Annotated in this window: 102 protein-coding genes and 1 pseudogene (1 of these 103 cut by a window edge); 50 read left to right on the forward strand and 53 right to left on the reverse strand. The window is 75.8% G+C overall.

The window, feature by feature from the left end; genetic code table 11:
* Window positions 1-85: 85 nt before the first annotated feature.
* The 3 genes from ACIQVD_RS22530 to ACIQVD_RS22540 form a co-directional block, all read right to left on the reverse strand.
* On the reverse strand, window positions 86-1,177 hold the full coding sequence (locus tag ACIQVD_RS22530; RefSeq protein ID WP_402291358.1) for an NAD-dependent epimerase/dehydratase family protein: 1,092 nt from the start codon (window positions 1,175-1,177) through the stop codon (window positions 86-88).
* Window positions 1,174-2,469 (reverse strand): ABC1 kinase family protein, encoded by a 1,296-nt coding sequence (locus ACIQVD_RS22535; protein WP_402291360.1) that lies wholly within the window; start codon window positions 2,467-2,469, stop codon window positions 1,174-1,176. The genes ACIQVD_RS22530 and ACIQVD_RS22535 overlap by 4 nt, the downstream gene beginning before the upstream one ends.
* Before the next feature lie 168 nt (window positions 2,470-2,637).
* Window positions 2,638-3,435 carry a TIGR03084 family metal-binding protein gene (locus tag ACIQVD_RS22540; RefSeq protein WP_233533374.1) on the reverse strand — a complete coding sequence of 266 codons (798 nt, stop codon included), beginning with the start codon at window positions 3,433-3,435 and terminating at the stop codon, window positions 2,638-2,640.
* Window positions 3,436-3,980: 545 nt separating this feature from the next.
* On the opposite strand from ACIQVD_RS22540, the gene ACIQVD_RS22545 reads away from it, so the two are divergent.
* Complete coding sequence (locus ACIQVD_RS22545; RefSeq protein WP_199527986.1) at window positions 3,981-4,661, forward strand: helix-turn-helix transcriptional regulator; 681 nt, start codon at window positions 3,981-3,983, stop codon at window positions 4,659-4,661.
* A gap of 294 nt (window positions 4,662-4,955) precedes the next feature.
* Here the strand turns inward: ACIQVD_RS22545 and ACIQVD_RS22550 are convergent, their stop codons facing one another.
* On the reverse strand, window positions 4,956-5,621 hold the full coding sequence (locus ACIQVD_RS22550) for a peroxiredoxin-like family protein (RefSeq protein WP_402291362.1): 666 nt from the start codon (window positions 5,619-5,621) through the stop codon (window positions 4,956-4,958).
* Between the two features lie 120 nt (window positions 5,622-5,741).
* Between ACIQVD_RS22550 and ACIQVD_RS22555 the strand changes: the two genes are divergently transcribed.
* Entirely contained in the window at window positions 5,742-6,335 is a 594-nt protein-coding gene (locus ACIQVD_RS22555; protein WP_282204641.1) for a TetR/AcrR family transcriptional regulator, read from the forward strand.
* A gap of 33 nt (window positions 6,336-6,368) precedes the next feature.
* On the opposite strand, the gene ACIQVD_RS22560 is transcribed toward ACIQVD_RS22555, so the two are convergent.
* A complete protein-coding gene (locus ACIQVD_RS22560) occupies window positions 6,369-7,259 on the reverse strand; it encodes a helix-turn-helix transcriptional regulator (RefSeq protein WP_402291364.1) in 891 nt (296 codons plus the stop codon).
* Window positions 7,260-7,362: 103 nt separating this feature from the next.
* Between ACIQVD_RS22560 and ACIQVD_RS22565 the strand changes: the two genes are divergently transcribed.
* Both ACIQVD_RS22565 and ACIQVD_RS22570 read left to right on the forward strand, forming a co-directional pair.
* Window positions 7,363-8,778, forward strand: coding sequence for an MFS transporter (locus tag ACIQVD_RS22565; RefSeq protein WP_100834720.1), 1,416 nt, complete (start codon window positions 7,363-7,365; stop codon window positions 8,776-8,778).
* A 247-nt stretch (window positions 8,779-9,025) separates the two neighbouring features.
* Complete coding sequence (locus ACIQVD_RS22570) at window positions 9,026-9,907, forward strand: alpha/beta fold hydrolase (RefSeq protein ID WP_402291367.1); 882 nt, start codon at window positions 9,026-9,028, stop codon at window positions 9,905-9,907.
* A gap of 178 nt (window positions 9,908-10,085) precedes the next feature.
* Here ACIQVD_RS22570 and ACIQVD_RS22575 read toward each other — a convergent pair whose 3' ends face one another.
* Window positions 10,086-10,787, reverse strand: a complete 702-nt coding sequence (locus tag ACIQVD_RS22575; RefSeq protein WP_100834722.1) for a DUF899 domain-containing protein — start codon at window positions 10,785-10,787, stop codon at window positions 10,086-10,088.
* Window positions 10,788-11,030: 243 nt separating this feature from the next.
* On the opposite strand from ACIQVD_RS22575, the gene ACIQVD_RS22580 reads away from it, so the two are divergent.
* A complete protein-coding gene (locus tag ACIQVD_RS22580) occupies window positions 11,031-12,212 on the forward strand; it encodes an acyl-CoA dehydrogenase family protein (RefSeq protein WP_400680547.1) in 1,182 nt (393 codons plus the stop codon).
* Window positions 12,213-12,320: 108 nt separating this feature from the next.
* Here the strand turns inward: ACIQVD_RS22580 and ACIQVD_RS22585 are convergent, their stop codons facing one another.
* Complete coding sequence (locus ACIQVD_RS22585; protein WP_159072951.1) at window positions 12,321-13,121, reverse strand: SDR family NAD(P)-dependent oxidoreductase; 801 nt, start codon at window positions 13,119-13,121, stop codon at window positions 12,321-12,323.
* Window positions 13,122-13,433: 312 nt separating this feature from the next.
* On the opposite strand from ACIQVD_RS22585, the gene ACIQVD_RS22590 reads away from it, so the two are divergent.
* On the forward strand, window positions 13,434-13,982 hold the full coding sequence (locus tag ACIQVD_RS22590; RefSeq protein WP_400680545.1) for an ArsR/SmtB family transcription factor: 549 nt from the start codon (window positions 13,434-13,436) through the stop codon (window positions 13,980-13,982).
* Entirely contained in the window at window positions 13,979-15,304 is a 1,326-nt protein-coding gene (locus ACIQVD_RS22595) for an MFS transporter (RefSeq protein ID WP_402291370.1), read from the forward strand. The genes ACIQVD_RS22590 and ACIQVD_RS22595 overlap by 4 nt, the downstream gene beginning before the upstream one ends.
* A gap of 54 nt (window positions 15,305-15,358) precedes the next feature.
* On the opposite strand, the gene ACIQVD_RS22600 is transcribed toward ACIQVD_RS22595, so the two are convergent.
* The 3 genes from ACIQVD_RS22600 to ACIQVD_RS22610 form a co-directional block, all read right to left on the reverse strand.
* Window positions 15,359-16,336 (reverse strand): hypothetical protein, encoded by a 978-nt coding sequence (locus ACIQVD_RS22600; RefSeq protein WP_400680541.1) that lies wholly within the window; start codon window positions 16,334-16,336, stop codon window positions 15,359-15,361.
* The gene (locus ACIQVD_RS22605; protein ID WP_400680538.1) at window positions 16,333-16,683 is read right to left on the reverse strand and encodes a PadR family transcriptional regulator; all 351 of its coding nucleotides are present in this window, start codon (window positions 16,681-16,683) and stop codon (window positions 16,333-16,335) included. Before ACIQVD_RS22605 ends, ACIQVD_RS22600 begins: the two co-directional genes overlap by 4 nt.
* Before the next feature lie 164 nt (window positions 16,684-16,847).
* Complete coding sequence (locus tag ACIQVD_RS22610; RefSeq protein WP_402291372.1) at window positions 16,848-17,636, reverse strand: phosphatase PAP2 family protein; 789 nt, start codon at window positions 17,634-17,636, stop codon at window positions 16,848-16,850.
* Between the two features lie 187 nt (window positions 17,637-17,823).
* Between ACIQVD_RS22610 and ACIQVD_RS22615 the strand changes: the two genes are divergently transcribed.
* Window positions 17,824-18,432: a TetR/AcrR family transcriptional regulator C-terminal ligand-binding domain-containing protein gene (locus tag ACIQVD_RS22615; protein WP_400680533.1), complete on the forward strand. Its 609-nt coding sequence runs from the start codon at window positions 17,824-17,826 to the stop codon at window positions 18,430-18,432.
* 89 nt (window positions 18,433-18,521) lie between these two features.
* On the opposite strand, the gene ACIQVD_RS22620 is transcribed toward ACIQVD_RS22615, so the two are convergent.
* The 3 genes from ACIQVD_RS22620 to ACIQVD_RS22630 all read right to left on the reverse strand — a co-directional run bounded on the left by ACIQVD_RS22620 (window position 18,522) and on the right by ACIQVD_RS22630 (window position 21,608).
* Window positions 18,522-19,184: a fasciclin domain-containing protein gene (locus ACIQVD_RS22620; RefSeq protein ID WP_400680531.1), complete on the reverse strand. Its 663-nt coding sequence runs from the start codon at window positions 19,182-19,184 to the stop codon at window positions 18,522-18,524.
* Between the two features lie 74 nt (window positions 19,185-19,258).
* Window positions 19,259-20,902: a molybdopterin-dependent oxidoreductase gene (locus ACIQVD_RS22625; RefSeq protein WP_402291375.1), complete on the reverse strand. Its 1,644-nt coding sequence runs from the start codon at window positions 20,900-20,902 to the stop codon at window positions 19,259-19,261.
* Between the two features lie 88 nt (window positions 20,903-20,990).
* Window positions 20,991-21,608, reverse strand: coding sequence for a TetR/AcrR family transcriptional regulator (locus tag ACIQVD_RS22630; RefSeq protein ID WP_402291376.1), 618 nt, complete (start codon window positions 21,606-21,608; stop codon window positions 20,991-20,993).
* A 70-nt stretch (window positions 21,609-21,678) separates the two neighbouring features.
* Here ACIQVD_RS22630 and ACIQVD_RS22635 point away from each other — a divergent pair, with 70 nt between their 5' ends.
* Window positions 21,679-22,572, forward strand: a complete 894-nt coding sequence (locus tag ACIQVD_RS22635; RefSeq protein ID WP_402291378.1) for an NADP-dependent oxidoreductase — start codon at window positions 21,679-21,681, stop codon at window positions 22,570-22,572.
* Window positions 22,573-22,623: 51 nt separating this feature from the next.
* On the opposite strand, the gene ACIQVD_RS22640 is transcribed toward ACIQVD_RS22635, so the two are convergent.
* Together ACIQVD_RS22640 and ACIQVD_RS22645 are read right to left on the reverse strand one after the other, a co-directional pair.
* The gene (locus ACIQVD_RS22640) at window positions 22,624-23,034 is read right to left on the reverse strand and encodes an SRPBCC family protein (RefSeq protein WP_400680522.1); all 411 of its coding nucleotides are present in this window, start codon (window positions 23,032-23,034) and stop codon (window positions 22,624-22,626) included.
* Between the two features lie 53 nt (window positions 23,035-23,087).
* The gene (locus ACIQVD_RS22645) at window positions 23,088-23,273 is read right to left on the reverse strand and encodes a hypothetical protein (protein ID WP_400680520.1); all 186 of its coding nucleotides are present in this window, start codon (window positions 23,271-23,273) and stop codon (window positions 23,088-23,090) included.
* Between the two features lie 294 nt (window positions 23,274-23,567).
* On the opposite strand from ACIQVD_RS22645, the gene ACIQVD_RS22650 reads away from it, so the two are divergent.
* Entirely contained in the window at window positions 23,568-24,470 is a 903-nt protein-coding gene (locus tag ACIQVD_RS22650) for a PfkB family carbohydrate kinase (RefSeq protein WP_402291381.1), read from the forward strand.
* A 212-nt stretch (window positions 24,471-24,682) separates the two neighbouring features.
* Here the strand turns inward: ACIQVD_RS22650 and ACIQVD_RS22655 are convergent, their stop codons facing one another.
* From ACIQVD_RS22655 to ACIQVD_RS22665, 3 genes are all read right to left on the reverse strand, one after another.
* Complete coding sequence (locus ACIQVD_RS22655) at window positions 24,683-25,183, reverse strand: TspO/MBR family protein (RefSeq protein ID WP_402291383.1); 501 nt, start codon at window positions 25,181-25,183, stop codon at window positions 24,683-24,685.
* 42 nt (window positions 25,184-25,225) lie between these two features.
* Window positions 25,226-26,353: a glutamate--cysteine ligase gene (locus tag ACIQVD_RS22660; RefSeq protein ID WP_402291385.1), complete on the reverse strand. Its 1,128-nt coding sequence runs from the start codon at window positions 26,351-26,353 to the stop codon at window positions 25,226-25,228.
* 317 nt (window positions 26,354-26,670) lie between these two features.
* Complete coding sequence (locus ACIQVD_RS22665; protein ID WP_400680511.1) at window positions 26,671-27,255, reverse strand: hemerythrin domain-containing protein; 585 nt, start codon at window positions 27,253-27,255, stop codon at window positions 26,671-26,673.
* 227 nt (window positions 27,256-27,482) lie between these two features.
* On the opposite strand from ACIQVD_RS22665, the gene ACIQVD_RS22670 reads away from it, so the two are divergent.
* Window positions 27,483-28,457, forward strand: coding sequence for a hypothetical protein (locus tag ACIQVD_RS22670; protein WP_402291387.1), 975 nt, complete (start codon window positions 27,483-27,485; stop codon window positions 28,455-28,457).
* A 74-nt stretch (window positions 28,458-28,531) separates the two neighbouring features.
* Here ACIQVD_RS22670 and ACIQVD_RS22675 read toward each other — a convergent pair whose 3' ends face one another.
* The 3 genes from ACIQVD_RS22675 to ACIQVD_RS22685 all read right to left on the reverse strand — a co-directional run bounded on the left by ACIQVD_RS22675 (window position 28,532) and on the right by ACIQVD_RS22685 (window position 32,095).
* Complete coding sequence (locus ACIQVD_RS22675; RefSeq protein ID WP_400680507.1) at window positions 28,532-29,026, reverse strand: SRPBCC family protein; 495 nt, start codon at window positions 29,024-29,026, stop codon at window positions 28,532-28,534.
* Window positions 29,027-29,112: 86 nt separating this feature from the next.
* Window positions 29,113-30,732, reverse strand: coding sequence for a phytoene desaturase family protein (locus tag ACIQVD_RS22680; protein ID WP_400680506.1), 1,620 nt, complete (start codon window positions 30,730-30,732; stop codon window positions 29,113-29,115).
* 346 nt (window positions 30,733-31,078) lie between these two features.
* Window positions 31,079-32,095 (reverse strand): ROK family protein, encoded by a 1,017-nt coding sequence (locus ACIQVD_RS22685; RefSeq protein WP_402291389.1) that lies wholly within the window; start codon window positions 32,093-32,095, stop codon window positions 31,079-31,081.
* Window positions 32,096-32,531: 436 nt separating this feature from the next.
* On the opposite strand from ACIQVD_RS22685, the gene ACIQVD_RS22690 reads away from it, so the two are divergent.
* Window positions 32,532-35,447, forward strand: a complete 2,916-nt coding sequence (locus tag ACIQVD_RS22690) for a hypothetical protein (protein WP_402291391.1) — start codon at window positions 32,532-32,534, stop codon at window positions 35,445-35,447.
* Between the two features lie 28 nt (window positions 35,448-35,475).
* Here ACIQVD_RS22690 and ACIQVD_RS22695 read toward each other — a convergent pair whose 3' ends face one another.
* Window positions 35,476-36,264, reverse strand: coding sequence for a PP2C family protein-serine/threonine phosphatase (locus tag ACIQVD_RS22695; RefSeq protein ID WP_400680499.1), 789 nt, complete (start codon window positions 36,262-36,264; stop codon window positions 35,476-35,478).
* A 256-nt stretch (window positions 36,265-36,520) separates the two neighbouring features.
* On the opposite strand from ACIQVD_RS22695, the gene ACIQVD_RS22700 reads away from it, so the two are divergent.
* From ACIQVD_RS22700 to ACIQVD_RS22720, 5 genes and pseudogenes are all read left to right on the forward strand, one after another.
* Window positions 36,521-36,748, forward strand: coding sequence for a hypothetical protein (locus ACIQVD_RS22700; RefSeq protein ID WP_100834742.1), 228 nt, complete (start codon window positions 36,521-36,523; stop codon window positions 36,746-36,748).
* Window positions 36,749-36,886: 138 nt separating this feature from the next.
* A complete protein-coding gene (locus tag ACIQVD_RS22705; protein WP_402291394.1) occupies window positions 36,887-38,146 on the forward strand; it encodes an FAD-dependent oxidoreductase in 1,260 nt (419 codons plus the stop codon).
* Window positions 38,147-38,435: 289 nt separating this feature from the next.
* Window positions 38,436-39,098, forward strand: a complete 663-nt coding sequence (locus ACIQVD_RS22710; protein WP_402291396.1) for an ATP-binding cassette domain-containing protein — start codon at window positions 38,436-38,438, stop codon at window positions 39,096-39,098.
* Window positions 39,095-41,038 carry a YhgE/Pip family protein gene (locus ACIQVD_RS22715; RefSeq protein ID WP_402291398.1) on the forward strand — a complete coding sequence of 648 codons (1,944 nt, stop codon included), beginning with the start codon at window positions 39,095-39,097 and terminating at the stop codon, window positions 41,036-41,038. The genes ACIQVD_RS22710 and ACIQVD_RS22715 overlap by 4 nt, the downstream gene beginning before the upstream one ends.
* A 119-nt stretch (window positions 41,039-41,157) precedes the next feature.
* Window positions 41,158-41,505 (forward strand): annotated as a pseudogene (locus tag ACIQVD_RS22720) (PRC-barrel domain-containing protein).
* A 115-nt stretch (window positions 41,506-41,620) separates the two neighbouring features.
* On the opposite strand, the gene ACIQVD_RS22725 reads toward ACIQVD_RS22720, so the two are convergent.
* From ACIQVD_RS22725 to ACIQVD_RS22735, 3 genes are all read right to left on the reverse strand, one after another.
* Complete coding sequence (locus ACIQVD_RS22725) at window positions 41,621-41,863, reverse strand: hypothetical protein (protein ID WP_402291400.1); 243 nt, start codon at window positions 41,861-41,863, stop codon at window positions 41,621-41,623.
* A 50-nt stretch (window positions 41,864-41,913) separates the two neighbouring features.
* The gene (locus ACIQVD_RS22730) at window positions 41,914-42,342 is read right to left on the reverse strand and encodes an ATP-binding protein (protein ID WP_400680486.1); all 429 of its coding nucleotides are present in this window, start codon (window positions 42,340-42,342) and stop codon (window positions 41,914-41,916) included.
* A 128-nt stretch (window positions 42,343-42,470) separates the two neighbouring features.
* Window positions 42,471-42,848, reverse strand: coding sequence for an STAS domain-containing protein (locus tag ACIQVD_RS22735; protein WP_400680483.1), 378 nt, complete (start codon window positions 42,846-42,848; stop codon window positions 42,471-42,473).
* A gap of 203 nt (window positions 42,849-43,051) precedes the next feature.
* On the opposite strand from ACIQVD_RS22735, the gene ACIQVD_RS22740 reads away from it, so the two are divergent.
* The 3 genes from ACIQVD_RS22740 to ACIQVD_RS22750 all read left to right on the forward strand — a co-directional run bounded on the left by ACIQVD_RS22740 (window position 43,052) and on the right by ACIQVD_RS22750 (window position 54,288).
* Entirely contained in the window at window positions 43,052-47,209 is a 4,158-nt protein-coding gene (locus tag ACIQVD_RS22740; protein WP_402291523.1) for a SpoIIE family protein phosphatase, read from the forward strand.
* Between the two features lie 232 nt (window positions 47,210-47,441).
* Entirely contained in the window at window positions 47,442-51,722 is a 4,281-nt protein-coding gene (locus tag ACIQVD_RS22745) for a HAMP domain-containing protein (protein WP_400680480.1), read from the forward strand.
* Between the two features lie 58 nt (window positions 51,723-51,780).
* Window positions 51,781-54,288: a SpoIIE family protein phosphatase gene (locus ACIQVD_RS22750; RefSeq protein WP_400680478.1), complete on the forward strand. Its 2,508-nt coding sequence runs from the start codon at window positions 51,781-51,783 to the stop codon at window positions 54,286-54,288.
* A gap of 18 nt (window positions 54,289-54,306) precedes the next feature.
* On the opposite strand, the gene ACIQVD_RS22755 is transcribed toward ACIQVD_RS22750, so the two are convergent.
* Window positions 54,307-55,257, reverse strand: a complete 951-nt coding sequence (locus ACIQVD_RS22755) for an MBL fold metallo-hydrolase (protein WP_402291403.1) — start codon at window positions 55,255-55,257, stop codon at window positions 54,307-54,309.
* A 95-nt stretch (window positions 55,258-55,352) separates the two neighbouring features.
* Window positions 55,353-56,093 carry a hypothetical protein gene (locus tag ACIQVD_RS22760; protein WP_400680473.1) on the reverse strand — a complete coding sequence of 247 codons (741 nt, stop codon included), beginning with the start codon at window positions 56,091-56,093 and terminating at the stop codon, window positions 55,353-55,355.
* Window positions 56,094-56,308: 215 nt separating this feature from the next.
* On the opposite strand from ACIQVD_RS22760, the gene ACIQVD_RS22765 reads away from it, so the two are divergent.
* The 3 genes from ACIQVD_RS22765 to ACIQVD_RS22775 all read left to right on the forward strand — a co-directional run bounded on the left by ACIQVD_RS22765 (window position 56,309) and on the right by ACIQVD_RS22775 (window position 57,529).
* Window positions 56,309-56,830 (forward strand): DUF6328 family protein, encoded by a 522-nt coding sequence (locus ACIQVD_RS22765; protein WP_400680470.1) that lies wholly within the window; start codon window positions 56,309-56,311, stop codon window positions 56,828-56,830.
* 123 nt (window positions 56,831-56,953) lie between these two features.
* On the forward strand, window positions 56,954-57,229 hold the full coding sequence (locus tag ACIQVD_RS22770; protein WP_100834752.1) for a DUF4235 domain-containing protein: 276 nt from the start codon (window positions 56,954-56,956) through the stop codon (window positions 57,227-57,229).
* Between the two features lie 120 nt (window positions 57,230-57,349).
* Window positions 57,350-57,529, forward strand: a complete 180-nt coding sequence (locus ACIQVD_RS22775) for a hypothetical protein (protein WP_100834753.1) — start codon at window positions 57,350-57,352, stop codon at window positions 57,527-57,529.
* Window positions 57,530-57,696: 167 nt separating this feature from the next.
* Here the strand turns inward: ACIQVD_RS22775 and ACIQVD_RS22780 are convergent, their stop codons facing one another.
* Entirely contained in the window at window positions 57,697-58,002 is a 306-nt protein-coding gene (locus ACIQVD_RS22780) for a helix-turn-helix transcriptional regulator (RefSeq protein WP_400680467.1), read from the reverse strand.
* Between the two features lie 143 nt (window positions 58,003-58,145).
* On the opposite strand from ACIQVD_RS22780, the gene ACIQVD_RS22785 reads away from it, so the two are divergent.
* Entirely contained in the window at window positions 58,146-58,451 is a 306-nt protein-coding gene (locus ACIQVD_RS22785; RefSeq protein ID WP_400680464.1) for a hypothetical protein, read from the forward strand.
* Window positions 58,448-58,924, forward strand: a complete 477-nt coding sequence (locus tag ACIQVD_RS22790; protein WP_402291406.1) for an STAS domain-containing protein — start codon at window positions 58,448-58,450, stop codon at window positions 58,922-58,924. The genes ACIQVD_RS22785 and ACIQVD_RS22790 overlap by 4 nt, the downstream gene beginning before the upstream one ends.
* Here the strand turns inward: ACIQVD_RS22790 and ACIQVD_RS22795 are convergent.
* The 7 genes from ACIQVD_RS22795 to ACIQVD_RS22825 all read right to left on the reverse strand — a co-directional run bounded on the left by ACIQVD_RS22795 (window position 58,905) and on the right by ACIQVD_RS22825 (window position 66,101).
* Window positions 58,905-59,216 carry a WhiB family transcriptional regulator gene (locus ACIQVD_RS22795; RefSeq protein WP_400680461.1) on the reverse strand — a complete coding sequence of 104 codons (312 nt, stop codon included), beginning with the start codon at window positions 59,214-59,216 and terminating at the stop codon, window positions 58,905-58,907. The two genes, ACIQVD_RS22790 and ACIQVD_RS22795, sit on opposite strands and share 20 nt — an antisense overlap.
* Before the next feature lie 78 nt (window positions 59,217-59,294).
* The gene (locus ACIQVD_RS22800) at window positions 59,295-60,383 is read right to left on the reverse strand and encodes a TIGR03557 family F420-dependent LLM class oxidoreductase (protein ID WP_400680459.1); all 1,089 of its coding nucleotides are present in this window, start codon (window positions 60,381-60,383) and stop codon (window positions 59,295-59,297) included.
* A gap of 119 nt (window positions 60,384-60,502) precedes the next feature.
* Window positions 60,503-61,519: a YihY/virulence factor BrkB family protein gene (locus ACIQVD_RS22805; RefSeq protein WP_402291408.1), complete on the reverse strand. Its 1,017-nt coding sequence runs from the start codon at window positions 61,517-61,519 to the stop codon at window positions 60,503-60,505.
* A 47-nt stretch (window positions 61,520-61,566) separates the two neighbouring features.
* The gene (locus ACIQVD_RS22810) at window positions 61,567-62,811 is read right to left on the reverse strand and encodes a cytochrome P450 (protein ID WP_402291410.1); all 1,245 of its coding nucleotides are present in this window, start codon (window positions 62,809-62,811) and stop codon (window positions 61,567-61,569) included.
* Between the two features lie 139 nt (window positions 62,812-62,950).
* Window positions 62,951-63,289, reverse strand: coding sequence for an STAS domain-containing protein (locus tag ACIQVD_RS22815; protein ID WP_400680453.1), 339 nt, complete (start codon window positions 63,287-63,289; stop codon window positions 62,951-62,953).
* Entirely contained in the window at window positions 63,286-64,443 is a 1,158-nt protein-coding gene (locus ACIQVD_RS22820; RefSeq protein WP_400680450.1) for a B12-binding domain-containing protein, read from the reverse strand. The genes ACIQVD_RS22815 and ACIQVD_RS22820 overlap by 4 nt, the downstream gene beginning before the upstream one ends.
* Window positions 64,440-66,101: a PP2C family protein-serine/threonine phosphatase gene (locus tag ACIQVD_RS22825; protein WP_400680448.1), complete on the reverse strand. Its 1,662-nt coding sequence runs from the start codon at window positions 66,099-66,101 to the stop codon at window positions 64,440-64,442. The genes ACIQVD_RS22820 and ACIQVD_RS22825 overlap by 4 nt, the downstream gene beginning before the upstream one ends.
* A 220-nt stretch (window positions 66,102-66,321) precedes the next feature.
* Between ACIQVD_RS22825 and ACIQVD_RS22830 the strand changes: the two genes are divergently transcribed.
* Both ACIQVD_RS22830 and ACIQVD_RS22835 read left to right on the forward strand, forming a co-directional pair.
* Window positions 66,322-66,714, forward strand: a complete 393-nt coding sequence (locus ACIQVD_RS22830; protein WP_400680445.1) for an STAS domain-containing protein — start codon at window positions 66,322-66,324, stop codon at window positions 66,712-66,714.
* A gap of 69 nt (window positions 66,715-66,783) precedes the next feature.
* Window positions 66,784-67,221: an ATP-binding protein gene (locus ACIQVD_RS22835; RefSeq protein ID WP_400680442.1), complete on the forward strand. Its 438-nt coding sequence runs from the start codon at window positions 66,784-66,786 to the stop codon at window positions 67,219-67,221.
* A gap of 174 nt (window positions 67,222-67,395) precedes the next feature.
* On the opposite strand, the gene ACIQVD_RS22840 is transcribed toward ACIQVD_RS22835, so the two are convergent.
* A complete protein-coding gene (locus ACIQVD_RS22840; protein WP_400680440.1) occupies window positions 67,396-67,800 on the reverse strand; it encodes an SsgA family sporulation/cell division regulator in 405 nt (134 codons plus the stop codon).
* Between the two features lie 239 nt (window positions 67,801-68,039).
* Here ACIQVD_RS22840 and ACIQVD_RS22845 point away from each other — a divergent pair, with 239 nt between their 5' ends.
* The 8 genes from ACIQVD_RS22845 (at window position 68,040) to ACIQVD_RS22880 (ending at window position 75,469) form a co-directional block, all read left to right on the forward strand.
* Window positions 68,040-68,519: a Dps family protein gene (locus ACIQVD_RS22845; protein ID WP_402291414.1), complete on the forward strand. Its 480-nt coding sequence runs from the start codon at window positions 68,040-68,042 to the stop codon at window positions 68,517-68,519.
* A 247-nt stretch (window positions 68,520-68,766) separates the two neighbouring features.
* On the forward strand, window positions 68,767-69,606 hold the full coding sequence (locus ACIQVD_RS22850; RefSeq protein WP_400680435.1) for an STAS domain-containing protein: 840 nt from the start codon (window positions 68,767-68,769) through the stop codon (window positions 69,604-69,606).
* A complete protein-coding gene (locus ACIQVD_RS22855) occupies window positions 69,603-69,980 on the forward strand; it encodes an STAS domain-containing protein (protein WP_400680433.1) in 378 nt (125 codons plus the stop codon). The genes ACIQVD_RS22850 and ACIQVD_RS22855 overlap by 4 nt, the downstream gene beginning before the upstream one ends.
* Complete coding sequence (locus ACIQVD_RS22860; protein WP_400680431.1) at window positions 69,977-70,396, forward strand: anti-sigma regulatory factor; 420 nt, start codon at window positions 69,977-69,979, stop codon at window positions 70,394-70,396. Before ACIQVD_RS22855 ends, ACIQVD_RS22860 begins: the two co-directional genes overlap by 4 nt.
* Window positions 70,384-71,571, forward strand: coding sequence for an ATP-binding protein (locus tag ACIQVD_RS22865; RefSeq protein WP_400680429.1), 1,188 nt, complete (start codon window positions 70,384-70,386; stop codon window positions 71,569-71,571). The genes ACIQVD_RS22860 and ACIQVD_RS22865 overlap by 13 nt, the downstream gene beginning before the upstream one ends.
* A 68-nt stretch (window positions 71,572-71,639) precedes the next feature.
* Window positions 71,640-73,373: an ATP-binding protein gene (locus ACIQVD_RS22870; RefSeq protein ID WP_402291417.1), complete on the forward strand. Its 1,734-nt coding sequence runs from the start codon at window positions 71,640-71,642 to the stop codon at window positions 73,371-73,373.
* Complete coding sequence (locus ACIQVD_RS22875) at window positions 73,370-75,007, forward strand: SpoIIE family protein phosphatase (RefSeq protein WP_400680425.1); 1,638 nt, start codon at window positions 73,370-73,372, stop codon at window positions 75,005-75,007. The genes ACIQVD_RS22870 and ACIQVD_RS22875 overlap by 4 nt, the downstream gene beginning before the upstream one ends.
* A 105-nt stretch (window positions 75,008-75,112) precedes the next feature.
* On the forward strand, window positions 75,113-75,469 hold the full coding sequence (locus tag ACIQVD_RS22880) for an anti-sigma factor antagonist (protein ID WP_400680423.1): 357 nt from the start codon (window positions 75,113-75,115) through the stop codon (window positions 75,467-75,469).
* Between the two features lie 35 nt (window positions 75,470-75,504).
* On the opposite strand, the gene ACIQVD_RS22885 is transcribed toward ACIQVD_RS22880, so the two are convergent.
* The 3 genes from ACIQVD_RS22885 to ACIQVD_RS22895 are packed head-to-tail and all read right to left on the reverse strand — an operon-like array spanning window position 75,505 to window position 79,009.
* On the reverse strand, window positions 75,505-76,278 hold the full coding sequence (locus ACIQVD_RS22885; RefSeq protein WP_400680421.1) for a phosphatase PAP2 family protein: 774 nt from the start codon (window positions 76,276-76,278) through the stop codon (window positions 75,505-75,507).
* A complete protein-coding gene (locus tag ACIQVD_RS22890; RefSeq protein ID WP_402291420.1) occupies window positions 76,278-77,342 on the reverse strand; it encodes a YihY/virulence factor BrkB family protein in 1,065 nt (354 codons plus the stop codon). The genes ACIQVD_RS22885 and ACIQVD_RS22890 overlap by 1 nt, the downstream gene beginning before the upstream one ends.
* On the reverse strand, window positions 77,342-79,009 hold the full coding sequence (locus ACIQVD_RS22895) for a diacylglycerol kinase family protein (protein ID WP_400680418.1): 1,668 nt from the start codon (window positions 79,007-79,009) through the stop codon (window positions 77,342-77,344). Before ACIQVD_RS22895 ends, ACIQVD_RS22890 begins: the two co-directional genes overlap by 1 nt.
* A gap of 118 nt (window positions 79,010-79,127) precedes the next feature.
* Here ACIQVD_RS22895 and ACIQVD_RS22900 point away from each other — a divergent pair, with 118 nt between their 5' ends.
* From ACIQVD_RS22900 to ACIQVD_RS22910, 3 genes are all read left to right on the forward strand, one after another.
* Window positions 79,128-80,387 carry a phosphatidylserine/phosphatidylglycerophosphate/cardiolipin synthase family protein gene (locus tag ACIQVD_RS22900; protein WP_400680415.1) on the forward strand — a complete coding sequence of 420 codons (1,260 nt, stop codon included), beginning with the start codon at window positions 79,128-79,130 and terminating at the stop codon, window positions 80,385-80,387.
* A gap of 87 nt (window positions 80,388-80,474) precedes the next feature.
* Window positions 80,475-80,744: a hypothetical protein gene (locus ACIQVD_RS22905; RefSeq protein WP_100834777.1), complete on the forward strand. Its 270-nt coding sequence runs from the start codon at window positions 80,475-80,477 to the stop codon at window positions 80,742-80,744.
* 61 nt (window positions 80,745-80,805) lie between these two features.
* Window positions 80,806-81,609 carry a DUF1206 domain-containing protein gene (locus tag ACIQVD_RS22910; RefSeq protein ID WP_402291423.1) on the forward strand — a complete coding sequence of 268 codons (804 nt, stop codon included), beginning with the start codon at window positions 80,806-80,808 and terminating at the stop codon, window positions 81,607-81,609.
* Window positions 81,610-81,700: 91 nt separating this feature from the next.
* On the opposite strand, the gene ACIQVD_RS22915 is transcribed toward ACIQVD_RS22910, so the two are convergent.
* Together ACIQVD_RS22915 and ACIQVD_RS22920 are read right to left on the reverse strand one after the other, a co-directional pair.
* Window positions 81,701-83,224 carry a SulP family inorganic anion transporter gene (locus tag ACIQVD_RS22915; RefSeq protein WP_402291525.1) on the reverse strand — a complete coding sequence of 508 codons (1,524 nt, stop codon included), beginning with the start codon at window positions 83,222-83,224 and terminating at the stop codon, window positions 81,701-81,703.
* Window positions 83,225-83,540: 316 nt separating this feature from the next.
* Complete coding sequence (locus ACIQVD_RS22920) at window positions 83,541-83,900, reverse strand: hypothetical protein (protein ID WP_402291425.1); 360 nt, start codon at window positions 83,898-83,900, stop codon at window positions 83,541-83,543.
* Window positions 83,901-84,231: 331 nt separating this feature from the next.
* On the opposite strand from ACIQVD_RS22920, the gene ACIQVD_RS22925 reads away from it, so the two are divergent.
* On the forward strand, window positions 84,232-85,455 hold the full coding sequence (locus ACIQVD_RS22925; RefSeq protein ID WP_402291427.1) for a PP2C family protein-serine/threonine phosphatase: 1,224 nt from the start codon (window positions 84,232-84,234) through the stop codon (window positions 85,453-85,455).
* A 21-nt stretch (window positions 85,456-85,476) separates the two neighbouring features.
* On the opposite strand, the gene ligD is transcribed toward ACIQVD_RS22925, so the two are convergent.
* The gene (gene ligD / locus ACIQVD_RS22930) at window positions 85,477-86,376 is read right to left on the reverse strand and encodes a non-homologous end-joining DNA ligase (RefSeq protein ID WP_402291429.1); all 900 of its coding nucleotides are present in this window, start codon (window positions 86,374-86,376) and stop codon (window positions 85,477-85,479) included.
* 246 nt (window positions 86,377-86,622) lie between these two features.
* Between ligD and ACIQVD_RS22935 the strand changes: the two genes are divergently transcribed.
* From ACIQVD_RS22935 to ACIQVD_RS22950, 4 genes are all read left to right on the forward strand, one after another.
* The gene (locus ACIQVD_RS22935) at window positions 86,623-87,759 is read left to right on the forward strand and encodes a Ku protein (protein ID WP_402291431.1); all 1,137 of its coding nucleotides are present in this window, start codon (window positions 86,623-86,625) and stop codon (window positions 87,757-87,759) included.
* A gap of 151 nt (window positions 87,760-87,910) precedes the next feature.
* Window positions 87,911-88,186: a DUF6479 family protein gene (locus tag ACIQVD_RS22940; protein WP_400680402.1), complete on the forward strand. Its 276-nt coding sequence runs from the start codon at window positions 87,911-87,913 to the stop codon at window positions 88,184-88,186.
* A 129-nt stretch (window positions 88,187-88,315) separates the two neighbouring features.
* Window positions 88,316-88,828: a hypothetical protein gene (locus ACIQVD_RS22945; RefSeq protein WP_402291433.1), complete on the forward strand. Its 513-nt coding sequence runs from the start codon at window positions 88,316-88,318 to the stop codon at window positions 88,826-88,828.
* Window positions 88,829-88,831: 3 nt separating this feature from the next.
* Entirely contained in the window at window positions 88,832-90,064 is a 1,233-nt protein-coding gene (locus ACIQVD_RS22950; protein WP_400680396.1) for a PP2C family protein-serine/threonine phosphatase, read from the forward strand.
* Between the two features lie 100 nt (window positions 90,065-90,164).
* Here ACIQVD_RS22950 and ACIQVD_RS22955 read toward each other — a convergent pair whose 3' ends face one another.
* Both ACIQVD_RS22955 and ACIQVD_RS22960 read right to left on the reverse strand, forming a co-directional pair.
* A complete protein-coding gene (locus ACIQVD_RS22955; protein ID WP_100834785.1) occupies window positions 90,165-90,335 on the reverse strand; it encodes a hydrophobic protein in 171 nt (56 codons plus the stop codon).
* A 129-nt stretch (window positions 90,336-90,464) separates the two neighbouring features.
* Window positions 90,465-92,663: a catalase gene (locus tag ACIQVD_RS22960; RefSeq protein ID WP_402291436.1), complete on the reverse strand. Its 2,199-nt coding sequence runs from the start codon at window positions 92,661-92,663 to the stop codon at window positions 90,465-90,467.
* A gap of 244 nt (window positions 92,664-92,907) precedes the next feature.
* Between ACIQVD_RS22960 and ACIQVD_RS22965 the strand changes: the two genes are divergently transcribed.
* The gene (locus ACIQVD_RS22965; protein WP_400680388.1) at window positions 92,908-93,861 is read left to right on the forward strand and encodes an SDR family NAD(P)-dependent oxidoreductase; all 954 of its coding nucleotides are present in this window, start codon (window positions 92,908-92,910) and stop codon (window positions 93,859-93,861) included.
* A gap of 130 nt (window positions 93,862-93,991) precedes the next feature.
* Window positions 93,992-95,179: an alcohol dehydrogenase catalytic domain-containing protein gene (locus ACIQVD_RS22970; protein ID WP_402291438.1), complete on the forward strand. Its 1,188-nt coding sequence runs from the start codon at window positions 93,992-93,994 to the stop codon at window positions 95,177-95,179.
* Window positions 95,180-95,237: 58 nt separating this feature from the next.
* On the opposite strand, the gene ACIQVD_RS22975 is transcribed toward ACIQVD_RS22970, so the two are convergent.
* A complete protein-coding gene (locus ACIQVD_RS22975) occupies window positions 95,238-96,200 on the reverse strand; it encodes an LLM class F420-dependent oxidoreductase (RefSeq protein ID WP_400680383.1) in 963 nt (320 codons plus the stop codon).
* Window positions 96,201-96,625: 425 nt separating this feature from the next.
* Between ACIQVD_RS22975 and ACIQVD_RS22980 the strand changes: the two genes are divergently transcribed.
* The 5 genes from ACIQVD_RS22980 to ACIQVD_RS23000 all read left to right on the forward strand — a co-directional run bounded on the left by ACIQVD_RS22980 (window position 96,626) and on the right by ACIQVD_RS23000 (window position 101,770).
* Window positions 96,626-97,591 carry an ABC transporter ATP-binding protein gene (locus ACIQVD_RS22980; RefSeq protein WP_400680381.1) on the forward strand — a complete coding sequence of 322 codons (966 nt, stop codon included), beginning with the start codon at window positions 96,626-96,628 and terminating at the stop codon, window positions 97,589-97,591.
* Entirely contained in the window at window positions 97,588-98,436 is an 849-nt protein-coding gene (locus ACIQVD_RS22985; protein ID WP_400680380.1) for an ABC transporter permease, read from the forward strand. Before ACIQVD_RS22980 ends, ACIQVD_RS22985 begins: the two co-directional genes overlap by 4 nt.
* Before the next feature lie 256 nt (window positions 98,437-98,692).
* Window positions 98,693-100,078, forward strand: coding sequence for a sensor histidine kinase (locus tag ACIQVD_RS22990; protein ID WP_402291441.1), 1,386 nt, complete (start codon window positions 98,693-98,695; stop codon window positions 100,076-100,078).
* Window positions 100,075-100,749 carry a response regulator gene (locus ACIQVD_RS22995; protein WP_400680374.1) on the forward strand — a complete coding sequence of 225 codons (675 nt, stop codon included), beginning with the start codon at window positions 100,075-100,077 and terminating at the stop codon, window positions 100,747-100,749. The genes ACIQVD_RS22990 and ACIQVD_RS22995 overlap by 4 nt, the downstream gene beginning before the upstream one ends.
* Window positions 100,750-101,131: 382 nt before the next feature.
* A complete protein-coding gene (locus ACIQVD_RS23000) occupies window positions 101,132-101,770 on the forward strand; it encodes a phosphatase PAP2 family protein (protein WP_402291443.1) in 639 nt (212 codons plus the stop codon).
* A 114-nt stretch (window positions 101,771-101,884) separates the two neighbouring features.
* Here the strand turns inward: ACIQVD_RS23000 and ACIQVD_RS23005 are convergent, their stop codons facing one another.
* The 8 genes from ACIQVD_RS23005 to ACIQVD_RS23040 all read right to left on the reverse strand — a co-directional run.
* Window positions 101,885-103,600, reverse strand: coding sequence for a protein kinase (locus tag ACIQVD_RS23005; protein ID WP_402291445.1), 1,716 nt, complete (start codon window positions 103,598-103,600; stop codon window positions 101,885-101,887).
* 94 nt (window positions 103,601-103,694) lie between these two features.
* Window positions 103,695-104,609 carry a carbohydrate kinase gene (locus ACIQVD_RS23010; protein WP_402291447.1) on the reverse strand — a complete coding sequence of 305 codons (915 nt, stop codon included), beginning with the start codon at window positions 104,607-104,609 and terminating at the stop codon, window positions 103,695-103,697.
* 105 nt (window positions 104,610-104,714) lie between these two features.
* Window positions 104,715-106,733, reverse strand: a complete 2,019-nt coding sequence (locus ACIQVD_RS23015) for a glycoside hydrolase family 32 protein (RefSeq protein ID WP_402291449.1) — start codon at window positions 106,731-106,733, stop codon at window positions 104,715-104,717.
* A 110-nt stretch (window positions 106,734-106,843) separates the two neighbouring features.
* Window positions 106,844-107,935 carry a glycosyl hydrolase family 32 gene (locus ACIQVD_RS23020; RefSeq protein WP_402291451.1) on the reverse strand — a complete coding sequence of 364 codons (1,092 nt, stop codon included), beginning with the start codon at window positions 107,933-107,935 and terminating at the stop codon, window positions 106,844-106,846.
* A gap of 89 nt (window positions 107,936-108,024) precedes the next feature.
* Entirely contained in the window at window positions 108,025-108,948 is a 924-nt protein-coding gene (locus ACIQVD_RS23025; protein ID WP_400680361.1) for a carbohydrate ABC transporter permease, read from the reverse strand.
* 2 nt (window positions 108,949-108,950) lie between these two features.
* Window positions 108,951-109,979 carry a carbohydrate ABC transporter permease gene (locus ACIQVD_RS23030; RefSeq protein ID WP_402291453.1) on the reverse strand — a complete coding sequence of 343 codons (1,029 nt, stop codon included), beginning with the start codon at window positions 109,977-109,979 and terminating at the stop codon, window positions 108,951-108,953.
* 63 nt (window positions 109,980-110,042) lie between these two features.
* Window positions 110,043-111,335: an extracellular solute-binding protein gene (locus ACIQVD_RS23035; protein ID WP_402291455.1), complete on the reverse strand. Its 1,293-nt coding sequence runs from the start codon at window positions 111,333-111,335 to the stop codon at window positions 110,043-110,045.
* A 130-nt stretch (window positions 111,336-111,465) separates the two neighbouring features.
* Window positions 111,466-111,793 carry the final stretch of a LacI family DNA-binding transcriptional regulator gene (locus ACIQVD_RS23040; RefSeq protein ID WP_400680354.1) on the reverse strand. It continues 692 nt past the right edge of the window, so only the last 328 of its 1,020 coding nucleotides appear in the window; its start codon lies beyond the right edge, outside the window; the stop codon is at window positions 111,466-111,468.

Here is a 111,793-nt window from a genome sequence, read left to right on the forward strand (position 1 = left end):
GTGGGGCGGCAGGGGCGGACACAGGAGTGGGCACGGGGGCGGACGGCGGGACGGACGGCGGGGCGGGCGCGGTGCGGCGCCGCCGTCACGGTCCGGTCCGTTCGGCCGCCGAGCCCGCCTGACGGTACGTCAGAAGACCGGTCCGGTACAGCCAGTGGGCGGTTTCGGCCATCGTCTCCTCGACCGCGCGGGGCGCCGGGCCGCCGAGGGGGGCGGCCGGAGCGACGGGTGCGGCGTGGACGCAGGTGTAGGCGGCGCCGTACTCGGCCGGGATGTGCCAGGGCCACCAGCGCTGGAGGAGGTCGGCGAGCCGGGCGGCCGGGAGCATCGCCCGGCCGGGCAGCCGGACGGCGGGCAGGGCGCGGCCGGTGGCCGTGCGCAGGGCCGCCAGGTAGTCGGCGGTGGTGAGGTAGCGGTGGGGGGTGAAGACCCGGTCGGGGGTGTCGGGGGCCGTCGCGGTGGCGAGGGCGGCCAGCGCGGCGGCGGTGTCGCGCACGTCGCCGAGCGGGAAGCCGCCGGTGGGCCAGAGCGGCATCAGGCCGCGCAGGGTGTCGCGCAGCCGTCCGGTCTGGTCGCCGAGTCCGGGGTCGTGCGGGCCGAGCAGGGCGGGCGGGTAGGCGATCCGGACCGGTGCGCCCCCGTCGCGCAGCCGCCGGGCGATCCGCTCGCACTCCGCCTTGCTGGCCAGGTAGGGCTCGGCCGGGTGTCCGACGGGGCTGTCGGCGTGCAGTTCGGGGTCGGCGCTGGGGATCAGCGCGCCGACGGTCGACACGTGCACCACCGCTCCGGCGCCGGAGCGGACCGCGGCCCGCAGCACGGTCTCGGTGCCGAGCACGTTGGTGCGGGCGATGTCGGCGCGGCGGCGGCGGTCGAAGGAGTAGACCGAGGCGAGGTGGAGCACCGCGTCCGCGCCCGCGCACAGCCGGGCCGCCGCGGCCGGGTCGGTGGCGTCGCCGGTGACGGTCCGGACGGTGTCCGGGGGGACGCCGAGCGGGCCGAGCGCGGGGGCCGTCCGGGCCGGGTCGCGGACCAGCAGCCGGACCCGGGCCCCGGCGGCGGCGAGGGCGGCGACGGTGTGCGCGCCGAGGAAGCCGGTGCCCCCGGTGACGGCGACCAGCGGGCCGGCCGCTCCCCCGGCCCGTCCGGCGGGGCCCGTGCCCGGCGCCGCGGCGTTCACGCCCGGTCCTGCGGGGTGCGGGCGGCGTCCAGCTCGACGTCCTTGGCGAAGGAGGCCATCAGCACCGGGACGGCCTCGGCCTGGAAGTCGACCTCGGAGTCGAACTCCTTGATCATCCCCTCCAGCACCAGCAGCGACAGCAGCGGGAAGGCGAACTCCGCGGCGGCGAACACCCCGAAGTCGCGCTGGAGCTTGAACAGCCGGGGGGCGAACGCGGCCAGCTCGAAGTCCTTGGAGAGCGCCCCGAAGGCTTCGTCCACCAGCGCGGTCACCGCGGTCCGGAAGCCCTCGCGGTCGAGGTCGGCGGGCAGCCGGGCGGCGCTCGCCAGCACGATGTCGGCGCACCTGGGGCCGTTGCCCTGGGCCATGTTGAGGAAGAAGCCCGCGAAGGAGCGCCGGACGGGGTCGGGCAGCTGCACCACGAACCCGGCGTCCAGGACGACCACCCGGCCCTCGGCGTCCAGGCAGAGGTTGCCGGGGTGCAGGTCGCAGTGGACCAGGCCGTCGACGAAGAGCATCCGGTAGACGGCCCGGAGCACGTCGCGGACCACCTCCCGGCGGCGTTCGGGGGTCATGCCCAGCGGCCGGAAGCGGCCGAGGCCGGGGACGAACTCCATGGTGAGCACGCCGGGCGCGCACAGGCCCTCGACGGGGGCCGGGATGCGCAGGTCGGTGTGGTCGCCGAGGTTGGCGCGCAGCAGGAGCAGGGCGTCGCGTTCGGCGGTGAAGTCGAGCTGGTGCAGGACGGCGCCGCCGAGCTGGCCGATCATCTCCTCGGCGGGCAGGTCGCGCATGCCGGGCAGGACGCGTCCGGCGCGGGCGCCGAGCAGGGCCAGCCGCAGGTCGGCCTCCAGGACCGGGCGGATGCCGTGCCGCTGCACCTTGACGGCGACCTCGGTGCCGTCGGCGAGCCGGGCGCGGTGGACGCTGGCGATGCTGCCGCAGGCCACCGGCTCCCAGTCGAACTCGGCGAAGGCGTCGGTGAGTCCGGCCCCGGCGAGGGTGCGGGCGACCGCGGCGCGGCGCGGCGGGCGCACCTCGTCGGCCAGTTCGGCCAGCGCGTCGCACCAGCGTTCGGGGAGCAGGTCGCGGCGGGTGCTGACCAGTTGTCCGGCCTTGACGAAGAACGGGCCGAGCGCGGTCAGCAGCCGCGGCGTCCGGTCGGCCATCCGGGCCCGGCCGCGGCGGGTGGCCAGCAGCGGCAGGGCGGCGATCAGGTGTCCGGCGATGATGGCGGTGGTGGCGCAGGCCCGGCCGATCAGCAGCCACCCACGCGTGCGTCGTTCCGGCACGGTGCCTCCAGGTCCCTCGTGGCGGGTGGGCCGTACCGGGGTCCGTCTCCGCACCCCCGGCGCGGCCCCGCGGTGTCCGGTGCGTGCCGGGTGCCGTGGGGCGGGCGGGGGTGCGAAGACGGGCCCTGGGGCCCGACAGCGAGGAAACCAGGCCGCCGACCGGGCCTGCTATCCGCGATATTGCCCAATGCGCGCGCGGCCCCCGCCGGGCGGGCCGGGGTGGGTCTGGGCGATGCCCAACCAGTGGTCGGCGGCGGCGCCGACGGCGCTCAGCGCGAGGTCGTCGCGGTGCCGGCGCCGGGTGACGAGCAGGCAGAAGTCGGCGGCGGGGCCGCTGATCCGCTGGTCGGCCTGCTCGGGGCCGAAGGTCCAGGAGGTGCCGGAGGGGGCGGTCAGCTCGAACCGGAACGGCTCGGCGGGCGGCTCCAGGCCGCGGACCCGGTAGGCGAGGTCCCTGGTCCTGGTGCCGAGGAAGGCGACGTGCCCGATCCGGTCGGTGAAGCGGTACGGGACGCCCAGGGCGTCGTGGACGTCCTGGCCGTGGGCGAACAGCTCGGTCAGCGCGACCGCGGCGAGGACGCCGACCGGCAGCGGGTCGGCCAGCCAGGGCACCGTCCGGCGCCGGTCCGCGGCGGCGAGCCCCCGCTCGGCGGCGGCCCGCCACTCGGCCCAGTGCCGCAGCAGCTCGGGGGCGGGCTCGGCGAGGTGCCGGGCGAGCAGGGCCGCCATGCCGGCTTCGAAGTCCGCCCGGACGGGGGCGCTCTCGTCCGCGAAGGCGGCCGGGTCGCGCACCGCGAGGTCGACCAGCCGGGCGACGAGCGCCAGGTGCGCGACCTGGTGCCGGACCGTCCAGCCCGCGGCCGGGGTCGGCGCGGACCACCGGTCGGGCGGCAGGCCGGAGACCAGCCGGGCGAGTGCGGACCCCTCCGCCGCCAGGTCGGCGCGGACGTCCTGCATTGCGGTCATGTCAGCATTCCCTTCCCCGGTGAAGCGCGTTCAATCCGGTCCCGCGTTCATTTTCCGGGGACGCTCCGGGGCGGGCTTCTCCGTGCGTGCCGCCGGTAGCCGACGGCGGGCGTTCGGGGGCCTATAGGGCACCGCTGCCGGTGGCTGAATTCCGCCGCTTGACCCAGACCGCAATCCAGGAGGTGCAATAGTCACGCATTGGCAAAACGATGTGTCTGGACCAAAGCCGGCCGAGTGCTTCGCGGCCGGTTCCGACGAGTGGTTCCGACGAGCCGGGGAGGAACGTGCCGAATAAGGGAGCCCCCGGGCCGTCCGGCCTCCGAGGCGCCAGTTCAGCGCGGACCGGGCCACCCCGTCCGCCCCGCACCCGGGGCGGTTCTGCCGTGTCCCCGTCAAGGTCCGAGCCGGACCACCGATCCAAGGCAAGGCGAGCGAGCGGACAACGAGCCCAGGTGAGGGATATCCGAATGTCGATTGCGGCGGCAATAGAGCGGAGCATAGGGACGATGTGGCAGAATCACGCGGATCCGATTTCCCTTGAGGAATTGGCCGAAATCGCTTCCTACAGCAAATTCCACTACTCCCGGATCTTCAACCAGCTGACTGGAACCTCGCCCGGCCGATTCCTCACCGCGATCCGCATCTTCATGGCCAAGCAGCATTTACTGGAGACGCAGGACAGTGTCACCGACATCACCTACCGGGTGGGCTACAACAGCCTGGGCACCTTCACCAGCCGCTTCACCCGCAGCGTCGGCGTCTCGCCGACCCGCTACCGCGCGCTGGCCCAGGACGACGACCTGCCGCCGCTCGTCCCGCCGACCGCCCGCGCCGGGCACGGCCTGTCCTCCGTCACCGGGCAGCTGCACTTCCCCTTCGAGGTCGGCCCGGTCCGGGTCTACGTGGGCGCGTTCAACACCCCGATCGTGGAGGGCTACCCGCAGGCCTGCGACATCCTGGACGAGGCCCGGCCGTTCCACCTGCACGTCCCCGACGGGCTGTGGTTCATCCGGGCGGCGGCCGTGGCCACGGACGACGCCTTCCCCCGGCACCAGATCCGTCCGCCCAGACTCGTCGGCTCGGGCTGGGCGGTCAGAGCCAGGGGCGGGCGCGCCTACAGCACCGACGTCCAGCTGCGCGAGGTGACCCGGCTCGACCTGCCGATCCTGCTGGCCCTTCCGGAGCTGGACGGGGCCAGGCGCCTGAGCCGGGCCGGCACCCGCTAGAAACCACCGGATCGATCGAACAATCACCCGATGCCCGCCGGTTCTCCCCGCCCCGCCTCCCCGGTACCGTCCGGACACGACCGGAATCCCCGCCCCCGGTTCCCGGCCCTCCGGAATGGCCTCGACGCGCATGCCGTCGATCGGGCCGCCGGGCGTCCGCGCGGGCACTCGGCCGGGGCTTCCCGGCCGGGTGCCCGATCACCCCGAGTTCGTCTCCGGATACGTCCGGTGGCCACCGGTAGGACGTGGTCGATGCGACGGCGGCCGATCGGTAGCGCCGACCGGTCCCGCCGGTCAGCCCCGCCCGTCCGGCCCGTCGAGCCCGTCGAGCGCCGCCAGGACGTCGGCCGGCTCGGCGCGGGCGGTGTAGTCGGCGTCCACGAAGGCCCAGCGGATCGTGCCCGCGCGGTCGATGACGTAGGTCGCCGGGATCGGCAGGGTGCGCGGGTGGCCCGCCTGGGAGCGGTCCAGGTCGATGCCGACCCGGGCGTAGACGGCCGCGAGGTCCTCCGGCAGGTCGAAGGCGAGGCCGTACCGCCGGGCGGTGTCGCAGCCGAGGTCGCTCAGCACCTCGAAGTCCAGCCCGTTCTTCTCGGCCTGCGACAGCGACTCGTCCGGGATCTGGGGCGAGACGGCCACCAGCCGGGCGCCGCGGGCCGCGATGGCCGCGTGGTGCTGCTGGAGCGAGCGCAGGGCGATGTTGCAGTAGGGGCACCAGGCGCCCCGGTAGAAGGTCAGCACGACCGGGCCGTCGGCCAGCAGGGCGGCCAGGTCGACGCTCCGGCCGGTGGCCGAGGGCAGGGTGAAGGACGGCGCCCGCGCCCCGGCGGCCAGCGCCCGGTCGGCCTGCCCGGAGGCGGCCAGCTCCCGGGTCGCCCGCTGCATCACCTCGCTCACCTCGGTGGGCAGTTGCTCCTGCCGGCGCTCGTAGAAGGCGCGCAGTTCGGCGTTGACGCTCATCGGTCCCCTCCCGCGGTCATCCTGGAACAGCCGTTCCAAGATAGCGGCAGGGGCGCTCCCCCGGTCAAGGGCGGATCCGGATATCTTGGAACCGACGGTTCGAGACGGGGTGGTGGGGACATGGCGGACGTCAAGCACTTCGATCCGGACGCGGCGCTCGACACCGTGATGCGCCTGTTCTGGCGGCAGGGCGTGACCGCCACCGGCATCCAGGACATCGTCAACGCCACCGGGCTCAACCGCTCCAGCCTGTACGCCACGTTCGGCGGCAAGCAGGAGCTCTACCGCGCCGCGCTGCAGCGCTACGCCCGGGAGCGCTCCCGGCTGCTGCTCCGGCCGCTGGAGGAGGGGGACCGCGGCCTGCCGGCCGTCCGCGAGTTCTTCGCCGGGCTGGTCGAGACCCGCTGCACCGGCGAGTTCGCCCGGTGGGGCTGCATGTTCTCCAACGCCCACGCGGGCAGCGAGAACGCCGACCCCGCGGTGCGGGCCGTCCTCGACCGGCAGCACCAGCGGCTGCGCACCGCCCTGCACACCGCCCTGGTGTCGGCGCAGCGGCAGCACCAGCTCGCCGCGCACACCGACCCGGGCCCGGCCGCCGACGTCCTGGCCCTGCTGGCCCACGGGGTGAACCTGCGCTCCCGCGCCGGGGCGGACGCCCGGCAGTTGCAGGCCACCGTCACCGCGGCCATCACCGCGGTGGCCCGCCCGGCCTGACGGACCGTCACCGGCGCTCTCCCGTGCGGAAGTTCAGGAGACGGCGACCCGGTGGTCCGCGCGGTCGGCGGTCAGCGCGCCCAGCAGGCGCAGCGCCGTCTCGGACGGGGAGCCCGGCTCGACGGTGAAGGCCACCACCATGAGCTCCGGCTGCTCGGTCCGCAGGACCTCCTGGAAGAGGGTGAGCTCCCCCACCTGCGGGTGGCGCAGCACGTTGGTGAACGAGTCGCAGTTGGCCACCGAGTGGTCCTCCCACAGGGCGGCGAACTCCGTTCCGGAGGACAGTAGTTCACCGACCAGCGCGCGGACCCGGCCGTCGGCCGGGAACCTGGCCGCCACCATCCGCAGGTGTGCGACCACCGAGCGGGCCTTGCCCTCCCAGTCGGCGAACAGCGCCCGGGTCGGCGGGTCGAGGAAGATCATCCGGGTCATGTTGGGCAGCCCCTCGTGCCCGGCCCGGACCTCGTGCCCCTCATCCCCTTCGCGGTCCTCGTGGTGCGCGCCGAACACCGCGCGCGCCAGCGGGTTCCAGGCCAGCACGTCGGAGGTCGGGGAGAGCACCATGACCGGCACGTCGCCCATCATCGCCATCAACCGCTGTAACCCGTCCGGGAGTTGGCGGGCCACCCGGGCGGCGCAGCTGGCCGCCGCGCGGTTGGGGCGGGCCAGCGCGAGCAGGTGGGCCCGTTCGGCGTCGTCCAGGCGCAGCGCCCGGGCCAGCGAGTCGAGGACGGCGTCGGAGACGTTCTGCCCCAACCCCTGCTCCAGCCGGGCGTAGTAGGAGGCGCTGACCCCGGCCAGCTGGGCGAGCTCCTCCCGGCGCAGCCCCGGGACGCGGCGGCGCCCGCCGTAGCTCCCGAGCGCGGTGTCCGCCGGATGCAGCCTGGCACGACGGGACTTGAGGAATTTCCCGAGCTCATCCATGCGTCTCATTATGCTGAAAGTCGCACTGCCAAGCCTAGCCTTCGCAGTGGGACGAACAGCAGGTGTCTGGCTAGCCGGCGGGTGATCTCCCACGCTTGCTGGCATGACCACGATTCCCGACCCGCGGAACCGCATGAGCACCCGGCTCAGATTGACCCTGTTCGTGCTGCTGGGCGCGCAGTTCATGCTCTCCGTCGACTTCTCGATCCTCAACGTCGCGCTCCCCCAGATCGGTTCCGGGGTCGGGATATCCTCCGACGACCTGCCGTGGGTGGCGTCGGCCTACGCGCTGCCGGCCGCCGGCTTCACCCTGCTGTTCGGCCGGATCGCCGACCTGTTCGGCCGCCGCCGGCTCTTCCTCGCGGGCATCACGCTGCTCACCGTGGCCTCGGTGCTCGGCGGCGTCTCGGACAGCGGCGGCCCGCTGCTGACCGCGCGCGTCCTGCAGGGCCTGTCGACCGCGATGGCCGCCCCGGCCGCGCTGTCCCTGCTGACCACCTCGTTCTCCGAGGGCGCGATGCGGGAGCGGGTGCTGGGCCTGAACGGCGCGCTGCTGTCCGGCGGGTTCACGGTGGGCGCCCTGGTCGGCGGCACCCTGGTCGGGCTGCTCAGCTGGCGCTGGGCCTTCCTGATCAACGTCCCGGTGGCCGTCGCCATCCTGATCGCAACGCCGCGGCTGATCGCCGACAGCCGGGCCCCGGAGAAGGTCCGGCTCGACGTGCCCGGCGCCGTCTCGGTGACGGCCGGCCTGCTCGCGTTCACCTACGGCATCATCGGTAAGAACCTGCTGGTCGCCGCCGTCGGCGTGGTGCTGCTCGGCGTGTTCTGGGCGATCGAGCTGCGCGCGCCCGCGCCGCTCGCCTCGGTGCGCATCCTCAAGCGTCCCACCGTGAAGTGGGGCAACTTCGCCGGGCTCGTCGTCTTCGCGATGGAGAGCGCGCTGATCTTCCTGATGACGCTGTACCTCCAGGACGTGCTGCACTTCGCCCCGCTGACCACCGGCCTGATCTTCGGCGTCCCCGGGCTCGCGGCGGTGGCCGCCGGCGTCATCGCGGGCCGGGTGATCGGCCGCTTCGGCACCCGGGCCGTGCTGACCGTCGGCCTGTCGGTGCAGGGGCTGGCCACCGCGCCGCTGGTCCTGCTCGGCACCGACCGGGTCATGCTGGCGGTGCTGCTGCCCGCCCTGTTCATCAGCTTCTTCGGGCACGTCACCTCGATCGTCGCCTACACCGTGACCGCGACCTCCGGCCTGCCGGACTCCGAGCAGGGGCTGGCGACCGGCCTCGCCGCTCTCAGCCAGCAGGTGGCGGCCACCATCGGCATCCCGATCCTCAGCGCCGTCGCGGCCTCCCGCGCCGTGCAGCTGGACGGCATCCGGCTGGCGCTCGGCGTCGACGTGATCGTCACGCTCCTCGCGGTGGGCCTGGTGTGGGTGGGCCTGCGCCCCCGCGCCGAGGCGCCGCCCGCGACCGCGGCCGACCCGCGGGTCGAGGTCGAGGAGCAGCCCGCGGGCCGCTGAGCGGCCCCACCGGCCGGGCCCGACCGGTCCGCCCGAACGGTCCGGCGGGCCGGTGCGCGGCGGGGAAAGACGGCATTCACGGAGAAGAGGTCCGGGGGAATTGCCGGGACCATCGGAGGGCGATCGGCGGAACGGACCGGCGGATGTTTCCGCGGGGGCCGTTCCGCCGCCCGCCGGCGCCGGGCGGCCGAATGCGATTCGGCCGCCGCGCGCATTCCCTTTCCCCCGCGAGGAACGGACCCCGACCGTGACAGTGAAGAGAACCACCGTCAACGCCATCGAATTCGCCTACCTGGAACAGGGCGACGGACCACTGGCCCTGCTCATGCACGGCTTCCCGATGTCCCCGGCCACCTACCGCCACCTGATGCCCGCGCTGGCCGCGGCGGGCTACCGCGCCGTCGCCCCGTACCTGCGCGGCTTCGCGCCCTCGACGCTGCCGCCGGACGGCTCCTTCGCGATCGCCGACCTGGTGTCCGACATCAACGGCCTGCACGAGGCGCTGGGCGGCGACGGCGACGCCGTCCTGGTGGGGCACGACTTCAGCGCCCCCGCGGTGTGGGGCGCGGCGCAGGACGGGGAGCGCTGGTCGCGGGCGGTGGTCTGCGACGTGCCGCCGCTGCCGGTGTTCGGGCCGATGGTCCTGACGCCCCGGGGCACCGACGCGCTCAGCCACTTCTGGTTCTTCCAGACGGCGGTGGCCGAGCAGGTGGTCGCGGCGGACGACCTCGGCTACCTCGACTGGATCTACCGGAAGTTCACCGCGGACGGCTTCGACGCGACCGAGGACCTCAAGCACGCCAAGGACGCCCTGCGCGCGCCGGAGAACCTGGCCGCGGCGCTCGCCCTGTACCGGACGGCCTTCCCGCCCGACCGCTTCGGCACGCCGGAGTGGATCCAGGAGCATGCCGCCGTCTGGGGCGCCCCGCCGAGCCGGCCGGTGCTCAACCTCTTCGGCTCGGAGGACCCCAGCTTCGTGATCACCGAGGCGGTGCTGGCGGACATCGTCGCGGGCCTGCCCGCGGGCTCGCACGCCGAGGTGGTCCCGGGCGCGGGCCACCTCGGACTGGTCGAGCGGCCCGCCGAGGTCAACCGCCTGGTGCTGCGCTTCCTGGCCGGGGACCTCTGAGCGGCGGCGCACCGCGACGGCCCGGGTGGCCGGCCCGCTGCGGGCCGGCCACCCGGGCCGTCCGGTCCCGGCGGGTCCGCTTCCGCGTACCGGTGGGCGGGCGGACGGGCGCGCGGGCACGCGAGTGCGCGCGAACGCCCGGGGGCGCTCGCGCGTGCTCAGGGCCGGGCGGGGCCGGTCAGGAGCTGAACTTGTCCTGGCCGTTCCACCAGTTCTCGCCGGGCCCCTTGGCGCTCTCGTCGTCGTAGCGGTCGTGGTGCCGCCACCAGTCCCAGGGGCGGGCCAGGCCCTCCTCCTGCCGGCCCAGCAGGGTCATCTCCAGGTAGTTGTAGGTGTTCAGGGTGACCTCGCTGCCGCGGTCGTACACCGAGTTGGTGTGGAAGACCTCGTCGCCCTCGCGCAGGAAGGAGCTCACACCGGGCAGTTCGCCCTTGTCGGTGGTCACGTGGAAGTCGTGGTTGAAGTCGTTGCCGTGGGAGGAGACGAAGGGGAGGTCCCAGCCCATCCGCTGCCGGAACGCCTCGATCTTGGCGATCGGCGCCCGGGCCACCATGACGAACGAGGTGTCGCGGTTGTGCAGGTGGGCCAGGTGCCCCACCGAGTCGGCCTGCATCGAGCAGCCGGGGCAGCCCTCCTCCCAGGCCGGGTCGAACATGAAGTGACGGACGATCAGCTGCCGGCGGCCCTGGAACAGGTCGAGCAGCGTGGGCGAGGCCCCGGGCGCCTCGAAGACGTACTCCTTCTCGATCCGCACCCGGGGCAGCGCGCGCCGGGACGCCGAGACCGCGTCGCGCAGGCGGGTGAGCTCCTTCTCCTGCTCCAGCAGGTCCTTCCGGGCGGCGAGCCACTCGTCCTTGGTCACGATGGGCGACAGATCCACACTGGCCTCCAGGTACGGCACCGCCGCCGGGAATCGGCGGGCGGGAACGATGCTGGGACCAAGGTGGCACGCGCGGCACCCCTTTCCTTCTCCGCGGTTGCTCAACCGGGAAAGACCTCCACCGGGACCAGGCAATTCAGAAGAGGACGCGTCGGCGGGCCCGGTGGAATCGTTCTCCGGTGACCACGTGAATGGGAATTCCGGTCCGGTCACCCACTCAATCGAACCGTCCAGGAGGAAATGATGTCGTCCACTGGAATACCGACCCGGGAAGAAATCGTCGAACGGGTCTCCGCGCTGGTGCCGGCCCTCCGGGAGCAGGCGGCCTGGTCGGAGGAGAACCGCCGGCTGAGCGAGGAGACGATCGCGGCGCTCACCGAGGCCGGCGTCTTCCGGCTCCGGACGCCGGTGCGCTACGGCGGCTACGAGTGCGACACCAGCACGCTGGTGGAGGTCGCCATGGAGCTGGGCCGGGCCGACGGCGCCATCGCCTGGACCTCCTCGGTGTTCTGGATCCCGACCTGGATCGCCGGCCTGTTCCCGGACGCCGCCCAGGACGAGGTCTTCACCTCCGCGGCCCCCCGGGTCTGCGGCACCAACAGCCCCACCGGCACGGCCGTGCCGACCGAGGGCGGCATCGTGCTCAACGGCTCCTGGAAGTTCGTCAGCGGGGCCTGGCACGCGGGCTGGCAGGAGATCGCCGCGATCCTGCTCCGCCCGGACGCCGAGCCCGAGCCCGTCATGGCGCTGGTCCCGATGACCGACCTGAAGATCGTCGACGACTGGCACACCAGCGCGCTGCGCGGCACCGGCAGCGTCACCACGGTGGCGGAGGAGCTGTTCGTCCCGGAGCACCGGATCATCCCGATGGGGGCCGCGATGCGCCCGCAGGGGCTGTCGCGGGCCAACGCCGACTCCCCGGTCTGGCGGACCCCGGCCTCCCTGGTCGCGGCGGCCTCCGGCGTCGGCGTGGCGGTCGGCCTGGCCAAGGCGGCCCGGGAGGTGTTCTTCGAGCGGCTGCCCGGCCGGAAGATCACCTACACCGACTACACCGTGCAGGCCGAGGCCCCGATCACCCACCTGCGGGTGGCCGAGGCGGTCAACAGCATCGACCAGGCGGAGTTCCACGCCCGGCGCGGCGCGGCCACCGTGGACGCCAAGGCCGCCGGCGGCGAGGAGTGGAAGCTGGAGGAGCGGGCCCAGGTCCGCAACGACCAGGGCGAGGCGACCCGGCTGGCCAAGCACGCCGTCGACCTGCTGGTGAGCATCAGCGGCGGCAGCTCGATCCACCTCGACGTCCCGCTCCAGCGGATCGCCCGGGACATCCAGGGCGTCGCCCTGCACGCCCTGATCAACCCGGACACCAACACCGAGCTCTACGGCCGGGCCCTGTGCGGCCTGGAGCCCAACACGCTGTACATCTGAGGACGTCCGGGCGACCGGATCACGGACGGCGGGCCCGCCACCTCCCCCACCGGGAGGGCGGCGGGCCCGCCGTGCGCGGTCCGGCCGCCGTGCGCGGTCCGGCCGCCGTCAGCGGCCGACCATGCCGCCGGTCAGGTCGACCGTGGTGCCCGTGGAGACGGGGGCCAGGTCCGAGGCCAGGAACGCCGCCATGTTCCCGACGTCGGCCAGCGCGGGCCAGCGGCCCAGCAGGTTGCGGGCGGCGGAGCGCTCCTGCCAGCCCGCCTGCCGGGCCGGCAGCTCGGGCAGGCCGGTCGCCATCGTGCTCTCCATGCTGCGGGCCGCCTCCGGCGATCCGGCGGAGTGCAGGCAGAGCACCCGCACGCCCTGCGGCCCGAGTTCGGCCGCGAGGGTGCGGGCGAAGCCCTCGACCGCCGCCCAGGCCGGGCCGAACCCGGCGGTGTAGGGGTAGGGGACGCGCGCGGGCGCGGCGGTCATCATCATGATCGCGCCCCGTCCGCGCGGCACCATCCGGGCCGCCGCCGCGTTGGCGGTGACGAACTGCGCCTTGGTGAAGTCGATGATCGGCAGCGCGAAGTCCTCGAAGGACAGCTCGCCGAGGGCCGCGCCCTGGGCGCCGCCGGGCCGCCGGGTGGAGGTCGCGCAGAACGAGACGTCGAGGCCGCCGGTCCGCTCGACCACGGAGTCCAGGAAGCCCTCGACCGCGTCCCGGTCGAGCGCGTCGACCTGCGCGGTGACCAGCGAGCCGCCCTCGGACTCCACGTCGTGGGCCAGTTGCTTGAGCCCGGCCTCGCCCCGGCCCGCGACGAACACCCGGGCCCCTTCCCGGGCGAAGGCCCGGGCCACCGCGCCGCCGACCGCCCCGGCGCCGTAGACGACCGCCGTCCGGTCCGTCAGCAGACTCTCCATCAGGTCTCCCCTTCCCCTGCGGCGGGACCGGACAGCACCGACCCGCGAAACTCCGGCACCGCCCGGCGGACGGGCGCACCCGGCCCACGCTAGGCACCCCCCGGGCCACCCGCGCCCCGAGCCGCCCCGCTCCCGGACATCACCGCAGGTCGGAACGGGTGCCACCCCACCCGCCCGGAGGGGTGGGCACCGGCCCGCCGGGCTGACGCACGCCCGTTCGCCCCGGTCCGCGCCCGCGGGCCGGGCGACGGATCGCGGGAGTTCGGGCGAAACCCCTTGCGCAATGGTCAAGAAACGTTGACCATTGCTTCCGTGCCCACCGACGACGATCTTCCCGAGACGTTCCACGTCACGACGGACGAGCAACTGCGCGCCGTCTCCAACCTCACCCGCCACCGGATCATGGCCGTGCTCCGCTTCGAACCCGCCACCATCACCCAGATCGCCGAGCGGGTCGGCCTCGCCAAGGGAAGCTCCAGCTACCACGTGCGGCTGCTCGAACGGGCCGGCCTGGTGAAGGTGGTGCGGACCAGGAAGGTCCGGGGGGTCACCGAGCGGTACTACGCCATGGCCGCCCGGGCGATCGTGCTGCCCGACCCGGGCGAGGGCGGGCCGGACGTGCTGATGCGCCACGCGGTGGCCGACCTGGAGTCCTCGCCCGCGGACGGCGAGCGGTACGTGCGGATGGCGCACCTGCGGCTCACCGAGCGGCAGTTCGCCGAACTCGGCGCCCGGCTGGAGGCGTTGGCGGACGAGTACCGCGCACTCTCCGACCCCGCGCTGCCGGACGCCTCGCTGGTCCTCGCCCTGTTCCACCCGGCGCCGCGCGCCCGGGCCGAGGCCGAGGAGGGCTCCGAATGACCACCGGCGCAAGGAGGTTGCCGCCCGGCTTCGGCCGGCTGTGGACCGCGCAGACCGTCTCCTCGCTCGGCGACGGGGTGATGCACGCCGCGCTGCCGCTGCTCGCCCTGACCCTGACCCGGGACCCGCTGGCGCTCGCCGTCGTCACGGCCGCCGGGACGCTGCCCTGGCTGCTGCTCGGCGTGCTCGGCGGCGCGCTGGTGGACCGCTGGGACCGCCGGCGCACCATGTGGATCGCGGACGCCGCCCGCGCGGCGCTGCTCGCGGCGGCCGCGGCGGCGGCCGCGCTCGGCCTGCTGAGCGTTCCGCTGCTCGCCGCCGTCGCCTTCCTGCTCGGCGTCGGCGGGCTGTTCTTCGACACCGCCGCCACCGCCTACCTGCCGGAGCTGCTCCGGCGCGACCCCGCGCTCCTGGAGCGGGCCAACTCCCGGCTGCGCGGCGCCCAGACCGCTATGTCCGGCTTCGCCGGGCCGCCCGCGGGCAGCGCGCTGCTCGCCCTCGGGCGGGCGGTGCCGCTGCTGGCCGACGCGGTGTCGTTCCTGCTCTCCGCGCTGCTCGTGCGCACCCTGCCCGCCGGGCCCCGGCCGGTGCCGGCGGCCCGCGAGTCGCTGCTCCGGCAGGCCCGGGCCGGCGCCTCGTACGTCTTCCGGGACCGGGTGCTGCTCGGGCTCGCGCTCCGCCCGGCGGTCGGGAACGTCGCCTTCCTCGCGGTGGAGACCGTGCTGGCCCTCTTCGCGCACGACCGCCTCGGCGTCGGCACCTCCGGCTTCGGCCTGCTGCTCACCGCGGAGGCCACCGGCGGCCTGCTCGGCGCGGCCGTCGCCTCCTTCCTCGGGCGGCGGCTCGGCACCGGCACCGCGCTGACCTGCACCGCCGGGCTGGAAGGTCTCGCCGTCCTGGGCCTGGCCGCCGCGCCGAACCCGTACGCGGCCGGGCTGGCCCTCGCCCTCTGCGGCGCCGGGATGGGCGCCACGATGGTGCTCGCGCCCTCCCTCCGGCAGGCGATCGTGCCGCCCCACCTGATGGGCCGGGTCGCCTCCACCTCCCGGATGCTGGCCATGTGCGCCGCGCCGCTGGGCGCCTTCCTCGGCGGCTGGCTGGCCGCCTCCCACGACGTCCGCACCCCGCTGTACGCCGCCGCGTTCCTGCTGCTCACCATGACGGCCGTCACCGCCTCGATGACCGGCAACCGCCGGGTCGAAGCGGCCCTGCGCGCCGCCGCACCGGCCGCCGGGGGCCACGGGCCGGAGCAGCCCGAACCCGCCCCGGCCGAGGGCGGGTTCGAGCCGGAGCCGACGCTCACCGCGGGTGGCGGCCGCTGAGGCGCCGGGACCGCCGGGCGCCCCGGCGGTCCCGGCTCCCGGGGTCAGGCGGGGTCAGGCGGGGTCGGTGGGCTTGTCCCACCAGGTCCGGCGGACCAGGTGGACCGCCGCCGCCAGCGCGGCGGCGAGACCCAGCAGGACGAGGCAGGCTCCGCCGTAGCGGACGATCCTCCGCAGTTCCCGCGCCGGGTCGTCGACGGCGGCGAACACCAGGTGGACCAGCCAGGGCAGGACGGCGAGCGCCACTCCGGCGGCCCGGAGCCCGTCCGGACGGCGGCCGGACAGGCGCAGCAGCAGGACCACGGCCGTCGCCGCGCACAGCCAGAGCGGGAACAGCCCGACGGTCGCCATGTTCAGGGAGAGGTGGCGGGTGAGCTGGTACCGGTCCGCCGCGATCAGCGGCAGTCCGACGCCCAGCGCCAGCCCGGCGGCCTCCCACCGCCCCCGCTTGGTGACGTCCACCAGGTCGGGCGGCGCGAGCAGCAGCAGTGCGCCGACCAGCAGCAGGCCCAACAGGTAGCCCACCAGCCACAGTTGGTAGATCCCCTCCAGCTCCTGGATGCCGACCTCGACGAGGGCGGCGAGCAGGCCGGTGATCCGGGCCGCCCTCCACCGGCCCACCGCGGCGAGCGCGAGGGCGAGCAGCCACGGCAGGGTGCCGGCCACCAGCAGGACGGCGTCCAGGACCGCGTGGCCGAGGCCGCTGCCGGGGAACGGGTACCGGATGCGGTGGACCCTCTCGTGCAGCCGCGACAGCAGGAAGAACAGGCAGCGGCCCGCGGCGATGGCGAGTGTGACGGGCGCCGCGCCCGCCAGCACCCGGCCGGCCGGGTCGGTGGGGCCGATCCGCAGCCGCAGCCGCAGGGCGTGCGCGGCGAGGTCGAAGCGCTCCCGGAGCACCGCCCGCCGGGGCAGGCCCTCGGCGGTCCGGGCGAAGACCGCGGCGATGTCCTCCCCGTGCAGGGCCCGGTAGCGGACGGGGTAGAGGCTCATCAGCAGGCGCCCGGCCTGCGGCGCGGGGCGGGCGGTCATGCGCCGGCTCCGTTCGGGCGCAGGCGGGCGGCGGCGCCGAGTCGGCGTTCGGCCTCGGCGGCGGCCAGCCGGAGGCGGCGGGCCTCCTCGGCCAGCAGGTCCTGGCCCTGCCCGGTGAGGGCGAAGGTGCGGCGCAGCCTGCCGTCGACCACCTCCTCGCTCTCGATCCGGATCAGGCCGTCCTGGAGCAGCCGGTCGAGCGCGGTGTAGAGGGTGCCGGTGCTGAGCCGGGTGCGGCCGCCGGAGATGGCCAGCACCTCCTGGATGATCGCGTAGCCGTGCCGGGGGGCGTCGGCCAGCGCGGTGAGCACGAGCCTTGTCGGCTCCCGGAGTTGACGTTCGGTCATGCGGCGATCATAGGGCTGCTGTCGCCATATGTCGATTGCTTACCTATCGGTGCGCGCGGGGGCGGGAACGGCACGACCCCGCCGGCCGCTCACGCGGTGACGGGGTCGTGCGGACCGGCGGGCGGCCGGGGCCGCCGGGCTGCCGGGCTGCCGGGCTGCCGGGGTCAGTGGGCGACCGGGACCAGGGCGCGGTCCTCCGGGGGCCGGGGGCGGCGGGCCCGGCAGCCGGTGGTGGTGGCGGGGGCCCGGATGAAGGTGAAGGCGAGCAGGAACATCAGGGTGGCGGCGATGGAGTCCAGCCAGTAGTGGTTGGCCGTTCCGACGATCACGGTGAGGGTGACCACGGGGTGCAGCAGCCAGAGCCAGCGCCAGCGCGAGCGGGTGGCCGCGATCAGGCCGACGGCCACCATCAGGGCCCAGCCGAAGTGCAGGGAGGGCATCGCGGCGAACTGGTTGGAGAGGTGGTCGGCGGTGGGCGGGCCGTAGACCGCGGGCCCGTAGAGCCGGCCGGTGTCCTCCAGCCCGGTGGAGGCGAGCATCCGGGGCGGGGCCAGCGGGAAGGCGAAGGGCAGGATCAGGGCGGCCGAGGTGACGGCGGCCAGCACCCGGCGGGCCCAGACGTAGTGGGCGGGTCGGCAGAGGTAGAGCCAGACCAGGAACAGCCCGGTCGCGGGGAAGTGGACGGTCGCGTAGTAGACGTTCGCCAGGTGCACCACCGTCTCGTTGCGCAGCAGCAGGTCCTGCACGGCGCCCTCGCCGGGGAGGTGGACGGTGCGCTCCAGGCCCCAGACCCGGTCCGCGTTGTGGAAGGCGGTGGCGGTGTGGCCGATGGCCAGTCGGCGGCCGAGTTTGTAGACCGTGAAGAGCCCGAGGACGAGCAGGAGTTCCCGGAGCACCGGGGGCCGGGGTATGTCTCCTGCCGGGGCTCCGGCGGAGTCCGTCGCGGTGCGCAACCGCTCCCCCTTACTGGCGGGCGGCCCGGTTCCCGGGTCCCGCGTGCGAGTGCCGATACGCTGACGTATCGATACAGTCGCGTATCGATACGTTGGTGGAGTGTACATACGGCCGTCGCCGCCCCGACACCCCGGGGACGGCGGGACGACACCACGCCCCGGGCGGGGCGTGCGGGAGGTGCGGGAGGTGGAGGGCGTGCGGGACGAGGAGCCGGTCTGCGGCTCGACCCGGTCGAAGATCACGTCCGAGCGGGAGCGGGAGTTCTTCGAGGCGGTGCTCGACGAGATCCGCACCGGCGGCTACGAGGCCGTCACCATGGAGGGCGTGGCCGCCCGCACCCGGTGCGGCAAGTCGACGCTCTACCGGCGCTGGCGGACCAAGGCGCGGTTCGTCGCGGCGGCCCTGCGCGCCCGGCGGGAACCGCGGTGCGCGGGCATCGACACCGGTTCGCTGGCCGGCGACCTGCGCCGGGTGGCCGCGGCCACCGGGACCTGGTCCGACCGGGACACCGCCCTGCTCCAGGCGCTCGGCTACGCGGTGATGACCGACAGCGACCTCCGGGACGCGGTGCGGGAGACGGTGATCGCCCCCGAGGTCGCGGCGCTGGAGGAGATCCTGCGGCGCGGCGTGGCCCGCGGCGAGGTGCCGGCCGACCACCCGGCCCTCGAGTTCGTACCGGACATGGTCTTCGGCGCGACCCGGATCAGGCCGCTCCTCTCCGGCCGCCCCGCCGACGCGGACTACCTGCGGCGGTACGTGGAGTCCGCCGTCCTGCCCGCGCTCGGCCTGGCCTGACCCGGAGCGGCGCGGAGCGGGCACGGAGCACCCCGGCCCGTCCCGGCGCGTGGTCGCCGGGACGGACCGGGGTGCGGTCCGGTGACGGGTCAGGAGGTCGGCATCAGGACGGTGTCGACGATGTAGACGGTGGCGTTGGCGGTCTGGACGTTGCCGCACAGGACCTTGGAGTTGCCGTTGACGGTGAAGTCCGGCTGGGCGCCGGCGGCGGTGAGGTCGCCGCCCTCCAGGGACTTGTGGGTGCCGGTCAGCGCGTTGGGGGCCAGCCGCTCGGGGGCGACGTGGTAGGTGAGCACCTTGGTGAGCTTGGCCTTGTCGGCGAGCAGCGCGTCCAGGTCGGCCTTCGGGATCTTGGCGAAGGCGTCGTTGGTGGGCGCGAAGACGGTGATGTTCTGCGCGGAGTTGAGGGTGTCGACCAGCCCGGCCTGCTTGACCGCCGCCACCAGCGTGGACAGCAGCGGGTTGTTGGAGGCCGCGGTGGCCACCGGGTCCATGGCCATGCCGGAGAACGACCCGGCACCGTCCTTCGGCACGGCGGTACAGGCCGCACCGAACGGCTGGCCGGCCATCGCGGCGGCCGAGGCGGTGCTGCTGTCGGAACCGGACATCGGGGCGGACGAGGAACTCCCGGCGGAGGCCGAGGCGGACGTGGAACTCGTCTCGCCGCTGCTGCTGCACGCCCCCAGGGTGAGGGTGAGGGCACCGGTGGCGAGCAGGGCGGTCAGGGTACGGCGACGGGTGGTGACGGACATGGCGGAACGCTCCTCGATACGGGTGAAGTGGTGTTGGTGAAAAGGCGGATGACGGTTCGTCAGGTACGTGGTGGTCAGGTGACGGTGACGACGGTGCTGTGCCAGCCCGTCGCCCCGGCGGGGAACGGCGCGGCCCGCTGCTCGGGCTGCACGGCGCCGGCGGCGTCGGTGGCGCGCACCTCGATCCGGTGGGTGCCCGGCGGCGCGCCGCGCCAGCGGTACGACCACTGCCGCCACAGGTCGGGCCCGGCGTCGGCGGCCAGGTCGGCCTGCTGCCAGGGGCCGCCGTCGACGCGGACCTCCACGGCCGCGACGCCCCGGTGGGTGGCCCAGGCGGTGCCCGCGACGTCCACGTCCCCGGCGGGGACCTTCGCGAACGGGGCCGGGACCTCGATCCGGGAGGCGGTGCGGACGGTGCCGGTGCGGTCCCAGCCGCGCCGCACCCAGTACGGGTCGAACGCGGCGAAGGTGGTGACCTCCAGCTCCACCAGCCACTTGGTGGCGGAGGTGTAGCCGTAGAAGCCGGGCACCACGCTGCGGCAGGGGAAGCCGTGCGCGACCGGCAGCGCCTCGCCGTTCATGGCGACGGCGAGCAGCGCGCGCCGCCCGTCCAGGACGGACTCCAGCGGGGTGCCGATGGTCATGCCGTCCTGCGAGCGCCCCACCAGCTGGTCGGCCCCGGCGCGGACCCCGGCCCGGCGCAGCAGCGCGGGCAGGGCGGCGCCGAGCCAGCGGGTGGTGCCCACGTAGGGGCCGCCGACCTCGTTGGAGACGCAGGACAGCGTGTGGTCGAGCTCTTCGAGCGGTTCGCGCAGCAGCTGGTCGAAGGTGATCGACTGCGGGTGGTCGACCAGGCCGTGGATGCGCAGCGCCCAGTCGCGCGGGTCGATCCGGGGCAGGGTGAGCGCGGTGTCGACCCGGTAGAAGTCCGCGTTCGGGGTGGTGAACGGGGACAGGCCCGGGACCTTCGGGTGCAGGGCGGCGGGCGGGGGCGGCAGCGGGCGGGCGGGCACCGGGAGGCGGACGGCGTCGCGGGCGGCGGTGACGTCGAACCGGCGGTCCGTCAGGACCCGCCCGCCGACCCCGGCCAGCGCGCCCGCCGCGAAGGTCGCGGCGGTGGCGGTCAGCACGGTGCGACGGCCGGTCAGCGCGGTCGCGGACACCTGGTCCGAGGCCGCGGTCTCCCGTTCCGCCGTCGCCCGTTCCGCCGTCGCCGGGAGCGGTGCGGGGGTGGTGCGCCGCCGGAGCCGGGCCAGGGCCAGGGCGGTGGCCGCGCCGACCAGTCCGGCGGCCAGCGACGGGGCGCAGTCCGCCGCCGCCGCGCCGGGGCGGGAGAGCGCGGCCCAGGCGCCGAGCCCGCCGAACGCCCCGAACACCGCGGCCCCGGCGAGCGGGCGGCGTACCGCCAGCAGGCCGGCCAGCGCGGCGAGCAGGGCCATCGTCAGGTAGATGCCGCCCAGCAGCACCGCCTTGTCGTGGGTGCCGAAGGTGCGGACCGCGTACTCCTTCAGCGGAGTGGGCGTCAGGTCGATCGCCGCCGACCCGACCGCGATCACCGGCGCGCTCCGCGCCCCCACCGCGTACGCGGCCAACTCGCCCGCGCCCAGCGCCGCCACCGCGGCGGCCAGGCCGATCGCCGCCGCGCCCAGGGTGCGGGCGACGCGTCGGCGGCGCGGGTGGCCGGACGGTGCGGCGGCGGGGGTCGGGTGGTTGGTCACATCCCCCGTTCGGGGCCCCGGTGGCCCCGGATTGGTCGGACTGGCCCACTCGCCCGATCGGGTGAACCGGGCGCGCTGCCGGAACGGTTCAGCGCGAGGCCGGTTCAGCCGTTCCGACCTGCGGGTTCCCGGTCGCGGGCGCGGCCTGCCAGGCGGCCTCGATCATCCGGAAAATCTCGTCCAGGGCGGCGTCCGGGTCGGCGGCCGTCCGGGCCAGGGCGTGGGCGTCGACCGCGAACCGGGCGAGGGCGCGGACGGCCGTGGTGCTGCGCGGGGGGCCGGGGTCGGCGGCGATGGCGGCGGCCAGCGATTCGGCGTGGCGCAGCCGCATCGTCTCCTCGTACTGCCGCAGCGCCGGCGAGGAGTTGATCATCCGCCAGATCGGCGCGGTGCCGTCGGCGGTGCAGTGCCGGACGAGGGCGCGGACCTCGCGGTGCAGGGCGGGGACGAGCGGTTCGCCGGGGTCGCGGTCGGCGACCGCCCGGACGAGGCGCTGCTCGAAGTCCCCGTCCTGTTCGAAGACCAGGGCCTCCTTGGCCGCGAAGTGGGAGAAGACGGTGGTCACGGCGACGTCGGCCTCGGCGGCCACGTCGCGCAGGCCGACGGCGTCGTAGCCCTTCTCCAGGAAGAGCCGCAGGGCGGTGTCGGCGATCTTCTGGCGGGTGGCGGCCTTCTTGCGTTCGCGGCGGCCGGTCGGCTCGGTCATGCCCTTACCCTAGCAGCTAGCAAATGACAACAGTTCCAAAAAGCTAACCGTTAGGGTTAGTCTCGTCCGCATGAAGAAGATGGTCTTCGCCGAGTTCGGCGGCCCCGAAGTCCTGCACCTGGTCGACGCCGAGGAGCCCCGCCCCGGGCCCGGCCGGCTCCGGATCGCCGTGCGCGCCGCGGGCGTGAACCCCGTCGACTGGCGGATCCGCGAGGGGCAGGCGCTCAAGGCCCACCCGCTCCGCCTGCCCTCCGGGCTCGGGCTGGACGCCGCGGGGGTGGTGGACGGGATCGGCGAGGGCGTCACCGGGGTCGCGGTCGGCGACCGGGTCTTCGGCGAGGGCAGCAGCACCTACGCCGAGTTCGCCGTGCTCTCCGCCTGGGCCCCGATGCCCGACGGGCTGACGTACGAGGAGGCGGCCGGCTACCCGTCCGTGGTGGAGACCGCGCTGCGGGTCCTGCGCGAGGTCGGCGTCCGGCCCGGGCAGCGGCTGCTGGTCAGCGGCGCGGCCGGCGGGGTCGGCTCGGCCGTGCTGCAGATCGCCCGCGACCGGGGCATCGAGGTGGTCGGCACGGCCGGCGCCGACAACCAGGACTACCTGCGCTCCCTGGGGGCCGCCGCCACGACCTACGGCGACGGCTGGGTCGAACGGGTGCGCCGGCTCGGTCCGGTCGACGCGGCCCTCGACCTGGCCGGGGCGGGCGTGATCCGCGAACTCGTCGACCTGACCGGGGACCCGCGGAAGGTCGTCTCCATCGCCGACCTCGGCGCGCCCGAGCACGGCGTCCGGTTCTCCGACACGGCCGGCAGCGTGCCGGAGGCGCTCGCGGTGGCCGCCGACCTGATCTCCCGGGGCCGCCTGCGCATCCCCGTCGCGAAGACGTACCCGCTCGCCGACGCGGCGGCGGCCCACGCCGACAGCCGGGCCGGCCACACCCGCGGGCGGCGGGTCCTGGTGGTCTGAAACGCTCCGGGCCCCGGGGCCGGGTCCGTACCCGGCCCCGGGGCGGGACGGTCAGCCGCCGCCGTCGACCCGGAGGCGGACCTGTTCCTCCAGCCGGGCCAGGCTCTCGTCCAGCTCCCGCTCGACGGTCTCCGGCGCGGGCCCGGCGCCGTCCTCGAAGAAGGAGAGGTGGATGGTGACCTGGCTCGTCCCGGTGTCCAGCCCGGCCACCTGGAGCCACCCGGCGTACCGGCCGTCGTCGCGGGTGCCCCACTCCATCCGCAACTGGTCCTGGCGGGTGCGCAGCAGCCCGCGCTCCTCGGTGCCGCTGCGGTCCTCGTGGACGGTCACGGCGGGCGGGTCGTCGACCCGCACGTGCAGGTCGCGGGGCATCCAGGCGTCCAGCCGCGCGGGGTCGGTCGCCTCGTCGAAGACCGGCTCCGGGAGGGCCGGCATGGTGCGGGAACGTTCGTACTCGGTCATCGGCAACTCCTCGGGTGGTGTCCGGGCCGGGGCCCGGGGATCGGTCGTCGGGATCAGTCCGGCGGTTCGTCCCCGCCGTCGGCCTTGGTGGTCTCCGCGGCCTCGCGGTCCGGGTCGGAGGTCGGCTCCTCGGTCGGGTCGCGGCGCTCCTCGCCGTCGGCCGGGACGATGTCGGGCACCTCGATGCCGTCCGGGGGCGGCAGGTCGGGCGTCTTGGGCGCTCGATCGGGGTCGGTCACGGCGGGTTCCTTCCGGTCCGTCACGTCCGCCGGTCCTTCCGGCTCCCCGCGCGGATGCCCCGACGCGGACGGTCCACTCATGATCCGCGCCCGCGGACCCGGCCGCAGCCCCGGCGGCGGGGCCCGCGGTACCGCACGCCCGGCTCCCGGCGGGCCGGGCGTTTCGCCGCCCGGCCCGCCGGGCACGCGCGACCGGCCGGGCACCGGCGGCAGCGGACCGGCGCATCGACGCATCGACGCATCGACGCATCGACAGATGGACGCATCGACGGATCGGCTGATCGAGGAGGCGCGGTGGACGGGCGGGAGCGCGGGGCGGGCGTCGTGGTGGTCGGGCAGGTCGGCCGGGACCTGGTGCTGCGGACGGACGGGCTGCCGGAGGCCGGCGGGTCGGCCGACGTCGCGGAGCGGTGGGAGGGCCTGGGCGGCAAGGGCGCCAACCAGGCCGTCGGCCTGGCGCAGTTGGGCGTGCCGGTGCGGCTGGTCGGCGTGGTGGGCGAGGACCGCGCGGGCGCCCTGGTGCTGGCCCGGGCCGACCGGGACGGCATCGACACCGCCGCGGTCGTCCGGCGCGGACGGACCGCCCTGCTGGTCGACCTGGTCGACGCGCCGGGCAGCCGCCGCCTGCTGGAGGACGTCCCGCCGGAGAGCCTGGTCACCGTCGCGGACCTGGAACGGGCCCGGCCGGCCCTCGCCTCCGCCGACACCGTCTCCCTGCAACTCCAGCAGCCCTCGGCCACCCTCCTGACCGCCGCCCGCCTCGCCCGGCGGCACGGCGCCCGGGTGGTGGCGGACGGCGCGCCCGAGCCGGACGTCCGTGACGAACTGCTGCCCCTGCTCGACGTGTTGCGCGCCGACGCCGCCGAAGCGGAACTCCTCGCCGACCGCCCCGTCCACTCCGCCCGGGACGCCCGCGCCCTGGCCCGCCACCTGCTCACCACCGGCCCCACCCTGGTCGCCCTCGCCCTGCCCGACGAGGGCGACCTGCTGGTGTGGCCGGACGGCGAACACCTCTTCCCGCTGGCCGACGTCCCCGTCACCGACCCGACCGGCGCGGGTGACGCCTTCGTCGCGGGCCTGGTCGCCGCCCTGCGGCGCGGCGCCGACCCGGTCACCGCGGGCCGGCTGGCCACGGCCACCGCCGCCGCGACCGTCCAACGCCTGGGCGGACGACCGGACTTGTCCGGATTGGCCTAGGGCCCGTCTTCAAACCCCCGTCTGCCCCACGACGCCTGGCACGCCCTCTCGCCACACCGGGCGAAAGGCCAAGTACATCCAGTACGCGACCTTCCACCCGGCACGCCGAGAGCACGCACCGGACGCCGCGGGGCTGCGACGGGGGTTTGAAGACGGACCCTCGCGCCCGCCACCTGCCCGGCGCGCACCGAGGTGGTCGGCCGGACCGGCGGTCAGGGGTTGCGGCGGGCGAGGGAGGTGCTGAGGGCGGTGGCGAACAGGCACCAGGCGGCGTAGGGGGCGAGTGCGGCGGCGGCTGCGGGGTCGTGGCGTGCCGTCCGCCGGATCAGGTGCAGGTTGTCGGCGTCGAGCAGCAGGCTGCCCGCGACGCCCGCCGCCGGGCTGCGGAGGCCGAAGAAGAGCCAGGTCCAGCCGGCGTTCAGGGCCAGGTTGGTGCCGTAGGCGGCGGCCAGGGCGGTGCGGTCGCGGCCGGTCGTGCGGTTGAGGGCGTGGCCGGCGCTCCAGGCGAGGGAGGCGTACAGCGGTGTCCAGACCACCGGGAAGGCCCAGGACGGCGGCTGCCAGGCGGGTCTGTCCAGCGAGCGGTACCACCGGCTCGCCGGGCCGGTGGCCCGCGCGCCCGTCCAGGCCGCCGCCGCGGTCGCCGCCGTGGCCGCCGCGTACGGGAGCGCGTGCCGGGCCTTCGCCATCCGGGTCGTCCAAGTCTGTCGCATGGTCCCCGTATGTCCGGCCGGGCCCGGTCCACACGCCGGGTGCTACGGGGCCGGGTCGCCGTCCTGCTCCGGGTCCGCTCCCTCGGGGCCGCCGCTCACCAGGGCGACCAGTCCGGCCCGGCCGTTGCGGCGCAGTTCGCGGCGCTGGCGGACCGCGCCGTTGCCCTCGGTGAGGAGCCGTTCGAGCAGCGGGACGACCCGGGAGGTGTCGTCCGCCTGCCGGAGGGCGGGGGTGAGTGTCTCCAGGACCTGGTCGACGACCGTCGGCGGGGAGTCGAGGGTGCCGGTGAGGGGGTTGTGGAGCCGTTCGGTGCAGCCGTGGCGGGCGGCGTGCCAGACGGCGGCGGCCAGCGCCTCGGGGTGCGGGGCGGGGCCGGCCGGGAGCCTGTCCGGGTCGGTGAGGAAGGTGGTGGCGACCGCCCGGAGCAGGCCGGTCAGCATCACGGCCTCGTCGGTGCGGAGTTGGACGTCCATCGCCCTGACCTCCACGGTCGGGTAGCGCTCGGAGAGCCGGGCCTGCCAGTAGAGCTGGCCCACGTCGCCGATCAGTCCGGTGTCGACGAGCGCGTGGATGCGCGCGTCGTAGTCGGCGGCGCCGTCGAACAGCGGGGGCACGCCGCTGACCGGCCAGCGGCTGAAGACCACGGTCCGCCAGGAGGAGAACCCGGTGTCCACGCTGTTCCACATCGGCGAGTTGGCCGCCAGCGCGACGACCAGCGGCAGCCAGCGGCGCAGGCCGTTGAGCAGGGCGACGCCCGCGGCGCGGTCGGGCACGCCCAGGTGGACGTGCATGCCGGTGATCAGCTGCTCGTCGGTCAGCTGGGCGGCGTGCGCGCGCAGGGCGCGGTAGCGGGGGGTGTCGCTGACCGGCACCGACAGCCGGTCGGCGAAGGGCGCGGCGCCGGAGGCCGCCAGCAGGCAGCCGTGCCCGTCGGCGGCTGCCGAGAGCGCGCGGCGCAACCGTTCCAGGTGGGCGGCGACCTCGTCGAGCGTCCGGCAGACCGGGGTGGCGACCTCCAGTTGGGCCTGGAGCAGTTCGCGCTGCACCTCCGACCCGTCCAGCTCCGGTTGCAGGTCGGCCAGCTGCCGCACCTGCTCCGCCCGCGCCACCGGCACGCCGGTGGCGGCGTCCAGCAGCAGGTACTCCTCTTCCACACCCACGGTCACCATGGACAGCGGCTACCCCCCTGGGGGGCGTCCACGCACCGCTCCCCGGGCGGGAATCCGCCGCGCGAGCACGGTCCGGGCGGAGGGACGGAGCGGCCCCGGGCGGCACGGCTGCGCGAGGGACGACGGCGCGAGGGACGACGGCGCGGTCGCGGGCGAGGCACCGCCCTGGCGACGGCACGGCCCTGGCGCGGCACCGCACCGCACCGCACCGCACCTCCCGGGTGAACGCCCGCGGCCTGGGTGGCGGCGCACGGCCGCGAGCGGCGGCCCCCGTCGGTCCGGGGGCCGCCGCTCGCGGCGGTGGGGGTGCGGGTCGGTCAGTCGCGGTGCTGGGTGAAGGCGTCCTTGGCCCGGTCCAGCAGGGAGGCGAAGGGGCCCACCGTCCACTGGAGGGCGGGCTTGCCGGCCGTGCCGGGGTGGGGGTGGGTCGGCGCGAGGCGTTCGGCCGCGAGCAGGCGGCGGCCCATCGTCCGGCGCTGCTCGACGTCGTACGCGGCCCGCAGCGCCGGGAACTCCTCCGTCTCCTCGTGCTGCGCGTGCGCCTCGACCGCCTGCTGGAAGTCGACCAGCCGGGCGTCGAACTCGGCGCTCGTCACGTCCAGCTTCTCCAGCTCCAGCAGGGCGCGGTTGGCCTCGGCCTCCTCCGCGTTGCGGGCCGCCGCCTCCGGCTCCCCCGCCGCGCGCTTGGCCGCGGGCCGCACCACCATCTCCTCGCCGGTCTCGTGGACGGCCAGCAGCGCCCGCAGCTCGTCGAACGCCTGCTGCCGGTGCTCGCCCCGGGCGTCCCGCACGTCCGCGAACAGCCGCCGGATCCGCTCGTGCTGCGCCAGCAGGACCTCGACGACGTCCTCCCGCGGCTGCGTCGTTCCCGCCCCGGTGCCGGTGATCGTGTCGGTGGTCATGGTCTGACTCCTCTCGTGGCCGGACTCTGTCGGCGGTCGTCTCACCCGTGGGCCTCCGATCAAACGGCCGTCGATCGGGTGACGGCCGCCGCGCCGCGCCGACGGGCCCTCAGGACCGGTGCGGCGAACGGGAGTCGGGATCGGCGGCATTCTCCGCGCGGCAGGGGGGAGACGGTGGGCGCGCGTGCCGAACGTGCGCCCGTCGATCCCGTCCCCGGGGAGCCCACGTGTCCGTCCACTCCCGTCTCGCCGTCCTCGGCGCCGGCACCGTCCTGGGCGGTGTCCTCACCCTCGGCGCCGGGGCCGCGCCCGCCCTGGCCTGCGAAGCGGCCCCGGCCCCGGCCGCCGCCGCCGACGCCCCCTCCCCGGCGGCCCCCTCCGCGCCCGCCTCCGACTCGCCGACCGCGTCGGCACCGGCGTCGGCGTCGGCCTCCGCGTCCGGCGGGGAGCCGGCCGCCACGGTGGCGCTCCTGCCGCCGGCGGACCGGACGCTCGTCGCGGGCGGCGCCCCGGCCGAGTTCACCGCGGAGATCGGCAACACCGGCACCGCCGCGCTCACCGCCGCCGCCCCGCTGCCCGCGCTGCGCAACGACGCCGCCCAGGAGGCGCGCCAGGCCCTGCGCGCCGACGACCTGCTGCTCCAGGTGGCGACCCCGGCGGGCTGGGAGCCCCTCCCGCTGTCGACCGGCTGCGACGGGGTGCTGCGCGGCGACGGCGACTCCCTGGCCACCGACATAGCGCCGGGCCGGGCCGTCCGCTACACCTTCCGGCTCTCGGTGACCGCCCGGGACGCCGCCGTGCAGCAGGTGGACGTCCGGCTCGGCCTGCGGTCCGGTGCGGCGGGCGCCGCCGGGTCCGTCCCGCACGCCAGGTTCCTGGTCACCCGCCCGGCCCCGGCCGCCGCCGAGTCCGCGCCGCCCGCGTCGGCCGCCCCGGCCGCGACCGCCGCCGGGTCGGTCCCCCGCACCGGGACGCTCGGCCTCGACTCCCGCCCCGAACCCACCCGGAGCGGCACCGCCACGCCGACGGCCACCGGGGCCCCCTCCGCCGTGGCCGCCGCGGGCGTGGCCGAGCACCTGCTGGCCCCCACCGGCGGCGGCCGTCCCCCGGTCTCGCTGCTGATCAGCGGGGTCGCCCTGATCACCCTGGGGGCCGTCGGCCTGGCGCTGGTGCTGGCCCACCGGCCCGCCCGCCACCGCTGAACCGCCGACCGCTCCCGGGCCGCTCCCGGGCCGTCGAGCCCCGTCCTGCTCCGTGCGCCGGTGGGACGCCGTTCTCAGCGACGCCCGGCCAGGCCGCTCGCGGCGGAGTCCCGTCGTCCGGCGGAGTCCCGTCCGGCGTGGTCGCGGGTGGCGGCGCGGTCGAGGTTGCCGAGCAGGCGGCGGTTGCGCAGGTGGAGGGCCAGTTCGGTCAGTGGGTTCTCCAGCCGGGCGCCGAGGCCGCGCAGCGGGTGCTCGTCCAGGAGCAGCAGGGTGTGGCGGCCCCAGGGGATGAGGGTGAACGCGATCCGGGCGGTGCCGAAGGGGGCGGCCTTGGCCTCCAGTTCAAGTCGGCGGCCGGATTCGCAGATCCGGACCACGCAGGTGTCCTCCAGGGTGACCGGGCCGATCCCGACCCGGAACCGGAGTTCGGCCCCGACCTCGGGCCAGCGGTCGTCCGCGCCCAGGATGTCCTGGGTGCCCACCACCCACTGCGCGTAGCTGTGGGCGTCGGCCAGCAGGTCCCAGACCTGTGCGGGCGGGGAGTCGATCAGTCGTTGGCGCTGTGCCATGGGACGGCCCTCCTTCGGGCTTCCTCGGGCTTCTTCGGCCTCTTCGAACTTCCTGGGGCTTCCTCGGGCTTCCTCGGGACGGGCGGTCAGCCGCGCGGGTCCGGGCCGGACGGCAGGAAGCGGGCGGGCGAGCGGCGGTACGCGTTCAGGGCGGCGCGGGCCGCGTTGGCGCCGCACGCCCCGTGGACGCCGCCGCCGGGGTGGGCGGCGGCGGAGGCCAGGTAGAGCCGCTCGATCGGGGTGCGGGGGCCGGCCGTGCCGGGGGTGGGGCGCAGGAAGAGCTGCTGGTGGGGGGCGGCGGTGCCGCCGTTGAGGGCTCCGCCGACCAGGTTCCCGTCCAGCCCCTGGAGGACCGGCGGGGTGAGGATGCGGCGGGCGGTGACGCGGCTGCGGAAGCCGGGGGCGAACCGTTCGACCTGCTCCTCCAGCCGGTCGGCCATCGCCTCGCCCTCCCGGGTGTCCCAGCGGCCGGTGATGCCGTCGGGGCCGAGGTCGGCCTTGATGTGCTGCGGGACGTGGGTGTAGGCCCAGGCGGCCTCGGTGCCCGCCGGGGAGCGGGTGGGATCGGCGACGGTCATCTGGCCGAGCAGCGCGAACGGGCGGGCGGGCAGCCGGTCGGTGCGGACCTGGTGCGCCCAGTCGCCGAGTTCGTCGAGGTCCGCCCCGAGGTGGACGGTGCCGGCCCGGCCGGCGGCGGGCGCCTCCCACGGGATCGGCCCGGACAGCGCCCAGTCGACCTTGACGGTGGCGAAGTCCCACTCGAAGTGGCGGATGTCCCGGCGCAGCCGGGCGGGGAGGTGCTCGGGGGCGACCAGCCCGCCGTACAGCGCGGTGGCGGCGGTGTCCGCGAGGACGGCCCGGCGGGCCCGGTGGCCGCAGCCGTCGGCGGTGCGCACCCCGAGCGCCCGCCCGTCCCGCACCACCACCTCGCGGACGGGCCGACCGCAGTGCACCTCGCCGCCCCGGGACTCCAGCCGACGCACCAGCGCGTCGGTCAGCGCGGACGCCCCGCCCACCGGCACGGGCCAGCCGTAGCGCCGTCCGAGCATCGCCATCAGCCAGCCGAACGCGCCGCTGCCGGCGGCCTCCGGCAGCAGGTCGGCGTGCAGGGCGCAGCCGGCCAGCAGCATCCCGGGGGCGTCCCCCTCGAACTCCTCCTCCGCCAGCCGCCGCACCGGCAGGGCCAGGAAGCGGGCCAGCTCCAGCAGGCCGGCCACCCGCAGCCGGGCCGCGATCGCCGCGCCCGACCGCAGCGGCGGGAACGGGGAGAGCAGCCCGTCGACCAGGTGCGGCTCCAGCCGGTCCCACCGGTCGGTCAGCCGCTGCCAGGCCCGGGCGTCGTGCGCACCGAACATCCGCTCCAGCCGGGCCGCCTCCGGTTCGCCGTCGTTCCCGTCGCCGTCGCGGTGCAGCAGGCCGCAGCGCCCATCGGACAGCGGGTGGGCGAGCACCACCGGGGCGTGGCTCCAGCGCAGCCCGAACTCCTCCAGGCCCAGCGAGCGGATCGCCGGGGAGGCGGCGGCCAGCGGGTGGAAGGAGCTGAACAGGTCCGAGACGTAGCGCGGGTCCACCCCCCGGTCACTGCGGACCGCGCCGCCGGGCCACGGCTGTTCCTCCAGCACGACCACGTGCCAGCCCGCGTCCGCGAGCAGATTGGCCGCGACCAGCCCGTTGGGGCCGGCCCCGACCACGATCGCATCCGCCATGTCGGCCTCCTCGGGTCGTCGTCCCGCCCGCGCCTGCCCGGATGCCGCAGACGTACACGGAGCCGGACGGGCGGCCGCCCACCCGCAGGAACGTACGGCGCGGCCCGGGCGCTCGCCCGGAGCCGTCGCCCCCGACGCCCGGCGCCACCGACCCGCGTGCCCCACCCCCCAGCCGACACCGCCCCCTCAGGAAGCCGCAGCCAGACCCCGCGCAGCGAGCAACCGACCCACCCCGATCAGACCGGAATCGTCATCCTCAGCACCCCACACCACCATCTCGCGAACCTCCCCACCGGTGAACCCGAAGCAGCCCAGCCCTCCCCACCACCCAGCCGACACCGCCCCCTCAGGAAGCCGCAGCCAGCCCCCGCGCAGCGAGCAGCCGACCCGCCCCGATCAGACCGGAGTCGTCATCCTCAGCCCCCAGCACCACCATCTCGCGAACCTCCCCGCCGGTGAGCCCGAAGCAGCCCAGCCGTTCGAGTTCGGCGGTGAGGAGTTCGGCGTAGCGGGGGCCGATGGCGAGGGCGAAGCCGCCGATCAGGAGGTGGCGGCGGATGCCGATGGCGGTGAAGAGGGCGGTGATCGCGGAGGCGAGTGCGGTGATGCCGCCGTGGATGGCGGCGGTGGCGAAGGGGTCCTCGGCGCGGACGGCGGCCACCAGGGCGTGGTTGTCGAGGAGTTCGGGGTCGGGGGCGGTGGCCGCCAGCGCGGAGCGGGCGTAGCCGGCGGGGTCGGTGCGGGCGGCGCGGCGGGCGGCGGCGAGGGCGCCGCGGCCGGAGGCGATCGCGCCGAGGTGGCCGCGTCCGCCGCAGTCGCAGGGCGGGGCCTGGGGGGAGGTGTCGACGGTCCAGTGGCCGAGTTCGCCGCCGTGACCCTCGGTGTCGAGCAGGACCTCGCCCGCGCGGTAGACCTTGTTGCCGATGCCGGAGCTCACCGTGATCAGGCAGAACGGCCGGTCGTCGGCGGGGTCGACGTAGCGCCAGACGGCCGCCGTGAGGTCGTTGACGACGACGACGGGCAGGCCGAGGCGTTCTTCCAGCAGTTGCCGGACGGGCAGGTGTGCGCCGGGGCCGCCCCAGACGGTGGGGGCGGCGAGGGCGCGGCCGTCGGCGGTGACGGGTCCGGCGAAGGCGACGGCGACGGCGGTGCTGCCGTGGCGTTCGACGGCTTCGGCGGCGAGGGCGGCGACCTGGTCGAGCACCCGGGCTTGCAGGGCGGCCACCGGCAGGTCGGGGTGGGCGGCTATGCCGTCGGTGGGGACGCGGCGGACGTCGGTGACGGTGTCGTCGTCCGGTGCGTAGCGGGCGGTCCGCAGGGTGGTGCCGCCGAGGTCGATGACGGTGAACGCAGGGTCGGACAAGGGTTGCTCCCCGGGCTTCGGTTGGTGCTTCGGCATCGCTTCGGCGCTGGTGCGGGGCGCGGTCACTGGTCCGCGGCCACCCGCCGCGGCGCGATCGTACACGGCCCGGCCCGAATATGGGAGCGCTCCCACAGTACCGCTCCGCCCCCGCCCCGCCCGGGAGCGCCGACCGCCGGCCCCCGCGGAGGAAGCCGCCGCCGCGCCGCGAGGCCAGAGCGCCGCAAGGCCGTTGTCCCGGCGCGGAGCGCTCCCCCCGGGAGCGGGGAACTCCGTTCCCGCCGTCGGAGGGAAGGTCTACATTTGTTTGCCTGACGTCGGATCAGGGTCAGGGCCGGGGACTGGGCGAGCACGGCCCGGGCCCGGCCGCGGGCGGTGGCGGCTACGGGGGTGGCGGATGACATCGGGTGCGGTGCGGGGCGGTCCGGGGATCGGCGGGGTGCGCACGACGGCCAAGTACGAGGTGGACGCGCTGGTCCAGGACCTCGTGGCGCAGTTCAGCGCGGCCCGGCTGCCGATGCCGGTGGTGGTGCTGTACGCCCAGGAGGACGATCCGGAGCTGGACGCCGAGGTGCGCGCGGTGGTCCGGGCGGTGCAGGAGGCGCAGGAGGGCGGCGACCTGCCGCACCGCTCGGTGCCGCACGTCTCCGACGGTGATCCGCACCAGAACGCGATCGCCGTGCTGGACGGGCTGGCGAGGGGCCCGTGGGCGCGCCGCGGCCCGTCCTGGTACCGCGGGTACCCGGCGCCGCGCTCCCGGCTGGTCGCCGCGATCGAGGCCGCCACCCGGCACGTGCTGGACGGCTCCCCGGCCCCCGGCGGGGCCGACGCGCCCGCCGCACCCGTCGGCCCCGCCGCCGCGCGGCCGTTCGAGGAGCTGGTGGAGGCGGTGCTCGTCCGGCTGCGCGACCTGCACTGGCGGCCCGAGCCGCGCACCGCCGGGGGCGAGTGGCAGCGGCTGCTGTCGCCGGTGCTGAACTCCACGACGCTGATCGGGGCGTTCGTCCTGGCGGCGCTCACCAGCCTGCTGACGCAGGCGAGTTGGCAGTTGGTGACGGGGGTGCTGCTGGCCGCGGTGGTCGTGCTCGGAACGACCGGCTGGGTGCGGCGCAACACCGCGCCGCTGTCCTGGCTGGGCCCGGCCAGCCGCTGGTTCGCCACCACCACCTTCCTGGCGGCCTCGGGGCGGCAGGCGGCGGCCTGGTCGCTGTGGCGGCCCCGGATGTCGTGGGACGTCACGCAGGCCCGGGCCCGCGAGGTGACCGGGGAGATCCTGAAGGCCCAACTGCCGGACACCCCGCCCGCCGAGCGGGACCGCGCCCAGCAGTTCCACCTCCAGCTGCGCACCCTGGCGCTGCTGGAGGACCTGCGCCGGGCGCACCGCTCCTGGACGCCGGACGCCCGGGCCCGCAAGCGCCGCGTCCCGCCGGTGGTCTTCGTGCCCCGGGCGGACGCCGCGAGCGGCGCGCTGCGGGTGCTCGGCGCGATCTCGGACGTGCGCAGCCGCCGCAGCGAGCAGGACCCGTTGCTGGTGCTGGCGGCCGTCGCGCACGCCGACGTGGCGGCCTGGCTGGAGGACGACCACCCGGCGCCGGTCGGGGTGCACACCCTGGGGGCGCGCCGCGGCCCGTACGAGAACTGGGTGAGCGACCTGCGGGTGCGGCAGGCGCCGAGCCGGGGGCGGGCGCTGGCCTGGACGCTGCCGGTACGGCTGACCAGGCTCCAGTTGCAGGCGGGCGAGACCACCCGGCTGGCGCCGGTGCCGGTGCGCCGTTCCTGGTGGTTCCTGTGGTCGCGCTGGTCGGTGCTGCTGGCGCTGGTGCTGGTGGCGGCCGGGGCGGGGCTACGGGTGCAGCAGCTGTCCGGGCGGTACTGCGAGGCCCGGCTGGTGGGGTCGAACCCGGACGCGGTGTGGCGCACCGACCCGGGCGGGACGCGGGAGTGCGTCGGCGTGGACACCGGGTCGGTGACCTTCGCGGGCGACGGCGGCGGCATCCGGCTCAACGGCGAGCTGCCGGGCGCGGGGGCCGACCGCACCGGGGCGGACATCGGCCTGCGGACGCTGGAGGACGCGATCCGCCGCGAGAACGACCGGGTGGCCGCGCTGCCGGACGTCAGATACGTGACCGTGGTGTACGCGGGTTCGCTGACCACCGCGGCCGGGCAGGACGGCCGGGCGCTGAACAGCCTGAAGGAGCTGACCGGCGTCCACCTGGCGCAGGTCCGCAACAACGCGGGCGACCCGTTGAAGATCAAGGTGCTGGTCGCCAACGGCGGGCAGGACATGTACTTCCAGACCGAGATGGTGCACCGGATCGTCGACCTGGCCGCCCGCGACCGGTCGATCGCGGGCGTGGTCGGCCTGGGGCGGGACACCTCGGACAGCGACACCGCGCTCACCCTGCTCCAGCAGGCCGGACTGGCCGTGGTCAGCACCACCAACTCGGCCAGTTACCTGGCCCGCGGCCACGTCAACTACTTCGGCCTGGCCGCCACCGACCAGGAGGAGGCGGCGGCGCTGCGCCTGATCGTGGACGGCCTGGCCACCCCGCCGCAGGACCGCTGGGCGGCCGTCCTGACCCGCACGCCCACGCCGGACGACCGCTACAGCCCCGAGCACGCCCGGTACGGCAGCGCGATGCTCACCGACGCCGGGTACCGCCTGATCGGCGGCCGTCCCCTGGAGTACGGCCTGACCAGCAACGGGGACCCGGACTACGAGGCGGCGCTGGCCACCACCTGCCACGGCGACCACCCGCCCGCCGTGCTGTACCTGGCCGGCCGGGCCGACGACGTCAACCAGCTGATGCGCCGGCTGGCCGACGACAAGGGCTGCGCCCGGCCGCTGACCGTGCTGACCGGCGACGACCTGACCAAGGCCCAGTTCCGCACCGGCGGGACGGCGATGGCCCCGCAGGCCACCCTGTACTACACGGCGCTGAGCGACCCGGCCGCGACGGCCCGGGGCTCGGACCTCGCGGAGACCGCCGCGAGCGTCCTGCACCTGGTGCCCGCGGGAGCCAACCCGTACGAGGACGACGTGTTCTCGGACGGTTCGCTGGCCCTGGCCTACGACGCGACCGCCGCGCTGCAGGCGGGGGCCGCCAAGGCCGGGGCCTCGCAGCTGACCGGGACGGGCTCGGTGATGGCGGCGCTGCGCGCGGTGCAGCTGAACAACCGCCCGACCGGGACGGTGGACTTCCGCGAGGTCGGCCCGCTGGCCACCGAGCCCCAGCCGGGGCACGGGCTGCACATCATCCGGGTGCGGCGCGACGCGCAGGGCGCGCCGGTCACCGACCACCTGTGCGGCCGCCCGGCCGGGGAGACCGCGCCGCTCACCGGGTGCGCGCCCTGACCGGCCGGCCGGGGCGCGCCGGGCGCGGTCACTCCTCGATCCGGACCAGCGCGAGTGTGATGTTGTCCGGGCCGCCGGCCCGGATCGCGGCCCGCCACAGGTCGACCAGGGCGCGCTGGTCGTCGCCCTGCGGGTCGCCGTCGGCCTCGGCGGCGGCCTCGGTGAGCAGGGCGGCCAGTTCCTCGGGGGCCACCGGGTCGGTGAGGCCGTCGGTGGACAGCAGGTAGCGGGCGCCGGGCCCGGCCGGCAGCCGGACCAGGTGGGGCCGGAGGTCCTCGGGGGCGGTGGCGCCGCCGAGGGTGCGGGTGACCAGGTGGCTGGTGCGGCGGCCGGGGGCGGGCGGCGGGCTGTCGTCGGTGCTGAGCAGGCGCAGGCCGAGGCCGTCGCCCCCGTCCGGGGTGATCTCGTGGACCTGGCTGTCGCCGACGTTGAACACCAGCACGTGCTCCCCGTCGAACACCGCCCCGGCGACGGTGGTGGCCATGCCGGTCAGCGCCGGGTCGGCCTCGCCCGCCTCCCGCAGGGACGCGTGGCAGGAGCGGAGCGCCTCGGTGACGTCCTGCTCGGTCCGCAGCCGCGCCCCGGCCTCGGCGAGGTGGCGGGCGGTCAGCGCGGAGGCGACGTCCCCGGCGGGGTGGCCGCCGAGCCCGTCGGCGACGGCGACCAGCACCGGGGGGCCGCCGAGCGGGAAGACCATGCTCTGCGGGCTGTCGGTGGAGGTGGCGCACAGGGTCCACGGGCCCAGCACCAGGCTGTCCTCGTTGTGGTCCCTGACCACTCCGTCATGGCTGAGCGCGCTGACGACGACGTACGGCACTCCACGGCCCTTTCCTCGAACCCCCCGACCCAACGTGTCGCCCCATTCTCCCCACCGCCCGCCCGGCCCCGTCGGCAGGGCGGCCACTCGCGCCCGCCGCCGCCCGCTCCTGCCCGCTCCTGCCCGCTCCCGCTCGGGGGGACGTACCGACGGGACGTCAGGAGACGGGCCGGGAAGGGGAATCCTCCGGGCGGTCGGGGGTAGACGCCGTTCCGGCCCGGTCAGAGGAGCGGGCCGAAACGACGACGGAGGCATCATGGGTCTCGGTGGCTGCATCATCCTGCTGGCGGTCGGAGCGATCCTCGCGTTCGGCGTGCACTGGCACCTGGCGGGCGTCAATCTCACGGTGGTCGGTGTCGTCCTGATGGCGGCGGGCCTGATCGGTGTCGTGGTGTACGCCCGCGTGCTGGGCCGCCGCCGCTACCTGGGCGGGCGCGGTGTCGACGAGGTGGTGGTCGAGGAGCGCCGCCGCGACGTGCTCTGACGGCCGGGCGGCCTCTCCGCCCGGCCTCCGCGACCCGGCGGCCCGTCCGTCCGGCGACCCATCCGTCCGGCGGGCCGGTTCCGAATGGGAACGTGGCCCGGTGCGGGGCCGCCGGTGCGGTCGTCGAGGAGGAGCGCGGTGGACACGAACGGTGCGGTGGACGTGGCGGTGGTGGGCGCCGGGGTGGCCGGGCTGGCCTGCGCGCTGGACCTCGCCGCGGCGGGGTGGCGGGTGCGGCTGCTGGAGGCGTCGGACGGGGTGGGCGGGCGGATGCGCACCGACCTGCGCGACGGCTTCCGGCTGGACCGCGGCTTCCAGGTGTTCAACACCTCCTACCCGCAGGTGCGCCGCCGCCTGAACCTGCGCCCGCTGCGGCTGCGCCCGTTCACGCCCGGCTTCCTGCTGGCCGGTCCGGCGGGCCGCCGCCGGGTCGTCGACCCGCTGCGCCGACCGGACCTGGCCGGCGACCTGCTGACCGGCCGGACGGTGCCGCCCCGGGACGCGGCGGCGCTGGCCGCGCTCACCGTGCGCGACGCCCTGCTGCCCGCCGCGCTGCTGCGCCACGGACGCGACGTGCCCGCGGCGGTGGCGCTGCGCGCCGCGGGCGTCTCCCGGGCGACCGTCGACGGGGTGCTGCGCCCGTTCCTGTCCGGCGTCTTCCTGGAGGACGGACTGGCCACCTCCAGCCGGGTCCTGCACCTGTACTGGCGCAGCCTGGTCCGGGGCACCCTCGTCCTCCCGGCGGCCGGGATCGGGGCGGTGCCGCGGGCGCTGGCCACCCTGCTGCCCCCGGGCACGCTGGAACTGGGCGCCCGGGCGGCGGAGGTGCACCGGGACGGGGTGCTGCTGGCCGACGGCCGGGAGGTCGCGGCGCGCTGCGTGGTGGTGGCCACCGAGGCGGCGACGGCCGCGACGCTGCTGCCCGGCCTGCCGGTGCCGGAGACCCGCTCGGTGACGACCTTCTACCACGTGACCGAACGCAGCCCGCTGGCCGAACCGACCCTGCTGGTGGACGCCGCCGGCCGACTGCTGAACTCGGTGGTGCTGTCGGAGGTGGTCCCCGGCTGCGCGCCGCGCGGCCTGTCCCTGGTCTCCACCTCGGTGCTCGGCACGACGGCCGAGGAGGGCCCGGTACGCGCCCGGCTGGCCGAGCTGTACGGCTGCGACACCTCCGCCTGGCACCCCCTGGCCGCGTACCGCATCCCGGGCGCCCTCCCCGCGATGCCCGCCCCGCACCCGCTGACCCGCACCACCCGGTGGGCCCCGGGCCGCTACGTGTGCGGCGACCACCGGGCGACCGGCTCGGTCCAGGGCGCCCTGGCCTCCGGCGCCCGAGCGGCCCGCGAGGTCCAGGCCGACCTGGCAACCGGCCCGGACCGCCAGGGCCCCGGCCGCTGAAACACTGACCGCCGAGGCCGGACCGCCGAGGCCGGACCGCCGAGGCCGGACCGCCGAGGCCGGACCGCCGAGGCCGGGGCAACGGCCACTCGCAGGAACCGCACCGGAACCCGCCGCGTCACCATCGCCCGGACGGGCACCCCACTCGCAGACCTGCCCAGCCGAGCCGACCCCCCGGAAAACCCGTGACTCCCGCGCCCCGGACCGCCGCGGGCATGGTCCGGCCGATTGCGGTTACCCGCCGGTAGTGATGGTGCATGGGGAAGCCGTGACGGCTCGGGGAATCAGTGTGCGGGGCCCGCGCGGGCCGGTGTTCGAGAACGTGGACGTGGCGGTGCCCGCCGGCGGGCTGCTGGTGGTGCACGGGCCGGCCGGGTCGGGGCGGACCAGCGTGCTGCTGGCGCTGGCCGGCCGGATGCGGTTGGGCACGGGCGCGCTGCGGGTGGGCCGACACCGGGCGCCGGGGGCGGGGGCCGGGCGGGTGCGGCGGGCGGTAGCGGTGGCCCGGGCGGACGGCGCGGTCGCCGCCGAGGGCCGGTTGCGGGTGCGTGAGCTGGTCGCCGAACGCTGCTGGCTGGAAAAGGGCGTGACCCGGCGGCAGGTGGTCGAGGCCGCCCGGCTGCTGGGCCTGCACCTGCGCGGCGCGACCCTGGTGGAGGACCTCCCGCCGCTGGAGGCACTGCTGCTGGACGTGGCGCTCGCGCTCGCGGCCCGCCCGCCCGTGCTGGTCGTGGACGCCGTGGACCGCGACTGCCCGGACGGCGACCGCGCGCTCGCCTGGCGGGCGCTGGCAACGGTGGCGGCCACCGGCTGCACCGTGCTGGCCGCCGCCGCCCAACCGCCCTCGCCGCCGCCCCCGGGCACCGTCCTGCTGGCCCTGCCGCACCGGGCCGACCCGGACGCCCCCGCCGCCACCCCCGTCCCCGCGTCCGGTCAGGGGGTGGCCGCGTGACCGCCGTCCGCCTCGCCTGGCTCGAACTGCGCCGCTTCCGCGGCCCGCTGCGCCGGCTGGTGCCGCTGCTGCTGTGCCTGATCCCGCTGCTGTACGGGGCGATGTACCTGTGGGCGAACTGGGACCCGTACGGGAAGACCGACCGGATTCCGGTGGCCGTGGTGGACCTGGACCGGCCCGCCGTCGCCGAGGGGGGCCGGCCGGTGGACGCCGGGGCGCAGCTGGTGGAGCAGTTGAAGGCGTCCGGCACCTTCGGCTGGCAGTTCGTCGACGCGGGGACGGCCGACGCCGGGCTGCGCGGGGGCCGGTACGCGTTCACGGTCGAGATCCCGGCGGACTTCAGCGCCCGGCTGGCGACCGCCACCGACGCGCAGCCGCAGCAGGGCGGCATACTGCTGCGGCTGAACGACGCGAACAACTACATCGCGGGCGTGATGACCGAGGTGGTGCAGTCCAAGCTCCAGGCCCAGGTGGACTCGGCGGTGCACGAGGCGTACGTCCGCGCGGTCTACGGCGAACTGACCGACTTCCGCAAGGAGTTGGCGGTGGCCTCGGAGGGCGCCCAGCAGCTGGTCGGAGCGACCGGGACGGCGCAGCAGGGCAGTGCGGCGCTCGCCTCGGCGGCCGTCGGGCTGCACGCGGGCACCGAGCGGATCGGCGCCGGGGCGCAGCAGATCAGCCAGGCCGTGGGGCAGGTCGACCACGCCGCCGAGGCGCTGACCAAGGCGGCGACCGACCGGCTGCCGCAGGCCGCCGCCCAGTTGGTGACGGCCGCCTCGGTGGCCGCCGAGGGGTTGCACACCCTGCACACCGGCACCTCGCAGGTCCGCGCGGGCGCCGACACCGCCCTCGCCGATCTGCGCCAACTCGCGACCAACCATCCGGAGTTGGCCCAGGACGCGGTGTTCGCCCGGGCGCTGCGCGACGCCGAGCAGGCGGACGCCACCGCCGCCGGGATCGACGACCGGGCGGCGGCGGCCGACACCGGCGCGCAGCAGAACCTGGCCGCCGCCCGCGACCTGCAGCGCACCGCGACCGCCGTGCAGCAGAACGCCGCCGCGCTGAACAGCCCGCTGCGGCTGCTGGACAGCGGCACCGCCGAGGTCGCCGCGGGGACGTCGACGGTGGCCGGCGGCCTGGACGCGCTGCGGGCGGGCGCGGACGCCGCGAAGTCCGCCGCCGACCAGGCGCACGACGGCGCGACCCGGCTGGCGGGCACCGTGGACGACGGGCTGCACCGCATCCCGGAGCTGACCGACCAGCAGATCGCGGGCGCCGCCCAGGTGCTGGGCACACCGGCCCGGATCGACCGGACCAACCTGCACCCGGCGGGCGTGTACGGGCGCGGGATGGCCCCGTTCTTCTTCGGCATCGCGCTCTGGGTGTTCGGCCTGTTCGCGTACCTGCTGCTGCGGCCGGTCAACCGCCGGGCGCTGGCCGGGCGGGCCCGGTCGGCGACGGTGGCCGCCGCCGGGTGGCTGCCCGCCGCGCTGCTGGGCGCGGTGGCGGCGCTGGTGCTGTACGCGGTGGTGGACCTGGGGCTGGGGCTGGACCCGGCGCACCCGTGGGCCACCGTCGCGCTGCTGGTGCTGGGCGCGGCCTCGTTCGTGGCGGTCGACCACTTCCTGCGGACCTGGCTGGGGGTGGCGGGCGACGTGCTGTCGCTGGTGCTGCTGGTCCTCCAGCTGACCGCGGCCGGCGGCCTGTACCCGATGCCCACCACCCCGGCGTTCTTCCAGGCCGTGCACCCGCTGCTGCCGATGACGTACCTGATCGACGGGCTGCGGGTCACCGTCTCCGGCGGCCAAACCGCCCACCTGCTGCGCGACGGGATCGTGCTGGCGGGCTTCGGCGCCGTGTTCCTCGCCCTCACCGCGCTGGCGGTGCGCCGGCAGCGGGTGTGGACGGTGGCCCGCCTGCACCCGGACATCGAGCTGTGAGCGCCCGGCCGGTGCGGAGCGGACGGGCCGTCATCTTCCGTGCGAGTGGCCCCGGTTGGCGGGGGTAGCCGACGAACGGTCCACCGGAACGGCCGGGGGCCGGCATCGAGGAGGCGGACGTGACCGGCGGAATATGGGGCTACGAGCAGGCCGAGGGCTACACCCCCGGTTCCGACCTGACGGGGTACCGGGTCGAGGCGACGGACGGCCACATCGGCAAGGTCGACTAGCACACCGCGGACGTCGACGCGGGCTACCTCGTGGTCGACACCGGCCCGTGGATCTTCGGCCGCGAGGTGCTGCTCCCGGCGGGCACCGTCATCCGGGTCGACGACCAGGAGAAGACGGTCTGGGTGAACCGCACCAAGGAGGAGGTCAAGGACTCCCCCGAGTTCGACCGGGACCGCCACCTCGGCGACCCCGACTACCAGCGCCGGATCGGCGGTTACTACGGCGGCCTCCGCTGAGCCCACCGCACCCGCACCGCGGGCCGCCCCCGGAGACCGGGGGCGGCCCGTTTCGGTTGCCCGCCCCGCCTCGGCGGCAGGCCGGGACCGGTCGGTGTGTCGGCGTGGACGGGTGTCAGCGGGCCCGGCCGGAGAGCTGCCCGGCGGCGGGACGGCGTGGCTCGGGCGGGACGGACGGAGCGAGCGGGCCCGGCTGCGGGCCCGGCTGCGAGCCCGGTTCGAGGAACGGGGAGGCGGTGACCGGCGCCGGCCGTTCTCCGTCCCGGAGGCGGAGCGGCGGGTGGGCGGCGGTCTCGGAGAAGGGCTGCCACAGCGGGTGGCGGTCGGTGTCCATGCCCTGGGTCTGACCGGCCGTCACCGATCGAATCCTCCGATTTTCCCGCGGCCCGCGGGATTCCCCCGGACGGGCTACAGGGCGAAGGTGACCCGAATCCGCTTGCCGCCGGCCGGCAGCGGGTCGACCCGGCAGGTCGCGGCGAGCGCCTGGACGATGGCCCAGCCGCGGCCCCCCGCGGTGGCGGGGTCGCGGTCGTGCAGCGGTTGGGCGACGGGCGGGCGGTCGTCGCCGTCCTCGACGTCGACGACCAGTTCGGTCCCGCCGGGCCCGAGGCGGGCGTCGAAGCAGGTCAGGCCGCCGCCGTGGCGCAGGGCGTTGGCGACGAGTTCGGTCACCGCGAGCTGGGCGTCGGCCAGGACCCGGCCGCCTGGGTGTCCGGCGGACTCCAGCAGTCGGGCGAGGACCGCGCGGGCCTGGCCCGCGGTCCGCACGGGCGCCGGCGGCCGTTCTCCCGGGACGGCGGCCTCCGGGGACGGCGGCCGGGCGTCGTCGTGGGGCATGAACGACCTCGAATCGTCTACGGCACCGTACGTGCCGGCCGGCGAGGCCGGACGGAGAGGAGGGATCCAGTGGGATCGGAGTGCTTGTGCCCCGGAGGGGACGGATGATGCGGGACGGTGCACCCGCGTCACCCGGCTCCGGTCCCGTGCGGGTGGCGCCGCAGCAGTGCGGCGGCGGCCTCCCTGGCCTGCGGCAGGCTCTCGGCCACGGTGAAGTAGCCGTCGGTCGAGGTGATCTCCAGCAGGCGCCGGACCACGGGCGCGAGCGGGCCGAGCAGGACGAGCGCGCCGCCCGCGGCCTCCGTCCGCTGCTGGGTCAGCACCAGGGTCCGCAGCGCGGAGGAGTCGGCGAAGGTGACCGCCGAGACGTCCAGGACGAGTGCGCCGGTGCTGCGGGTGACGGCGGCGTCCACCGCCTCGGCGAGTTCGCGTTCGCTGTCGTGGTCGAGATCGCCGCTCAGGTGCAGCACCGTGGGTTCGGGCGGCCCTGGGGTGTGGTCGGTCATGTCGGCCATGCTAGGCCCTGCCGTTCGGGGCCCGGGGCCCACCCGTCGGACCGGCCCCCGGGGGGGTCGGGGTTGCCCGGCCCGGAAGGGGGCAACCGGAGGAGCACCGGGCGCGGACCCGGCACAATGCAGGCTGGCGGCGCCGCGTCCGGCGCCGCCGGGCCGGAAGGAGGTACCCGGTGACGCGGGAGCGGGCTCTGGGGGTGTTCGGCGCCGACCCGGCGGTGGGTGCCGACCTGGCGCGGGTCGACTGGTCGGCCACGCCGCTGGGCGACCCGGCGGGCTGGCCGCAGAGCCTGCGCTCGGCGGTGGACATGATGCTGTCCTCGCGCTTCTCCATGTGGATGGGGTGGGGCCCGGACCTGACGTTCTTCTGCAACGGCGCGTACCGGCGCGACACGCTGGCCGACAAGTACCCGTGGGCGCTGGGCCGCCCGTTCCGCGAGGTGTGGGCGGAGGTCTGGGAGGACGCCGGGCCCCGGATCGAGCACGTGCTGACCGAGGGCGAGGCGACCTGGGACGAGGCGCTGCCGCTGCGGCTGCAGCGCTCCGGCTACCCCGAGGAGAGCTACCACACCTTCTCCTACAGCCCGCTGCGCGACGAGGCCGGCGCGGTGGTCGGCGTGCTGTGCGTGGTCAGCGAGGACACCCAGCGGGTGGTCGCGGAGCGGCGGATGGCGACCCTGCGCGACCTGGGCTCCGACCCGGGGGCGGTGCGCGCCGAGGACGAGTTCCTGGCGTTCAGCGCCGAGCAGCTCGCCCGCAACCCGTACGACCTGCCCTTCACCCTGACGTACCTGTTCGACGACCGGGGCGGCGCCGAGCTGGCCGCCTCCTCCGGCGTGCCCGCGGGCCACCCGGCCGCGCCGGCCCGGATCGGGCCCGGGGAGCCGGGCCCGTGGCCGGCCGCGGCGGTCCGCCGGGGCGCGGCGGTGTCGGTGCCGCTGACCGGCGAACGGTTCGCCGATCTGCCGCGCGGGGCGTGGGAGGAGCCGCCCCGGGAGGCCCGGCTGGTGCCGTTGAGCGGTCCGGGCGGCGGCGGGCCGAGCGGTTTCCTGGTCGTCGGCCTCAACCGGTACCGCCCGGCGGACGACGCCTACCTGGACTTCGTCGACCTGGTCGCGGGCCGGCTGGCGGTGGGGATCACCAGCGCCCGCAACCACGAGGCGCAGCAGCGGCGCGCGGAGCAGCTGGCCGAGCTGGACCGGGCGAAGACCGCGTTCTTCTCCAACATCAGCCACGAGTTCCGCACCCCGCTGACGCTGATCTCCGGACCGGTCGAGGACCTGCGGCAGCGCTTCGCGGACGCCGACCCGGACGTCCGGGAGGACCTGGAGACGGTCCACCGCAACACGCTGCGGCTGGGCCGCCTGGTCAACACGCTGCTGGACTTCTCCCGGATCGAGGCGGGCCGGATGCGGGCCCGCCCGGAGCCGGTCGACCTGGCCCGGTTCACCGCCGAGCTGGCCGCCGTGTTCCGCTCGGCCGCGCAGCGCGCCGGGCTGGTCCTGGAGGTCGACTGCGCGCCGCTGAGCGCGCCGGTGCCGGTGGACCCGGAGCTGTGGGAGAAGGTCGTCTTCAACCTGCTGAGCAACGCCCTGAAGTTCACCTTCGAGGGAACGGTCCGGGTCCGGGTGCGCGAGCGGGACGGCCGGGCCCTGGTCACCGTCGAGGACACCGGGGTGGGCGTCCCGGCCGCGGAGCTGCCGCGCCTGTTCGACCGCTTCCACCGGGTCGAGAACAGCCGGGCCCGCTCGCACGAGGGCAGCGGCATCGGCCTGGCCCTGGTCAAGGAGCTGGTCGACCTGCACGGCGGGGCGATCACCGTCGACTCCGTGCCGGACCGCGGCACCTCCTTCACCGTCAGCCTGCCGCTGGCGGACTCCGGCGCCCCGGCTGCCCAGAACGACCCGGACAGCCCGGACGGCACCGCCCGCCCGGGCGCCGAGGCGTTCGTCCAGGAGGCCCTGCGCTGGGAGCACCGCCCCTCCCCCGGGCCTGCCGGGCCGCAGCCGGACGGCCCGCAGCCGGACGACGGCCCGCAGCCGGACGACGGTGCGGGGACGGACGCCGGTGCGAGGACGGACGCCGGTGCGGGGACGGACGCCGGCACGCCCGCGCACGTCCTGGTCGTCGACGACAACGCCGACATGCGCGACTACCTCAGCCGCATCCTGCGCGGCGCGGGCCACCGGGTCACCGCGGTCGCCGACGGCGACCGGGCGCTGGCCGCCGTCCGCACCGCCGCCCCCGAGCTGGTGATCAGCGACGTGATGATGCCCGGCACGGACGGCCTGCGGCTGGTCGCGGCGCTGCGCGCCGACCCGCGCACCGCCGCCCTGCCGGTGCTGCTGCTGTCGGCCCGGGCCGGGCGGGAGGACGCCATCGACGGCTTCGAGTCGGGGGCTGACGACTACCTGGTCAAGCCCTTCGCCGCGACCGACCTGCTGGCCCGGGTGCGCGCCGCGCTGCGGCTGGCGCGGCTGCGCGACCAGCACACCCGCTGGCAGGACGCCCTGGTCGACTCGCTCCAGGACGCGTTCTTCGTCTGCGACGAGGACGGCGCCGTCGTCCAGGTCAACCAGGCGTTCACCGACATCCTCGGCTACGGCCCCGAGGGGCTGCCCTACCCGGCGCCGCACCCGTGGTGGGCGGACCCCGCCACCGACCCGGACGCCCACCGGCAGGCCGCCGACGCCCTGGCCCGGGCGACCGCCGACGGCCGCGGCAGCTCCACCGCCCCCGTCACCCACCGGGACGGCCACCGGATCTGGACGCACTCCACCTTCAGCCGCGTCCCGGACCCGGCGACCGGCCGCACCGTCACCGTCGGCACCTTCCGGGACGTCACCGCCGAGTACTACGCCATCCAGCGCGAGAGCGCCCTGGCCCTGCTCGCCGACTGCCTGAGCCGGGCCACCGGCGCCGAGGAGTCGCTCGCCTGCGCCCTGGCGGAGATGCGCGGACTGTGGCGCGCCCGCCGGGTGGTGGCGGTCCACTTCGACCGCGCCGGGGCCGCGCCCCGGCTCACCGCCGCCGGGCCCTGCCCGGACTGGCCGGACCTGCCGGAGGAGCGCCGGGCGGCGCTGACCGCGCTGGCCGCCGCGCCCGCCCTCACCCCGGTGGAGGGGCCCGCCGGGACCGGCATCCGGCTGGAGCGGCCGGGCGGACCGCTGGTCCTGGTGGTCGAGCTGGGCGAACGCCGCCCCTTCACCCGGGAGGACGAGCTGCTGCTCGTGCTGCTGGGCGGGCGCCTGGCCCAGGGGCTGGCCCGGGCGCAGCGGATCGACCAGCAGCGCGAGACGGCCATCGCCCTCCAGCGGGCCATCCTGGGCCCGGACCGGCTGCCGCCCGGCTTCGCCGCCCGCTACGAGCCAGCCACCCCGCCGCTGGAGGTCGGCGGCGACTGGTACGACACCGTGCCGCTGCCCGACGGCCGGATCGGCATCATCGTCGGCGACTGCGTCGGGCGCGGCCTGGCCGCGGCCAGCGTGATGGGGCAGCTGCGCAGCGCCTGCCGGGCGCTGCTGCTCCAGGACCACAGCCCGGCCCGGACGCTCGCCGCGCTGGACGCGTTCGCCGCCGCCATCCCCGGCGCGGTCTGCACCACCGTGTTCTGCGGCGTCCTCGACCCGGCCACGGGCGTGCTGCGCCACTCCAGCGCCGGGCACCCGTCCGCGGTGCTGGCCCGGGCCGACGGCTCCACGACCCTGCTCGAAGGGGGCCGCGCCCTGCCGCTGGCCGTCCGCCCCGGCCTGCCCCGGCCGGAGGCCACCGCGGTGCTGCCCGGCCGCTCCACGCTGCTGCTGTACACGGACGGACTGGTGGAGCGGCGGCGCGAGGGCCTGGCGGAGGGGATCGCGCGGGCCGGCCGGGCGGTCGTGGCGGGCGCGGCCCTGCCCACCGCCGACCTGCCCGAGCACGTGACGGACCTGCTGCGCCCCGCCGAGGGCTTCGAGGACGACGTCGCCGTCCTGCTGTACCGGCAGCCCGCCGTCCTGACCCTGTCCTTCCCGGCCCGGCCGCAGGAGCTGCCGGCCGCCCGCGCGGCCCTGCGCGCCTGGCTGGCGGAGTGCGGCGTCCCGGCCGGGGCGGCCCGGGAGGTGTCGGCCGCCGGGGCGGCGGCCCTCGCCGAGTCCTTCGCGGACGGCACCGACGCCCCGCACGACCCCGACGCCCCCGACGCCCCGGACGGCCCGGACGGCCTCGACGGCTTCGACGGCCTCGACGGCGGCGGCCCGCACTCCCCCGACGGCACCGTGCGGCTGACCGCCCGGGCCACCGCCGACCGGCTGCGCGTGACGGTCACCCGCGCCGGGGGCCCCGAGGCGCTGGTGGTCCAGGCCGCCCTGCCGGGCTGAGGCCGCGGCCGGGGCCCGGCCCCGGACCCCGCCGGACGCCCCGCCCTGGCCCCGCCGGACGCCCTGTCGGGACCCCGCCAGGTCTCCCACCTGGGGGTTTTCCGGCGTTACGGCCACTGGGGTAGCCTCGCCGGGGGTCCGGGATCACGGCAGTTCCGCCGTTCCAGGTAGCCCGTGCGCTTGATCGGTTGCCCCGCCGGACGGCGGGGCGTGGCAGGAGGCGGAGCTTTCGATGGCTGGCTCGACGACGTCGCGGAACCCGCAACCGGACGCGGCGGCCGTCCGATCCCAGATCGGCGAGGCCGAACTCCGGCTGCTGCTGGCGGGTCTGACCGCGGTGCGCGACGGTGACTTCAGCACCAAGCTGGCCGGTGACTCGGACGGGCTGCTGGGCGAGATCGCCACCGTGTTCAACGGCATGGTGGACCAGCTGTCCCGGTTCACCTCCGAGGTGACCCGGGTGGCCCGCGAGGTCGGCACCGAGGGGCAGCTGGGCGGCCAGGCCGTGGTGCCCGGGGTGTCCGGCACCTGGGAGGACCTGACCGACTCGGTCAACGCGATGGCGGGCAACCTCACCACCCAGGTCCGCAACATCGCGCAGGTCACCACCGCGGTCGCCAACGGCGACCTGACCCGGAAGATCGACGTCGCCGCGCGCGGCGAGATCCTGGAGCTCAAGACCACCATCAACACGATGGTGGACCAGCTCAGTTCGTTCGCCGGGGAGGTCACCCGCGTCGCCCGCGAGGTCGGCACCGAGGGCATCCTCGGCGGCCAGGCCGACGTGAAGGGCGTCTCCGGGACGTGGCGCGACCTGACCGACAGCGTCAACTCGATGGCGGGCAACCTGACCGGCCAGGTCCGCGCGATCGCCCAGGTGGCGACCGCGGTGGCCGAGGGCGACCTGTCGCAGAAGATCACCGTGACCGCGCGCGGCGAGATCCTGGAGCTGAAGGACACCATCAACACGATGGTGGACCAGCTCAGTTCGTTCGCCGGGGAGGTCACCCGCGTGGCCCGCGAGGTCGGCACCGAGGGCCGGCTCGGCGGCCAGGCCGACGTCCGCGACGTGTCCGGCACCTGGCGCGACCTGACCGAGTCGGTCAATGTGATGGCCGACAACCTGACCGCCCAGGTCCGCGCGATCGCCCAGGTCACCACGGCCGTCGCCAAGGGCGACCTGACGCAGAAGATCCGGGTGGACGCCCGGGGCGAGATCCTGGAGCTGAAGGAGACCATCAACACGATGGTCGACCAGCTCTCCGCGTTCGCCGACGAGGTCACCCGCGTGGCCCGCGAGGTCGGCACGGCCGGCAACCTGGGCGGCCAGGCCACCGTCCGGGGCGTCTCCGGCACCTGGAAGGACCTGACCGACAACGTCAACGTGATGGCGTCCAACCTGACCGGCCAGGTCCGTTCGATCGCGCAGGTCGCCACCGCGGTGGCCCGCGGCGACCTGAGCCAGAAGATCACCGTCGAGGCGGAGGGCGAGGTCGCCGCGCTGGCCGGGGTGATCAACACCATGGTGGACACCCTCTCGGCGTTCGCCGACGAGGTCACCCGCGTGGCCCGCGAGGTCGGCACCGAGGGCATCCTCGGCGGCCAGGCCCGGGTGCCGAACGTCGCGGGCACCTGGAAGGACCTCACCGACAACGTCAACTTCATGGCGCACAACCTGACGTCGCAGGTCCGCAACATCGCGCAGGTCACCACCGCGGTCGCCAACGGCGACCTGACCCGGAAGATCGACGTCGACGCGCGCGGCGAGATCCTGGAGCTCAAGACCACCATCAACACCATGGTCGACCAGCTCGGCTCGTTCGCCGCCGAGGTCACCCGCGTCGCCCGCGAGGTCGGCAGCGAGGGCCGCTTGGGCGGTCAGGCCGAGGTGGAGGGCGTCTCCGGCACCTGGAAGCGGCTCACCGAGAACGTCAACGAGCTGGCCGGGAACCTCACCCGGCAGGTCCGCGCGATCGCCGAGGTGACCAGCGCCGTCGCGGCGGGCGACCTGACCCGCTCGGTCACCGTGGACGCCTCCGGCGAGGTCGCCGACCTCAAGGACAACGTCAACGCGATGGTCGGCTCGCTGCGCGAGACCACCCGCGCCAACGAGGAGCAGGACTGGCTCAAGACCAACCTGGCCCGCTTCTCCGGTCTGCTCCAGGGCCAGCGGGACCTCGCGGTGGTCGCCGAGGCGGTGATGGACGAGCTCACCCCGCTGGTGGGCGCCCAGGTCGGCGCGTTCTACCTGGCCGAGGAGGGCGACCGGGGCACGGTGCTGCGGCTGTTCGGCTCGTACGCCTACCCGGACGGCGAGCGGCCGACCAGCTTCCGGCTCGGCGAGTCGTTCGTCGGCCAGGCCGCCCGCAGCCGGCGCACCATCGCCGTCGAGACGCTCCCCTCCGGCTACCTGGCGGCCTCCTCCGGCCTGGGCCGGACCGAGGAGCTGTCGCTGCTGGTCGTCCCGATCGTGGTCGAGGAGCTGGTGCTCGGCGTCATCGAGCTGGCCTCGGTCCGGCCGTACACCGCCGTCCACCGGGCCTTCCTGGACCAGCTGATGGAGACCATCGGCGTCAACGTCAACACGATCGTCGCCAACGCCCGCACCGACGAACTGCTCGGCGAGTCGCAGCGGCTGACCGCCGAACTCCAGGTCCGCTCGCAGGAGTTGCAGGCCCGGCAGGAGGAGCTCCAGGCGTCCAACGCGGAACTCGAGGACAAGGCCGCCCTGCTGGCCGCCCAGAACCGGGACATCGAGACCAAGAACCTGGAGATCGAGCAGGCCCGGCAGGAGCTGGAGGAGCGCGCGCACCAGCTCTCGCTGGCCTCGACGTACAAGTCGGAGTTCCTGGCCAACATGAGCCACGAGCTGCGCACCCCGCTCAACAGCCTGCTGATCCTGGCCCAGCTGCTCGCCCAGAACCCCACCCGGAACCTGACCGCCAAGCAGGTCGAGTACGCGGGCATCATCCACTCGGCCGGCTCGGACCTGCTCCAGCTGATCAACGACATCCTCGACCTGTCCAAGGTCGAGGCCGGGAAGATGGACCTCAACCCCGAGCCGGTCGCGCTGCGCAGCCTGCTGGAGTACGCCGAGGCCACCTTCAAGCCGCTGACCGGGCAGAAGAGCCTGGCCTTCACCGTGCGCACCGCCCCGGACGTGCCCGAGGACATCGTCACCGACGACTACCGGCTGCGCCAGGTGCTGCGGAACCTGCTCTCCAACGCGGTGAAGTTCACCGAGCGCGGCCGGGTCGAGCTGCGGATCGGGATGGCCCCCGAGGACCAGATCCCCGAGGGCGTGCGCCGCGGCGGCCCGGTGCTGGCCTTCCGGGTCTCCGACACCGGCATCGGCATCGCGCCGCAGCACCTGGAGACCGTCTTCGGCGCCTTCCAGCAGGCCGACGGCACCACCAGCCGCAAGTACGGCGGCACCGGCCTGGGCCTGTCGATCAGCCGGGAGATCGCCTACCTGCTCGGCGGCGCGATCACCGCCGAGAGCGTGCTGGGCAGCGGCAGCACCTTCACGCTGTTCCTGCCGGTGACCCGGCCGGAGTTCCTGGCCCTGGAGGCCGGTCCGCGCGCCGACGCGGCGGTTGGCGGCCCGGTGGCGGCCGACCTGCCGCACCAGGTCTCCGAGGAGGGCGCGGCGGCGCTCCAGCCGCGCCGCCTGCTGGTGGTGGAGGACCGCCAGGGCGGCCTGCTGTCGCTGGTCGCCGAGAACGCCACCGCCGAGCCGGCCGGTCTGACCGGGGCCAAGGAGGGCCGCCGCCGGGTCGAGGTGGTCACCGCGGTCGGCGCGGCGGAGGCCGCGGCCGTCCTGGCCTCGGCGCCCTCGCACTGCGTGGTGCTGGACCTCGACCTGCCCGACGGCGCCGCCCCGGCGCTGCTGCGCGACATGGACCGCGACCCGGCGCTCCAGGGCGTGCCGGTGCTGGTGCACAGCAACCGCGGCACGCCGGGCGACGCCGACGCGCTCTCCCGGGCCGGCGCCCGGCCGCTGGAGGTCATCTCCAGCCTGGACGAGCTGCGCGAGCGGATCGCCCTGCACATGAGCGCCGACCACCCGGGCGACGTGCCGCTGGTGCGCGGCACCCCGCAGGACGCCACCTGGGAGGCGGCCGGGGTGGACTCCGCGCTGAGCGGCCGCCTGGTGCTGGTCGTCGACGACGACGACCGCAACCTGTACGCCATCACCGGCATCCTGGAGCTGCACGGGATGCGGGTGCTCCAGGCCGAGAACGGCCGGGCGGCGCTGGAGACGCTGGCCGCCAACCCCGGCATCGACGTGATCCTGATGGACGTGATGATGCCCGAGATGGACGGCTACACCGCCACCGCGGCGATCCGCGCGATGCCGCGGTACGCGGCGCTGCCGATCATCGCCGTGACCGCCAAGGCCATGGTGGGCGACCGGGAGAAGAGCCTCGCCTCCGGGGCCAGCGACTACATCACCAAGCCGGTCGACGCCGGTGAGCTGATCGGCCGGATCGAGGCCCAGCTCACCGAGTAGCCGCCCCGCTCCCCCGCCCGTCCCCCGTCCGTCCAGCAGAGCCGCAGGAGTCCACGCCGTGCACCAGTCCCGGGAGCCGCACCCCGACCAGGGCCTGCCGACCACGCCGACCGGGTCCGGGCTGATCGGCGCCCAGCGCCCCGCCCCGTCCGCGCCCCTCCTGCCGACCGTGCCGTTCGCGGCGCCGGACGGCCCGGTCGCGGGCCGCCACCCCGCGGGCCACGACCCGGCGGGCGACGACCCGGCGGTCGACGGGGCGCTCGGGCGGCTGGCCGGCACCGTGGAGGAGCTGCGCCGGCAGCTGGACGACGCGCAGGCGCACGCCGCGGGGCGGTCGGTGGTGGAGATGGCGGTCGGCATCCTGGTGGAGCGGCTGCGCTGCGGTCCCACCGAGGCCGCCCGGCAGCTGGACCTGCTGGCGGGGCAGGCCGGTTCCACCCCGCTGGAGCTGGCGGCGGGCCTGGTCAACCAGGCCGCCGCGGACAAGATCTCCGAGGCCGCCCAGGACTTCGTGGCGCGGGCGGCGAACCCGGCGTCCCAGCGGGTCGGCGTGCGGCTGCGCAACACCGAGGCGGACGCGCTGAGCGCGACCGACGCGGCGGCGGCGGCCCGCGCGATGCTGGAGCACGCGCTGCGGCCGCTGGGCGCGGTCGCGGTGGCGATCTGGGCGGCCCGGCCGGACCTGTCGCTGGCGCTGGCGGGCAGCGCGGGCTTCGCCGACGCGGAGGCCCGGCGGTGGCGCCACGTGCCGCCGGGGGTGGTCACCGCGGCCCGCCGGGCGCTGGACGAGCGGGGGCCGGTGACGTACCGCACCCTGGCGGACGCGTCGGTGCCCTCGATCGGCCAGCACGAGGCCGGCGGCGGCCGGGTCGCCGTGCCGGCGGGGGTCGGCGGCCGGCTGATCGGCGTGCTGGAGGTGTGCTGGCGCGACGAGCTGCCGCGGTGGTCGCAGTCGCTGCACCGGCAGTTCGAGGCGCTGGCCGAGCTGTGCGCGGCCACCCTGGAGACCTGGACCGGGGACGCGCCGGACGACGCCCCGGGGGCCGGGCGGCTGGAGGAGCTGGGCCGGCTGGTCGACGGCATCCTCGACCCGTGCATGATCCTGGAGCCCGCCGACGACGCCTTCCCGCCGCGGTTCGTGATCCGCTACGCCAACCCGGCGTTCGTGGACTTCGCGGGCCGCCCGACCGGGGCGATCGTGGGCTCCCCGCTGCTGGAGGCGTACCCGCTGGCCGCGCAGGAGGGCAACCTGCTGGAGGCGGTGGAGGACGTGCACGCCACCGGGGCGCCGTTCAAGGACCCCCGGATGCGGCTGGCCGCCCTGGTCGACGGGGTGCCGCTGACCACCGACGCGTACGTGTCGATCAGCCGGCACGGCAACCACGTCACCGTGCTGTGGCGGCTGGCCGACAGCACCCCGAAGATCGCGCGGCTGCTGCACCACGCGCAGCGGCTGGGCCGGATCGGCGGCTTCGAGGAGGACCTGACCACCCGCGAGGTGGCCTGGAACGAGACGCTGTTCGAGCTGTACGGCCTGCCGGCCACCGACCGGCCGATCGCGCTGGAGCGGTTGGCCGACCACGCCCACCCGGACGACCGGCACGCGGTGGGCCGCTTCCTGCGCACCCTGCTGCACCACCGGCGCCCGGCGTCCACGGCCTTCCGCCTGCTGCGGGCGGACGGGGTGACCCGGCACATCCGGGTGGTGGCCGAGCCGGTCCACGACCGGTTGGAGCAGATCAGCGCGATCCGCGGCGCCTACCAGGACGTCTCCGCGCAGCACTGGACCGAGGTCGCGCTGGCCGCCACCCGCGACCAGCTGGCGCAGAGCGAGCAGCAGGTCGCCGAGCGGCACCGGCTGGTGCTCCAGCTCCAGCACGCGATCATGCCGCCCAGCGTCAGGTCGCGGACGCTGAACAACCTCGACGTGGCGGTGCGCTACCGCCCGGCCGAGAAGGACCACCTGGTCGGCGGCGACTGGTACGACGCGCTGCCGCTGCCCTCCGGGCAGGTGCTGGTGTGCGTCGGCGACGTCGCCGGGCACGGCATCGAGGCGGCCACCGGGATGGTCGCGCTGCGCAACGCGCTGCGCGGCCTGGCCGCGACCGGGGCCGGTCCGGCCCAGCTGCTGGCCTGGCTGAACAGCGTGACGCACCACCTGACCGACAACGTCACGGCCACCGCGGTCTGCGGCCTGTACGACCCGGAGCGCCGCCTGCTGCGCTGGGCCCGGGCCGGCCACCTGCCGCCGGTCCTGCTGCGCGGCGGGGCGGCGGAGTGCCTGCCGCAGGTGGACGGCATCCTGCTGGGCGTGATCGACCAGGCCGACTACCAGGAGAGCGAGATCGCGCTGGCGCCGGGCGACCGGATCGTGATGTACACCGACGGTCTGATCGAGCGCCGCGACCAGGGGCTGCACGCCTCGCTCGCCAACCTGGTCAGCCTCTCCGAGGCCGCCCCCCGCGAGGGCGCGACCGCCCTGGACGCCCACCTGGACCACCTGCTGCGCTTCAGCGGCGCCGACACCGACGACGACACCTGTCTGGTGGGCATCGAGGTCCGGTAGCCGGCGCCGCCGGGCGGGTCAGGCGCGCAGCCGCAGGGTGCCCAGGTGCTCGGGGCGGATCAGCCGGGTGCGCGGGGCGAGGGTGCGGACCTGGGTGAGCAGGCCGTCCAGGTCCATCGACGGGTCCTGGACGGCCGGGTCGGTCAGCGGCGTCTCGAAGACGTCCCAGTGCACGGGGACGACGGTGCGCGGGAAGTCGAGCGCCTGGAGCAGCCGGGGCACGTACCGGTGGGTGGTGCGGGCGGTGCTCTCGACGGCGATCATCGCGACGTCGGGGCGCAGGCCGGCGTAGGCGTGCTCGACGAAGTCGCTGGCCCCGGTCAGCAGGGTCTGCGGGCCGTCGCCCAGTTGGACCTGGAAGGCCAGGGTGTCGCCCTCGACGAGTTCGCCGATCGTCGTGGGGGCCTGCGCGGGCGGCGCGGTCAGGGTGCCCGGCGCCCAGTAGCGGTGCTTGGCGTTGCGGCTGTGCAGGCTGGCCACCACCCGGACGGTGAACCCGCCGAAGTCGAGCACCTCGCCGCCCTTGACCACGATCAGCTGGGCCGGGTCCACGCCCATCGCCTGGAGCAGGTGGCAGGTGGTGGCGGTGCCGACCACCCGCACGCCCCGGCTGGTGGCGATGTGCGGGACGTCGTTGACGTGGTCCCAGTGGCTGTGGCTGACCAGTACCAGGTCCGGTGTCCCGAGGTGCGGGTCGACCGCGGCGGGGTCGACGGTCAGCGGGGTCCTCGGGTCGAATCCGTGGGTGGGGTAGCGGGTGAGGTACGGGTCGAACAGCACGGTCTTCCCGTTGCCCTCGATCCGCCAGCCGCTGTTGCCCAGCCAGGTGAACGCCGTCTCGCCGCCGCCCGGTTGCTGCGGCTCGCCCGCGGCGGCGGCCGCGGGAACGGCTCCGGCCACCGGCAGCAGGGCGGCTCCCGCGACCGCCGTCCGGAGGAGTCCGCGTCGTCCTAAGGTGTTGTCGCTCATGCCCGGGAAGGACGGTCGGTCGTGGGCTGCCGGTTCCGCCGGGCGGGCGGTCCTCCCGGGTCCGGCGGCCCGGCGTCCCCCGTCCGGCGGCGCGGCTACTGGTCGAGGACGCCCACCGCGTGGGCGATGACGAGCAGCGAGGTGATCAGCGCGGCGATGCTCTCGATCGCCATCAGGGCCTTGGCCCGGGTGGAGAGCGGCATGGTGTCGGTGGGGCTGAAGGCGGTGGAGTTGGTCACCGAGACGTACAGGTAGTCCATCAGGGTGGGCACCCAGTCGCTGGTGCGGGAGGAGCTGTCGGCGACCTCCTCGACGGCGTCGTCGTTCTCGTCCTGGGAGAACCGGAAGTCGGCGAGCGGCAGTTCGGAGCGGTCGGCCTGGGTGCGCACCACCGGGCCGCCGCGGTCCAGCTCCCAGAAGGCCAGGCCGAAGACGATGATGCTGGTGGCCCAGACCTGGAGCGCGGCGAGCAGCAGCGGGCCGCCCTCCTGGGCCTGGCTGGTCACCATCGCCTTGACCAGCAGGCCGAGGGAGACCAGGTTGCTGATGCCGATCAGGGCGACCAGGACCAGCGACAGGATGCGGGAGAAGCGGTTCTGCCGGGTCATCCGGCGCGGGTTGACCGCGATCAGCGGGATCAGCAGCAGCACCTCCAGCGCGGGCAGCACGAACCGGGGGACGACCAGCAGCTCTTCGGGCAGCGCCAGGTACAGCAGGACGGCCGTCAGGGTGGCCAGTACGGCGGGCAGCCGGGCCTCGCCCCGGCGTTCGTGGCGTGGGAAGCGCTGGAGGGCCTTCGCGCGGTGGTCGTTGACGTGCCGTTCCGCACTGTCCATGGACGGGCCTTCCGGTCGGGTCGGATATCCCCTCGCATGCCCGGTCGGCCGCCGCCCACGCCGGGTCGGCATGGGCGCGGGCCCGCCGGGCAGCCGCTCCCCGGGGCGCGACACGACCCCGCGGGCGCCCGGGTGCGGAACCCGGAGCCCGGCGCGGGGCGAGAATCGGCCCGGGCCCGCGCCCCGGTTCGGGCGTGACGATCGAAAGGACCCCAGTGAGTGACTCCTCGGCCCCCGGCGGTGGGCCCGGCCGTGACGAGAGCCCGCAGGAGCGGGCCGACCGGCAGTGGGACGAGATGCTCCAGGAGGTGCGGGTCGCCCAGACCGGTGCCCAGATCCTGTTCGGCTTCCTGCTGAGCGTCGCCTTCACGCCGCGGTTCGGCTCGCTGGACGATTTCGACCGGAACCTCTACACGGCCACCGTCATCCTGGGCGCCTGCGCGACCGCCTCGCTGATCGCCCCCGTCGCCTTCCACCGGCTGCTGGCCGGGCACGACCTGAAGCCGGTGCTGATCCGCACCGGCTCCCGGCTGCTCGGGCTGGGGCTGACCCTGCTCGCGCTGACCATCGGCTGCGCCCTGTTGCTGCTGCTGCGCACCGCGACCGGCAACGCCGTGCTCGCCGCGGTGGTCTCCGCCGCCGGGCTCGCCTACTTCGCGCTGACCTGGCTGGTGCTGCCCTCCCTGCTGCTGCGCCACGAGGAGCGCCGGTCCGGGGGGCACCGCGCCGGGCGGTGAGCGCCCCGCTTCCCGGAGGCGGTCCGTTTGCGGGTGGGGCGGTCGTTTGCGGGTGGGGCGGTCGGGCAGCCGCGCGGGAGGCCCGGCGGTCCGGCGGCGGGCCGGGAGGAGAGGAGGCCGGGTGTGAACGCGGCAGTGGTGGTGTACAAGCCGGTCGGCATGCTGGTGGGGGCGCTGGGCGGGGTGCTGGCCGGGGCGGTGTTCAAACGGCTGTGGCGGCGGATCGCCCACGAGGAGGACACCCCGAACGCGACCGACGAGGACCGGGGCTGGCGGCAGGTGCTGACCGCCGCCGCCCTCCAGGGCGCGCTGTTCGCGCTGGTGAAGGCGGTCCTGGACCGGTCGGGGGCGGTCGCCTGGCGGCGGGTGACGGGCACCTGGCCCGCGGGCCGGAACTGAGGGCGGCGCCGGGCCCGGGCCGCCGGGCCCGGCGCGCGGGTTCACCCGATCGGACCGGTGTGACGGCCCCGGTCGGGGGTAGCCGCCGGGTGTCCCAGTCGGAGACGGAGAGGAACAGCCATGACCACGCAGGACGGCAAGGACCGGGCCGCGCAGGACGCACCCGAGGAGAGCGTGCGCGAGCGGTCGGCCGAGGAGCGCGAGATCACCGCGCCGACTCCCGCCGACGTGCGGGCGAAGGCCGAGGACGGCCGGAAGGACGAGCCCGAGCCGCCGGCCGCGGACAGCCAGGCGCCCTGAGCGCCCGCACCCGTCCCGGTCTCCGTCCCTCCGGGGGCGGGGGCCGGGACGGTCGTTTTCCGGTCGGACCCGCGCGGGCGGCGGATCGGGGGACGGCCGGGCACGGGACGGCGGGTCGACACAGCGGGTCGACGGCAGGTCGGGCGTGACCGGTCAGGTGTGACCGGTCAGGGCGTGACCGGCGGGGTGAGCAGGGCGGAGAGCAGTTCGGCGATGGTGGGCCCGGCGTCGGCGGGGTGGCGCAGCTGGCCGTCGATGACGCGGTAGTGGTTGGTGCGTCCGCGGCGCTCGTGGGTGAGGTACCCGGCCTCTTCCAGGTCGGCGATGATGCGCTGCACCGCGCGCTCGGTGAGCAGGCAGCGGGCGGCTATGTCGCGCACCCGGATGCCGGGGTCGCGGTAGATCTGGATCAGCACCCTGGCGTGGTTGGTCAGGAAGGTCCACTGGCGGCTGGATTCGGCGGTTCGCTCCACCGCCCCAGGATAGGTAGTGGATTTCACGACTCGCCATGCATGACATAATTTTCGTGCATTCATTGACGCATGTTGGGTGTGCGGGGACAGTGGGACCTGCCGGTCTCCCGCACCGGTGCCTGGAGGCGATGATGGTGGAGGCTTTGACCCGAGCGCGACTTGAGCACTTCGCCGCGGTCCTGACCGCCGGCGCCGGCGCCGACCGGGACCTGCCACCGCAGCTGCGGTACGCGATCGCCGGGGTGCGGGCCTACCTCGCGGCCGCCGAGGACGGCGCGCCGGTGGCCGACCAGCTGCGCGGCAACGCCGTCGCGCTGTGGGAGATCCTGGGGGCCGCGGTGGCGAAGGCGCCGACCGGGTCCGAGTCGCTGCCCGCCCCCCGCTCCGGGCTTGACGCCCGGTCCGCCGCCGCGATTCCGGCCGGTGCCGCGGTCGGCGCCGTGAGGTGACCCGGCGCACCGACCGGACGGCCGTGGTGCACGCCCCCGATCTGCGGATCGAGACCCGGCGCACCGGCGGCACCGTCCGGTGCGCCCTGGTCGGCGCCCTGCACCAGGACAACCAGCACGCCTTCGCGCTGGCCCTGCACCACGGACTGCGGGCCCGTCCGGCCCGGCTCTGCGTCGACCTGCGGGCGGTCGAGCTGTTCACCTCGTCCGCCCTGGACACCCTGCTGCGGGCCCGGCAGGCGGCGGGCGTGCTCGGGGTGGCGCTGGCGCTGGGCTCCCCGGCGCCCTGCGTGCGCCGGGTGCTGGAGATCACCCGCTGCGCGCCCTACCTGCCGGTCGAGGAGGCGGGGGTGCGGACGGTCGTCCGGCCCCGGCCGCAGGCGGTCCGGACCGGGCCGCCGGGAACGCCGAGGGCCGACCGGGGTCCGGTCGGCCCTCGTGGCGTCGTCGCGGTCAGGCGGCGACGGGGATGACCCGGGCGGCGGCGGGCTCGCGGCGCACCAGCAGGGCGCGCCGCTCGTCCTCGGTCAGGCCGCCCCAGACTCCGTAGGGCTCCCGGGTGGCGAGGGCGTACCGGCGGCACTCCAGGCGGACCGGGCAGCCGCCGCACACCCGCTTCGCGGCCTGCTCGCGCTCCCGGGCCTCGGCGCGGCCCTCGTTCGCGGGTCGGAAGAAGACCTCGCTGCCGACGGTGCGGCAGGAGCCTTCGAGCTGCCAGTCCCAGTGGTGCGTCTGCGCGCCGGGGAGGCGAGAGGCCTTGGTCACGACGTTGCCTTCCGAACGTTGGAATCGAACAACCACCGTCTAACCGGCCGGCCGCCGGTCATGCACGTTGCGTCCGGTTCACTGTCCGGAATCGGTGCGGGCGAACTCGGGGCCGTCCCCGGCGTCCTTGGTGCGCTCGTCCGGGGCGGGGGCGCCCTCCCCGGTCATCCGGGCCTCCGGGGTCTCCAGCGGCCGGTGCGCGTCCGCCGCGGCGCCCCGCAGGGCGGGCAGCACCCGGTCCCGGTAGGCGTCGAAGAAGGCGTCCTGGTCGGGGCCGATCTGTCCGACGTACACCTCGTCGAAGCCGGCCCGCTCGTAGGCGCGGACCGCCTCGACGTGCGCCTCGACGTCGTCGCCGCAGGTCACGGCGTCGGCGACCATCTCCCGGGTGACGAGTTCGCTGGCCTGCTCGAAGTGCGCCGGGGTGGGCAGCAGTTGGGCGAGTTCGCCGGGGAGCAGCTCGGTCGGCCAGCGGCGGTGCACCTCGTCGATCGCCTTCTCCCGGTCGGTGCTCCAGCAGACCTTGAGTCCGCCGACCACGGGCTTGCCCGCGCCGCCCGCGTCCCGGAAGACGGCGATCAGGTCGGCGTCGGGCGTCATGGTGACGAAGCCGTCGCCGATCCGGGCGGCCGTCGCGGCGGCCCGGGGGCCGAACCCGGAGACCAGGATCGGCAGCCGGCCGGGGGGCGCGGTGTAGAGCCGGGCGTTGTCGACGGTGTAGTGCGGGCCGCGGTGGCTGACCTGGCGGCCGGTGAACAGCTCGCGCATCACCTCGACCGCCTCCTCCAGCATCTCGGCGCGCTCCTCGTAGGAGGGCCAGCGGTCGCCCAGGACGTGCTCGTTGAGCGCCTCGCCGGTGCCCACGCCGAGGGTGAACCGGCCCTCCAGCAGGACGCTGGAGGTGGCCGCCGCCTGGGCGGTGACCGCCGGGTGCAGGCGGACGGTGGGGCAGGTCACCAGGGTGGTGACGGGCAGGTCGACGGCCTGCGAGAGCGCGCCGATCATCGACCAGACGAAGGCGCTGTTGCCCTGCGCCTCGTTCCACGGGTGGAAGTGGTCGGAGATCGCGAGCCGGGTGAACCCGGCGGCCTGCGCCCGCTCGGCCTGGTGGATCAGTTCCTGCGGGGTGAACTCCTCGCAGGACAGGAAGAACCCGTACTCGGTCATCACGACTCCTCGCTCTCGGTGTCCGTGTCGTCGGGGGGTCACCCCCGCCGGGCCGTCTGCCCGTTTTCGCCGGTCCGACCGCCCCGGCCGGCATCGTTCCCGGGGGTCGTTCCCGGAGGTCAGCTCCGGGCGCCGTCGTCGCCGTCGGGCCACTTGCGGGTGTCGCGCGGCGGTACGTACGGCTCCGCGTCGGGCGGCAGGCCCCCCTCGACGGCCCGTTCGCGGGAGAGTTCGGCGTCGAACTCGAGGCCGAGCAGGATCGCCAGGTTGGACAGCCACAGCCACACCAGGAAGACGATCACCCCGGCCAGGGTGCCGTAGGTCCGGTTGTAGGAGGCGAAGTTGGCGACGTACGCGGCGAACCCGCCGGAGAGCAGCAGCCAGAGCAGCACGGCCAGCAGGCTGCCCGGGGAGACCCAGCGCCAGCCCCGGCCGCGCACGTTGGGGGCCGCCCAGTACAGCAGCGCGATCATGACGGAGACCAGCAGGACCAGGACCGGCCACTTGGCGATCGACCAGACCGTCACCGCGGTGGGGCCGACCCCGAGGAGGTCCCCGGCGCGCCGGGCCACCGGGCCGGTGAAGACCACGATCACGGCGCTGGCCAGCAGCAGCACCATCATCAGCAGGGTCAGGCCGACCCGCAGCGGGGTGAGCTTCCACACCGGCCGGCCCTCGCGGATGTCGTAGACCGCGTTGGACGCCCGGATGAACGCGGCGACGTAGCCGGAGGCCGACCAGAGCGCGCCCAGCAGGCCGACCGCGGCCAGCACCCCGCTGGTGCCGCGCCCGTCCTGCAACTGCTCGACGGTGGAGCGCAGCACGTCCCGGGCCTGCCCGGGGGCGAGCTGCTGGAGGTTGTCGAGCACCCGGTCGGTCGCCGAGTGGCCGAGCAGGCCGAGGACCGAGACCAGCACCAGCAGCGCCGGGAAGACCGCCAGCACCCCGTAGTAGGTCAGGGCGGCGGCCCGGTCCGGCAGTTCGTCGTCCAGGAACTCCTTCGTGGTGCGGCGCAGCACCGCGGCCCAGCCGCGGGCCGGCACCTGCGTGGGCCCCTCCGGCGCGCGGTGGGCGCCGCGGCCGTCCTCGTCGTGCTCTCCGTGCTCGCCGTGCTCGCCGTGCTCGCCGTTCGGCATGGTCGTCCTCTCCGTGCGGTGCGTGTCTGCGGTCGGTCGCGGGTGCGTCATCCGGCGCGGACCGCCTCGATGACGAAGCCGCTGCGCGGGCGGGCGATCATCCGGCCGAGCCGGATGGAGAGGTCCTGGGCGGGCAGCACGTACTGCAGCCGGGCCAGCCGCACCGAGAGGTCCTCCAGCAGTTCGACCACCACCGCCTCGCCGGGGCAGCGGTGGCCGCGCGCCGGGTCGCCGCCGCCCTGCGGGACGGACTGGCCGACGTCCGCGGGGTGGTCCAGGAACCGCTCGGGGCGGAAGGCGTACGGGTCGCCCCACAGGGCCGGGTCGTGGTTCTGCCCGTACAGGTCGAGCAGCACCAGGGTGCCCTCGGCGATCGGTTCGCCCCGGTGGGTCAGGTCGGCGGCGGCCAGGCCGCCGACGAACGGGGCGAACGGGTAGAACCGGCGGACCTCCTGGGCGAACGCCCAGGCCCGGGCCGGGTCCCCGCCGGCGAGTGCCGCGCGGTTCTCCGGCCGCAGGTGCATGGCGTGGGCGGCGAACGCGACGAACCAGCAGACCGCGACGGTCGGGCGGACCAGGTTGAGCACCTCGACGGCCGCCACCCGCGGCGCCAGCGGTTCGCCGTCCGCGTCCCGGTGCAGCGCCACCCGCTCCAGCGGGCAGCCGGCCGGGACGCGGGCGGTGCCGTCGCGCACGTCCGTGACGATCCCGGCGATCCAGGCCTCCCGGCGGCGGCGGGCCAGCCGGGCGCGCCAGTGCCGCGGGCCGGGGGTGGCGAAGCCGTCGACCATCGCGACCAGGTCGGCGGCGAACGCGTCGGCGCCGTCCTCGGGCAGCGGCAGGCCGGCCCACCGGCGGACGCCCTCGGTGAGGACCCGGGCGACCTCGTCCAGCAGCACCACCCGGGGCCGCTCGGCCCACTCCCCCACCGCGGTGTCCCAGGCCGCGCCGACCTCGTCGACCAGCGCGCGGACCTGCGCGGGGTCGGCCAGCAGCGAGAGGAACAGCGCCTTGCGCAGCCGGTGCACCTGGCCGTCCAGCGAGTGCACGGCGCCGTGCCCGAAGAGCGTGCTCCTGACCGGCTCGGGCAGCGCGCCCGCGCGCCGGACGTGCCGTTCGTCGTAGAAGAAGCGGACGGCCTCCGGTCCGTGCAGGACGACCGCGGGCCGCCCGGCCAGCCGGGCCCGGACCACCGGCCCGGGGTGGCGGCGGCGCAGGTCGGGGAGCCACGCGTAGCCGCGGGTCAGCAGTGAGAGGGAACTGTCCCACCAGGGGGCGCGTCGTCGGTCCATGGCCGTCGGCTGCCCCTGCCGGGGGATCGGAAACCGGCCGGGCCCCGAACGGCCGACCTGCCGGACCGCCCGGTCCGGCAGGTCGGTCCGGGCGGTCGGCCGGGACGGTCGGGACGGTCGGGACGGTCGGTCCGGGTGTTCAGTCCGGGCGGTCGGCGAGCAGGTAGTCCGCGGTGCCGGTGAGGCGCAGCAGGCGCTCCAGGTGGGCGGGCCGGTGGTCGAGCAGCAGGCGGCGGCCGGCGGCGTCGACGTCCCGGCGGATCTGGAGCAGCGCGGACAGCCCCATGGAGTCGCACAGCGACATGCCGCCGCAGTCCAGCCGGACCACGTCGACCCGGGGGCGGGCGGCCAGGTGACCGGCGACCGCCCGGACGAGTTCCCCGCAGCTCTCGTGGTCGAGTTCGCCGTCCACCGGGACGGTGGCCGTGCGGGTCGCGCCCGCGGCGGGCCGGGGCGGGGGGACGGGGTGGGCGTTCACGCGGGGGTCCCCGGGGTCGGCAGCGGGCTCGGGTCGGTGGGCGCGGACGGCCGGGCGGCCGTCAGCGCGGCCGTCAGGACGGCGACGCTGCGCGGCAGGTCGCGCAGCTGCTCGCGCAGGACGCCGAGCGCGAAGGCCAGCAGGGTGTCCGGGACGGCGCGGGCCAGCAGGATCTCCCTGGTCCAGCCGGTGAACGCGGTGAAGAGTCCCGGGTCGCCGGTGTAGAGGGCGACGGCCAGGTGCTCGACGATGTGGGACAGGTCCTCCAGGGTGTGGTCGCGCTGGAGCGGGGTGTAGGAGCGGACGGCGGGGTGCTCCCGCTCCAGGGCGGCCATCACGGCGCCCACCAGTTCGCGCGCGCTGCGGCCGACCAGGGTGTACTCCTGGTCGGCGAGGTGCGGGAGGGCGTCGACGGGCTGGTGCGGGGAGGCCGGCAGCGGCAGTCCGCGGGCCAGCCGCTCGGCGGCGGTCCGGGCGTCCGGGGCCCAGGCGTCGGCGCCCAGCAGCCGGGCGTGCCGGCCGTCGGGGCCGAACGCCGCGCCGCCCGCGATGACCGGCACCCCGGCGGCCTGGGCGGCCGTGATCGCGGTGTGCGCGGCGGGCAGCCGGGTGGACAGCGAGGCGGACAGCGCCAGCGCGTCGGGGGCGGTGCGGTGCAGGTGCGCGATCAGGTGCGGGGTGGGGCACTGGGCGCCCAGGTGGTCGACCCGCCAGCCGCGCAGCATCAGCACCTCGGCCAGCAGCCGGGCGGGGAAGGCGTGCCACTCGCCGTCGACGCAGGCCACCGCGATCCGGCCGGGCCGCCGCGGGCCGGCGGCGGCGGCGAACGCCGGGTGGCCGGAGACCAGGGCCACCACCCGGTCGTTGACGGCGGTGGCGGCGTGCTCCTGGATCACCGTGATCCGGTCGGCCGCCCACTCCCGCCCGATCCGGGCCTGGAGCGCGCCGATCACGTCGAGCAGCAGCGACTCCGGGTGCAGCCCCCGCTCCAGGGCCCCGGTCGCGAGCGCGGCGGCCCCGGCCTGGTCGCCGCCGAGGACGACCTCCCACAGCTCCTCGACCAGTTCCTCGGGCCGGGGGGCCGCGGCGCGGGGACGGGCGGGGGCCGGGGGCCGGCCGTGGGTGAGCGTGCCGGTCGGCGTGTCGGTGCTCATGCGTCGTCCCCTCGGCGTGCGCCGACCACGGGCAGGTGGCCGGGCGGGGGCGCGGCGATGACCATCACCGCCATGTCGTCGTGCCGGCCCTCCCGGAGCCACTGGGCGGTGAGCATCTGGACCCGTTCCACGATCGCCTCCGCGGGCATGCCCGCGCACTGTCCGAGCGCCTGGCGCAGCCGGTGGTCGCCGAACTGCTCCTGGCCGGTGGGCCCGCCCTTGGCCTCGGTGATCCCGTCGCTGTACAGGACGCACGCCTCGCCGGGGTCGAGCAGCACGGTGTCGGTGTGGGTGGTGGTCTCCGGCAGGACGCCGACGATGCTGCCCAGGGTGGTGGACTCGGTGACCCGGCCGTCGGCCCGGACCACCATCGGCGCGGGGTGCCCGGCGGCCGACAGCCGGACCCGGACCCGGTCCTGCTCGCGGCGCACCGAGGCCAGCACCAGGCTGGCGAAGCGGGTGTGGTGGGAGGTGAGCAGCGCCCGGTTGAGCAGGTGCAGGACCCGCTGGTGGTCGTCGGCCAGCGGCAGCAGCGCGTGCAGCGTGTTGCGCACCTTGCCGGTCATGACGGCGGCCTCCAGGCCCTTGCCGCTGACGTCGCCGAGCAGGGCGAGCGTCTCGCCGTCGGGGTCGGCCGCGGGGTGGACGTCGTAGAAGTCGCCGCCGATCCGGTCCCGGTCGACCGAGGCCCGGTAGCCGCCGGCGAAGTCCACCCCGTTGAGGTGTTCGAGCCGCGGCGGGAGCAGTTCGCGCATCAGCAGGTCGGTGACGGCGGCCTGCTCGGAGTACATGACGGCGGCGGAGACGGCGGCCCCGGCCCGGGCGGCGAACATCCGGGCGAAGACCTCCTCGTCGACGGGGAACGGGCCGCCGCCCGCCGCCCGCAGCAGCACCAGCGCCCCCGCCGGGACGCCGTGCCCGGGCAGCGGGGTGACCAGCACCGAGCCCACCCGGCCGAAACCGGCGGGCACCAGCCAGCGCGGCGTGGCGTCCGGGTCGATCCACCGCGAGGGCACCGGCGGGAACCCCTGGAGCGCCTCGGCCAGCCCGGGGATCTCGGCCGGGTCGGCCCGCACCTGGACGTGCGCCGGGTCGCCGCCGCGCAGGCAGGTCACGAAGCGCAGCGTCCGGCCGGAGCTGGGGGCGACCACCACGGCGGCGTCGGCGAGGTGCAGCGCGGCCTGGCGGACCGCCGTCTCCAGGATCCGGTCGACGTTCAGCGAGGACAGCAGCAGTCCGGACAGCCGGGTCAGCAGTTCCCAGTCGTGGGAGCCGCCGGCGGCGGTCCGCGGGAGCAGGGCCGGTCCGCCCTCCGGGACGACGAACCACCACACCGCGCTGCCGTCCGGGCGGGGCGAGGGGTGCGCCTCGACCGGTCCGGCGACCGGGTCGGTGTGCCGGACGGCCGCCGGGCGGGTGCCGTCGGCGGGCAGGTCCAGGTGGGCCCGGCGCAGCCAGGGCGGCACCGCGTCGGCCGGGGCGCCGTCGGCCGGGTCGCTGTCCGCCGGAGCGCCGTCCGCCGGGGCGGCCAGCAGGCGGCGGGCGCTGTCGCTGGCGTGCAGCAGTGCGCCGTCCGGTCCGAGCACCGCCACCGGGTAGGGGGAGCCGGCGAGGAACTCCCAGCCGGTGGTCGCCGCGGGAGAAGTCGGAAATGCCATCGTCCGGGCCCTGACGGACCCTCACCTCGCATTCGGTTTCCGTCGGCCCCCGGAGCCGGGTGGGGCCCGCTGCGGCCGACGGGTTTGGCGCGTCCTGCCGGGGTCCTGCGAGCGGATCCGGCGGGCCGCACCCGAACCGCCATGCTACTGCGGCCCGGTGGGGGCCCGGTCGGACGGAGCGGCCGTCACCCGCCGGACCGGGGGCCACTACCATGCCGACATGACCGATCACACCCACGGTGCCACCGGGGCGGACCCGGCGGACGTCGAGACGGTGCGGGCGCGGGGCGAACTGGACTGGGAGGACGCCCAGGAGTTCGTCCGGCGGTTGACGACCGCGCTCGAACGCTCGCCCCGGCTGCTGGTGGTCGACCTCGCCGAGGTCACCTTCGCCGACTCCTCGGTGCTGCACGGCCTGCTGATCGCCCACGGCCGGATGGCGGACGCCGGCGGGCGGCTGGTGCTGGCCGGGCCGCTGCGGGAACCGGTCCGCCGGCTGCTCGACCTGGCCGCCGCCACCGGGTACCTGCACCTCGCGGCGGACGCCGAGACGGCGGTGCGAAGTGCGTCCGGGACGAGCGTCACCCGTTCGCCGCGCACTCCACCGGTGTGATCAACGCATCGTCCGGGCAGCCGGATCACTGAAGCACCGTTCCCGTCCCGTTCGATTCGAGGTCACCCGATGTCCCGTGCCGAGACCGACCCGACACGGCGGCACCCCCCGACCATCCACCGCCCCCGCCCCGGCCCCCGCCTCCCGGTGCGCACCGCGGCCGAGGCCCGGGCCGCCGTCACCGAAGCGCTCGCCCGGTACTGCGCGACCGGGGACCGCCTGCACGGCGACGCCTGTCTCGCCGTCACCGAGCTGGTCACCAACGCGATCCGGCACGCGGGCGGGGTGACCGGGTTCGCCGTCCGGACCGGCGGCGGCGGCCGCACCCTGACGATCGACGTCGAGGACGCCGCCGACGCCCGCCCGCACGGCGACGCCGCCAACCTCCAGGACCCCACCCGCCTGGGCGGCCGGGGCTGGCCCCTGGTCCAACTGATCTCCACCGACTGGGAGATCCACCCGCTGCCCGGCGGCGGCAAGCTCATCCGCGTCACCCTGAGCGCCTGACGGGCTGCGGCCGGGGCCGGGCGGATTTCCCCCGAACGAGTGACCGGCCGAGCCGCCGACCCGGCACTTGGCACCCCGCGCCCCGCGTCCCACGTCCGGACAGGCCGAAGCCGCCCGGCGCGGCGCGGCCGACAGGGCGGTGGCGGTGACCGGGGGCGGTGACCGGTGGTGGCGTCAGGCCAGCAGCCGGGCCAGCCCGAGGTCGAGGTCGAGGTGGTCGGACTCGGTGCCGGGGGGCACCTCGGCGAAGGTGTCGACGAGGAAGGCCGCGACCGTGTCGGCGGGGATGCTGATCACCGCCCGTTCGCCCCGGGCGCCCAGCGTGATCAGCACCCGGCCGTCCATGCCGGGGGCGATCCGGACGTCGCCTTCGCCGCTCGGGGCGCGGCGGCCCTCGGCGAGCAGTTCGCGGCCGAACCACCAGACGACGTCCTCGTCGCCGGGGCGGTGCGGCGGGAAGGCCAGCCCGACGCCGTAGGGCAGCGCGGGGTCGAAGCGCAGTTGGCCGGTGACCGGGACGTGGGGGTAGGGGCTCTCCGGGAGGGTGACGGAGATCGGCCTGGACACGGCGGCGGACATGCGGGTCCCCATTCCTGTTCGTGCTGGTGTGCCGGTGGCGTGCCTGCGGGAGCGACCCGGTCCCGGGAGGGGCCGAGCGGCCGGGGGCGACGCCAGCGCGGGTACCCCGGGCGGGGCGGTCCACGCGAACGATGCGAAACCGTTACCGCGGCGCGGGCGGGTTTCCGTTCCGCCGGGCCGGGCAGCCGAAGGGGCGGTCGGCGTCCGCCGACCGCCCCTGACGTGGAGAGGACCCGACGATGGACATCGCCACCGGCAGCCCGCTGGACGGGCACGACCGCGACACGGTCGGGGAGGCACTGCAGGGCGCCCTGGTCGACCTCGTGGACCTGTCCCTGGTCGGCAAGCAGGCGCACTGGAACCTGTACGGCCCCCGTTTCCGCTCCGTCCACCTGCACCTCGACGAGGTGGTGACGACCGCCCGCGACTTCGCCGACCAGGTGGCGGAGCGGGCGGCGGCGATCGGCGTCAGCCCGGACGGGCGGGCCGCGACCGTCGCGGCCGGCGGCCTGCCCGGGGTGCCCCCCGGCTGGCAGGTCGACACCGAGGTGGTGGAGCAGCTAGTGGGGGCGCTCTCCGCGGTGGTCGCCCGGATGCGTGAGCGGATCGCGAAGACCGGCGAGGCCGACCCCGTCACGCAGGACCTGCTGATCACGGTGACCGCGGCGCTGGAGAAGCACGCCTGGATGTTCCGGGCCGAGCACGTGCACCGGCCCTGAAAAGGCCCGAACCGGCCCGACCGGCCCCGTACCGGCTCTGACCTGCGGCACGGCCCGCTCCGGCACTCTCCGGGAGCCGGGCGCGGCGGTCGCGGAAAAAATTTCTCGGCCTCCCCTGCATACTTCACACTGGCCGGGACATACGGCGCGCGGTGACCCGGCCGATCGGCCGGGCTTGCCGCGTGCCGTCGTGCGGCGGACGGGGCCCCCGATCAGCGGGGGCCTTGATGAGCGAGGAGAACGCCTGATGGCGGTGGAGCATGCGTCCGAACGGCTCGTCGAGCTGCTGACCCGGGACGATGCGGTGCAGGAGCAGTGGGTGTCGGCCGTGGCCGCGTCCCTGGGCGGCCGGATCAGCCGGGCCGAGCTGGAGCGCGAACTGACCGACCTCTACCAGGCCCTGGTCCAGGCCCTGGGCAAGAGCGGCCTGGACTGGCAGGACGAGGCGTACTCGGAGGTGCGCGCCCTGCTGGTGGAGCTCTCCCGCAGCCGGGCCCGGTACGGTTTCACGCCCACCGAGACGGCCGTCACCGTCTTCGCCGGCAAGGACGTGCTGGAGCCCAGCACGGCCAGCACCGCCGAGGACATCACGGCCTACCTGCAGCTGACCCGGCTGCTCGACGCGCTCGGTCTGTTCACCATCGAGGCGTACGCCCGCACCCGGGAGGAGATCATCAGCGCGCAGGCCGAGCAGCTGCTCGAACTGTCCACGCCGGTGGTCAAGCTGTGGGAGAACGTGGTCGCGGTGCCGCTGGTCGGCACCCTGGACTCGGCCCGCACCCAGGTGGTGATGGAGAAGCTGCTGCAGAGCCTGGTGGACTCCGGGTCCGAGCACGCGATCATCGACATCACCGGCGTGCCCGCGGTGGACACCGAGGTCGCCCAGCACCTGCTGAAGACCGTGGTCGCCGCCCGGCTGATGGGCGCCGAGTGCACCATCTCCGGCATCCGCCCGCAGATCGCCCAGACCCTGGTCGCGCTCGGCGTGCAGTTCGGCGACATCGTCACCAAGGCCACCCTGCAGGACGCGCTGCGCCACGTCCTGCAGCTCAGCGGCGCTCAGGCCCCCTCGGGCGGCGCCCGGTGAGCGAGCGCGTCCCCGTCCTGAAGATCGGCCAGGTCCTGCTGGTCTCCATCCAGGTCGACCTGGAGGACCAGATCGTCCTGGACCTGCAGGACGACCTGGCCGAGCGGATCGTCGCCACCGGCGCGAACGGTGTCGTCATCGACATCACCGCGCTGGAGATCGTCGACTCCTTCGTCGGCCGGATGCTCGCCAACACCGCCGCCATCTCGCGCATGCTGGACGCCGAGACGGTGGTGGTCGGCATGCGCCCGGCGGTGGCGATCACCCTGGTCGAGCTGGGGCTCTCGCTGGGCGGGGTGCGCACCGCGCTCACCCTGGAGAAGGGTCTGGCCCTGCTGGAACGCGACCGTACCGCGCGTACGGGCCGCCCATGACCGGCCCCAGGGTGGTGGAGGACGAGCAGGCCGTACCGATCGGGTCCAACGACGACGTGGTCCGGGCCCGGCAGACCGTCCGGACGTACGCCCAGCAGTGCGGGCTGTCGCTGGTCGACCAGACCAAGCTGGTCACCGCCGCCAGCGAGCTGGCCCGCAACACCCTGGTCTACGGCGGCGGGGGCTCGATGCGCTGCGCCGCCGTGCGCAGCGGCGCCCGGGTGGGCGTGCACGCCGTGTTCGAGGACAGCGGCCCCGGCATCCCCGACCTGGACCTCGCGCTGACCGACGGCTGGACGTCCGGCGGCGGCCTGGGCCTGGGCCTGAGCGGGGCGCGCCGGCTGGTCGACGAGTTCGAGCTGCACAGCGAGCCCGGTTCCGGGACGAGGGTCTCGGTGACCAAGTGGGCCCGGTGACGCCCGCCCTGGCCGTGTGCGAGGACACCGTGTGGTTCCGGCACTCGGACTCGCTGCCCGCCGCCGCCCGCGGCGCGGCCCGGCAGCTCGCCCACCGGATCGGGCTGCTGCCCGAGCGGGTCGGCGAGGTGGCGCTCGCCGTCAGCGAGGCCGCCACCAACCTGCGCCGGCACGCCGTGGACGGGGCGATGGTGCTGCGCGTGGTGCGCACCGACACCGAGGCGGCGCTGGAGTTCCTCACCATGGACAGCGGGCCCGGGATGGCGGACGTGCCCGCGGCGCTGGCCGACGGCTACTCCTCCGGTCCGACCCTGGGCATCGGCCTGGGCGCGATCTCCCGGCTCGCCGACGCCTTCGACCTGCACTCGCTGCCCGGCCGCGGGACGGTGATGACCGCCCGGTTCTGGAACCGCACCCCGGCGGGCCGGGCCGCCGCGGCGGGCGAGCCGGTCGCGGCCGGGCTGACCCGGCCGATGAGCGGGCAGGAGCTGTGCGGGGACGCCTGGGCGGTGCGCGCGGTCGGCGCGGGCCCGTCGGCGGTCCCGGCCGCGCCGGCGGCGGCCGAGCCGCCGGGAGCCGCCGCGGCGGCCCGGCTGGACTGGTCGGTGCTGACCAACCGGGCGCCGCGCACCCACCTCGCCGCCACCCCGGAACGGGCCGGCGACACCGGCGCGTTCCTGCTGATGTTCTGCGACGGCCTGGGCCACGGCCCGCTGGCCGCCCGGGCCGCCTCGGACGCCGTCGCGGCCTTCCACCGCGGTTCCGCGCACCGGCCCGAGCAGGTGCTGGCCGACCTGCACCGGGTGCTGCGCAGCGGGCGCGGCGGGGCGGTCGCGGTCGCCCTGGTCGAGCCCGCCGAGGCCCGGGTGACGCTCTGCGGGGCGGGCAACGTCAGCGCCTTCGTCGTGGACCCCGCCACCGGGAACCGCCGTTCGCTGCCCTCCGCCCCCGGCATCGTCGGGCACCAGCTGCCCGCGCCGCACACCGTCCGGCAGGACCTGCCGCCCGGCAGCGCGGTGGTGCTGCACTCGGACGGCCTGACCGACCGCTGGAAGGCCGCCGACGTCCCCGGGATCTTCTCCCACCTGCCCGTCACCGCCGCGGCCCTGCTGCTGCGCGAGGCGGGGGTGCGCCGGGACGACGCGGGCGTGGTGGTCGCGAAGGGCGCCTGGTGAGCGCGCGCCCCGGCCCCTCCACCGAGCACGCGGTGGAGGTTCCGTCCGTACACCTGGAGAGCACGCCCGTGGGTACCGTGCAGGACACCTTCGCGCTGCGCCGCAGCGCCCGCGCCGTCGCCGACCTGCTCGGCGCGGACGGCCAGGACGCCGTCCGGCTGGCCACCGCGCTGAGCGAACTCGGCCGCGGCCTGCTCGGCGCCGACCGGCTGGCCGCTGCGTTCGACCTCCAGCCGGGGCCACCGGCCGTCCTGCGGGTCACCCTGACCTGGCAGGGCGGGCACCGGCTGCCCGAGGAGGCGCTGGAGGCGTCCGGCCGGCTGCTGCCCACCCACCAGGAGCACACCGGGGACGGCGGCCTGGTCCGGGTCGAGCAGCGGCTCGGTCCCGTCCCCGGGCCCGTCCCGGAGCTGGCCGGCCGGATCCGCGACCTGCTCGCCGCGCACACCGGCCCCAGCGCCCTGGAGGACTCCCGGGCGCAGACCCGCGACCTGATCGCCGCGCTGGAGCACACCCGGGCCCAGCGCGAGGAACTGCGCCGCCTGAACAGCGAGTTGGAGGAGACCAACCGGGGCGTCCTGGCGCTGTACTCGGAGCTGTCCGAGGAACTGGAGGAGACCAACCGTGGCGTGGTCGCGCTGTACGCCGAACTCGACGAGAAGTCCCGGCAGCTGCGCGAGGCGAGCGAGGCCAAGAGCCGGTTCTGGGCGAACGTCAGCCACGAGCTGCGCACGCCCGTCAACGCGGTGGTGGGCCTGGCCGAGCTGCTGCGCGCGGACGCCGACGCCCCGGCCGAGGAGCGGGCCCACCAGCTGTCGCTGATCGCCGACTCCGGCCGCACCCTGCTCGCCCTGGTGGACGAGCTGCTGGACGTCGCGAAGGCGGAGTCCGGCACCCTCGACCCGCAGTGGGCGCCGCTGGACCTGCGCGCCGTCCTGGCCCACCTGGACGGCACCCTGCGCGGCCTGGCCCGCCCCGGCGTCGCGCTGCGGATCGGCCCGGCGCCCGCCGGGCCGGGGGCGCTGCTCGGCGACGAGACGATGCTGGTGCGGATCCTGCGCAACCTGCTGTCCAACGCGCTGAAGTTCACCGAGCGCGGGTCGGTGGAGCTGGCCACCCGGGTCGAGGACGGCCCGGACGGCGGCCCGGTCCTGGTGCTGACCGTCACCGACACCGGCATCGGCATCCCGGCCGACCAGCAGGAGCGGGTCTTCGAGGAGTTCTACCAGGTCCGGGGCCCGCACCAGCGCGGCCGCCGGGGCACCGGCCTGGGCCTGCCGTACGCCCGGCGGCTGACCGAGATCCTCGGCGGCACGCTGCGCCTGGACAGCGAGCCGGGCCGGGGCACCGCGATCACCGTCCGGCTGCCCGCGCACCCCGCGCCGCCGGCCGACACCCGGTGGGCCGTGCTGGTCGCGGTCGACGACGACCCGGTGTTCCGGGGCGTGCTGCGCCCGCTGCTGGACGAGATCGCCGACCGGGTGGTGGAGGCGCACGACGGCGCCGCCGCGCTCGCCGCCGTCCGCGACGCCCGGCCGGACGGGATCGTCCTCGACCTGCACCTGGGCGAGGTCGACGGCTACCAGGTGCTCGCCGACCTGCGGGCCGACCCGGGGCTGCGGCAGATCCCGGTGGTCATCCTCACCTCCGCCTCGCTCACCGCCGCCGACCGGGCCCGGCTGGCGCACGCCCGCGCCGTGCTGCCCAAGTCCGGCCTGAGCGCCGCGCGGATCGCCGCCGCCCTGTCCGCCCCCCGCGCCGCCGCGCCGCGGCGACCGCTGCCGCCCGAGGACGGATCGTGACCAGCACCAGCCCCGACGCCGGACCCGCCACCGTCCTGGTGCTCGACGACAACGACACCACCCGGTACATCGTCGGGAGCTGGCTGCGCCGCTCCGGGCACACCGTCGTCGAGGCGGTCGACGGCACCCAGGCCCTCGCCCTGCTGGAGCGCACCCCCACCGCCGAGCTGCCCGAGATCGCCGTGGTGGACATCAGCCTGCCCGACATGACCGGCTTCGAGGTGTGCGAGCGGATCAAGCGGGTGCCGCGCACCTCGGCGCTGCCCGTCGTGCACATCTCCGCCACCGCGATCGAGGCCAGCGACCGCACCCAGGGCCTGCACCGCGGCGCCGACGCCTACCTGACCGAGCCGATCGACTCGGCCGAGCTCCAGGCCACCGTCACCGCCGTGCTGCGCTACACCCGGGCCCGCCGGCGCGCCGAGCGGCTGGCCGCCCGGGTCGCCGCCCTGCACCGCAGCACCCTCGCCCTGTACGGGGCCGCCGACCCGGACGCCCTGGTCACCTCGGCCGTGCTCGGCGCGGTCCGGCTGGGCGCCGCCCGGGCCACCGCGATCGCCCTCGGGCCGGACCGCGACACCCTGCACCTGGCCCACCACGACCCGGCGCTGCCCGAGGACGGCCCGGTGCGGCTGCTGGCGGCCCCGCCCGTCCTGCTCGACGTGCTCGCCCACCACACCCTGGGCGACGCCACCGGCACCGACACCGCCCTGCTGGACGCCGCGGAGTGGGGCGCCGTGCTGGCCGACCACGGCCTGGACGGCGCGGGCCTCCCGGCCGGGCCGGTCGCCCTGGTGGTGGCCCGCACCAAACCCGGCCGGCCGCTGCTCGCCGTGGTCGCCGACCGGGACGCGGTCGCCGACCGGGACGAACGCGGCCTGCTCCCCCAGCTCACCCAGGCCGCCGCGCTCGCCCTGGAGGCCCAGCGCAGCCAGGCCGAGGAGCACGCCCTGGCGCTGACCCTGCAGCGCAGCTTCCTGCCCAGCAGGCTGCCCGCCGTCCCGGGCGTCGAACTCGCCGTCCGGTACGAGCCCGCCTCGGCCCGCAGCGAGATCGGCGGCGACTTCTACGAGGCCATCGACACCCCCGACGGCCTGCTGCTGGCGATCGGCGACGTGGCCGGCCACTCGCTGGAGGCCGCCATGGCGATGGGCGAGCTGCGGCACGCGCTGCGCGCCTACGCCATCGAGGGCCACGACCCGCGGACCCTGCTGCACCGGCTGGACGCGCTGATGACCCGGCTGCGCCCCGGCCTGACCGCGACGGTGTGCCTGGTGCTGATCGCACCCGACCGCCGGCGCATCGAGGTCGCCAACGCCGGCCACCTGCCGCCGCTGCTGCGGCTGCCGGACGGCTCGACCCGCTACCTGACCGAGCACGGCATCCTGCTCGGCCTGAACGTCCCGCAGCCGCCGACCGTCGAGTACGCCGTCGAGCCCGGCAGCACCCTGCTGCTGGTCACCGACGGCCTGATCGAAGTGCCCGGCGAGCACCTCCAGGCCGGTCTGGACGCCCTGCGGGACGCCTTCGCCGACGCGCCGCCGGAGCTGGACCGGGCGGGCGACCTGCTGCTGTCCTCGTTCGCCCGGGCCCAGACCGACGACGTGGCCCTGCTCGTCGCCCGGCTCGACTGACCGCGTCCCCGGCCACCGCCGGGCCGCACCGGCTCCCGCCGGCTCCCACCTGCTCCCACCTGCTCCCCGTCCACCCGGAAGCCCCCTGCACCGTACGGAGCCCCCGTGCCCGAGTACGACCTGACCATCGAGGTCCGCACCCATCCCGTGGGGGCGACCGTCGTCGCGCTCGCGGGCGAGCTCGACTACCACACCGCGCCGCGCCTGCACCGGGCGGTGGAGCGGACCTCCGAGGCACTGCCGCTGGTCCTGGACCTCGCGCTGCTGAGGTTCTGCGACTCGCTCGGCGTGGCCGAGCTGCTGTTCGCGTTCCGCCGCACCCGGGCGGCGGGCACCTCGCTCGCCCTGGTCGGCACCAGCGCCGACGTCGGGCGGCTGCTCACCATGACCGGCGTGGACCGGCTGCTGCCGCACCACGACACGGTCGACGCCGCCGTCGGCGCGCTCCGCCCGGACGGCTGAGCCCCCGCCCCCGGTCACTCCTCGGGCCGCGCCGGTCAGCCCTCGGGGCGGGCCGGGCCGCCCGCGGCCAGCTCCGGCTCCAGCCCCTCGCTGAGCGGCGGCGGGACCGGGCGGCCGGTGTCGCGCCGCCAGCCCTCGAACGCCCAGGCGGTGGCGGCCACCAGGGCCACCCCGAGCAGCCAGCCGCCGAGCACGTCACTGACCCAGTGCACCCCGAGCGCGACCCGGGTGAACCCCACCCCCAGCACGCTCAGCCCGGCCGCCGCCCGGGCCGCCCACCGCCACCCCGGGCGCAGTGCCGGGGAGAAGACCAGCAGCAGCACCGTGCAGCAGGTCGCCGCGGTCATCGCGTGCCCGGACGGGAACGAGAAGCCGGGCGCGTGCGCGACCGGATCGGGCAGCGACGGGCGGGCCCGGGCCACCGCCGCCTTGACCGCCCAGCCGATCAGTCCGGCGGCGGTCGTGGTGGCGGCGGCCCACACCGCCAGCCGCCAGGCCCGCCGCCACAGCAGCCAGCCGACGGCCGCCGCGACCAGCAGCCGCATCGTCAGCGGGTCCCACACCCCGTTGCTGAGGGCGCGCAGCACCGAGAGCACGGCCGGATGGTCGCGCACGACGGCGTGCAGCCGCTGCGCCGCGCCCGCGTCGAGCCGGTGCAGCGGCCCCCAGTGCGCCTCGATCAGCACCAGCAGCAGCGCGGTCGGCACCGCGGCCACCGCGGACGCGCCGACGGCGGCGAGCAGCCGCTCGCCCAGGCGCAGGTCGGCGTCCCGCAGCTTGCGGTGGAGGAGGGTGGGGCGGCGGATCACTACTGGGTCCTCTCGGGGCCGGCGGGCGGGGCGGGCGACGGGTCGGGGTCGGACACGGGGGCCGACGGGTCGGGGTCGGGTGACGGGTCGGGGTCGGGGGCGGGCGTCGGTTCGGCGGTCCGCGCCTCGGCGGCCAGCGGGTCGGGCAGGACCGGGCCGGGCCGGCCGGTGCGGTCGGCCTCCAGCTGGGCGGCGAAGGAGAGGCCGAGGAACAGCGCGATCGCCGTCAGGTACGCCCACACCAGCAGCGAGAACACCGCGCTGAGCGGGCCGTAGACGGCGTCGAAGGAACCGCTCAGGCGCAGGTAGAGGCTGAGCAGCCAGGTCGCCGCCAGCCAGAGCACCAGGTGGACGCCCGCACCGAACGCCAGCCAGCTGTAGCCGGGCTGGCGGCGGCGGGGGGCCCGGCGGAAGATCACGGCCGCCGCGGCGAGGGTGAGCACCACCCCGACCGGCCAGCGCAGCAGGGTCCAGGCGGCGGCGGTGCCCGGACCCAGTCCGAACACCTCGTCCGCGGCGGCGGCGACCTGCGGCCCGGCCACCAGGACCAGGAAGCCGACGCCCAGCGGCAGGCCCGCGCCCGCCGCCATCAGCAGGCTGCGCCCGTACTTGCGGTCGAACGGCCGGTCCCGTTCGATGCCGTAGATCCGGTTCGCCCCGCGTTCGATCTGGGACATCGCGGTCACCAGGTTGGCCACCGCGAACAGCGCGCCGAACCAGAGCGCGACGGTGCCGCCGTCGCGGTGCCGGCTGCGGTCGAGCACCTCGCTGACCAGGCCCGCGCTGGACGCCGGGACCATCCGCTGGATGCTCGCCGCGACCAGCTGTCCCACCGGACCGCCGTGCAGCGAGGAGGCCAGCCCGACCACCGCGATCGCGAACGGCACCAGGGCCAGCACCACCTGGAAGGCCAGCGCCCGGGCGTGGCTGAACCCGTCCGCGTACCGGAACCGCACGAAGGCGTCCCGGGCCAGCGGCCACCAGGACTGCCGGCGCAGGGCCACCACGGCCTCGTCCGCGGAGAGGTGCTCCCGGCCGGGCCTGACCCGGCTCGCCGTGCCCATCAGGCCACTTCCCGCCGGGCGGCGAGGGCGCCCGCCGCGGGGTGGACGGGGGCCGCGAGGGCGGCCGTCCCGGGGGCGGTCTCCGGCGCGGCGGCGGGGACGCGGACCAGCAGGGCGTCCGGCCGGACGGTCAGGGTGAGGGTGCGGCCGTCGCCCACCGGGTCGCCGTCGCACTCGCGGGGCTGGGCGCGCTCGGCGGTGAGGGCGATGCGGCGGCCCCGGAAGTGTTCGAGCGGGGCGGCCGGGCCGGGGCGGTGGGTGCCGGTGAGCAGGGCGTGCACGGCCCGCCCCCAACCGCTCGGCCCGTGCGGCTGGACCAGGACCAGGTCGAGCAGCCCGTCGTCGGGCTCGGCGTCGGGCAGCAGCCGGACGCCGCCCTGGAGGGAGCCGACGTTGCCGACGACGGCGGCCCGCACCTGGCGGCGCACCGGCTCGGCGTCGTCCACGGCGACGGTCAGGGTGAAGCGCCGGTCGCCCAGGTGCCGGGCGGCGGCGAGCACGTACGCGGGCCAGCCGAGGCGGCGTTTGAGGGTGCGGCCGGTGTCGGCCATCACGGCGGCGTCCAGTCCCATCCCGGCCATGGTCGCGGCGGCCCGGGCGGGCAGGTCGTCGCCCTCGGCCCGCATCAGGTCGATCCGGCGGGTGCGGCCGGCCAGGGCGGCGTCCAGCGCGGCCTCGGGGTCGGTCGGCAGGCCGAGGTTGCGGGCCAGCAGGTTGCCGGTGCCGCAGGGGACGATCGCCAGGGTCGCGCCGGTGCCGGCCAGGACTTCGGCGCAGGCCGTCACGGTGCCGTCGCCGCCGCAGGCCGCCACCAGCCGGGCGCCGTCGGCGAGGGCCCGCCGGGCGGCGGCCCGGCCGCAGTCCTCGGCCTCGCCGGGCAGCAGCAGGGGCGGCCGGTGGCCGTGCGCGGTCAGCACGGCGGAGAGCCGGTGCAGCAGGGCGTCGTCCACCGAGAGCGGGTTGTAGACCAGCGCGACCCGCAGCGGGACGGCGGGGGCCGGGGTGGCGGGAGCGGCCGGGGTCCGGCGGGCGCGGGCGGGCAGCGCGCGGTGCACCACCCACAGGGCGGCCGCGCCGTTGAGCGCGCCGGCCAGCACGTCGGTGGGGTGGTGCATGCCCCGGTAGAGCCGGCTGGCCGCGACCAGGACCGGTACCGCCCAGGCCAGCGCGCACAGCAGGACCCGCCACCGGCCGCGCAGCAGGTGCAGCGCGAGCAGGCCGAGGCCGCCGTACAGCGCGGTGGCCGCCCCGACGTGCCCGGACGGGAAGCTGGAGGTGGGCAGCGCCCCGTCCAGCCGGGCGACGTCCGGCCGGGCCCGGTCCACCACGTGGGCGGCGGTCACGAACAGCGTCGCCTGGAGCGCCACCGCGCCCGCGAGCAGCGCCGCCGGGCGCCACCGGCGCCCGAGCAGCAGCAGGAGCGCGACGACCGCCGTCACCGTCACGATCGCGGGGGTGAAGGCGAGCGCGGACAGCCAGGAGCTGGCCGTGGTCAGCGCGTCGGTGCGGTGCCCGGCCAGCCAGGAGACCAGCCCGTTCTCGCCCGGGTCCCACCAGCCGCCCGGCGGGTGGGTGATCAGCAGCCCGACGGCGACCAGCGCCGTCCCCTGCCCGACCACCGCCGCCAGTACCCCGAGCGGTGCGGCCCGCCCCTGTGTCCTCGTCATGGGACCCGTGTCCCCCGGTCCGCGGTTTTCATCCCCGACCGGTCCGACCAGGCGTCGATCGCCGCGCAGCGGGTAACCGAGCGCCCGCCACAGCCACCGCCCCGGACGGAGGGACCCCATGACCACCGAGACCGCGCCCGAGCCCACCCCGGCACCCGCCGGGCCCGCGCTCGCGGCCGTCCCCGGCCCCTCGCTCACGGCCGTCCCCGCGTCACTACCCTCCGACCGCGGCCAGGTGCTGCGCCGCCGACTGGAAGGGCTGCTGGGCATCGCCGCGACCGAGGGCAACCTGCTGACCCCGCTGCGCAACGGCGACGAGATCTTCCCCGCCATGCTGGAGGCCGTCGACGGCGCGCGACGCACGGTCGACCTGATGACCTTCGTCTACTGGCGCGGCGACATCGCCCGGACCTTCGCCCGGGCGCTGGCCCGCAAGGCCGCGGAGGGCGTCCGGGTGCGGCTGCTGCTGGACGGGTTCGGCAGCCGGCTGATCGAACCGGACCTGATCGAGCTGATGGAGGGGTGCGGCGTCCGGATCTCCTGGTTCCGGCGTCCGGTGCGGCTGTCGCCCTTCAAGCAGAACCACCGCTGCCACCGCAAGGTCCTGGTGGTGGACGGCCGGACGGCGTTCACCGGCGGCGTCGGGATCGCCGAGGAGTGGTGCGGCGACGCCCGGCACCCGGGCGAGTGGCGCGACACCCACGTCCGGGTGGTCGGGCCCGCCGTGGACGGCATCGCCGCCGCCTTCGCGCAGAACTGGGCCGAGTGCGCCCCCGGCACGCTGTACGACGCGGCGGACCGGTTCGAGGAGCACGAGCAGCCGGGCGACTCGGTGGTCCAGGTGGTGCGGGGTTCGGCCGCCGTCGGCTGGCAGGACCTGCAGACCCTGATGCGGGTGGTGATCTCCTCCGCCGAGCGGCGGCTGCGCCTGGCGACCGCGTACTTCGCGCCCGACGACTACTTCGTCGGCCTGCTCTGCGACGCGGCCCGCCGGGGCGTCGCGGTCGACCTGCTGGTGCCGGGGCGGCACACCGACAAGCGGGTGTGCCAGCTGGCGGGCGAGCGGCACTTCGGCCGGCTGACCGCCGCCGGGGTCACGGTCTGGCGGTACGGGCCGACGATGATGCACGCCAAGGTGCTGACCGTGGACGGGACGGCGGCCGTGGTCGGCTCGGCGAACTTCAACCGGCGCTCGCTCGACCACGACGAGGAGGTGGTGCTGGCCGTGGTGGACCCGGAGTTCACCGCCGGCCTGGACCGGCACTTCGACGAGGACCTGACCCGCAGCGAGGCCGTCGTCCCGGAGCGCTGGCACCGCCGCGGCCCGGCCCGGCGGGCCCTGGAGGCGGCCACCGCCCCGATCCGGCACTTCCTCTGACGCCGAGCCCGCCGACGACGTCCGCAATCACGAACTCCCTTGCGGCGCAACCGGTTTGGAAAAATCCTACCGGGCAAAGCGACGCCCATGAGACGCATCACTTCGGTCATATCCGTCCTGGCCCACGCCGTTGCGGCCGTCCTGGTCATCTGGATCCTGCTGGACCTCTTCAAGGCCAACCAGGGGAACTCCGTCGTCAGTTGGTTCCACGACGCCGCCGACTGGCTGTCGGGCTGGTCCCGCGGCCTGTTCAGCGTGTCGAACCACACCGGTCAGGTCCTGCTCGACTACGGCCTGCCCGCCCTGGTCTACGTCGTCCTCGGCAACCTCGTCACCCGCGCCCGCGCCCTCGACTGAACCGGCCCGCGGCGATCGTCAGAGCAGTAGAGCGCAGGAAGAGCGACGGAGGAGAACGGCAATGGAAGCGAACAAGCCCGAGGGCGGTTCGGTGGACCGGGTGACGACGGTCGCCGGCCGGGTGGGTTTCGTGGCCCGGGGCGTGGTGTACGCCCTGGTCGGGGTGCTGGCCCTGCGGATCGCGTTCGGGTCCGGCGGTGAGGACGCCGACCGGCAGGGGGCCCTGCACCAGGTGGCGATGCAGCCGTTCGGCGAGGTGCTGCTGTGGGCACTGGCCGTCGGCTTCGTCGGGATGGCGCTGTGGCGGGCCTCGACGGCGGTGTTCGGCGAGGCCGGGCAGAAGAAGACCGGCTCCCGGCTGCTGTCGGCGGGCCGGGCCGTCTTCTACGCCTCGGTGGCCTGGGGAACGGCCGCGTACGCGGCGGGCTCCGGCGGCGGGTCCGACAGCGACTCGGCCTCCAAGGACTGGACGGCCACCGCGCTGGCCCAGCCCGGCGGGCGCTGGCTGGTGGGCGCCGTCGGCCTGGGGCTGGCCGCCGTGGGCACCGCCATCGCCGTGCGCGCCCTGCAGCGGCGCTTCCTGCGCAAGCTCGACACCTCGTCGATGCACCCGCGCACCCGCAGCGCCGTGACCGGCACGGGCCTGTCCGGCAACGTGGCCCGCGGCAGCGTCTACGCCGCCGCCGGGGCCTTCGTGGTGGTGGCGGCCGTCCGCTTCGACGCGGACCGGGCCAAGGGCATGGACGACACCCTGCGCTCCTTCGCCTCCAGTGCGGCGGGCCCGTGGCTGCTCGCCGCGGTGGCCTGCGGCCTGGTCCTGTACGGCGTGTTCTCCTTCGCCTCCGCCCGCTGGCGCCGCTTCTGACCGTCGACCGTCCCGGGCAGGCCACGGGGCCCGGCGGTACGCGTCCTGCGTACCGCCGGGCCCCGTCGTGTGTCGTGCCGGTCGCGGCCGCTCAGGTCGCGACGGTGAGCGGGGGCTCCCAGCTGACGGTGGCGGGGTCGTCGGCGGCGTGGCGGGCGGCCCAGGTGAGCAGGGCGGTGCGGCAGGCGTGGTCGAGGTGGCGCAGGCCGGTCCAGTCGAGTTCGACGGCGCGGCCGACCGGGAGCGATTCCAGGGCGTCCAGCAGGCGCGGCAGGCGCAGGAAGGTGGCGTTTCCGCTGAGCCGCACCTTCAACGGCCCGCCGGCACCGGTGCCGGTGCCGGTCCCGGTCCCGGCGTCGGTTTCGGCGTCGGTTTCGGCTTGGGTGAGGTCGATGTGCAGGTGGGAGGTCTGCCAGGCGCTCCGGGCCACCGCGAGGGCCACGCCGATCAGGACGCCCTCGAAGAGGGTGGTCAGCACGACGGCCCCGGTGGTGACGGCCAGCACCAGCAGCTCGCCGCGCTGGCCGCGCCACAGGGCGGCGGCCGGGCGCAGCGGGATCAGCTTGGCCCCGGCGTGGATCAGCACGCCGCCGAGCACCGCGAGCGGGATCAGCCCCAGGACGGCGGGCAGCAGCGCGGCGAACAGCAGCAGCCACAGCCCGTGCAGGACGCGGGACGCCTTGGTGCGGGCGCCCGCCTGGACGTTGGCGGCGCTGCGGACGATGACTGCGGTCATCGGGAGGGCGCCGAGCAGTCCGCACAGGGTGTTACCGATGCCCTGGGCGGTGAGTTCGCGGTCGTAGTCGGTGCGCGGCCCGTGGTGCATCCGGTCGACGGCGGCGGCGCTGAACAGGCTCTCGGCGGAGGCGATCAGGGCGAACGCGAGGACGGTGCCGAGCCCGGCCGCGCCCGCGACCGCGGCGAAGCCGTCCGCGGTGGGGAGGGCGACCGCGCCGAGCAGGCCGTCCACCCGGACCCGGGGCACGTCCAGGCCGAACAGCGCGGTGGCCCCGGCGGCCAGGGCCACCGCGGCCAGCGGCGCGGGCACCGCCCGGACGGCGGCGGGCAGCTTCGGCCACACCACCAGCAGGGCGACCGTGGCGGCGCCCATCAGCAGGGCGGTGGTCGCGGCCCGGCCGGTGAACCAGTCGGCGGCCAGCGCGGGCAGGTGGAGGATCTTCCCGCCGCCGCTGCCGGGGGCGGTGCGCCCGGAGACGGCGTAGAGCTGGCCGAGGATCAGGATCAGTCCGATGCCGGCCAGCATGCCGTGCACGACGGACAGCGAGATCGCCCGGAACCAGCGGCCGGTGCGCAGCAGCCCCATGGCGATCTGGAGCAGGCCGGCGGCCAGCACCAGCACGCCGAGCGAGCCGAGGCCGAAGCGCTGGACGGCGTCGAACACGAGGACGGTCAGGCCGGCCGCCGGGCCGCTGACCTGGAGGCTGCTGCCGGGCAGCAGGCCCACCACGAGGCCGCCGACGATGCCGGTGACCAGCCCGCGTTCGGCGGGCGCGCCGGAGGCGACGGCGATGCCGACGCAGAGCGGGACGGCGACCAGGAAGACCACCAGCGAGGCGGGCAGGTCCTGGCGCCAGTGCGCGAGCGCCCCGCGCAGGGCGGCGGCGCGGCCGGGGCCGGACCGGGCGGCGGCGCGGTCGGACGGCGGGGTGCGGTCGGGGTCGGGGCCGGGCGGCGGGGTGCGGTGCGGAGTGGTGTTCACAGCGCTCGGGCCTCTCCGGTCGGAAGGACGCGGGCGTGGTGGTGCACGGACGGTCGCATCGGGGTTCTCCTTCCGCCCGCCCGGCGTCGGCCGGACGGGGGTGCTGTCGGTGGGCAGCGGAGCGTGCCGACGGGTCGTCACAGCGACCGGGCGGCCCCGGGTTCGGGGGCGCGCCGGTGTCCGGACCGTCGCCGTCGGCTCGCGGGCCCGCTCAGCAGCGGAACACCTGGAGGCGCGCGAGCGCGGCCGGTCTGGACCCGCCGGCGGTCGTCGGGGCGGGGTGCGCGGGGGCGGTGGTGGTGTCGGGGGCGGTCTCCTCCCCCGGCCGGGCCGGGGGACGGGCGGGCGGGCCGCCGTTCACCCGGTGCCGGCCGGCGGACCGGCCCGCCGGGGCCGGGGCCTCCTGGTGGGGCGCGCCCTCCAGGTGCTCCTCCGCGACGGTCGCGGTGGCCGCGCGGGGCGCCCGGGCCTGGGCCGGGGGCCCGGCGGTGAGGACGGTGAGCACGGCCGCGAGGACGGCGGCCAGCAGCACGGCGAGGCAGCCGCCCCGCGCCCTCCCCCGTCCGGTCATCCCCGCCTCCCCCGGCGTCCGCCCGGCCCGGTCGCCGTGCCGTTCCAGCTTACGTACGGAACGTCACCGCGTAAGGGGTTTCGGAGATTCAAAGGCGAGTAAAACCCGCTGGTAGAACGGAATATGACGATCCGTCGAACAGTTCGGACACGGACCCGGGCCCGCGCGGGCGCTCACCCTGCGTGGCACGCGGCGGCGCACACCGGCGCACGCGCGCCGACGCGCCCCGGCGGCACGCCCCGGCGGTGCGTGGCGGCCCGCCCGGGAGGCGGGCAGGCTGGACGGGTGCGGGGGCGGACGGGCGCGGAGCCGGGAGCGGAGGTGACGGGCGATGGGCCGTGACGAGCGGGACGCGGCCGGGGCCGTGGTGCTCGGCCTGCTGGAGGACTCCCACCGGACCGGGCCGAGGGACCTGCCGGGGCTGTTGCAGGGCGCGGCCCGGCGGCTCGGCCTCACCGGCGCCTGGCTCTACCTGGCCGACGTGCAGGAGAAGTACCTGACCGCGCTGCCCGTCCCGCCGGAGGACCCGCGGGTCACCGGGCCGACCGGCCCCGGGCTGCTCGACGTCGACGGCTCGCTGGCCGGCCGCGCCTACCGGACCGGTGACGTCTGCACCGGCGGCGACCCCGGCCGGTGCGCGGTGGGCTGGCTCCCGGTCGTGGACGGCATCGGGCGCCTCGGCGTCCTCCAGGTGACCGCGCCCGTGCTGGACGGGGCCCGGCTCGCCGCCGGCCGGGCGCTGGCCACCGCGGCGGGCCTGCTGGTCGCCGTGCAGACGCCGTTCAGCGACCAGCTGGTGCGCACCGGCCGGCGCCGGCCGATGACCCTCCAGGCCGAACTCGTCCGGGCGTTCCTGCCGCCCCTGACGATCGGCAGCCGGCTGGTCACCTCCAGTGCCGTGCTGGAGCCCGCCTACGACATCGGCGGCGACGCCCTCGACCACAACCTGGCCGGGAACCGCCTGCACCTGACCCTGGTCGACGCGATGGGCCACGACCTCGCCTCCGGCGGGTGCAGCGCCGTCGCCGTCGCCGCCTGCCGCTCCACCCGCCGGGCCGGCGGCACCCTCACCGACATCGCCCGGGCGATCGACGACGCGCTCACCCGGTGGATTCCCGATCGGCTGCTGACCTGCGTGATCGCCGACCTCGACCTGGTCACCGGAGCGCTGTCCTGGATCAACTGCGGCCATCCGACGCCCCTGCTGATCCGCCGGGGCCGGATCGTCGCCCGGGCCCTGGAGCGCCCTCCGCACCTGCCGCTCGGCCTCCCCGCCGGCCTGCCCCGCACCGCACCCGACGTCCACACCGCGCGCCTCGAACCGGGCGACCGCCTGCTGGTGCACTCCGACGGCGTGACGGAGGGCCGGGACGCGAGCGGAGCGCCGTTCGGCGAGGAGCTGCTGGTCGACGTGGTCTCCCGGGCGATGGCCGACGGCCTGCCCGCCCCCGAGGCGCTGCGCCGACTGGTGCGGCGGCTCACCGCGCACCAGGGCGACCGGCTGCGGGACGACGCCACCGTCCTGCTCGTCGCCTGGCACCCCGGCGGCGCCTGAGCCGCCCGGGTGCCCCCGGTGTCAGAGCCCCTCCAGCCGTCGGCGCGCCGGTCCCAGCGAGCGGCTGCGGGCGGCGGGCCGCCACGGGTCCGGGGCCAGGAGGCGTTCGGCGAGGGTGGCGGCGGTCCAGCGGCGCGGGGTGAGGGCGGGGTCGTCCAGCTCGTCCCAGCCCAGCGGGGTGGCGACCGGCGCGCCGGGCAGGGCGCGGACCGCGTAGGGGGTGACGGCGGTCTGGCCGTAGCCGTTGCGCTGGACGTCGAGGTAGAGCCGTCCCCGGCGGGCCGCCTTGCGGGCCTCGGTGGTGAGCAGGTCGGGGTGCCGCCGGGCGAGCAGGTCGGCCGCGTCCCGGGCGAAGGCCCGGACCTCGTCGAACGGGGCGCGGCGGTCGAGCCGGACCAGGACGTGCAGGCCGCGCGAGCCGGTGGTCATCAGGTCGGCGGGGAGGGCGAGTTCGTCCAGCAGGCCGCGCAGCGCTCGGGCGGCGGCCCGGACCGGTTCGAAGTCCTCGCCCGACGGGTCGAGGTCGAAGACCAGCAGGTCGGGGTGGTCGGGCCGGTCGGCCCGGGAGAGCCAGCGGTGCGGGGTGACGCAGGCTTGGCCGACCAGGTAGAGCAGGGTGGCCAGGTCGTCGCAGACCGGGTAGTCGACGGTGCCGCCCGCCTTGGGCAGCTCGCTGCGGTGGATCCACTCCGGGAAGTGCCCGGGGGTGTCCTTCTGCACGATCCGGGGGCCGTCGATGCCGTCGGGGTAGCGCTCCAGCATCAGCGGCCGGCCGCGCAGCTGCGGCAGGATGCGGCGGGCGACGCGGCGGTAGTGCGCGGCCAGGTCGGCCTTGGTGAGGCCGTCGGCCGGGAACAGCTCCTTGTCGGCCCGCCTGAGCTGGATGATCCGCCCGCTCGCCCGGATCTCGGCGGTGGTCATGGCGCACCCCGTTCCCGGCCCGCCGGGGCGGGCCGTCCGTGCTCGCGCGGGCCCGGGCGCGGCGGTCAGCGACCGCCCCGGGCCGGCGCCGGTGCGCCCGCGTCTACCCCGCCGGGACGGGCCCGACACCCGCGGGGTCGGCGGCCCGGGTGTGGGGCGGGCCGGATCGGGCAGCCGCGCGGCGGAGGACGGACGGCCCCGGGCCGCGCGACAGCGGCGCCGGGACGGCGGAGGAAGGTGAGCACGATGGCCAGACCGCTCTGGAAGGGAACGCTGACGTTCGGGCTGGTGAGTCTGCCGGTGGCGCTCTACCCGGCGACCGAGTCGCACGCGGTGCGCTTCCACCAGTTGCAGCGCGGCACCACCGACCGGATCCGCCAGCGGCGGGTGAACGAGCGCACCGGCGAGGAGGTGCCGTTCGAGGACGTCGTCAAGGGCTACGAGATCGCCGAGGGCCAGTACGTCGTGGTGGAGCCCGCCGAGCTGGAGGAGATCTCCCCGGGCCGCTCGCGCACCATCGAGATCAGCGGTTTCGCCGACCTGGCGGAGATCGACCCGGTCTTCTTCGACAGGACGTACTACCTCGGCCCCGGCGACCCGGGGACCGCGAAGGTCTACCAGCTCCTGGTCGAGGCGCTCGGCCACTCCGGCCGGGCCGGGATCGCCGTGTTCTCGATGCGCGGCAAGGAGTACCTGACCGCGGTCGACTCCGTCGACGGGCTGCTCGAACTGCGCACCATGCACTGGGCCGACGAGCTGCGCGACCCGCACCAGGAGGTCGCCGACCTGCCCGCCCGGCGCCGGGACTTCCACCGCACCGAGCTGGCCACCGCCGAGCAGCTCATCGACATGCTCGCCGTCGACTGGGACCCGGAGGACTACCACGACAGCTACGAGGAACAGGTCAGGGCACTGGTCGAGGCCAAGGCGGAGGGCCGGGAGATCGCCCTGTCCAAGGGCGCGCAGCCCGCGCCCACCGACCTCTCCGAGCTGATGGACGTCCTGCACCGCAGCCTGGACGAGGCCCGGTCGAAGGCGGGCGGCACCCCCCGGAAGGGCTCCGGGGGCCGCGCCCCGGCCCGCGGGGCCCGCGGGGGCGGCGGCCGGGCGAAGGCGGCGCGGCCGGTGCGGGCGGTGCGGACGGCGGAACCGGCGAGGGCCGGGAGACCGGCGAAGGCGGCGAAGGCGGCGGCACCGGAGAAGGACGGCGCGCCGGGGAAGGCCGCGGCGGTGGAGGACCTCGCCTCGCTCAGCAAGGCCGAGCTCTACCGGCGGGCCGCCGCGCTCGGGGTCCCGCACCGGTCCACCATGACGCGCGAGCAGCTCCAGTACGCGCTCAGGGCCGCCGCCCGTCCCCGCCGGAACCTGAAGCGGGCCTCCTGAGCGGTGGCGGAGCCGGGGGCCTGCCGCTGGGCCGTTCGGGGTGACCTGCCGGTATCCGGGCCCGCCGGGCGTTCATCCCGGTTCGTCCGGGTAGACGCCCGGCGGCGCGGGTCCGCACGGGCGGGCCCGCCGGAGCGAGAAGGAGCAGACCATGCAGGTCACGGCGGTCGATGCGGTACTGGCGGCGGAGTCGAGCGGCCCGTCCCTCCTGGTGGTGATCATTCCGGCGGTGATCATCGTGGGCCTGCTGATCGGCGCCTTCGTCTGGGGCAGCCGCCGACGCAACCGCCAGCGTCCCCCGGCGTCCCCCGGCCCGGCCGCCGGGCGGGCCGACTCCTGGAGCACCCCGCAGGACGGCGGCCCGGACCCGGAGCACCCCGAGCCCACCGCTCCCCCGCGCGGCACCGACGACCCGTACGGGCGCTGACCCCTGCGGGCCCGGCCGGGACCTCCCGGCCGGGGGCGACGATCCCGCCGGCGGCCCGTTGAGGGCCGGAATGTCGGGCATACGTGCGACGTGTTCGGAGGCTTTCGGCGATCCGGGAGGAGATCAGCGGTGGTGGTGCTCTGTCTGGGGATGGTGGCGGGCTACGTGCTCGGCGGGCTGCTGACGGCCCGGGCGGTCTTCCGGCGGGAGCGGAACCGCTTCCTGCGGGCCGGCGGCACCCGGGCGGTGGCCGACGAGCGGCGGATCGGCACGTTCGAGCGGCAGGAGCGCCAGCAGGCCGAGGCGTTCGCGCTCTGCTCGGGCGCGCTGTGGCCGGTGGCGCTGCCGGTCCTGCTGCTGCACCGCCTGGTCGGCACGGTGGCGCTGGACCGCGGGCGCGCCGGGCACGCCGGTGACGCCCTGCGGCCGGACCCGCTGGAGGTGGCCGCCCGGATCGACGAGCTCGAACGCGAGCTGCTGCTGGGCCCGTACCCCGGGCCCGGCCCCGGGCCCGCCGGGGCGCAGGACCGGCCGGGCGACGTCCTTCCGTCCGGCACCCTCCCCCTGTCCGACGTCCTCCCCCTCTCCGGCCCGCGCGGGCACGCCGGGGCGGCGCGGGCCCGGTCCGCCCGATCGGTGTGAGAGATGGCTGAACGGACCCCGCCGCTGAACCTCGGCGAGCAGCTGCTGGAGCAGTTCCTGACCGCCGGCCGCACCCTCGACCCGCGGGACGCGCCCCGTTTCGCCGAGCAGTACACCCGGGCGCTCGGCCTCGGCTCGGTCGCCGTGTACCTGGCCGACATCCAGCAGCACCGCCTGGTCCCCCTGGCCGGGGGCCCGGACCTGCCGATCGACGGCACGCTGGCGGGGTGGGCGTTCCGGACGGGTTCGCTGCGGGTGGCCGAGGACACCGGGTCGGGCCTGGTGGCCTGGTTCCCGCTCACCGACGGGGCCGAGCGGCTGGGCGTGCTGGGGCTGCGCACCACCTCCCTGGACCGGGAGGCGATCCGGCGCTGCCGGCTGCTGACCTCGGTGCTCGCCATGGTGATCACCTCCAAGCGCGACACCAGCGACAGTTACGCGCACGGCACCCGGGCGGACACCATGAGCCTGCCGTCCGAGATGCTCCGGGCCTTCCTGCCGCCGCGCACCGTCTGCACCGACCGGGCGGTGTCCACCGCGGTCCTCGAACCGGCCTACCGGCTGGGCGGGGACGCGTTCGAGCACTCGCTGGCCGACGGGGTGCTGCACGCCGCCGTGCTGGACGCGATGGGCCACGACCTCGCCTCCGGCCTGACCGCCGCGCTGGCGCTGGCCGCCTGCCGCAACGCGCGCCGCAACGGCGCCGACCTGCCCGACCTGGTCGACACCATCGACGTGGCCCTGCACGACTGGTTCCCGGACCGCTTCGCGACCGGCGTGTTCCTGCGCCTGGACATCGCCACCGGCACCCTGCACTGGGCCAACTGCGGGCACCCGCACCCCCTGCTGATCCGCTCCGGCGAGGTGGTCGCGGGGGCGCTGGAGGGCCCGGGCGAACTGCCCCTGGGGCTGGGCCACCACACCGGCGGGCCCCGGACGGTGCGGACCGTCTCGCTCCGGCCGGGCGACCGGCTGCTGATCTACACCGACGGGGTGGTGGACGCCAAGGGGGGTCACCACGAGTTCTTCGGCCTGGAGCGGTTCACCGACTTCGTGATCCGGGCCGCCGCCGCCGGGGAGACCGCCCCGGAGACCCTGCGCCGGCTGATGCACGCCATCCTGGAGCACCAGGACGAGGAGGGCCTCACCGACGACGCCACCATCATGATGATCGAGTGGCAGCCGCCCACCCCGCCGCTGCTGGACGACACCCGCCCCCGCGCCTCCGCCTGGTGACCCACCCCCCGCCGAGTCCGTCCCGACCCCCGGGCACGCCGAAAGGGACGGAGGCCGTCCGCCTCCGTCCCCTTCGCTGCGCGCCGGTACCGCGGTTCCGCTACCAGCGGTACCAGCGTCCGCGACCGCCGGTCGAGTTGGCACCGCGGGCGATGAAGCCCACCAGCCAGAGCACGAACACGACGATCGCCACCCACCACAGCACCTTCACCGCGAAGCCCGCACCGAACAGCACCAGGGCGAGGAGCAGGACCAAGAGGAGCGGGACCATGTTGTGCCCTCTTTCGCATCGTTCCGTCTGGGTTCGCCCCTCGTCTGCCCGCTGTCCGGCCGCCCATGCCGCCCCGGGTCGGAAATCCGTTCGACCCGGGGCGGCACGGGGCGGGCGGCCGCGCGTCCGTCAGGCGGCGGCGGGCGGCGGGAAGCGGTCCCAGACCCGGTGGTCGGCGAGCAGGTCCGCCAGCTCGCGCAGCACCTGGACCGGGTCGGTGCCCAGGACGACGCCGGGCCCGTCCGCGGGCAGGCCGGCCGCGGTGAGCGCGTCGCGGGCACCGCCCCAGCCGCCGATCGCCTTGGCGTGCCGCCAGGCTTCGCCGAGCAGCAGGGCCAGCCGCGGGTCGAGGGTGGCGTGCGGTCCGGCGGCGCGGGCGTCGCGGGCGGGGGCGGCGTCGTCGGCGGGGGCGGGGGCCCCGGCCAGCAGGACGGCGTCGAACTCGACCGAGCGGGCGGTGGCGAAGCTGCGCTGGACCTGCGCCGGGTCGCCTCCGGTGGGGGCGACCACCAGCGGCACCAGGTCGGCGGCGAGGGCGGCGCGGCGGACGGCGTCGAGTTCGGCGGGGTCGGTGTCCGGCCCGACGAGGATGCCGACGGTCCGTCCGGCGACCGGCCAGCTGCGGCCGAGCTGGGAGAGCGCCGGGCTGGGCGCGACGTCCGCGAGGTGCGCGGAGCGCTGCGGCGCGGGCAGGCCGAGGGCGGCGGCGACCTCGGCGCAGAGCCGTCCGTCGATGTTGGCGAGGAGCTGGAGGGCGCGCTCGCGGACGGCGGGCTCGGTGCACTTGCCGAGCTCGAAGCCGTAGGCGGCGATGATGTGCTCCTGCTCGACCGGCGTCATGCTGGTCCAGAAGAGCCGGGCCTGGCTGAAGTGGTCGTCGAAGCTGGCGGGGGCCTGGCGGACCTTGGTGGCCGCCGGGACGGGCTGCGGGTGCTCGATGAAGGCGTGCTGCTCGGCGCCGGCGAAGAACGGGCAGCCGCCGTCCAGCGAGTTGGGCTTGTAGGGGGCGACGCCGGTGTGCACGGCGTCCTGGTGGAAGCCGTCGCGCAGCATGTCGTTGACCGGGGCGTGGGTGCGGTTGATCGGGATCTGCGCGAAGTTGGGGCCGCCGAGCCGGGTGATCTGGGTGTCCAGGTAGGAGAAGAGCCGGCCGGACAGCAGCGGGTCGTCGGTGATGTCGATGCCGGGCACCAGGTGGCCGGGGTGGAAGGCGACCTGCTCGGTCTCGGCGAAGTAGTTGGTCGGGTTGGCGTTGAGCGTCATCAGGCCCAGCGGCTGCACCGGGACGAGCTCCTCGGGGACGATCTTCGTCGGGTCGAGCAGGTCGATGCCCTGGAAGGTCTGCTCGGGGCTGTCCGGCATGACCTGGACGCCGAGCTCCCACTGCGGGAACGCGCCGGCCTCGATGGCGTCGGCCAGGTCGCGCCGGTGGAAGTCGGGGTCGGTGCCGCAGATCAGCTGGGCCTCGTCCCAGGTGAGCGAGTGGACGCCGAGCTTGGGCTTCCAGTGCCACTTGACCAGGCTGGTGGAGCCGTCGGCGGCCACCAGGCGGAAGGTGTGGATGCCGAAGCCCTCCATCATCCGGTAGGAGCGCGGGATGCCCCGGTCGGACATGTTCCACAGGGTGTGGTGGGTGGCCTCGGTGTGCAGCGAGACGAAGTCCCAGAAGGTGTCGTGGGCGGACTGTGCCTGCGGGATCTCCCGGTCGGGGTGCGGCTTGCCGGCGTGGATGACGTCCGGGAACTTGATCGCGTCCTGGATGAAGAACACCGGGATGTTGTTGCCGACCAGGTCGAAGACGCCCTCGTCGGTGTAGAACTTGGTCGCGAAGCCGCGGGTGTCGCGCACCGTGTCGGCGGAGCCGCGCGAGCCGAGCACGGTGGAGAACCGGACGAAGACGGGGGTGCGGGCCCCGGCGGCGAGGAAGCCGGCCTTGCTGAGCCCGGCGCCCGCGCCGTAGCTCTCGAACACGCCGTGCGCGGCGGCGCCGCGGGCGTGCACCACCCGCTCGGGGATTCGCTCGTGGTCGAAGTGGGTGATCTTCTCCCGCAGGTGGTGGTCCTGGAGCAGGACCGGGCCGCGCGGGCCGGCCTTCAGCGAGTGGTCGGAGTCCGGCAACCGGGTGCCCTGCGCGGTGGTCAGGTACGCGCCGTCCTGGGCCCGCACGTCCGCCCCCTCGACCGGCCGGCCGGTGGCCGACAGCGGCGCGGGCGCGCCCTGGTCGGGCTTGGGCGGCAGCGGCTCGCGCGGCTCGGTGGGCTCGGCCACCGTCGGCTCGCCCGCGCTCGGCGCGCCGGGCAGGTCGGGGCGGGTGTCATCGGCAGTCATGGGTGTCCTTCCGGAACGTGGACGTGGACGGAGCGTGGACGTGGACGGTTCGTGGACACGCGCCCGGGCCCGGGCCGGTGGGGCTCTGCCTCGGCCCGGGCCGCGCGGGCGTCATCGGCCCGACTAACCGGTCGGGGCCGAACGAAACGGATGAACGTCCCCAAACATCTCTTATCCCGCCGTTTCCGCTCCCGCACCTCGGGCAGGCGCGGCGCAGTCGGCTATCGAGGGAGAGGTGACGGCCGTGCAGCGGGTGGATTTCGCGGGCAAGGCGGCATTGGTGACCGGCGGGTCGCGCGGGTTGGGCCTGCTGATCGCGGAGGAGTTGGCCCGGCGCGGCTGCCGGGTCGCGGTGTGCGCCCGGGACAGCACCGAACTGGCCTTCGCGGAGCGGAGGCTGGGGCGGCTGACGGACCGGCGGGCAGCGCTGGAGTGCGACCTGACCCAGCCGGGTGCGGGCCGGGCGGTGGCCGCGGAGGCGGCCGAACGGCTGGGGCGGCCCCTGGACCTGCTGGTGAACAACGCGGGGGTGATCCAGGTCGGCCCGCTGGCGGCGCTGGAGCAGGACGACTTCCGCCGCTCGTGGGACACCATGGTGGCCGCGCCGGTGGAGCTGGTGCTGGCCGTACTGCCCGGGATGCGCGAGCGCGGCGGCGGCTCGGTGGTGAACATCGCCTCGATCGGCGGCCCGGTCCCGGCCCCGCACCTGCTGCCGTACGTGACGGCGAAGGCCGGGCTGGCGGCGTTCTCCCGCGGCCTGCGGGTGGAGCTGGCGGGCAGCGGGGTGCGGGTGACCACGGTGGTGCCGGGCCTGATGCGGACGGGCTCGCACCGGGCGGCCCGGTTCTCCGGGCAGGCGCCGCGGGAGTACGCGTGGTTCGGCGCGGCGGCCAGCATGCCGCTGCTGTCGACGGACGCGGGCCGGGCGGCGCGCCGGATCGTGCGGGCCGCCGAGGCGGGCCGGGCGGAGCTGGTGCTGACCCCGGCCGCGAAGCTCGCCGTCCGCCTCCAGGGGGTGGCCCCGGCGACCTTCGGGGCGCTGCTGGGCGCGGCGGGCCGGTTGCTGCCGGGCCCCGGGCGGGTCGCGGAGCACGACCTGTCGGGCCAGGCGGCGGCCGGGCGCACCGGGCGCCTGGTGCCGGTCCTCACCGCGCTCGGCGACCGGGCCGGGCGCAACGCCAACGAGCCGGGCAGCTGAGGGCATCGGCCGTCGGACGGAACTCGGGCGGTGTCCCGAACCGGACCCGGGCAGGACCCGGACGGGACTCCCGCAGGACTCGAACGGAAATCAGCGCGAACAGGCGGAAACCGAACGGAAGGAGCACGCGATGCGTGCGGTGACGTGGCAGGGCCGGCGGGACGTCCAGGTGAAGGAGGTGCCCGACGCGCGGATCGAGGACCCCTCGGACGTGCTGGTGGAGGTGAGTTCGACCGGCCTGTGCGGCTCCGACCTGCACCTGTACGAGGTGCTCGGGCCGTTCCTCGACCCGGGCGACATCCTCGGGCACGAGGCGATGGGCACCGTCCGGGAGGTGGGCGGCGCGGTGAGCACGCTGAGCCCGGGCGACCGGGTGGTGGTGCCGTTCAACCTCAGCTGCGGCACCTGCCGGATGTGCGCGAACGGGCTGCACTCGCAGTGCGAGACCACCCAGGTGCGCGAGTACGGCAGCGGCGCGGCGCTGTTCGGCTACACCAAGCTGTACGGCCAGGTGCCGGGCGGCCAGGCCGAGTTGCTGCGCGTCCCGTTCGGCGACACGCTGCCGGTGAAGGTGCCGCACGGGCCGCCGGACGACCGGTTCGTCTTCCTGTCGGACGTGCTGCCGACCGCCTGGCAGGCCGTCGAGTACGCGGCCGTCCCCGAGGGCGGCACGCTGCTGGTGCTCGGCCTCGGCCCGATCGGCGAGATGTGCGCGCGGATCGCGCTGCTGCGTCCGGGCATCCGGCAGGTGATCGGCATCGACCTGGTGCCGGAGCGGCTGCAGCGGACCAGGGAGCGCGGCGCGGTCGTGCTGGACCTGAACGACCGGCCGCAGCTGCTGCCGCAGGCGGTGCGCGACCTGACCGACGGGCTCGGCCCGGACAGCGTGATCGACGCGGTCGGCATGGAGGCGCACGGCTCCCCGGTCGCCACCGTGGCGCAGCGGGTCACCGGCCTGCTGCCGGACGCGCTGGCCCGGCCGCTGATGCAGAAGGCGGGCCTGGACCGGTTGCAGGCCCTGCACCTGGCGGTGGAGCTGGTGCGGCGCGGCGGCACGGTCTCGGTGGCGGGCGTCTACGGCGGCGCGGCCGACCCGATGCCGCTGCTGACCATGTTCGACAAGCAGCTCCAGCTCCGGATGGGCCAGGCCAACGTGCGGCGCTGGACGGACGACCTGCTGCCGCTGCTGACCGACGACGACCCGCTGGGCGTGGACTCCTTCGCCACCCACCACCTCCCGCTGAGCGAGGCGGCGGACGCGTACGCGATGTTCCAGCAGAAGCGGGACGGCGCGATCAAGGTGCTGTTCCGCCCCTGACCGCGCCGTCCCGCCGTCGCGCCCGCCGGGTCGTCCCGCCGGGCGCGACGGCTCCGGGTCAGGCGGCGCGCAGCGCGGGCAGCAGCTCGTGCTCGGCCCAGTCGAGGAACGCGGGCTGGCTGTCGCCGCCGACCTGGATCAGCGCGAGCTCGTCGAACCCGGCCTCCGCGTACGGGCGGACCGCGTCGAGGAAGTCCTCCACGCGGTCGCCGCACGGGATGGACCCGGCCACGTCCTCGGGCCGGACGTACTGGCTGGCGGCGGCGAAACCAGCGGTGCCGGGGAGGTCCGCGTTGACCTTCCAGCCGCCGCCGAACCAGCGGAACTCGGCGTGCGCGCGGGCGACGGCGGCGTCCCGGTCCCGGTCGAAGCAGACCGGCACCTGGCCGACCGAGGGCTTGCCCGCGCCGCCGGCCTCGGCGAACGCGGTGAGCAGCTCCCGTTCCGGCTGGACGGCGATCACCAGGTCGGCGAGCCGCCCGGCCGTCGCGCAGGAGACCGGCCCGGAGACCGCGACGCCGATCGGCGGCGGCTGGCCGGGCAGGTCCCACAGCTTGGCGCCGTCGACCTGGAAGTGCTTGCCGTGGTGCGTCACGTACCCGCCCGCGAACAGCGCCCGGATGATCTCCACGGCCTCCGCCAGCATCTCCTGGCGCACCGCGACGGGCGGCCAGCCCCGGCCCACCACGTGCTCGTTCAGGTTCTCGCCGCTGCCCAGCCCGAGCCGGAACCGCCCGCCGGAGAGCAGCTGCACGGTGGCGGCCTTCTGCGCCACCACCGCCGGGTGGTACCGGACGGTCGGGCAGGTCACGTACGTCATCAGCGGCAGCGCGTCGGTGGCCTGGGCGACCGCGCCCAGCACCGCCCAGGCGTAGGGCGCGTGGCCCTGCTCGTCCAGCCACGGGGAGTAGTGGTCGGAGATCACCGCGAAGTCGAACCCGGCCCGCTCGGCGCGCACCGCGTCGGCGACCAGGTCCTGCGGGGCGCGCTGCTCCGTCATCAAGGTGTATCCGATGCGCATGGGTGCTCCTCCTGTGGCTGTCAGGCCCTCGTGCTTCTGTGCTCTTGCGGCTGGCGCGTGTACCCGGCGGGCCGGGCCGCATGCGCGCGGGGGCGCGGGCCAGCCGTTCGGGCGGGCGGATTCAGCCGGGCGGACGCAACAGGTCGCGCAGCAGGCGCGGGTCGGCTCAGCGGCGGACGGCGGCGACCGGGGACGGCGGCGAGGGCCGCGAGGACGGCGCGGGCGCGCGGGGCGGCGGCCGGACTGATCCGGCGTCTGGTCGCCGCCCTGGGACCGGCCTTCGGGGCCGGAGGTGGTACCGCGGTACCACCCGCGGCCGAATGATCGTCCCCAGGTGCCGCCGTCCGGGCCCGGCCGGGGCCTAGCGTGGCGGCAGGAGGCGGGTCGGGACGGCCCGGCCCGGGATCGGCGAGGGAGCGGACCGGATGATCGAGGCGCAGCAGCTGACGAAGCGTTACGGGGAGAAGACCGCGGTCGACGGGCTCGACTTCACCGTGCGTCCGGGCAGCGTGACCGGGTTCCTGGGTCCGAACGGCGCCGGGAAGTCCACCACCATGCGGATGATCGTCGGGCTGGACGCGCCGACCAGCGGCTCGGTGCGGGTCAACGGGCGCCGCTACGCCGAGCACGCCGCGCCGCTGCAGGAGGTCGGCGCGCTGCTGGAGGCCAGGTCGATCCACCCGGGCCGCTCCGCGTTCCACCACCTGCGGGCGCTGGCCCACACCCACGGCATCCCGCGCGCCCGGGTCGAGGAGGTGATCGGGCTGACCGGCCTGGAGTCGGTGGCCGGGAAGCGGGCCGGGGCGTTCTCGCTCGGCATGGGGCAGCGGCTGGGCATCGCGGCGGCGCTGCTCGGCGACCCGGCCACGGTGATGCTGGACGAGCCGGTCAACGGCCTCGACCCGGAGGGCGTGCTGTGGATCCGCAACCTGCTCACCGGCCTGGCCGCCGAGGGCCGCACCGTCTTCGTCTCCTCGCACCTGATGAGCGAGGTCGCCCTGGTGGCCGACCACCTGATCGTGGTCGGCCGGGGCCGCCTGCTGGCCGACACCACCGTGCAGGACCTCGTCCGGCAGGCCGGCGGCGACCGGGTCACCGTCGCCTCCGCCGACCCGGCGAAGCTGCGCGAACTGCTCACCGGCCCCGGCGTGGAGATCACCGGCCGGGCCGGTGACGAGGAGCTGGAGGTGACCGGCCTGACCGCCCGCCGGATCGGCACCGTCGCGGCCGAACACGGCATCGCGCTGTACGAGTTGGCCACCCGGACGGTCTCGCTGGAACAGGCGTTCATGGACCTGACCCGGGACGCCGTGGAGTACCACGGCACCACCACCGGTGGCGCTGCCACCGCCACCGCCACCACCGCCGTCGACTCCAGGAGCGCCGCGTGAGCGCCATCGCCCCGTCCCCCGCCCCGTCGCCCGCCGCCGAGCGCCCTGCCCGTCCCCCGTACCGGGTCACCGGCGTCCGGGTGCTGCGCTCGGAGTGGGCGAAGACCTGGTCGCTGCGCTCCACCTGGATCACCCTGGGCCTGGGGCTGTTCTTCCTGGTGGCGTTCGGCCTGATCGCGGCCTTCCAGTTCAAGTCCCGGCTGGACTCGGGCCGTCCGATGGACCGCGACTTCGCCGACGCGAACGCGCTCACCCTCTCGCTGTTCGGCACCAACTTCGCCCAGCTCGCCCTGGGCGTGCTGGGCGTGCTGATCGCGGCGGGCGAGTACTCGACCGGCATGATCCGCTCGACCCTGGCCGCGGTGCCGCGCCGGCTGCCGGTGCTCTGGGCGAAGGCCGCGGTGTTCGGGGCGGTGGCGCTGGTCCTGGCCACCGCCGGAGTGTTCGCGGCCTTCGCGATCGGCAGCGGCATCCTGTCCGGCACCCGGGCCGCACTGACCTTCTCGGACCCGGGCGTGCTGCGCGGCCTGTTCGGCGCGGGGCTGTACCTGGGCCTGGTGGGCGTGATCGGCGTGGCGCTGGGCGTGCTGCTGCGCTCGATCGCGGGCGGCATCTCGGTGCTGGTCGCCTCGCTGATGCTGGTGCCCGGCCTGGTCCAACTGCTGCCCAGCTCGTGGCACGACCACATCAGCCCCTACCTGCCGAGCAACGCGGGCCAGGCGGTCTTCGCCCTCCAGCACGACCAGGCCACCCTGTCGCCGGGCGCCGGGCTGGCCGTCTTCGCCCTGTGGACGGCGGCGGCACTGGCGGGCGCGGCGGTACGGCTGGTGCGGCGCGACGCGTGAACGCGCGGCGGCCGGACGTCCGGGGGTCGGACGTCCGGGGGCCGTGCGCGTGCGGGCCGAGGGTGTGCGGGCCGAGCGTCCGACGCCTGGCAGACTGACCTGTCGAGCTGTCGACCTGTCGACCTACTGGCCCACCGACGTAGCGACCTACTGATCCACTGACGACCTACCGACCTACCGACCTGCCACGGTGCCCCGGCGAGCGACTCCCGGGGTGCCGTGGCGCACCGCCGTCCGACCACCCTGGGGGTCTCCCGTGTCCGATCCGGGTGGTGCCGACACCGCGCCCGGCCACCCCTTCCTGGACCGCCTGGCCCGGGTCGGCCAACGCCTGCGCGGGCTGGACGGGCGGTGGCCGTGGCTGTTGGACGTTGCCGTGGTGGCCTGGGCGTTCCTGCTGCTCGGCGTGCCGGAACTGCTGCACGCCGACGGCGACGGGGACGGGGAGGGTCCGCGCGGGCACCGCGTGGTCTTCACCCACCTGCCGCTGCCCGCCGCCCTGGCCTTCCAGGCCGCGCTGCTGCTGCCGCTGCTGTGGCGCCGCCGCCGGCCGGGGGCGGCGTTCGCCGTGGTGGGCGCGGTGTTCCTGGTGCAGTGGTCGCTGGGCGCGGCGCAGCGGGCGGACGCGGCGCTGCTGCTGGCGCTGTACGCGCTGGCCCTGCACGGGCGGCTGCGGACCCTGGCCTGGGCGTGCGCGGCCAGCGCGGTGGGGGCGGTGGCGGTGGCGGTGCGGATGTCCCCGGCGGTGCCGGTGTGGGACGTGCTGTTCTTCCTGACCACGGCGGTGACGGCGGCCGTCGCACTGGGCATCGCCGTCCGGATGCGCCGGGCGCGGCTCGCGGGCCTGCGCGAGCGGGCGGCCCGGCTGGAGGTGGAGCGCGACCAGCGCAGCCGGTTGGCCGCGGCGGCCGAACGGGCCCGGGTGGCACGGGAGATGCACGACATCATCGGCCACAACCTGTCGGTGATCATCACCCTGGCGGACGGCGGCGCGTACGCGGCCCGTTCCACGCCCGAGCGCGGCCGGGAGGCGCTGGTGCTGATCGGCGACTCGGGGCGGCAGGCGCTGGGCGAGCTGCGCCGGATGCTGGGCGTGCTGCGCGAGCACGGCGACGGCCTCGAACTGGCCCCGCAGCCGGGCATCGCCGACCTGACCGACCTGTGCGGGCGGATCCGGGCGGCCGGGCCGGAGGTGGTCCACCGCACCGAGGGCGCGCTGGAGTCGCTGGACCGCGGGGTGCAGCTGATGGTCTACCGGATCGTCCAGGAGGCGCTGACCAACACGCTCAAGCACGCGGGCCCGGCGGTCCGGGCCCGGGTGTCGGTCTCGCTGGCCGGGGCCCGGCTGCTGGTCCGGGTCGACGACGACGGCGGCCCGCCGGGCGGTGCCCCCTCCCCCGGCGGCCCGCCCGGGGAGGGCCAGGGCGTCACCGGCATGCGGGAGCGGGCCGCGCTGTACGGTGGCACCGTCGCGGCGGGCCCGGCCCCGGGCGGGGGCTGGTCGGTGGTCGCCGACCTGGACGTCACCCCCGAGACCGACCTGGGCCTCGCCCCGGCTCCCCCGCCCACGAAGCCCGCCCCTCCCGCCCCTCCCTCCTCCCCGTCTCCTCCCGTCCTCGACCCGGCCGGAGGCCCGGCATGACCAGCGTCCTGATCGTGGACGACCAGCCCCTGCAACGCTTCGGCTTCCGGATGCTGCTGGAGAGCCAGCCCGACACCTCGGTGGCCGGGGAGGCCGGGCACGGCGCGGAGGCGGTCCGGCTGGCCGCCGAACTGCGGCCGGACGTGGTCCTGATGGACATCCGGATGCCCGGCATGGACGGCATCGAGGCGACCCGGCTGATCGTCGCCGCGGGCGGCCGCTCCCGGGTGCTGGTGCTGACCACCTTCGACCTGGACGAGTACGCGCACGCCGCGCTGCGGGCCGGGGCCAGCGGCTTCCTGCTCAAGGACGCCCGCCCCGAGGAACTGCTGGCGGGCGTGCGCGCGGTGGCCGGGGGCGACGCGGTGGTGGCGCCCGCGATCACCCGCCGGCTGCTCGACGCGTACGCCCACCACCTGCCGGCCCGGCCGCCCGGCCCGGTGGAGGAGGACCCGCGGCTGGCCGCGCTGACCGGCCGGGAGCGGGAGATCCTGGTCGCGGTCGGCCGGGGCTGGACCAACGGCGAGATCGCCGGGCGGCTGGTGCTCTCGGAGTCGACGGTGAAGACGCACGTCGGCCGGGTGCTCGCCAAGATCGGTGCCCGGGACCGCGTCCAGGCGGTGATCTTCGCCTACGACCTGGGGCTGACCCGCCCCAACCCGCCTTCCTAGCAAGGCGGTCCGCCGACCCGCCGGTGCGAGCGCCCCGGCCTGCCGGCCGCCACCGGGGCCGCGCGAGCCGGTCCGCCGCCGTGCGGCCGGGCACCCGTCACGCCCCGGCGTCCAGGCCCGGACGGTGGTCCCCGGGGTGGCGGGTCGGCGCGGCGCGGTGCCGAGCCGCCGTCAGGTCTTCAGGATCCGTTCAGGACACCTGGGCCGTGCCGGTCGCCACGGTGCCGCCCGCCGCCCTCCGGAAAGGCGCCTCGACCATGTTCCGCTCCTCGGCCCCGCCGACCGCCAGCCCCCTGGACGCGGGAGCGCCACCGCGTTCGCACCGCCGGTCCGGGTCCAGGTGAGCGGCACGGCCCCGCGTCGTCGCCCGGCCGTGGCGGCGGTGGCAGCCGCAGCCTGCGGCGGGGCGTTCGCGCTGGTGGCGGTGGTGGTCGCGGTGCACGGGTGGGCGCCGTTCGGGTTCGAGGCGGCGGCGGTGCGCTGGAGCGCTACGCACCGGCCGGGCGGGGCGCGGTCGGCGGCGGTGGCGGTCACCGAGCTGGGCACCGGCGTCCTCCCGTACCTGCTCGCCCTGGCGGCGGGCGCGGTGTCGCTCCGGACCCGCCACCCGGCCGGGGCCCGGCGGACGGCGGCGCTGCTGGCCCCCCTGGTGTGGCTGCTGGCGGGGCAGTTGCTCCGGCAGGGGCTGATGCGTGCCTTCGCCCGGCCGCGACCCCCGCGCACGGGCTGGGCGTTCGACGCCTCGGGTTTCTCCTTCCCCTCCGGGCACGCCTTCACCTCCGCCCTGTCCGCGGGACTGCTGGCCGTCGCACTGGCCCGGGCCCGGCCCGGAGCCGCCCGCGGCGCGGCAGCGGGAGCGGCCCTGTTCGCCGCCGCGATCGGCACCAGCCGGGTGTACCTGGGCGTGCACTGGCCGCTGGACGTCCTGGGCGGCTGGCTGCTGGCGGCCGGCTGGCTGGCCCTGGGGGTGCGGCTGCTCGGGCGGCGGGACCGGCGGGACCGGCGGGCGGCGGACGGGTAGCGGTGGGCGGAGCCGCCCGGTCGAGGTCCGCCGGCGACGGTGCGGTGCCCGTCGGCCTCGGCAGGGCCTATCCGGCCGGCCGGGTCCGTCGCGAAGGCCGACGGCCGGCCCCGGTCAGGACTTCACCACCTTGAGGATCTTGCCGGTGGCGCCCGCGGTGAGGTAGCCGCCCTCGTCGTAGTCGCCGGAGAGGTAGTAGCGGATGGTGATCTCGTCGGCGAACCAGCCGTAGTCGACGTGTATGTAGGTCGACTTGGGGGTGGGGACGCCGAGTTTGGTCTTGGCGGTGGCCAGGACGGTCGGGATCTGGTTCCAGTCGATCTTGGTGAGGTCGGCGGGGTCCTCGCCCGGGATGACCGTGCCGCCGGGCTCGCTGGTGATCTTGCCGTTGCGGTAGCTGACGTCGTCGTAGTGCTTGGGGTTGTCCTTGGTCAGCACCTTGGCGCTGGCGTACTCCGGATAGATCGACATGTCGATGACGGTGGTGCTGCCGGTGGCCGCGCGGATCTTCTCGACCAGGCCGCGGACCCCGTCCGGGGTGAGCAGGCCGGTGCCGGGGTCGGCGGCGGGGCCGGGGTCGGCGGCGGACGGCGCGCCGGACGGGGCGGTGGCGGACGGCGCGGTGGTGGGCGGAGAGGCGGTGGTGGGCGCGGCCCCGGGGGTGCCCGAGGTACCGGGGGTGCCGAGGGCGGTGGCGGGGGCCTTCGCGGCGGAGTCGGTGCCGCCGGGCTTCGCGGAGTCGAACCACCCCTGCTGGAACGACCAGCCCAGGAGCCCGGCCGCGACGGCGGCGGCCAGCACGGCCGTCAGCACCGGTCCGGTGCGTCGGCGGCGGGGCGCGGGCGCCGTCCCGGTGGGCGCGTGCGGGAGGCCGTTGGCCTCGGTGGGGGCGTACGGCGGCGGGGTGTGCGTCCCGGTGGGGCGGTACGGCGGCGGGGAGTTGGTCTCGGTCGGGGAGAAGGCCGGGCTGCCGCCGAGGGTGCCGTCGATGCCCTGTTCGGCGGCGGCGAAGAGCCGGTCGAGGCGGGCGGCGTCGGGCCGTTCGGCGGGGTCGCGGGCGAGCAGCGCGGTGAGGGTGGGGCCGAGCGGGCCGGAGCGCACCGGTGGCGGGAGGGGCTGGTCGAGGACGGCGGCGAGGGTGGCGATGCTGTTGGCGCGGCGCAGCGGGTGGTGGCCCTCGACGGCGACGTACAGCGTCATGCCGAGCGACCAGAGGTCGGAGGCGGGGTCGCCCTCGTGGCCGCGGATGCGTTCGGGGGCGATGTACTCGGGCGAGCCGATCAGCGCGCCGGTGGCGGTGAGGCTGGTGGACTCGCTGAGCGCCGCGATGCCGAAGTCGGTGAGGACGGGGGTGCCGTCGGTGCGCAGCAGGACGTTGCCCGGTTTGACGTCGCGGTGCTGGATGCCGGCCGCGTGGGCGGCGGTGAGCGCGGCGAGCAGGCCGCGGCCGATCCGGGCGGCCTCCGGCGGGGAGAGCGGGCCGCGGGTGATCCGGTCGTGCAGGGAGCCGCCGGTGACGAGTTCCATCACCAGCCAGGGGTGGGCGAGTTCGGCGTTGTCGACGATGTGGTGGATGGTCACCACGTTGGGGTGCTGGAGCCGGGCCAGCGCCTGGGCCTCGCGCAGCACGCGTTCGCGCAGTTCGTGGGCGGCGGCGGGGTCGGCGGCGAGCATCGCCGGGTCCGGCGGGCGGACCTCCTTGAGCGCGACCTCGCGCTGCAGCATGGTGTCCCTGGCCCGCCAGACCAGGCCCATTCCGCCGCCGCCGAGCCGCGCCAGCAACTCGAAGCGGCCGTCGATCAGTTGGCCGCCCGGCCCGGCTGTCGTCATGGCGCACATCGTAGGGGCTGGGGCGGACGGTCCTCGAACGCCCCTGCCCGGCGGCGGGGGCGAGGGCGACCTCGGGCCCGGGCGCACCGGCGCCTCACCCGTGCGGGCCGCCGTCCGGGGCGGCGAGTTCGGCGGCGGTGGGGGGATTGGCTCCGGCGCGGGAGACGGTGATCGCGGCGGCCGCGGCGGCCGTGCGGAGGGCGGTGGTCAGGGCGTCGAGGGAGGGGCGGGGGGTGTCGAGGGTGGCGAGGAGCGCGGACATGAAGGAGTCTCCGGCGCCGACGGTGTCCACGACGGTGGTCCGCGGGGCGTCGGTGCGGACCTCGCCGTCGGCGGTGAGGGCGAAGGCGCCGTCGCCGCCCCGGGTGACGATGACGACCGCGGGCCCGAGGGTGAGCCAGCGGGCGGCGCTGTCGCGGACGGGGACGCCGGGGTAGAGGAAGGCGAGGTCCTCGTCGCTGGCCTTGACCAGGTCGCTGAGCACGACGCAGTGTTCGACGGCGGCGACGGCGGCCGCCCTCTCGCCGACCAGGCCGGGGCGGACGTTGGGGTCGTACGAGACGGTGGCCCCGGCGGCGCGCGCTTCGCGGAGCAGGCGACGGGCGACCGCCGCGCCGGGTTCCTGCACGGAGGCGAGGGAGCCGAGGTGGACGTGCCGGGTGCGGGGCGTCGGGGTCGGGGCCAGGGTCCAGTCGATCGCGAACTCGTAGGAGGCGCTGCCGGTGGGATCGAGTGTGACGATCGCGGTGGGTGTCGGGACGTCCTGGCCGTCGGTCAGGACGGTGACGCCGGCGGCCTCCAGGTGGGCGCGGATCAGTTCGCCGTACAGGTCCTCGCCGAGCTGGGTGAGCAGCGCGGTGCGGCGGCCGAGCCTGGCGAGTCCGTAGGCGACGTTGGCGGGGCTGCCGCCGGGGTGCGGCCGGTCGGGGAGGCCGGGGGTGCGGACGATGTCGGCGACGCACTCGCCGATGACGAGGAGGTCGACGTCCGCGGGGGTGGGCTCTGCCATGGTGCTCGGCTGCTCCTGTGTCGGGGTTGGCGGGACGGGAGGGCGGGACGGGGTGCGGCGGCGCGCCGCGGGTCGGGTGCGCCGCCGCGGGGGTCGGGCGCGGGGTCAGTCGCTGAGGACGACCTGGTCGACCATCAGGTGTCCCCAGGCTCCGGTGGCGTCGTCGAGGACCTGGAGCCGGGCGGTGCGGCCCTGGAGGTCGGTCAGGTCCCAGTCGACGGGCCGCAGGGTACCGCTGTCGTCGCCGGTGGCGGTGCGCACCGGCTGCCCGTCGACCAGCAGGTTGACGCTGGTCGCGCCGGGCGCGCCGAGCGGGTGGGCGCCGCCGGCCACGAGCAGGTGCAGGTGGGCGCGGTCGATGGTGAAGGCGGGCGAGGTGAGGGTGCCGGTGGCGGCGTCGCGGCCGGCGAAGGTGTCGAGCACGGCGGTCCCGACCGAGCCGGGGAGCTGTTCGACGGTCGGGGCGGTGCCGGCCAGGTCGCCGGTGCCGCTCCAGCCGGGGGCGTAGGCGCCGCCCTCGAAGTCGGCGAGCGGCCGGGCCGGGCGCTGGGCGAGGTCCTGGTACTCGGTGACGGTGAGGTTGGCGAAGGTGGCCGCGCCGCCGCTGGTGAAGAGCTTCAGCCCGTCGTCGGCGGGGTCGGCGAAGACCTCGTCGGAGTGGACGTGGCGGCCGTCGTCGACGAAGTACTCGACGCTGGTGCGGTCGACCAGGACGGTCAGGTGGGCGCTGGTCCGCGCCGGGTCCCACGGGGCGTGGGACTCCAGGTGGGTGCCGTCGGCCGAGGGGTTGCCGGTCCGGCCGCGGTTCAGGTAGCTGAAGTCGTGGAAGATCCCAGCGTCGGCGTGCCGGGTGCCGTCGGCGGAGACCCGCAGTTGGACGCCGACGTTGTCCAGGGCGCTCCAGCTGACGTCGGCGTCCAGGCGGTAGGCGGTGCCGTGGTAGGGCAGGGTGGTCGTCCCGTTCACCTGGACGGTGCCCAGGGCGGTGGTCCTCGCGGCGTGCAGGTCGAGGGCGGGGGTGGGGCGGGAGGTCAGCGCGTAGCCGTCGGCGTCGTGCTTGAGGCTGAGCTGCCGGGTGATCGCGTCGGTGCCGTTGAAGCCGTCGGAGGCCCAGGTCGGGGTGGTGTGGGGGTAGGTCCAGTTGTTGAGCCAGGCGGTGGCGTAGCGGTGGTCGAGCGGGGCGGCGGGGTCCTCCCAGGTGACGCCGGCGTACCAGTCGAAGCCGTGGTCGAGCCACTGCGGGGCGGCGCGGTCGGGGGTGAAGGCGGTGCCGTCGAAGCTGCCGGTCCAGTAGGCGTAGGTGTTGGGGTCGCCGGTGAGGTAGCCGTTGGCGCTGGCTCCCAGCACCCAGTGCACGGTGCCGTCGTCGGCGCGCAGGGGGAACAGGTCGGGGCATTCGAGGGTGCCCAGGCCGGTGTTGGCGTACTGGGACGCCCGGGTCCAGTTCTTCAGGTCGGGCGAGGTCCAGAAGCTGATCGCGGTGCCCTCGGCGAGCAGCGCGACCCAGCGGTGGCGGTCGGCGTCCCAGACCAGCTTGGGGTCGCGGAAGTCCTTGCGGCCGCCGTTGGGGATGACCGGGGCGTCGCCGTAGGGGCGGAAGTTGCGGCCGCCGTCGGTGGAGTACCAGAGGAACTGGGCCTGCGGGCCGGAGGCGTCGGCGATCTGGGCGGGGGTGGGGTGGTCCATCTGGGTGACCATCATGACCACGGCTCCGGCGCCGAACCCGGCGGTGTTGCCGGTGTCGACGACGGTGGAGCCGGACCACAGGTCGTAGTTGGCGTTGGTCTTCTTCGGCGCGGCGACGCCCTGGTCGTGGAAGGCCACGTTGTCGGTGCTGGTGGCCTGCCGCCAGGCGGTGCCGACGGCCTGCCCGTAGTCGGCGTTGTAGAGGTAGTAGGAGTGGAAGGCGCCGTCGAACCAGAGCGGCCGCTGCGGGTCGTTCTTCCAGTGGTCGGGCACGGTGAAGTGGTAGACGGCGCGGCGGCTGTCCGCGGCCCGGGCCGCCGTGGGGGCGGCCGGGCCGGGGGCGACGGCGGCCGCGGCGGTCAGGGCGAGGCCGAGGAGGGCGGCGAGGCCGAGCCGCAGGGCGCGGCCGGGCCGGTGGAGCGAGGAGCGTGGGGTCATGCTCGACTCCCGTGGTGTCCGGGTGGGTGGGGGAGGTTCGGCCCGGCCGGGAGGTCGGTCCCGGCCGGGTGGTTCGGCGCGGCCGGTCGGCGCGACCGGTTGGCGCGACCTCAGCAGACCGACGCGGCCTCGGCGGGCCGACGTCCGGCGGCTTCGGGCCCGACCGTTCCGCGTCCGGCGGCTTCGGGCCCGGCGGCTTCGAGTTGAGCGGGGCCGGGTTCCGCGGGGTCGGGTTCCGCGGGGTCGGGCAGTCCCTCGACGGTCAGTCGGCGGCCGTCCCAGGAGACCGGCATCGGGTCGCTCACCCCGCCGGCGAAGCCGCCGTCGGGGCCGGTGTGGTGGAAGCCCAGCAGGACCCAGGACCCGTCGCGGCGGCGGACCAGCTTGCCGCTGTAGTAGCGGTCGTCGGTGACCTGCCGCGCAACGCCGATGTCGAACGGGCCGAGCAGTCCCTGCGCGGGGGCGGCCCAGATGCCGCCGCGGGTGCCGGTGGCGCGGCGGCTGTCGGAGGCGTGCTCGGCGAGGCAGGAGAAGAGCAGCAGGGGCTTGCCGTCGACGATCTCGGTCTGGGTGACCTCCAGTTGGCCGAAGCCGTGCGCGGCGGGGGCGGACAGCGGGGGCCGCAGCCGCCAGTTCCGCAGGTCGGCGGAGACGGCGTGGCCGATCACGCCGCGTTCGAAGGCGGGGCCGGTGGTGGCCCGGGCGGTGATCAGCATGTGCCAGCCGTCGCCGTCGGGGTCGGGGAACACCCAGGGGTCGCGGAACGCCTCGTCGTGCCACTGGCCGGTGTCGAGCGTCTCGTACCAGGCGGGGTCGGCGCTCAGCACCGGGTTGGCGCCGGCCTTGTGCCAGGTGGTCAGGTCGGTGGAGGTGGCGTAGCCGATGCGCTGGACGTTCTTGCCGTCGGCGGCGCGGGTGGAGCCGGTGTAGAAGAGGAACCAGGTGCCGTCGGGGTGCCGGACCACCGAGCCGGTCCAGGTGGCGAGGTCGTCGAAGGCGGGGGCGTCGGCGCGGACCAGGGCGTCGGGGACGCGGGTCCAGTTCCGCAGGTCGGTGGAGACCGCGTGGCCGATGGAGGCGCGGTAGTGGCGGGCCTCGGGGTCGTGCAGGGCGCGGGAGGCGTAGAGGAAGAACAGGTGGTGCTGTTCGCCGTCGTCGGCGCACCAGAAGTCCCAGACCCAGGAGTCGGGCAGCGTGAACATGTCGGCCTTTCGGGCAGGCCGCGCGGACCCCCGGCCGCGGCGGGCGGCGGGGTCGGCGGGGTCGGCTGGGGTACGGGGAGGGCGGGGGGTCAGCCCTTGACGCCGCTCGCGGCGACGCTGCTGACGAAGGCGCGCTGGAAGGCGAGGAAGACCACCAGCACCGGCAGCGTGATCATCGACGTGTACGCCATGACCTCGCCCCAGGCCGGGTTGTCCTGGAAGAAGTACTGCATGCCGACCATGACGGGGCGCAGCTTCTCGTCCTGGACCACCATGGTCGGCCACAGGTACTGGTTCCAGGCGGGCAGGAAGGTCAGGATCGCCACGGTGGCGAACGCCGGGCCGGACAGCGGCACGACGATCTTGCGGTAGATGGTGAACCAGCCAGCGCCGTCGATCCGGGCGGCCTCGTCGAGCGAGGTCGGGATGGTGGAGAAGTACTGGCTGAACAGGAAGACGGAGAAGGAGTTCGCGACGAACGGGATGATCTGCACCTGGTAGCCGTTGAGCCAGCCGGTGTCCCACACCACGGCGCCGTCCTGGAGGAACAGGATCGGCAGGTGCGCGACCCAGTACACCAGGGGCACCGCGATCGTCTCGAACGGGACGATCAGGGTGGCGATGACGACGCTGGTCACCAGCCCCCGGCCGCGCCAGCGCAGGCGGGAGAGGGCGAAGCCGGCCATCGAGTTGACGACCAGTCCCAGGCCGACGATCGCCACCGTCACGAACAGCGAGTTCAGCAGGAACCGGCCGACCGGCACCCGGTCGAAGACGGCCCCGTAGTTGTCCAGGCTGATGTCCCCGACCGGGAGGAAGGCCCGCCAGCCGCCGATGTCGGAGAGCAGTTGCCCGTCCGGTTTGAGGCTGGAGACGAACATGAACACCAGCGGGAACAGGAAGAACACCGCGAGGCCGACCAGCACCAGGTAGGACCACGTCCGGCGGCGCCGGCGCAGCTGTCGTTCGCTCGTCTCGGTGCGCGCCCGCGGCGCGCGTACGGTCTGGGCCACGGTCAGTCCTTGTCGCGGGTGAGGTGGCGCTGGATCAGCGCGATGGCGAGCACGATCACGAAGAAGATCAGCGACAGGGCGGAGCCGTACCCGATCTGCTGCTGGCGGTAGCCGGTGAGCACCGCGTGGTAGACCAGCGTCGAGGTCGCGTCGACCGGGCCGCCCTGGGTCATCACGTCGATCTGCACGAACAGGCCGAGCGCGGCGATGGTGATGGTGATCAGGACGAAGATCCTGGTCGGGCGCAGGCACGGCCAGGTCACGTCCTTGAACTGCCGCCAGGCGCCCGCGCCGTCCATCCGGGCGGCCTCGTAGAGCTCCTCCGGGATGGTCTGCAGGCCGGACAGCCAGATCAGCATGTGGAAGCCGACGGCCTGCCAGATCGACAGCACGATGATCGCGAACAGCGCGGTGCTCGGGTTGTTCAGCCAGGCGGTGCCCTGCCAGGCGCCGAAGGTGATCGAGTTGATGAAGGAGTTCACCAGGCCGTCCGGCTGGTACATGAACTTCCACAGGATCGAGACCACGACGATCGAGGTCACGACCGGGATGAAGAAGATCACCCGGAACGCGGTGACGCCGCGGATCTTCTGGTTGACCAGCAGCGCCAGGAACAGCCCGAACCCGGCCTGCACCGGCACCACCACCGCCGCGAAGACGAAGGTGTTGGCCATGGACCGGAAGAAGGTGGGGTCGACGGTGAACGCGCGGACGAAGTTGTCGAGGCCGACGAAGCGCAGCGGTTCGGGGGAGATCAGCCGCGCGTTGGTGAAGGACAGCGCGAAGCCGAGCAGGACCGGCACGATCAGGAAGGCCAGCAGCAGGATCACGGCGGGCGAGGCCATCGCCAGGCCCGCCCTGGCCTCGCCGCGGCGGGCGGCGCCGGGCCGCTTGCGCCGCGGCGCGGGGGCGGCGGGGGTGCTGGCGGCCGGGGTGCCCGGGGCCGCGGTGCCCGCGGGGGCGCCGGCGGCGGGTGGCGGGTCGTTGCGGCCGGGGTCGGCCGGGGTGTCGAGGCGGAGGGTCTCCGTCATGGGGTCACGCCTTTCCGGTGGCCGGGCGGCGTGCGCGCCGCCCGGCCACCGCTCGCCGCTGCGTCAGTTGCCGTAGCCGTTGTTCGACTTGATGTCGCTGTCGATCGCCTTCACGGCGGCGTCCAGGGTCGACTTGACGTCGGCGCCGTTCATGATGTCCTTGGCGGCCTTCTCGAAGCTGGTGGAGACCACCGGGTAGCCGGGGGTGGCGGGCCGGGCCAGGGCGAACTTCTGCGCCAGGACGGCGAACTGGCGCAGCGCGCCGTCCTGGCCGAAGTACGTGGAGGCCGCGGTGGCGCCGGCGGTGGCGGGGATGACGACCTGGCTGTCCGCGAACTCGGTGAGGTACTTGTCCTGGAAGCTGAACTCCAGGTAGGCGCGGGCGCCTTCGGACTGGGCCTTGCCGCAGCCGGTCGAGATGCCCCACTGCCAGGAGCCGCCGCCGATCTTCGGCCCCTTGCCGAAGTCCACCGGCGGGAGGACCAGCAGGTCGGAGCCGACCTTGTCGAGCGCGTCCTTGGCGTTCCACACGCCGGTGTAGCTGAGCGCGACCTTGTCGTCGATGAAGTTCTGGTTGCCGACCGGACCGTTGCCGTTGGCCCAGCCGTTCTTGAAGACCTGCTGGAACCAGGTGAAGAACGCCACCGAGTCCGGCCCGTCGAGGGCGCCGGCGGCGGACTTCAGGCCGGTGCGGTCGATCTCGTCGCCGCCGGCGCTCTGCAGCATCGGCGAGTAGGCGTAGCTCCACCATTCGCCCTTGTCGGCGGCGCCCAGGTCGAGCGGGGTCCGGTAGCCGGAGTCCTTGAGCTTGCCGATCGCGGCGTCGAACTCGGTGCGGTTCCAAGGCTGTTCGACGGTCGGGATGCGGATCCCGTTCTTCTCCAGCACCGACTTCCGGGCGAAGAGTGCCAGCGCGGCGTCCCAGTAGCCGGCCGAGTAGACCGTGCCCCGGTAGGTGCCGACGGTGGTGGGCAGCAGCGAGTCGGTCAGGCCGGTGGGCAGGCCGAGCGGCTGGAGGTAGCCGGCCCAGGCCCAGTTGGGCATGATCGGGCCGTCCATGTCGATCAGGCAGGGCAGGTTGCGGGCGGCGGCGGCCGCGGTGACCGCGTCGTTGTACGAGCCCTGCGGGAAGTTCTGCTGGACGACCTCGTACTTGCTCTGCGAGGCGTTGAAGTCGTCGATGATCTTCTTGTAGACGGCCAGCTCGCCGGGGTTGCCCGCCGAGTGGGTCCACATGGTGATCCGCGTCGGGCCGCCGTCGGAGGACGTGCCGTCGTGGCTGGCCTTGGCACAGCCGGTGAGCGCGACCGTACCGAGCAGGCTCGCCGCTGCTACCATCGCGAGGGGATTGCGCACAGGTGGTCCCTTTCCGGGGGCCGACCGCCAAGTCGGCACCCGAGTGGACGGCAGCGCCAACTGCCGTGTGGTTGCTCCAGAAGATCGGCAGCGCCAACTGCCGTGTACTGCGAGGAGTTCGCCGCCGTTCTCAGCTCGCCCGCGAAGGCGGCGGCGGACCCACGGAGCCCCGACGGATGATCGGGCACTCCATCCGGTGCGGGGCAGCCGGGTCGGCCTCCCGCTCCCCCAGCGCCACCTCCATCGCCCAGCGCCCCATCTCGTAGTGCGGCAGGGCGACGGTGGTCAGCGGCGGGTCGAGTTCGGCGGCGATCAGCTGCTGGTCGTCGTAGCCGACGATCGACAGGTCGTCCGGAATGTGCAGACCTCGGCGGTGGGCCTCGGTGTACGCCCCCATCGCCATCCGGTCGTTGAAGCAGAACAGCGCGGTCGGCCCGGTCCCGGCCGGCAGGTCGAGG

The organism is Kitasatospora sp. NPDC090308 (assembly GCF_044769485.1).
Classification (GTDB): Bacteria; Actinomycetota; Actinomycetes; order Streptomycetales; family Streptomycetaceae; genus Kitasatospora; species Kitasatospora fiedleri.

Bases quoted from the DNA above. Each gene is read 5' to 3' on its own strand.
- ACIQVD_RS22540 (WP_233533374.1), bottom strand. From the start codon at position 3,435: ATGACCGCAATGCAGGACGTCCGCGCCGACCTGGCGGCGGAGGGGTCC.
- ACIQVD_RS22550 (WP_402291362.1), bottom strand. From the start codon at position 5,621: ATGAGCGTCAACGCCGAACTGCGCGCCTTCTACGAGCGCCGGCAGGAG.
- ACIQVD_RS22555 (WP_282204641.1), top strand. From the start codon at position 5,742: ATGGCGGACGTCAAGCACTTCGATCCGGACGCGGCGCTCGACACCGTG.
- ACIQVD_RS22560 (WP_402291364.1), bottom strand. From the start codon at position 7,259: ATGGATGAGCTCGGGAAATTCCTCAAGTCCCGTCGTGCCAGGCTGCAT.
- ACIQVD_RS22565 (WP_100834720.1), top strand. From the start codon at position 7,363: ATGACCACGATTCCCGACCCGCGGAACCGCATGAGCACCCGGCTCAGA.
- ACIQVD_RS22580 (WP_400680547.1), top strand. From the start codon at position 11,031: ATGTCGTCCACTGGAATACCGACCCGGGAAGAAATCGTCGAACGGGTC.
- ACIQVD_RS22585 (WP_159072951.1), bottom strand. From the start codon at position 13,121: ATGGAGAGTCTGCTGACGGACCGGACGGCGGTCGTCTACGGCGCCGGG.
- ACIQVD_RS22595 (WP_402291370.1), top strand. From the start codon at position 13,979: ATGACCACCGGCGCAAGGAGGTTGCCGCCCGGCTTCGGCCGGCTGTGG.
- ACIQVD_RS22600 (WP_400680541.1), bottom strand. From the start codon at position 16,336: ATGACCGCCCGCCCCGCGCCGCAGGCCGGGCGCCTGCTGATGAGCCTC.
- ACIQVD_RS22605 (WP_400680538.1), bottom strand. From the start codon at position 16,683: ATGACCGAACGTCAACTCCGGGAGCCGACAAGGCTCGTGCTCACCGCG.
- ACIQVD_RS22620 (WP_400680531.1), bottom strand. From the start codon at position 19,184: ATGTCCGTCACCACCCGTCGCCGTACCCTGACCGCCCTGCTCGCCACC.
- ACIQVD_RS22630 (WP_402291376.1), bottom strand. From the start codon at position 21,608: ATGACCGAGCCGACCGGCCGCCGCGAACGCAAGAAGGCCGCCACCCGC.
- ACIQVD_RS22635 (WP_402291378.1), top strand. From the start codon at position 21,679: ATGAAGAAGATGGTCTTCGCCGAGTTCGGCGGCCCCGAAGTCCTGCAC.
- ACIQVD_RS22640 (WP_400680522.1), bottom strand. From the start codon at position 23,034: ATGACCGAGTACGAACGTTCCCGCACCATGCCGGCCCTCCCGGAGCCG.
- ACIQVD_RS22655 (WP_402291383.1), bottom strand. From the start codon at position 25,183: ATGCGACAGACTTGGACGACCCGGATGGCGAAGGCCCGGCACGCGCTC.
- ACIQVD_RS22660 (WP_402291385.1), bottom strand. From the start codon at position 26,353: ATGGTGACCGTGGGTGTGGAAGAGGAGTACCTGCTGCTGGACGCCGCC.
- ACIQVD_RS22665 (WP_400680511.1), bottom strand. From the start codon at position 27,255: ATGACCACCGACACGATCACCGGCACCGGGGCGGGAACGACGCAGCCG.
- ACIQVD_RS22675 (WP_400680507.1), bottom strand. From the start codon at position 29,026: ATGGCACAGCGCCAACGACTGATCGACTCCCCGCCCGCACAGGTCTGG.
- ACIQVD_RS22680 (WP_400680506.1), bottom strand. From the start codon at position 30,732: ATGGCGGATGCGATCGTGGTCGGGGCCGGCCCCAACGGGCTGGTCGCG.
- ACIQVD_RS22700 (WP_100834742.1), top strand. From the start codon at position 36,521: ATGGGTCTCGGTGGCTGCATCATCCTGCTGGCGGTCGGAGCGATCCTC.
- ACIQVD_RS22730 (WP_400680486.1), bottom strand. From the start codon at position 42,342: ATGCCCCACGACGACGCCCGGCCGCCGTCCCCGGAGGCCGCCGTCCCG.
- ACIQVD_RS22735 (WP_400680483.1), bottom strand. From the start codon at position 42,848: ATGACCGACCACACCCCAGGGCCGCCCGAACCCACGGTGCTGCACCTG.
- ACIQVD_RS22745 (WP_400680480.1), top strand. From the start codon at position 47,442: ATGGCTGGCTCGACGACGTCGCGGAACCCGCAACCGGACGCGGCGGCC.
- ACIQVD_RS22755 (WP_402291403.1), bottom strand. From the start codon at position 55,257: ATGAGCGACAACACCTTAGGACGACGCGGACTCCTCCGGACGGCGGTC.
- ACIQVD_RS22760 (WP_400680473.1), bottom strand. From the start codon at position 56,093: ATGGACAGTGCGGAACGGCACGTCAACGACCACCGCGCGAAGGCCCTC.
- ACIQVD_RS22775 (WP_100834753.1), top strand. From the start codon at position 57,350: ATGACCACGCAGGACGGCAAGGACCGGGCCGCGCAGGACGCACCCGAG.
- ACIQVD_RS22800 (WP_400680459.1), bottom strand. From the start codon at position 60,383: ATGACCGAGTACGGGTTCTTCCTGTCCTGCGAGGAGTTCACCCCGCAG.
- ACIQVD_RS22805 (WP_402291408.1), bottom strand. From the start codon at position 61,519: ATGCCGAACGGCGAGCACGGCGAGCACGGCGAGCACGGAGAGCACGAC.
- ACIQVD_RS22810 (WP_402291410.1), bottom strand. From the start codon at position 62,811: ATGGACCGACGACGCGCCCCCTGGTGGGACAGTTCCCTCTCACTGCTG.
- ACIQVD_RS22820 (WP_400680450.1), bottom strand. From the start codon at position 64,443: ATGAGCACCGACACGCCGACCGGCACGCTCACCCACGGCCGGCCCCCG.
- ACIQVD_RS22825 (WP_400680448.1), bottom strand. From the start codon at position 66,101: ATGGCATTTCCGACTTCTCCCGCGGCGACCACCGGCTGGGAGTTCCTC.
- ACIQVD_RS22830 (WP_400680445.1), top strand. From the start codon at position 66,322: ATGACCGATCACACCCACGGTGCCACCGGGGCGGACCCGGCGGACGTC.
- ACIQVD_RS22835 (WP_400680442.1), top strand. From the start codon at position 66,784: ATGTCCCGTGCCGAGACCGACCCGACACGGCGGCACCCCCCGACCATC.
- ACIQVD_RS22840 (WP_400680440.1), bottom strand. From the start codon at position 67,800: ATGTCCGCCGCCGTGTCCAGGCCGATCTCCGTCACCCTCCCGGAGAGC.
- ACIQVD_RS22845 (WP_402291414.1), top strand. From the start codon at position 68,040: ATGGACATCGCCACCGGCAGCCCGCTGGACGGGCACGACCGCGACACG.
- ACIQVD_RS22850 (WP_400680435.1), top strand. From the start codon at position 68,767: ATGGCGGTGGAGCATGCGTCCGAACGGCTCGTCGAGCTGCTGACCCGG.
- ACIQVD_RS22860 (WP_400680431.1), top strand. From the start codon at position 69,977: ATGACCGGCCCCAGGGTGGTGGAGGACGAGCAGGCCGTACCGATCGGG.
- ACIQVD_RS22890 (WP_402291420.1), bottom strand. From the start codon at position 77,342: ATGGGCACGGCGAGCCGGGTCAGGCCCGGCCGGGAGCACCTCTCCGCG.
- ACIQVD_RS22895 (WP_400680418.1), bottom strand. From the start codon at position 79,009: ATGACGAGGACACAGGGGCGGGCCGCACCGCTCGGGGTACTGGCGGCG.
- ACIQVD_RS22900 (WP_400680415.1), top strand. From the start codon at position 79,128: ATGACCACCGAGACCGCGCCCGAGCCCACCCCGGCACCCGCCGGGCCC.
- ACIQVD_RS22905 (WP_100834777.1), top strand. From the start codon at position 80,475: ATGAGACGCATCACTTCGGTCATATCCGTCCTGGCCCACGCCGTTGCG.
- ACIQVD_RS22910 (WP_402291423.1), top strand. From the start codon at position 80,806: ATGGAAGCGAACAAGCCCGAGGGCGGTTCGGTGGACCGGGTGACGACG.
- ACIQVD_RS22920 (WP_402291425.1), bottom strand. From the start codon at position 83,900: ATGACCGGACGGGGGAGGGCGCGGGGCGGCTGCCTCGCCGTGCTGCTG.
- ACIQVD_RS22925 (WP_402291427.1), top strand. From the start codon at position 84,232: ATGGGCCGTGACGAGCGGGACGCGGCCGGGGCCGTGGTGCTCGGCCTG.
- ligD (WP_402291429.1), bottom strand. From the start codon at position 86,376: ATGACCACCGCCGAGATCCGGGCGAGCGGGCGGATCATCCAGCTCAGG.
- ACIQVD_RS22935 (WP_402291431.1), top strand. From the start codon at position 86,623: ATGGCCAGACCGCTCTGGAAGGGAACGCTGACGTTCGGGCTGGTGAGT.
- ACIQVD_RS22940 (WP_400680402.1), top strand. From the start codon at position 87,911: ATGCAGGTCACGGCGGTCGATGCGGTACTGGCGGCGGAGTCGAGCGGC.
- ACIQVD_RS22950 (WP_400680396.1), top strand. From the start codon at position 88,832: ATGGCTGAACGGACCCCGCCGCTGAACCTCGGCGAGCAGCTGCTGGAG.
- ACIQVD_RS22955 (WP_100834785.1), bottom strand. From the start codon at position 90,335: ATGGTCCCGCTCCTCTTGGTCCTGCTCCTCGCCCTGGTGCTGTTCGGT.
- ACIQVD_RS22960 (WP_402291436.1), bottom strand. From the start codon at position 92,663: ATGACTGCCGATGACACCCGCCCCGACCTGCCCGGCGCGCCGAGCGCG.
- ACIQVD_RS22970 (WP_402291438.1), top strand. From the start codon at position 93,992: ATGCGTGCGGTGACGTGGCAGGGCCGGCGGGACGTCCAGGTGAAGGAG.
- ACIQVD_RS22975 (WP_400680383.1), bottom strand. From the start codon at position 96,200: ATGCGCATCGGATACACCTTGATGACGGAGCAGCGCGCCCCGCAGGAC.
- ACIQVD_RS22980 (WP_400680381.1), top strand. From the start codon at position 96,626: ATGATCGAGGCGCAGCAGCTGACGAAGCGTTACGGGGAGAAGACCGCG.
- ACIQVD_RS22995 (WP_400680374.1), top strand. From the start codon at position 100,075: ATGACCAGCGTCCTGATCGTGGACGACCAGCCCCTGCAACGCTTCGGC.
- ACIQVD_RS23005 (WP_402291445.1), bottom strand. From the start codon at position 103,600: ATGACGACAGCCGGGCCGGGCGGCCAACTGATCGACGGCCGCTTCGAG.
- ACIQVD_RS23010 (WP_402291447.1), bottom strand. From the start codon at position 104,609: ATGGCAGAGCCCACCCCCGCGGACGTCGACCTCCTCGTCATCGGCGAG.
- ACIQVD_RS23015 (WP_402291449.1), bottom strand. From the start codon at position 106,733: ATGACCCCACGCTCCTCGCTCCACCGGCCCGGCCGCGCCCTGCGGCTC.
- ACIQVD_RS23020 (WP_402291451.1), bottom strand. From the start codon at position 107,935: ATGTTCACGCTGCCCGACTCCTGGGTCTGGGACTTCTGGTGCGCCGAC.
- ACIQVD_RS23030 (WP_402291453.1), bottom strand. From the start codon at position 109,979: ATGACGGAGACCCTCCGCCTCGACACCCCGGCCGACCCCGGCCGCAAC.